The sequence below is a fragment of the Microbulbifer epialgicus genome (assembly GCF_041447265.1).
In the GTDB taxonomy this organism is placed as follows: Bacteria; Pseudomonadota; Gammaproteobacteria; order Pseudomonadales; family Cellvibrionaceae; genus Microbulbifer; species Microbulbifer epialgicus.
Genome location: NZ_JBGMEK010000001.1, coordinates 115344 through 230686 on the forward strand (window position 1 = coordinate 115344; position 115343 = coordinate 230686).

The 115343-nt window shown below is 40.8% G+C and carries 130 protein-coding genes (2 of these 130 cut by a window edge); 72 read left to right on the top strand and 58 right to left on the bottom strand.

Features of this window, described 5'->3' with window-relative positions; all coding sequences use genetic code 11:
• From ACCI49_RS00620 to ACCI49_RS00630, 3 genes are all read right to left on the bottom strand, one after another.
• Positions 1–2385 carry the start of a primase/helicase family protein gene (locus tag ACCI49_RS00620; protein WP_371837027.1) on the bottom strand. The gene continues 6027 nt to the left of window position 1, outside the view, so 2385 of the gene's 8412 nt are visible here — the first part of the coding sequence; the start codon lies at positions 2383–2385; its stop codon lies beyond the left edge, outside the window.
• A 9-nt stretch (positions 2386–2394) separates the two neighbouring features.
• Positions 2395–3882: a hypothetical protein gene (locus ACCI49_RS00625; protein WP_371837028.1), complete on the bottom strand. Its 1488-nt coding sequence runs from the start codon at positions 3880–3882 to the stop codon at positions 2395–2397.
• 107 nt (positions 3883–3989) lie between these two features.
• Entirely contained in the window at positions 3990–5159 is a 1170-nt protein-coding gene (locus ACCI49_RS00630) for a DsbA family protein (RefSeq protein ID WP_371837029.1), read from the bottom strand.
• 183 nt (positions 5160–5342) lie between these two features.
• Here ACCI49_RS00630 and ACCI49_RS00635 point away from each other — a divergent pair, with 183 nt between their 5' ends.
• The 11 genes from ACCI49_RS00635 to ACCI49_RS00685 all read left to right on the top strand — a co-directional run bounded on the left by ACCI49_RS00635 (position 5343) and on the right by ACCI49_RS00685 (position 22129).
• A complete protein-coding gene (locus ACCI49_RS00635) occupies positions 5343–5795 on the top strand; it encodes a hypothetical protein (protein WP_371837030.1) in 453 nt (150 codons plus the stop codon).
• Positions 5788–6453, top strand: a complete 666-nt coding sequence (locus tag ACCI49_RS00640) for a DotI/IcmL family type IV secretion protein (protein ID WP_371837031.1) — start codon at positions 5788–5790, stop codon at positions 6451–6453. The genes ACCI49_RS00635 and ACCI49_RS00640 overlap by 8 nt, the downstream gene beginning before the upstream one ends.
• 10 nt (positions 6454–6463) lie before the next feature.
• Positions 6464–7198 carry a DotI/IcmL family type IV secretion protein gene (locus ACCI49_RS00645; protein WP_371837032.1) on the top strand — a complete coding sequence of 245 codons (735 nt, stop codon included), beginning with the start codon at positions 6464–6466 and terminating at the stop codon, positions 7196–7198.
• 14 nt (positions 7199–7212) lie between these two features.
• A complete protein-coding gene (locus ACCI49_RS00650; RefSeq protein WP_371837033.1) occupies positions 7213–8136 on the top strand; it encodes a DotH/IcmK family type IV secretion protein in 924 nt (307 codons plus the stop codon).
• Positions 8136–14786 (top strand): hypothetical protein, encoded by a 6651-nt coding sequence (locus ACCI49_RS00655; protein ID WP_371837034.1) that lies wholly within the window; start codon positions 8136–8138, stop codon positions 14784–14786. Before ACCI49_RS00650 ends, ACCI49_RS00655 begins: the two co-directional genes overlap by 1 nt.
• A gap of 116 nt (positions 14787–14902) precedes the next feature.
• Positions 14903–15883 carry a hypothetical protein gene (locus ACCI49_RS00660; protein WP_371837035.1) on the top strand — a complete coding sequence of 327 codons (981 nt, stop codon included), beginning with the start codon at positions 14903–14905 and terminating at the stop codon, positions 15881–15883.
• A gap of 25 nt (positions 15884–15908) precedes the next feature.
• The gene (locus tag ACCI49_RS00665) at positions 15909–16442 is read left to right on the top strand and encodes a hypothetical protein (RefSeq protein ID WP_371837036.1); all 534 of its coding nucleotides are present in this window, start codon (positions 15909–15911) and stop codon (positions 16440–16442) included.
• Positions 16443–16518: 76 nt separating this feature from the next.
• Positions 16519–16941, top strand: a complete 423-nt coding sequence (locus ACCI49_RS00670) for a DUF6750 family protein (protein WP_371837037.1) — start codon at positions 16519–16521, stop codon at positions 16939–16941.
• Between the two features lie 113 nt (positions 16942–17054).
• On the top strand, positions 17055–17714 hold the full coding sequence (locus tag ACCI49_RS00675; RefSeq protein ID WP_371837038.1) for a hypothetical protein: 660 nt from the start codon (positions 17055–17057) through the stop codon (positions 17712–17714).
• Positions 17675–19027: a hypothetical protein gene (locus ACCI49_RS00680; RefSeq protein WP_371837039.1), complete on the top strand. Its 1353-nt coding sequence runs from the start codon at positions 17675–17677 to the stop codon at positions 19025–19027. Before ACCI49_RS00675 ends, ACCI49_RS00680 begins: the two co-directional genes overlap by 40 nt.
• A 9-nt stretch (positions 19028–19036) precedes the next feature.
• Complete coding sequence (locus tag ACCI49_RS00685; protein WP_371837040.1) at positions 19037–22129, top strand: putative type IV secretion/conjugal transfer ATPase; 3093 nt, start codon at positions 19037–19039, stop codon at positions 22127–22129.
• A gap of 99 nt (positions 22130–22228) precedes the next feature.
• Here the strand turns inward: ACCI49_RS00685 and ACCI49_RS00690 are convergent, their stop codons facing one another.
• The 3 genes from ACCI49_RS00690 to ACCI49_RS00700 form a co-directional block, all read right to left on the bottom strand.
• Positions 22229–22600: a hypothetical protein gene (locus ACCI49_RS00690; protein WP_371837041.1), complete on the bottom strand. Its 372-nt coding sequence runs from the start codon at positions 22598–22600 to the stop codon at positions 22229–22231.
• On the bottom strand, positions 22597–22866 hold the full coding sequence (locus ACCI49_RS00695) for a hypothetical protein (protein WP_371837042.1): 270 nt from the start codon (positions 22864–22866) through the stop codon (positions 22597–22599). The genes ACCI49_RS00690 and ACCI49_RS00695 overlap by 4 nt, the downstream gene beginning before the upstream one ends.
• 427 nt (positions 22867–23293) lie before the next feature.
• On the bottom strand, positions 23294–24553 hold the full coding sequence (locus tag ACCI49_RS00700; protein ID WP_371837043.1) for a tyrosine-type recombinase/integrase: 1260 nt from the start codon (positions 24551–24553) through the stop codon (positions 23294–23296).
• Between the two features lie 707 nt (positions 24554–25260).
• Here ACCI49_RS00700 and ACCI49_RS00705 point away from each other — a divergent pair.
• From ACCI49_RS00705 to ACCI49_RS00755, 11 genes are all read left to right on the top strand, one after another.
• Positions 25261–25650: a hypothetical protein gene (locus ACCI49_RS00705; protein WP_371837044.1), complete on the top strand. Its 390-nt coding sequence runs from the start codon at positions 25261–25263 to the stop codon at positions 25648–25650.
• Positions 25647–26639 carry a hypothetical protein gene (locus ACCI49_RS00710; RefSeq protein WP_371837045.1) on the top strand — a complete coding sequence of 331 codons (993 nt, stop codon included), beginning with the start codon at positions 25647–25649 and terminating at the stop codon, positions 26637–26639. The genes ACCI49_RS00705 and ACCI49_RS00710 overlap by 4 nt, the downstream gene beginning before the upstream one ends.
• 131 nt (positions 26640–26770) lie before the next feature.
• Positions 26771–27298, top strand: a complete 528-nt coding sequence (locus tag ACCI49_RS00715; protein WP_371837046.1) for a hypothetical protein — start codon at positions 26771–26773, stop codon at positions 27296–27298.
• A gap of 3 nt (positions 27299–27301) precedes the next feature.
• On the top strand, positions 27302–28135 hold the full coding sequence (locus ACCI49_RS00720) for a DNA/RNA non-specific endonuclease (protein WP_371837047.1): 834 nt from the start codon (positions 27302–27304) through the stop codon (positions 28133–28135).
• 9 nt (positions 28136–28144) lie between these two features.
• Positions 28145–28987: a hypothetical protein gene (locus ACCI49_RS00725; RefSeq protein WP_371837048.1), complete on the top strand. Its 843-nt coding sequence runs from the start codon at positions 28145–28147 to the stop codon at positions 28985–28987.
• A 110-nt stretch (positions 28988–29097) separates the two neighbouring features.
• On the top strand, positions 29098–31161 hold the full coding sequence (locus ACCI49_RS00730) for a LysM peptidoglycan-binding domain-containing protein (protein WP_371837049.1): 2064 nt from the start codon (positions 29098–29100) through the stop codon (positions 31159–31161).
• A 134-nt stretch (positions 31162–31295) separates the two neighbouring features.
• Positions 31296–31598, top strand: coding sequence for an ASCH domain-containing protein (locus ACCI49_RS00735; protein ID WP_371837050.1), 303 nt, complete (start codon positions 31296–31298; stop codon positions 31596–31598).
• Between the two features lie 576 nt (positions 31599–32174).
• Positions 32175–33236 carry a hypothetical protein gene (locus ACCI49_RS00740; protein WP_371837051.1) on the top strand — a complete coding sequence of 354 codons (1062 nt, stop codon included), beginning with the start codon at positions 32175–32177 and terminating at the stop codon, positions 33234–33236.
• A 159-nt stretch (positions 33237–33395) separates the two neighbouring features.
• On the top strand, positions 33396–33965 hold the full coding sequence (locus tag ACCI49_RS00745; protein WP_371837052.1) for a thermonuclease family protein: 570 nt from the start codon (positions 33396–33398) through the stop codon (positions 33963–33965).
• An 18-nt stretch (positions 33966–33983) separates the two neighbouring features.
• Positions 33984–34982, top strand: coding sequence for a hypothetical protein (locus ACCI49_RS00750; RefSeq protein ID WP_371837053.1), 999 nt, complete (start codon positions 33984–33986; stop codon positions 34980–34982).
• 13 nt (positions 34983–34995) lie between these two features.
• The gene (locus ACCI49_RS00755) at positions 34996–36009 is read left to right on the top strand and encodes a recombination-associated protein RdgC (RefSeq protein WP_371837054.1); all 1014 of its coding nucleotides are present in this window, start codon (positions 34996–34998) and stop codon (positions 36007–36009) included.
• Between the two features lie 374 nt (positions 36010–36383).
• On the opposite strand, the gene ACCI49_RS00760 is transcribed toward ACCI49_RS00755, so the two are convergent.
• Positions 36384–36701: a hypothetical protein gene (locus ACCI49_RS00760; RefSeq protein ID WP_371837055.1), complete on the bottom strand. Its 318-nt coding sequence runs from the start codon at positions 36699–36701 to the stop codon at positions 36384–36386.
• 162 nt (positions 36702–36863) lie between these two features.
• On the opposite strand from ACCI49_RS00760, the gene ACCI49_RS00765 reads away from it, so the two are divergent.
• From ACCI49_RS00765 to ACCI49_RS00775, 3 genes are read left to right on the top strand one after another with little or no spacing between them, the layout of a single operon-like run.
• The gene (locus ACCI49_RS00765) at positions 36864–37379 is read left to right on the top strand and encodes a YpsA SLOG family protein (RefSeq protein ID WP_371837056.1); all 516 of its coding nucleotides are present in this window, start codon (positions 36864–36866) and stop codon (positions 37377–37379) included.
• A 31-nt stretch (positions 37380–37410) separates the two neighbouring features.
• Positions 37411–37671, top strand: a complete 261-nt coding sequence (locus tag ACCI49_RS00770; protein ID WP_371837057.1) for a hypothetical protein — start codon at positions 37411–37413, stop codon at positions 37669–37671.
• A complete protein-coding gene (locus tag ACCI49_RS00775; protein ID WP_371837058.1) occupies positions 37668–38261 on the top strand; it encodes a hypothetical protein in 594 nt (197 codons plus the stop codon). Before ACCI49_RS00770 ends, ACCI49_RS00775 begins: the two co-directional genes overlap by 4 nt.
• Here ACCI49_RS00775 and ACCI49_RS00780 read toward each other — a convergent pair.
• Both ACCI49_RS00780 and ACCI49_RS00785 read right to left on the bottom strand, forming a co-directional pair.
• Positions 38246–38860, bottom strand: a complete 615-nt coding sequence (locus ACCI49_RS00780) for a hypothetical protein (RefSeq protein ID WP_371837059.1) — start codon at positions 38858–38860, stop codon at positions 38246–38248. The genes ACCI49_RS00775 and ACCI49_RS00780 overlap by 16 nt on opposite strands.
• 103 nt (positions 38861–38963) lie before the next feature.
• The gene (locus tag ACCI49_RS00785; protein ID WP_371837060.1) at positions 38964–39278 is read right to left on the bottom strand and encodes a hypothetical protein; all 315 of its coding nucleotides are present in this window, start codon (positions 39276–39278) and stop codon (positions 38964–38966) included.
• Positions 39279–39477: 199 nt separating this feature from the next.
• Between ACCI49_RS00785 and ACCI49_RS00790 the strand changes: the two genes are divergently transcribed.
• The gene (locus ACCI49_RS00790) at positions 39478–42216 is read left to right on the top strand and encodes a response regulator (RefSeq protein ID WP_371837168.1); all 2739 of its coding nucleotides are present in this window, start codon (positions 39478–39480) and stop codon (positions 42214–42216) included.
• 325 nt (positions 42217–42541) lie between these two features.
• Here ACCI49_RS00790 and ACCI49_RS00795 read toward each other — a convergent pair whose 3' ends face one another.
• Positions 42542–44131, bottom strand: coding sequence for an amidohydrolase family protein (locus tag ACCI49_RS00795; protein WP_371837061.1), 1590 nt, complete (start codon positions 44129–44131; stop codon positions 42542–42544).
• Entirely contained in the window at positions 44128–44310 is a 183-nt protein-coding gene (locus tag ACCI49_RS00800; protein ID WP_371837062.1) for a hypothetical protein, read from the bottom strand. Before ACCI49_RS00800 ends, ACCI49_RS00795 begins: the two co-directional genes overlap by 4 nt.
• A gap of 707 nt (positions 44311–45017) precedes the next feature.
• Here ACCI49_RS00800 and ACCI49_RS00805 point away from each other — a divergent pair.
• From ACCI49_RS00805 to ACCI49_RS00815, 3 genes are all read left to right on the top strand, one after another.
• Positions 45018–45584 (top strand): hypothetical protein, encoded by a 567-nt coding sequence (locus ACCI49_RS00805; RefSeq protein WP_371837063.1) that lies wholly within the window; start codon positions 45018–45020, stop codon positions 45582–45584.
• A 29-nt stretch (positions 45585–45613) separates the two neighbouring features.
• Positions 45614–46687 carry a M50 family metallopeptidase gene (locus ACCI49_RS00810; protein ID WP_371837064.1) on the top strand — a complete coding sequence of 358 codons (1074 nt, stop codon included), beginning with the start codon at positions 45614–45616 and terminating at the stop codon, positions 46685–46687.
• 91 nt (positions 46688–46778) lie between these two features.
• Positions 46779–48128 carry a hypothetical protein gene (locus ACCI49_RS00815; RefSeq protein WP_371837065.1) on the top strand — a complete coding sequence of 450 codons (1350 nt, stop codon included), beginning with the start codon at positions 46779–46781 and terminating at the stop codon, positions 48126–48128.
• Positions 48129–48654: 526 nt separating this feature from the next.
• Here the strand turns inward: ACCI49_RS00815 and ACCI49_RS00820 are convergent.
• The 8 genes from ACCI49_RS00820 to ACCI49_RS00855 form a co-directional block, all read right to left on the bottom strand.
• Positions 48655–48942 (bottom strand): hypothetical protein, encoded by a 288-nt coding sequence (locus ACCI49_RS00820; RefSeq protein WP_371837066.1) that lies wholly within the window; start codon positions 48940–48942, stop codon positions 48655–48657.
• 22 nt (positions 48943–48964) lie between these two features.
• Positions 48965–49048, bottom strand: coding sequence for an AAA family ATPase (locus ACCI49_RS00825; protein WP_371837169.1), 84 nt, complete (start codon positions 49046–49048; stop codon positions 48965–48967).
• A 117-nt stretch (positions 49049–49165) separates the two neighbouring features.
• Positions 49166–50098, bottom strand: coding sequence for an SdiA-regulated/phytase-like domain-containing protein (locus ACCI49_RS00830; protein WP_371837067.1), 933 nt, complete (start codon positions 50096–50098; stop codon positions 49166–49168).
• Positions 50099–50100: 2 nt separating this feature from the next.
• The gene (locus tag ACCI49_RS00835) at positions 50101–52287 is read right to left on the bottom strand and encodes a TonB-dependent receptor plug domain-containing protein (RefSeq protein ID WP_371837068.1); all 2187 of its coding nucleotides are present in this window, start codon (positions 52285–52287) and stop codon (positions 50101–50103) included.
• A gap of 219 nt (positions 52288–52506) precedes the next feature.
• The gene (gene qatD / locus ACCI49_RS00840; protein WP_371837170.1) at positions 52507–53223 is read right to left on the bottom strand and encodes a Qat anti-phage system TatD family nuclease QatD; all 717 of its coding nucleotides are present in this window, start codon (positions 53221–53223) and stop codon (positions 52507–52509) included.
• An 8-nt stretch (positions 53224–53231) separates the two neighbouring features.
• Entirely contained in the window at positions 53232–54545 is a 1314-nt protein-coding gene (gene qatC / locus ACCI49_RS00845; RefSeq protein ID WP_371837069.1) for a Qat anti-phage system QueC-like protein QatC, read from the bottom strand.
• Entirely contained in the window at positions 54542–55294 is a 753-nt protein-coding gene (locus ACCI49_RS00850; RefSeq protein ID WP_371837070.1) for a Qat anti-phage system associated protein QatB, read from the bottom strand. Before ACCI49_RS00850 ends, qatC begins: the two co-directional genes overlap by 4 nt.
• A gap of 3 nt (positions 55295–55297) precedes the next feature.
• Complete coding sequence (locus ACCI49_RS00855) at positions 55298–57082, bottom strand: KAP family P-loop NTPase fold protein (protein ID WP_371837071.1); 1785 nt, start codon at positions 57080–57082, stop codon at positions 55298–55300.
• Positions 57083–58296: 1214 nt separating this feature from the next.
• On the opposite strand from ACCI49_RS00855, the gene ACCI49_RS00860 reads away from it, so the two are divergent.
• The 10 genes from ACCI49_RS00860 to ACCI49_RS00905 all read left to right on the top strand — a co-directional run bounded on the left by ACCI49_RS00860 (position 58297) and on the right by ACCI49_RS00905 (position 65757).
• Positions 58297–58683, top strand: coding sequence for a hypothetical protein (locus tag ACCI49_RS00860; RefSeq protein WP_371837072.1), 387 nt, complete (start codon positions 58297–58299; stop codon positions 58681–58683).
• A 123-nt stretch (positions 58684–58806) separates the two neighbouring features.
• Complete coding sequence (locus ACCI49_RS00865) at positions 58807–59208, top strand: hypothetical protein (protein ID WP_371837073.1); 402 nt, start codon at positions 58807–58809, stop codon at positions 59206–59208.
• A gap of 351 nt (positions 59209–59559) precedes the next feature.
• Positions 59560–59925, top strand: coding sequence for a hypothetical protein (locus tag ACCI49_RS00870; protein ID WP_371837074.1), 366 nt, complete (start codon positions 59560–59562; stop codon positions 59923–59925).
• A 598-nt stretch (positions 59926–60523) separates the two neighbouring features.
• On the top strand, positions 60524–60904 hold the full coding sequence (locus ACCI49_RS00875) for a hypothetical protein (RefSeq protein WP_371837075.1): 381 nt from the start codon (positions 60524–60526) through the stop codon (positions 60902–60904).
• Between the two features lie 475 nt (positions 60905–61379).
• Positions 61380–61583, top strand: a complete 204-nt coding sequence (locus ACCI49_RS00880) for a hypothetical protein (RefSeq protein WP_371837076.1) — start codon at positions 61380–61382, stop codon at positions 61581–61583.
• A gap of 17 nt (positions 61584–61600) precedes the next feature.
• The gene (locus ACCI49_RS00885; protein ID WP_371837077.1) at positions 61601–61921 is read left to right on the top strand and encodes a hypothetical protein; all 321 of its coding nucleotides are present in this window, start codon (positions 61601–61603) and stop codon (positions 61919–61921) included.
• 15 nt (positions 61922–61936) lie between these two features.
• Positions 61937–62338 (top strand): hypothetical protein, encoded by a 402-nt coding sequence (locus ACCI49_RS00890; RefSeq protein ID WP_371837078.1) that lies wholly within the window; start codon positions 61937–61939, stop codon positions 62336–62338.
• 175 nt (positions 62339–62513) lie between these two features.
• Positions 62514–62711, top strand: coding sequence for a hypothetical protein (locus ACCI49_RS00895; protein WP_371837079.1), 198 nt, complete (start codon positions 62514–62516; stop codon positions 62709–62711).
• Positions 62712–62799: 88 nt separating this feature from the next.
• On the top strand, positions 62800–64014 hold the full coding sequence (locus tag ACCI49_RS00900; protein ID WP_371837080.1) for a helix-turn-helix domain-containing protein: 1215 nt from the start codon (positions 62800–62802) through the stop codon (positions 64012–64014).
• A gap of 474 nt (positions 64015–64488) precedes the next feature.
• On the top strand, positions 64489–65757 hold the full coding sequence (locus tag ACCI49_RS00905) for a hypothetical protein (protein ID WP_371837081.1): 1269 nt from the start codon (positions 64489–64491) through the stop codon (positions 65755–65757).
• Between the two features lie 476 nt (positions 65758–66233).
• Here the strand turns inward: ACCI49_RS00905 and ACCI49_RS00910 are convergent, their stop codons facing one another.
• From ACCI49_RS00910 to ACCI49_RS01050, 29 genes are all read right to left on the bottom strand, one after another.
• Positions 66234–66542 carry a hypothetical protein gene (locus ACCI49_RS00910; protein WP_371837082.1) on the bottom strand — a complete coding sequence of 103 codons (309 nt, stop codon included), beginning with the start codon at positions 66540–66542 and terminating at the stop codon, positions 66234–66236.
• A gap of 8 nt (positions 66543–66550) precedes the next feature.
• Entirely contained in the window at positions 66551–66832 is a 282-nt protein-coding gene (locus ACCI49_RS00915; RefSeq protein WP_371837083.1) for a hypothetical protein, read from the bottom strand.
• Between the two features lie 7 nt (positions 66833–66839).
• Positions 66840–67064, bottom strand: a complete 225-nt coding sequence (locus ACCI49_RS00920) for a hypothetical protein (protein ID WP_371837084.1) — start codon at positions 67062–67064, stop codon at positions 66840–66842.
• A 9-nt stretch (positions 67065–67073) separates the two neighbouring features.
• Positions 67074–67418 carry a hypothetical protein gene (locus ACCI49_RS00925; RefSeq protein WP_371837085.1) on the bottom strand — a complete coding sequence of 115 codons (345 nt, stop codon included), beginning with the start codon at positions 67416–67418 and terminating at the stop codon, positions 67074–67076.
• A gap of 64 nt (positions 67419–67482) precedes the next feature.
• Positions 67483–67713 (bottom strand): hypothetical protein, encoded by a 231-nt coding sequence (locus tag ACCI49_RS00930; protein ID WP_371837086.1) that lies wholly within the window; start codon positions 67711–67713, stop codon positions 67483–67485.
• 12 nt (positions 67714–67725) lie between these two features.
• A complete protein-coding gene (locus ACCI49_RS00935; RefSeq protein WP_371837087.1) occupies positions 67726–67935 on the bottom strand; it encodes a hypothetical protein in 210 nt (69 codons plus the stop codon).
• Positions 67936–67953: 18 nt separating this feature from the next.
• Positions 67954–68214 (bottom strand): hypothetical protein, encoded by a 261-nt coding sequence (locus ACCI49_RS00940; RefSeq protein ID WP_371837088.1) that lies wholly within the window; start codon positions 68212–68214, stop codon positions 67954–67956.
• Positions 68207–68977, bottom strand: a complete 771-nt coding sequence (locus ACCI49_RS00945) for an excalibur calcium-binding domain-containing protein (RefSeq protein WP_371837089.1) — start codon at positions 68975–68977, stop codon at positions 68207–68209. Before ACCI49_RS00945 ends, ACCI49_RS00940 begins: the two co-directional genes overlap by 8 nt.
• A 7-nt stretch (positions 68978–68984) precedes the next feature.
• A complete protein-coding gene (locus ACCI49_RS00950; protein WP_371837090.1) occupies positions 68985–69134 on the bottom strand; it encodes a hypothetical protein in 150 nt (49 codons plus the stop codon).
• Positions 69135–69159: 25 nt separating this feature from the next.
• Positions 69160–69558 carry a hypothetical protein gene (locus tag ACCI49_RS00955; RefSeq protein ID WP_371837091.1) on the bottom strand — a complete coding sequence of 133 codons (399 nt, stop codon included), beginning with the start codon at positions 69556–69558 and terminating at the stop codon, positions 69160–69162.
• 15 nt (positions 69559–69573) lie between these two features.
• Positions 69574–70098 carry a hypothetical protein gene (locus ACCI49_RS00960; RefSeq protein WP_371837092.1) on the bottom strand — a complete coding sequence of 175 codons (525 nt, stop codon included), beginning with the start codon at positions 70096–70098 and terminating at the stop codon, positions 69574–69576.
• A gap of 403 nt (positions 70099–70501) precedes the next feature.
• A complete protein-coding gene (locus tag ACCI49_RS00965; RefSeq protein ID WP_371837094.1) occupies positions 70502–70966 on the bottom strand; it encodes a hypothetical protein in 465 nt (154 codons plus the stop codon).
• Positions 70932–71210, bottom strand: a complete 279-nt coding sequence (locus ACCI49_RS00970; protein ID WP_371837095.1) for a hypothetical protein — start codon at positions 71208–71210, stop codon at positions 70932–70934. Before ACCI49_RS00970 ends, ACCI49_RS00965 begins: the two co-directional genes overlap by 35 nt.
• Positions 71211–71277: 67 nt before the next feature.
• The gene (locus tag ACCI49_RS00975) at positions 71278–71448 is read right to left on the bottom strand and encodes a hypothetical protein (protein ID WP_371837096.1); all 171 of its coding nucleotides are present in this window, start codon (positions 71446–71448) and stop codon (positions 71278–71280) included.
• Positions 71449–71457: 9 nt separating this feature from the next.
• Positions 71458–71601, bottom strand: a complete 144-nt coding sequence (locus ACCI49_RS00980) for a hypothetical protein (protein ID WP_371837097.1) — start codon at positions 71599–71601, stop codon at positions 71458–71460.
• 528 nt (positions 71602–72129) lie between these two features.
• On the bottom strand, positions 72130–72339 hold the full coding sequence (locus ACCI49_RS00985) for a hypothetical protein (RefSeq protein WP_371837098.1): 210 nt from the start codon (positions 72337–72339) through the stop codon (positions 72130–72132).
• A 17-nt stretch (positions 72340–72356) separates the two neighbouring features.
• On the bottom strand, positions 72357–72512 hold the full coding sequence (locus tag ACCI49_RS00990; protein ID WP_371837099.1) for a ribosome modulation factor: 156 nt from the start codon (positions 72510–72512) through the stop codon (positions 72357–72359).
• Between the two features lie 206 nt (positions 72513–72718).
• Positions 72719–73147 (bottom strand): hypothetical protein, encoded by a 429-nt coding sequence (locus tag ACCI49_RS00995; protein ID WP_371837100.1) that lies wholly within the window; start codon positions 73145–73147, stop codon positions 72719–72721.
• A gap of 59 nt (positions 73148–73206) precedes the next feature.
• Entirely contained in the window at positions 73207–73386 is a 180-nt protein-coding gene (locus ACCI49_RS01000) for a hypothetical protein (RefSeq protein ID WP_371837101.1), read from the bottom strand.
• Positions 73387–73402: 16 nt separating this feature from the next.
• A complete protein-coding gene (locus ACCI49_RS01005) occupies positions 73403–73891 on the bottom strand; it encodes a hypothetical protein (protein ID WP_371837102.1) in 489 nt (162 codons plus the stop codon).
• A 10-nt stretch (positions 73892–73901) separates the two neighbouring features.
• A complete protein-coding gene (locus ACCI49_RS01010; RefSeq protein ID WP_371837103.1) occupies positions 73902–74168 on the bottom strand; it encodes a hypothetical protein in 267 nt (88 codons plus the stop codon).
• A gap of 189 nt (positions 74169–74357) precedes the next feature.
• Entirely contained in the window at positions 74358–74657 is a 300-nt protein-coding gene (locus tag ACCI49_RS01015; protein ID WP_371837104.1) for a hypothetical protein, read from the bottom strand.
• A 12-nt stretch (positions 74658–74669) separates the two neighbouring features.
• Positions 74670–75128 carry a hypothetical protein gene (locus tag ACCI49_RS01020; protein ID WP_371837105.1) on the bottom strand — a complete coding sequence of 153 codons (459 nt, stop codon included), beginning with the start codon at positions 75126–75128 and terminating at the stop codon, positions 74670–74672.
• Positions 75129–75152: 24 nt separating this feature from the next.
• Positions 75153–75425, bottom strand: a complete 273-nt coding sequence (locus ACCI49_RS01025) for a hypothetical protein (protein ID WP_371837106.1) — start codon at positions 75423–75425, stop codon at positions 75153–75155.
• A 9-nt stretch (positions 75426–75434) separates the two neighbouring features.
• Positions 75435–75671, bottom strand: a complete 237-nt coding sequence (locus ACCI49_RS01030) for a hypothetical protein (RefSeq protein WP_371837107.1) — start codon at positions 75669–75671, stop codon at positions 75435–75437.
• 9 nt (positions 75672–75680) lie between these two features.
• On the bottom strand, positions 75681–75914 hold the full coding sequence (locus ACCI49_RS01035) for a hypothetical protein (RefSeq protein ID WP_371837108.1): 234 nt from the start codon (positions 75912–75914) through the stop codon (positions 75681–75683).
• Between the two features lie 192 nt (positions 75915–76106).
• Positions 76107–76307: a hypothetical protein gene (locus tag ACCI49_RS01040; RefSeq protein ID WP_371837109.1), complete on the bottom strand. Its 201-nt coding sequence runs from the start codon at positions 76305–76307 to the stop codon at positions 76107–76109.
• A gap of 673 nt (positions 76308–76980) precedes the next feature.
• The gene (locus tag ACCI49_RS01045) at positions 76981–77469 is read right to left on the bottom strand and encodes a helix-turn-helix domain-containing protein (RefSeq protein WP_371837110.1); all 489 of its coding nucleotides are present in this window, start codon (positions 77467–77469) and stop codon (positions 76981–76983) included.
• Positions 77470–77724: 255 nt separating this feature from the next.
• Complete coding sequence (locus tag ACCI49_RS01050) at positions 77725–78312, bottom strand: hypothetical protein (RefSeq protein WP_371837111.1); 588 nt, start codon at positions 78310–78312, stop codon at positions 77725–77727.
• A gap of 326 nt (positions 78313–78638) precedes the next feature.
• On the opposite strand from ACCI49_RS01050, the gene ACCI49_RS01055 reads away from it, so the two are divergent.
• Positions 78639–79523: a hypothetical protein gene (locus ACCI49_RS01055; protein ID WP_371837112.1), complete on the top strand. Its 885-nt coding sequence runs from the start codon at positions 78639–78641 to the stop codon at positions 79521–79523.
• The gene (locus ACCI49_RS01060; RefSeq protein WP_371837113.1) at positions 79520–81577 is read left to right on the top strand and encodes a response regulator; all 2058 of its coding nucleotides are present in this window, start codon (positions 79520–79522) and stop codon (positions 81575–81577) included. The genes ACCI49_RS01055 and ACCI49_RS01060 overlap by 4 nt, the downstream gene beginning before the upstream one ends.
• On the opposite strand, the gene ACCI49_RS01065 is transcribed toward ACCI49_RS01060, so the two are convergent.
• The 3 genes from ACCI49_RS01065 to ACCI49_RS01075 form a co-directional block, all read right to left on the bottom strand.
• A complete protein-coding gene (locus ACCI49_RS01065) occupies positions 81565–82224 on the bottom strand; it encodes a hypothetical protein (RefSeq protein ID WP_371837114.1) in 660 nt (219 codons plus the stop codon). The genes ACCI49_RS01060 and ACCI49_RS01065 overlap by 13 nt on opposite strands.
• A gap of 1 nt (position 82225) precedes the next feature.
• A complete protein-coding gene (locus tag ACCI49_RS01070; RefSeq protein ID WP_371837115.1) occupies positions 82226–83101 on the bottom strand; it encodes a hypothetical protein in 876 nt (291 codons plus the stop codon).
• A gap of 98 nt (positions 83102–83199) precedes the next feature.
• A complete protein-coding gene (locus ACCI49_RS01075; protein WP_371837116.1) occupies positions 83200–83571 on the bottom strand; it encodes a helix-turn-helix domain-containing protein in 372 nt (123 codons plus the stop codon).
• A 214-nt stretch (positions 83572–83785) separates the two neighbouring features.
• Between ACCI49_RS01075 and ACCI49_RS01080 the strand changes: the two genes are divergently transcribed.
• The 19 genes from ACCI49_RS01080 to ACCI49_RS01170 all read left to right on the top strand — a co-directional run bounded on the left by ACCI49_RS01080 (position 83786) and on the right by ACCI49_RS01170 (position 94708).
• Entirely contained in the window at positions 83786–84241 is a 456-nt protein-coding gene (locus ACCI49_RS01080) for a nitrogenase component 1 family protein (protein ID WP_371837117.1), read from the top strand.
• On the top strand, positions 84238–85665 hold the full coding sequence (locus ACCI49_RS01085) for a hypothetical protein (protein WP_371837118.1): 1428 nt from the start codon (positions 84238–84240) through the stop codon (positions 85663–85665). The genes ACCI49_RS01080 and ACCI49_RS01085 overlap by 4 nt, the downstream gene beginning before the upstream one ends.
• 9 nt (positions 85666–85674) lie before the next feature.
• The gene (locus ACCI49_RS01090; protein WP_371837119.1) at positions 85675–86700 is read left to right on the top strand and encodes a M41 family metallopeptidase; all 1026 of its coding nucleotides are present in this window, start codon (positions 85675–85677) and stop codon (positions 86698–86700) included.
• Between the two features lie 84 nt (positions 86701–86784).
• Positions 86785–88722, top strand: a complete 1938-nt coding sequence (locus ACCI49_RS01095) for a BRCT domain-containing protein (protein WP_371837171.1) — start codon at positions 86785–86787, stop codon at positions 88720–88722.
• A gap of 9 nt (positions 88723–88731) precedes the next feature.
• The gene (locus tag ACCI49_RS01100) at positions 88732–89604 is read left to right on the top strand and encodes a 5'-3' exonuclease (RefSeq protein WP_371837120.1); all 873 of its coding nucleotides are present in this window, start codon (positions 88732–88734) and stop codon (positions 89602–89604) included.
• A 378-nt stretch (positions 89605–89982) separates the two neighbouring features.
• A complete protein-coding gene (locus ACCI49_RS01105; RefSeq protein WP_371837121.1) occupies positions 89983–90279 on the top strand; it encodes a hypothetical protein in 297 nt (98 codons plus the stop codon).
• An 83-nt stretch (positions 90280–90362) separates the two neighbouring features.
• Positions 90363–90500 (top strand): hypothetical protein, encoded by a 138-nt coding sequence (locus ACCI49_RS01110; RefSeq protein WP_371837122.1) that lies wholly within the window; start codon positions 90363–90365, stop codon positions 90498–90500.
• A gap of 10 nt (positions 90501–90510) precedes the next feature.
• Positions 90511–90657 (top strand): hypothetical protein, encoded by a 147-nt coding sequence (locus tag ACCI49_RS01115; protein WP_371837123.1) that lies wholly within the window; start codon positions 90511–90513, stop codon positions 90655–90657.
• Between the two features lie 8 nt (positions 90658–90665).
• Positions 90666–90926 carry a hypothetical protein gene (locus ACCI49_RS01120; protein WP_371837124.1) on the top strand — a complete coding sequence of 87 codons (261 nt, stop codon included), beginning with the start codon at positions 90666–90668 and terminating at the stop codon, positions 90924–90926.
• Positions 90927–90933: 7 nt separating this feature from the next.
• Positions 90934–91083, top strand: a complete 150-nt coding sequence (locus ACCI49_RS01125) for a hypothetical protein (protein WP_371837125.1) — start codon at positions 90934–90936, stop codon at positions 91081–91083.
• A gap of 24 nt (positions 91084–91107) precedes the next feature.
• The gene (locus ACCI49_RS01130; RefSeq protein WP_371837126.1) at positions 91108–91242 is read left to right on the top strand and encodes a hypothetical protein; all 135 of its coding nucleotides are present in this window, start codon (positions 91108–91110) and stop codon (positions 91240–91242) included.
• 146 nt (positions 91243–91388) lie between these two features.
• Positions 91389–91898, top strand: a complete 510-nt coding sequence (locus ACCI49_RS01135; RefSeq protein ID WP_371837127.1) for a hypothetical protein — start codon at positions 91389–91391, stop codon at positions 91896–91898.
• A gap of 107 nt (positions 91899–92005) precedes the next feature.
• Complete coding sequence (locus tag ACCI49_RS01140; RefSeq protein ID WP_371837128.1) at positions 92006–92332, top strand: hypothetical protein; 327 nt, start codon at positions 92006–92008, stop codon at positions 92330–92332.
• A gap of 8 nt (positions 92333–92340) precedes the next feature.
• Entirely contained in the window at positions 92341–92607 is a 267-nt protein-coding gene (locus ACCI49_RS01145; protein WP_371837129.1) for a hypothetical protein, read from the top strand.
• Between the two features lie 152 nt (positions 92608–92759).
• Entirely contained in the window at positions 92760–93062 is a 303-nt protein-coding gene (locus tag ACCI49_RS01150) for a hypothetical protein (RefSeq protein WP_371837130.1), read from the top strand.
• 21 nt (positions 93063–93083) lie between these two features.
• Complete coding sequence (locus ACCI49_RS01155; protein ID WP_371837131.1) at positions 93084–93317, top strand: hypothetical protein; 234 nt, start codon at positions 93084–93086, stop codon at positions 93315–93317.
• A gap of 387 nt (positions 93318–93704) precedes the next feature.
• Entirely contained in the window at positions 93705–93938 is a 234-nt protein-coding gene (locus ACCI49_RS01160; RefSeq protein WP_371837132.1) for a hypothetical protein, read from the top strand.
• A gap of 23 nt (positions 93939–93961) precedes the next feature.
• Complete coding sequence (locus ACCI49_RS01165) at positions 93962–94273, top strand: hypothetical protein (RefSeq protein WP_371837133.1); 312 nt, start codon at positions 93962–93964, stop codon at positions 94271–94273.
• 159 nt (positions 94274–94432) lie between these two features.
• Positions 94433–94708, top strand: a complete 276-nt coding sequence (locus ACCI49_RS01170; protein WP_371837134.1) for a hypothetical protein — start codon at positions 94433–94435, stop codon at positions 94706–94708.
• Between the two features lie 936 nt (positions 94709–95644).
• On the opposite strand, the gene ACCI49_RS01175 is transcribed toward ACCI49_RS01170, so the two are convergent.
• Positions 95645–97396 carry a bifunctional metallophosphatase/5'-nucleotidase gene (locus ACCI49_RS01175; protein WP_371837135.1) on the bottom strand — a complete coding sequence of 584 codons (1752 nt, stop codon included), beginning with the start codon at positions 97394–97396 and terminating at the stop codon, positions 95645–95647.
• 112 nt (positions 97397–97508) lie between these two features.
• Positions 97509–98087 carry a hypothetical protein gene (locus ACCI49_RS01180; RefSeq protein ID WP_371837136.1) on the bottom strand — a complete coding sequence of 193 codons (579 nt, stop codon included), beginning with the start codon at positions 98085–98087 and terminating at the stop codon, positions 97509–97511.
• Between the two features lie 166 nt (positions 98088–98253).
• Here ACCI49_RS01180 and ACCI49_RS01185 point away from each other — a divergent pair, with 166 nt between their 5' ends.
• From ACCI49_RS01185 to ACCI49_RS01220, 8 genes are all read left to right on the top strand, one after another.
• A complete protein-coding gene (locus tag ACCI49_RS01185; RefSeq protein ID WP_371837137.1) occupies positions 98254–98916 on the top strand; it encodes a hypothetical protein in 663 nt (220 codons plus the stop codon).
• A 289-nt stretch (positions 98917–99205) separates the two neighbouring features.
• A complete protein-coding gene (locus tag ACCI49_RS01190; protein ID WP_371837138.1) occupies positions 99206–101563 on the top strand; it encodes an SUMF1/EgtB/PvdO family nonheme iron enzyme in 2358 nt (785 codons plus the stop codon).
• 89 nt (positions 101564–101652) lie between these two features.
• A complete protein-coding gene (locus ACCI49_RS01195) occupies positions 101653–101997 on the top strand; it encodes an FHA domain-containing protein (RefSeq protein ID WP_371837139.1) in 345 nt (114 codons plus the stop codon).
• A 108-nt stretch (positions 101998–102105) separates the two neighbouring features.
• Entirely contained in the window at positions 102106–102957 is an 852-nt protein-coding gene (locus ACCI49_RS01200; RefSeq protein WP_371837140.1) for a MotA/TolQ/ExbB proton channel family protein, read from the top strand.
• 11 nt (positions 102958–102968) lie between these two features.
• The gene (locus ACCI49_RS01205) at positions 102969–103619 is read left to right on the top strand and encodes an FHA domain-containing protein (RefSeq protein WP_371837141.1); all 651 of its coding nucleotides are present in this window, start codon (positions 102969–102971) and stop codon (positions 103617–103619) included.
• 15 nt (positions 103620–103634) lie between these two features.
• Entirely contained in the window at positions 103635–104573 is a 939-nt protein-coding gene (locus tag ACCI49_RS01210) for a PP2C family protein-serine/threonine phosphatase (RefSeq protein WP_371837142.1), read from the top strand.
• Positions 104570–105394 carry a vWA domain-containing protein gene (locus tag ACCI49_RS01215; protein ID WP_371837143.1) on the top strand — a complete coding sequence of 275 codons (825 nt, stop codon included), beginning with the start codon at positions 104570–104572 and terminating at the stop codon, positions 105392–105394. Before ACCI49_RS01210 ends, ACCI49_RS01215 begins: the two co-directional genes overlap by 4 nt.
• Before the next feature lie 69 nt (positions 105395–105463).
• The gene (locus ACCI49_RS01220; RefSeq protein ID WP_371837144.1) at positions 105464–106687 is read left to right on the top strand and encodes a trypsin-like peptidase domain-containing protein; all 1224 of its coding nucleotides are present in this window, start codon (positions 105464–105466) and stop codon (positions 106685–106687) included.
• A gap of 375 nt (positions 106688–107062) precedes the next feature.
• Here ACCI49_RS01220 and ACCI49_RS01225 read toward each other — a convergent pair whose 3' ends face one another.
• From ACCI49_RS01225 to ACCI49_RS01235, 3 genes are read right to left on the bottom strand one after another with little or no spacing between them, the layout of a single operon-like run.
• The gene (locus tag ACCI49_RS01225; RefSeq protein ID WP_371837145.1) at positions 107063–107950 is read right to left on the bottom strand and encodes a hypothetical protein; all 888 of its coding nucleotides are present in this window, start codon (positions 107948–107950) and stop codon (positions 107063–107065) included.
• Positions 107931–108461: a hypothetical protein gene (locus ACCI49_RS01230; RefSeq protein WP_371837146.1), complete on the bottom strand. Its 531-nt coding sequence runs from the start codon at positions 108459–108461 to the stop codon at positions 107931–107933. Before ACCI49_RS01230 ends, ACCI49_RS01225 begins: the two co-directional genes overlap by 20 nt.
• A gap of 2 nt (positions 108462–108463) precedes the next feature.
• Complete coding sequence (locus tag ACCI49_RS01235) at positions 108464–108883, bottom strand: hypothetical protein (protein WP_371837147.1); 420 nt, start codon at positions 108881–108883, stop codon at positions 108464–108466.
• 342 nt (positions 108884–109225) lie between these two features.
• Here ACCI49_RS01235 and ACCI49_RS01240 point away from each other — a divergent pair, with 342 nt between their 5' ends.
• Entirely contained in the window at positions 109226–109606 is a 381-nt protein-coding gene (locus tag ACCI49_RS01240; protein WP_371837148.1) for a hypothetical protein, read from the top strand.
• Positions 109607–109720: 114 nt separating this feature from the next.
• On the opposite strand, the gene recA is transcribed toward ACCI49_RS01240, so the two are convergent.
• Positions 109721–110761 carry a recombinase RecA gene (gene recA, locus ACCI49_RS01245; protein ID WP_371837149.1) on the bottom strand — a complete coding sequence of 347 codons (1041 nt, stop codon included), beginning with the start codon at positions 110759–110761 and terminating at the stop codon, positions 109721–109723.
• Between the two features lie 160 nt (positions 110762–110921).
• Between recA and ACCI49_RS01250 the strand changes: the two genes are divergently transcribed.
• On the top strand, positions 110922–111932 hold the full coding sequence (locus tag ACCI49_RS01250) for a hypothetical protein (RefSeq protein ID WP_371837150.1): 1011 nt from the start codon (positions 110922–110924) through the stop codon (positions 111930–111932).
• A 608-nt stretch (positions 111933–112540) separates the two neighbouring features.
• Here ACCI49_RS01250 and ACCI49_RS01255 read toward each other — a convergent pair.
• Positions 112541–113761, bottom strand: a complete 1221-nt coding sequence (locus ACCI49_RS01255; RefSeq protein WP_371837151.1) for an acyltransferase family protein — start codon at positions 113759–113761, stop codon at positions 112541–112543.
• 216 nt (positions 113762–113977) lie between these two features.
• On the opposite strand from ACCI49_RS01255, the gene scpB reads away from it, so the two are divergent.
• Positions 113978–114619, top strand: a complete 642-nt coding sequence (gene scpB, locus ACCI49_RS01260) for an SMC-Scp complex subunit ScpB (RefSeq protein WP_371837152.1) — start codon at positions 113978–113980, stop codon at positions 114617–114619.
• A 718-nt stretch (positions 114620–115337) separates the two neighbouring features.
• Positions 115338–115343 carry the 5' portion of an SPFH domain-containing protein gene (locus ACCI49_RS01265; protein WP_371837153.1) on the top strand. The gene runs 936 nt beyond the window's last position, so the window shows 6 of its 942 coding nt (coding positions 1–6); its start codon is at positions 115338–115340; its stop codon lies beyond the right edge, outside the window.

Genomic DNA, 115343 nt, shown 5'->3' on the forward strand with positions numbered 1-115343 from the left:
ATCAGCAGCACCTTCACAAAATATAATCGGCTTGTAAGGGTCTACGGTTCCAATTAGGTGGTGAGTACCGTAGGCTTGATCTGTTACACGGTCTTTAAACAGAGTACCTCTAATAGAATTTTTATTTGTTTTTTTACCTTTCTCATCAGCCCAATATTTCTCATAGATCCTCTGCGCGCCTAAAAAATTCATATCTATATCATGGGCAGGATATATAGAAAATATACCATTCTTATCTTCCCCTGTTCTTATCTCCATTAAGTGGAGGAGATGACTAATCCCTTTTTTTGACCAATATTTGTTTCTACCATCTTCTCTTAACAAATTTGGGATAGCATTTTTCCAATAATTGCGTGATTTAATGTCCTTTTCATTTTGAATACGAGCACGCTCTTTCGCTTCTGTTGCTCTTTTCACATTATCTTGTTTTACTTTTTCTAAATCGATATCTAGATTACTTACATTTACGTTATTTGTTATATCTCTGTCATATTCTTCCTTAAGAAACGTATATGCATCAAATGTGATTACATCATCTTTAAGGATTTTCTTATTAAAAAAATTGATTTTGAACCAGACGATTGAGTCACCTGGCTCGCGCCCATTTTTCTCCTTTAAATGGATAGACATAGCGACACTGCCTCTGTGTCCTACGCTTATGGGCCGTACGTCTGCAGATTTAATTAATTTCCCTTTCGTATTTGCTTCATCAAATAATGCCGCTGACTTAGCACTAGACCAGTCAATTCCAGCCTCAGTAGCATATTTTTCAATATATCCACTAAGGTGATCTAACATTGTGTAAGGATCTTTACCAAACTTTGCTTTCTGCCAATCAGAAAATGATATTTTTGTATTTTTAGAACTTCTATGGCCTTGTTTACCTTCAGGTTGTGGAATTTGCTGAGTACTGGCTTGGCGACTATGTGTGTTTTCACGTTCAAGGTTAACTAGCTCAGATGCTAATTTCACACGATAGCTTTCATCTAGAACAGATAATTCACCGTTTTTCTCCGCTCCGAACTTTGATAGGATATTATTTGATAGTGTTCTATAATGATGATTATGCGTATTACCAGAAAGCGTAATGTATTTTCTACCATCAATAATAATATCTTTAATATATAACGGTGAACTACCTGTTAGATCATATAAGGAAGACTCCACATCTTTTTTAAATCTGATAGGAAATGAGTATGCATATTTTCCTTGAACCCTAAAAGGCTTAAGGCCAGGAATAGCGTTCTCAATTCTATCACTATATTTATTAATTGAATCTTTAGTTCCAATTATCTCAAATGAATTAACGTTCCCACTACTATTAACAAAATCTCTAATAGACAATTCGGTATTTTTTTGCACTGCCTGTAAAGTATCAGGTGAACTCACTGTACTATTTTGCCTGTTAATAGCTGTAATATTTACAGGCATTGATTCGTTAGGTATGTGGTTCCCAAGTAAACCTGCTTGGTGATTAATCACTTTATTTCTTGGCAGAGGAACTTGTAATTTTATTATTCTTGATTTTGCGTGTTTTTCCACAGCAATTGCAGCTAATGAGTATGAGGGTATTACTCCTGATGCATCTGTACTTTTATAGTTGGGAAGTCTTGATAAGTCATCGACTAGCTTTTGGTTTCCAAAATCGTTTATTAGAACTTTCGTTAATCCAACGACTTCAACATAAGAGTTAGAGCTCCTCAATGCTTGTTGCGCAGCTGTTAACACAGCTTGTAATAAATTACTTTGTCTTCCCGGAGCAGGGTTTCTGTTCCAATGTGAATTCCATATCTGCTCTGGACTACTGCTTCTATTACCAAAGAACTCCCAAGAACTTGCTTCAATGGATCTATCATTAGAAATATGACCTATCCTTATCATAAATCCACGTGTACCCGAAAGATTAAGTGATGATTTCTCTTCTGGGCTTAATATACTTAACGCACTAGATTGAAGATCCTGTAAAGTCCTAACAGGAATAGGGCTTCCATCTAATACAGTTGCATCAATGTATGTTGACTTATGGCTTGAACGACTACGGTTCCTTATGGCTTTGGGAGATTGTGATATCTTTATAGGTGTTACATATACATCCTCTTGACCAAGGTCTTTAGATATCGGGGTTGCCCACGAAGCAATTGTAAACCCACTTTGTTCATCTTTTATATCTGCGCCAAAAATCGCAACAATAGAATTGGGTGGCGCATACGTACGCTCTCTTTTGGTAGACAGAGATTTGATCCAATCTCTTTTCACGCTATGTTTTTTTGCAACAACAATACTCTTACCATCAGGATGCCGATTACCGTAAATATATCCTTTGTTTTCGTCGTATCCTCTAATGGTAATCAGCATCCAATCATATTTAGATGTTTGCTCATTCACAGAACCACCTCATATCTTAATTTTTTGCTGTGTTGTACGTGATGTTGACACATCTGCCACAAGGTTCTTATTGTCCATTAACGGAGAATGAGATATCTCATTATTTAATTCGGTAACCTTACATGAGACCGAATTACGCACTTGCATGATTGCATCGAAAATAGGCCCTCTAGTCTTTGGATTTACGATTGCTTTCATTTTTCTTAAATAGAAGGATGAAAGATCAAGCCCAATCTGTTCTGCACAGGTTTCAATTGAAGCCTTATCAGGGGTAGATGTTTCATAGAATCTCGATATATCACCACCCATTCGGATGAACTCCTCCTTTAACCTGTCTATATTAAGTTGCTGATTGCGTATATGTGCAGGATCAACACCTAAATTTTGCTCCATGTATGTAGCAGCAGATTCCGAATCAAAATAATCGTATTTTCTAATTAACGCGCCTAAGTACGGGGGGGAAAAATTGTCAGATATATCAAATCCTTTCATTGATGATATGAAATCTGACGCGGCATCAATTCTTGCATCAGTTGCAGCCTTTTCTGTCTGACAGGCTGACACGAAATTTTTGGCTTTTTCAACATATACTGCTTTGCGATTTTCTGTAAGATATAATGGGGGATCTATTTTCTTTTCTGGATCATTACCATTAATAATATTTTTCCAATGTTTTTTCCCCGACGACATTATCTCTTTATATAAATCTGGCTGCTTTTCAATTGAATGAACTCGGACTTTAAATTTTGACTCCGGTAGATTCTCTAATTCAATGCCAATTTTGCTAATGCTCTCGCGGCAATCTTTTGATATTTGTGTAAGGGTCACTAGAGAATCTAAAAATGATTCATCTACAGCCATTTTCACCAGATTTAGGTGGTTTGAGCTAAATCCGAGATTATTTCCTACTAGATCATAATAATGCAGACGGATTAAATCGCTTTGACTCACAGTATCTACATTTGAGTCTCTTTGTATATCGAACAGAAAATTCTCATTCGGGGTTGAGCCTATCATCCCAGGTTGCCCAACCAACCAACCTACATTACGGTTGTTATCTGTTGTAGACATAGCTCTTTCAATACTCGAATTCCTCTCCACTCCGTATTTATCTAAAAGATATTTTCTTGCGATCGATGTAAGAATTTTATCTTTTTCAAAATTAGGATTATTAGGTGCAACTATAGTTGTTAATCTTTTTCTTTCATAAATCTCCATAGCTGAATCTGTCGGGTAATATTCATTCCTATCATGTGCAATAAGTGTTCGAATGTCGTGAGCACCAAGACCTGATGCCTGAGAAATCATTCGCTTACACATATGCTCAGGATATATCTTAGATACAAGTGCTAACCAGTTATGCGCAGCTTGAATATTTACAGAACCAGATATAACCGTAGGGATTTCGTACAAATTATTAGTTAGGCTCTCAAATGTACCTCGCCAGTTTCCTTGAGTTGGATTTATATGGGCACTTGCTACTTTTAGGGTATCCATTGTCGATCGACTCAACCAGTGAGTAATAGTTAGCCTCGTATTACTTTAACAGCCGGAACCCTCAATATGTTCATAAAGAGGGCACAATTGCCATATATATACTGCAATTAAAGCTCAACAATAGTATCAACTACGTTAGATAGTTGTTCCTTTGACGTTAGGATTGAAACTTGGCTTCCAGCAGGTGTTCGGTATGCAAAGGTTGGAGTAACTGGGCGCTTAGTACTCAAAAGAAGTTTGAAATTTTTTAAGGCGGATAATTGACCATGTTTCTCTACATCTGTGGAACCCTTATTTTTCAAGTATGCTAAAGACTTAGGATTTAATAAATTCTTCATTAACTTAAGTCGTGCATCATTACTTGTTGGAGATAGACTCAGTGATGCCAGCATTTGAGAATCAGGACCAAGAACACCAACAGGAATATATCTGACTTGTATTTGGTCCTTTCTAATATGTTCTTCAAGATAGGTATGCGCCTCGGCGCATGCTGAACATCGAAAGTCAAAAAATACATAAAGAATTTTATTGCTCGTTCCTTCACTAATCCAACTAGAATTCTCTATTTCTATAAATAGTTCTTCATTGTTTATAACAGTGTTGTTTCGAGGCAGCTGCGCAGTCCTATTAGATATATTGGACTCTGGTGATGAACTTAATAGGTTAGCATTATATTCATACTTTGCCTTTGACGTGTTTTCTACATGCCGCTTAATTGCATCTTCAGTTGACTTTATTACTTGTTCTTTGCTACCTCCGTTCTTAAGCACCGCTGCCAAAGTATTTTTCATCTCATGTTTAGATGCTCTAAGTTGATCATCTAAAATTTCCTTAGTCCTTACTGTGCCATTTTGGGATTTTGTAATTTGCTCTGATGCTGCATATGGAGAGTATATGGTCCCTTCAATAAGGAATTGTTGATCTGGGAGCATTACCAGGTTTAAAGTTTTCGACTTCAATTTATCTTGAGCTGTAATGATAACGGTGCCGGAGGGGCCGCGCTTGATCTCGGTAGCTTTAATATGAGACCCATAGTATTTATTGATAAGAGATTGGGCGTTCATCTTCTCTTGCTTTAGTACTACATCACCGGAATGGCCATAAAATTCAGCTTCATTACAGCCATCAGTACAATCGTTATTGGAAAATTTAATTGTTCCTAAAACTATTGTTAATAGACTGGTGATTAGAAGCACACCCATACCGCCAGCTAAGCGTGCTCTTGATGGTTTTGCATTGTGCCGTGGTTCGGCATGTTTGGAGTGATTCACATTCATTTTGTTTCCTACCCTTATGCGCCATATATATGCGTGTAGCGCGAAAAATTAAAACTCTACTGACAATAGTAATTAGGAAGAGATATTTCACGCATAGAAAAGTGCCGAAAAGTGCAGTTTTTTCTTGTCTGTTAACAAATCATTTCTGAATAATCATCCATATCTAAAAGGGGATGGATCAACATGAATGAAGTATCACTCAAAGAGCTTAATTTTGCCCTTCCAACAAGGATGGACATTGACGCCTGTGATAAACATAAGATTGATTCAAGAACTGAGTTTCCGCAGGAATTTTTTGGTCTAGATCCTAAAGATCAAGTGTCTGTAATATATGCTCTCATTCATGCTGCCCACTTGCATATAGGGAGATTGGAAGAGGGAAAGACCAACGAAGATTCTCACGAAAATTCCATTAATGACGGAATAGGATTCTTTCCTGTAAATATTTGCATCAGCATTTCACTGAAGAAAACTCCAACTTTGGAAGTTGGTGCAATTTTCAATTTTCCCGATAGTTGGATAAATACTCCGATAGAATTTAAATTAAAGATAATCCGTTCGTTTGCTTACCTCATGCAGAGTTCTGGTATTTCTATCGTTATGCGTAATGAAAAATATGGAGAACAACGTGCATAGCAATGAGCGTAGCTTAAAACATAAGACGTATCTCATATCACCAGAAGCTGTAGAGAAACAATACATAGAAAATCGGAAAAATGACTGTAATTCAAGAAGAAATTTAATTCTCACAAATTATTTGTGCGTCTATACATTAATAATCACATCGTTGATGGGAGTCAAAGCATCATTCCCACCATCATTAATCACTTTCACTAACGATAATAAGGGATATGTATCAAAGGTAACACCAAACAGAAATCCGCCTGTTACAGACCGTCAAGCTATCCATTGGGCAAAAGACAAAGTCTCAGATTTACTTTCATTACATTTTAAAAAATATAGTGAACAAATACGTAGAAGGAGAGACTTCTTCGTTGATGATGGATGGACTCTTTACCAGCAGTCGTTAATAGATAATGAGGTTATCGAAACAATAAAGTCTGAAGGATTGATCATTACAGCCATAAATAAAGATGAACCTCGTCTATTAGAAAAATATATGTTGAATGGAAATATCAATTGGAGACTTGAGATTCCTATTTTGCAAACTATTCAGGGAGCCTCTGACACGTCCTCAACGGTAAAAAAAATAGTTTCTGTAACTCTTGAGCAAACACGTAGAGACGAATCCTTAGAGGGTCTTAAAGTTAGAGTCTTCGGAGTTATTGAATAAGGTGCTTACAATGACAAACAAATTAGATGAAGCTGTAAAGAAACACCAAAATGCCAGACTGGAGGAGCAAAAGAAGTTAGAGCAGAGATCAGCTAGGCATATGCCAGGCAACGAAGTGCCTGCCTCGGCACAGATTGTTTTTGATGATAAGGAATGGAGAAAAAACTTTTCCAAACTGACCCTTTTTGCGCTCTTGTTTTCTCTTGCTGCTGCTGCTGCTGTGTCAGCGACTTTGGCTTATGTTCTAACAAGACCCCCTGAAACATTAAGCTACGCAGTTGATGAAGATGGGAGGGTGGTCCCACTTATGTCTGTACGTGATCCTTCATTAACAGAGACTGAAGTTCTAAATTGGGCAGCTGAAAAGGTGAATGATATCCACCGACTGTCCTTCACTGATTATGTTGATCACATCCAGTCTCAAAGAGCTGACTTTACGGTTGAAGCTTTTGATGAGTACCAAAGAGCACTACTCGCATCAAAGAGCCTTGAGAAGGTGAAGGCCGAACGCTTAACTATGTGGTCGGAACCAAAGGAAGCCCCCAAAATATTATCAGCGAAAGTGGTTAACGGAAAATTCACCTGGGTTGTTGAGATGAGAATTATCCAATATCTGGGTGGAGGTGAATATGTTGCCAATGGCACTGAAATGGTTTCAACCATCGTTGTAGAGCGTACCTCTCGCGCAAGAAATCTTTCAGGTGTTGTTATTTCCAAGTATCTTGCTAAAGAAATAGGTTCTTAAGGGGACGTGTGATTGTGAAATCTATATTAAGGTCGACAATAATCCTTTTCATTCTAGGAACTAATCTTTGTTTTTCCGCTGAGAAGCAAACAGATGCTGATGATCTTCATAAGTTAGTATCAGATAAATCGTCTGCTGATCACATACCCAAAGAAGTTATTTCAAATCGTGCCTTTGAGACTCTGTTAGAAGAAACATTCCCAACTACAGCTGAGCAGGAAAAGATCTGGATGGAAAAAGAGAGGGAACGAATAAATCTGCTATTTGATAATAAGGAACCTGACACAATCACAGATATAATTTCTGTTTCTACAAAACCTGGTGCAAAACCGCAATATATTTACGTAGCACCTTTGCATACTTCTGCACTAAATGTAATCGATTCTACTGGGCAACCATGGCCTATTTCTGCCGTTATTTCTGGAAACAAAACTGACTTTCGGGTTAGTAAGATTGAAGATCATGAATATCTGAATGTAGTTCGAATTGATACAACGAAGGAAGTTGGCACAACAAATATCAATTTTACGCTTGCTGATCTAGAAACTACGATTAGTGTACGAGTTAGAAGTAGTATAGAAAAATATCACCCATCACCAATTCTCCAAATTGATAGAGAAGGGCCTCAAGCGAAGCCACTTCCAATCTTTTCAGTGGATAATATTGATTCAGATTTGCTGCTAAAAAATATTGTACTCGGTGTTGCTCCAGACAATTTTGAGGCATTAGAAACTACGGATCCAGATGTTGAGGCTTGGAAGTTTGATGGAAGTGTATATGTTAGAACATCATATACACCCTCTGCCCCTTTACCCAGGGCTGTGCACCACGGTCCTAACGGATATTCTGCATATCGTTTAAGTGATATTCCAGTTCTTATAATGACAAGCGAAACTGGATATGAAAAAAAAGTGATTCTTAAGGGGAGAAATAATTAATGAGTGATACTGATATTAAGCAAAGAGTTTCTCGGTATGGTTTTTTCTCCCCAGAAATGAGGGGTGCATACCTTATTGGATTTTTAGTTTTAATTACGTTGTGTGCTGCTGGTGTTGCTGCTTATATGTATCTCAAGCCGGATGACAGTGTAAAGGTCACAACTGGTAGGCTGGATGCATCTGCAGTGCAGGTTTCTGCTGATGCAGAAACCTCTGAGGCATACAGAGAGGCTAAAAGACTAGAAAACGAAGAAAGGTATGAGAAGGCAAAATCGACTGAAGGAGGAGTAGCGATACCTTTTACGTTCGATGAGGAGCCTATAGGAGGTGAAGAAGGAACAGATATTGACAATTGTGGTTGCACTATTAGTGATGAACAACTAATTGCCGCGATAAGGCGTCTTGGGATAACGGACAAAGATAGCTCACCTCGTGACAATATGCGCGTTTCCAACTCAGATATATATGTATCCATTAATGGCCAATTGATGGGCCAAGATGGTGTTGGCTTGCTATTTAGAGGATCTCCTATATTTATGCAGGAGGCTGGCCAGTTATTAGATGAAAAGGGAATTTCCCTTCTTTCAAAAGATAAGGAGCCGCTATATCTAGGTAAAAATGGCGAAATTATTGATAGACAGACACGCAGAGTACCTATGCATGGTGATCTCCAAATGTCTAAAGGAGAGATCATCATAGCTGATGGTCGGCTTGCAACTCGACCTGGAAATATGCAACGAATCGCCCGTAGTGATTTGTATATCACGAAGGAGGGGCAAATAGTAACAATGGATGGGAAGCCTACACGTCATTCCGGGGCATTTGTTTATCAAAACGATGAAAGGAAACTTCTCAATCGGTCAGGTATGGATGTAGGCTGGGAGCAGCAAGCAGTATATCAAAATAATGCCGGACATTTAGTTAATGTTTCTGGTAAGAAATTTAAACAGCCAGGAATTCTCTTTAGCTACGAGGGAATTTTAATAGACAATGATGGATTACTTACCCGCCCTCTTGTCAATCTTGAGAAGATAGCTAATAGCGATATTTTTAAAACGAAATCCGGGGCTCTAGTTGATGGTTATGGTCTACCCGTTACTCATTATGGTTCAAAAGTACGAATTGGGCCTGGACGAAAATTGTTAACAACATCTGGACAGATTGTAAAAAACAGAAATGAAGCTGATGTTTATCTAACTGAACAGGGAAGTCTTAGAGTAGATGTTGGGAAAGGAAGTACACAATCTGGATTGTTAAAAATATCAGATGGTGTTGCTTTAGATCGTCACGGTCAAATGATCACTCGGAGAGGACGTTTAGAGCGAAGAGGAACATCAGATATATATATCACATCGGATGGGCTTCTATCCGATGACACAGGTAAACCAGTTAAATTTAACGATAAAGATACCTTTATTGATTTTTCTTTGATCCGGGATGATGGAAGCCAAGGATTGGAAACCTATGATCACAATAAAGTGACTGACAGAGCAGGAAACCGAGTTTATTTAACTTTAGACGGTAGAATTACAGATAGTACCGGTAATTCTATAAAAGATGTGGGTATTCTAACCTCCTATGAAGGAGTGCTTCTAACATCTTCCGGGAAAAAAGTCATTCAAGAGAATATAAGGGAGCGTGTCGTAACGAAAGATGGGCAGCCCGTAACCTTCCAGGGAAAAGGTGTATATAAGGGAGAGGAAGGACGGTTATATGATTCTAACGGTGATCCGATTCTGTCTAGAGATGGTCGTGCTATTTATATTGATGACAAGGGAAATCTAGTTGACGAAAATGGCCAGATTGTTGATGAAATTGACTTAATGGCCGGTGAACGATCTGTTGTTAATGGTGAACTATCAACACGTAGAAAGGTTACTACCTCAACTGGCGAGCAGGTATTTTATGATGGTAAAGAGGTATTCATTGATTCTACTGGAAGACTTGTGGATGGGTCCGGAGTAGGAATTACTACAAATGATGGTAAAGAGATATACGTTGATTCAAATGGTAATTTGATCGATGAGTCAGGTTCCAAGATTAGCTCTGAAATACTTACTACCGATATGGGTGAAATCGTCAATTCGCCTTTAATTGTCGGTAGGGAGCAGGTAGTAACCAAAGATGGAAAATCGGTAAAGTTTAATGGCAAAGATGTATATAGAGGAGATGACGGTGCTCTATATGATCAAGATGGTAATTCCGTAAAGGCATCTAATGGAGAGAGGCTTTACATCGATGATGAGGGGAATCTAGTCAATAAAGATGGACAAGTTATTGACGAAGATATTCTAACTGTAGCTGAAAATCGATTTGTGAAAAGTGGCGACTTAATAACTAGAAAGCAGTTGATAGGCTCTGATGGTAATAATGTCAGGTATGGTTCTAAAGATGTTTTTATATCAGATAATGGAAAGTTAGTAGATGAGAAAGGAAACTCCATAAAAACCGGAGACGGTAAGGAGATATTCCTAAATGAAGATGGAACCTTAACCGATATTGATGGTAACCCTGTTAATAATGACATCCTAAATACTAATAAATCTAGATATCTAACAAATTCTGGTGGAATTCAGTCATTAAGGAAAATGTTGTCAAAGAGCGGCAATCCGTTGTCTGTTAATGGGAAACAGGTATATGTTACTGAAAATGGTAATATTGTAGATGAAGATGGAAATGAGGTATTAACTTCTGATGGCCGTTCACTACTATTGGATGGAAATGGGAACATCATTGATACCAATGGAAACATCCTTACAGAAGATATATTTGAAGAAATAACTGAGAGAAATATTTCTCCAGGCGAAATAACAAGCGTTCACCTATTAACAGATGAAGAAGGTAATTCTGTTTTACATGAAGGTAAGGAAGTTTTCAGAGGGCTGGACGGTATACTTTTAGATAGTAATGGAAAACCAGTTACTACATCTAATGGGCGAAATATATTTGTTGATAATAATGGCGACCTGGTAGATGAGAATGGCGCTTTAATCGATGAGAATATTTTAAAAACTGTTTCTGGTGAAAATATTAGTAGTGGACTAAGAAATGGACCTGAAAAGCTTACAACAAAAGATGGTGCATCAATTAAGTTTCAAGGCTCTGATGTTTACAAGAGCTCAGATGGTTCTTTAATAGATAAGTTTGGGAACCAAATACTTACTCGGGAAGGTAAGAAAATATTTGTTAATGATGATGGCTCTTTAATTGATAGTGATGGGCGACCTGTTGATGATGATATAGTAACAGTAGAAGAAGTATCATTTGTCAAAGATGATGTCAAAATAGGTAACGAAAAGCTTGTTACCTCTGGCGGGCAGAAAATCAAATATAAAAATGATGATGTGTTTAAATCTGCAGACGGATCACTAGTGGACCGTAAGGGCAACGCAATTTTAACTTCAGAAGGTAAAAAAATATATGTGAATGATAGCGGCGTTCTTGTAGATAGCAGTGGTACAAAAGTAGTCGAAGATATATTTACAATTGGTGATAGTACCCCATTAGTTAATTCTGGAGGTATAAACTCTGTAAATAAAGCCATCTCTAAAGATGGATCTCAATTAAAGTATAAAGGAAAAAATGTTTTCATTGATAATGAAGGGCGAGTAGTAGACGACGAAGGCAAGTTGATTAAAACAAAGGATGGCAGGGCGATATTTATTGATAAGGATGGAAATATTAGAGACAAAGAAGGAAATATTGTCGATGAAGATATTTTAGAGAAAATCAATAAAAGAAAATTCATTCAAGGAGATGCTTCTTCTCGCTATGAGGTTACGGACTCTAATGGGAATCAAGTTTTCCATGATGGCAGAGCTGTATTTACCGATCATGAGGGACGTATTATTGATCAAGATGGTAATGTTATTTTATCTAAAGATGGTTTGGAAATTTTTAAGAATGCTGAAGGTAACCTGGTAGACAAGTCCGGAAATTTGATTGAAGAGGAAATTTTAACGGATTATTCAGGTAAGAGAATATCATCTGGGTTGAAACAAGGTAGAGAGAAGCTAACAACTAAATCCGGCGAGAATGTCACCTACCAGGACCGAGATGTCTATAAGTCATCTGACGGATCACTTATTGATGGCCATGGAAAACCTATTCTGTCATCTTCAGGTAAAAAGCTATTTGTTGATAATAGCGGTCAAATAATAGATGAAGATGGAAAGGTACAACCATCTGACAAATTTATAGTCAAGAGTAAAACATTCGTTAAAGATGGGATTAATAGAGGGGCACAAAAACTAGTATCAAAAAACGGTAAAAATATACGCTTTAAAGGTGAAGATGTATACAGAGATAATGAAGGTTACTTAGTTGATTCTAAAGGAGCCCAAATATATACAAATGATGGAAAAAGGATACGTGTAGATAAAAATGGACGTTTAATTGATGAATCTGGAGAGGTAATTGACGACCCTAGATTTCATGTTTCTTCTACAAATGGATTAAGTGGGAAGTTACTTCCTGGCCAAGAACAACTTACAACACTTGATGGGAAGCCTGTTAAGTATAAAGGCCTGAACGTATTTAAAAATGATGATGGATCACTATTTGATTCTAACGGCAACAAAGTTCAGACCTCTGATGGTCGTACTGTTTATATGGACAATCAGGGAAGATTAGTAGATGAGAACGGTAATATAGTAACTGAGGATCTCCTTTCTGCTGAGAGCAAACCTATAAATGCGAATAATCTCACTACGGTTCCGTCTAGTGAAATGAAGAAAATAGCATCTTCGGATCTATTTGTAACGCGAGACGGCTCTCTGTTAGATAAGGAAGGAAGAGCGATTACATATAATGGGAAGAATGTTCATGTCGCGGAGAATGGACAGATCTTTGACTCTGAAGGAAATCCAGTCACAGACAAAGAAGGACGATCTGTTTTTCTAAGCCCAAAAGGGGAGTTAATTGACCGAAATGGCAATCTTATAAATGACAGTTTGTTAGCTGACGGTGATGGAGTCTTAGTTGGATCTGATGGTAAGTCAGTATCGAATGCAATAAAGCGTGTTGGTGACTCTGATATCTACCAGACAGCCGATGGACGGCTCGTAGACCATGAGGGAAGGGTAATTAAACACAACGGCCGGAGTGTGTACACAGGTGATGATGGCAGGCTTTATTATGAAAATGGTAGGCCTGTAACTGACTCCAGAGGTAAAAGCGTATATTTAGATGCTACGACTGGCTCACTTCTTGATAGAAACGGCACTCCAATTCAAGGAAATATCTTAACGAGTGAAACAGGCACGTTGATTGATAATAAAGGCGAACTAATAACTTCAGGAGGAAAATTAACTAAAATTTCTGGAACTGATTTATATCGGACTGAAGATGGCCAGATTGTTAATTCAGATGGTCAACTTGTAAGAGTTAATAGTAAACCTGTTTATACAGATGAAAGTGGCAAGATAGTTGATAAATATGGAAGGGCGATCAGGTATAGAGGCCAAGAAATATATATTTCAGAAGACGGTGAAATTGTTGATCGGAATGGTCAGCCAATTGTTGATGAGAATAAACGCTCCGTAACACTTGCCGACGATGGTGGTCTTGTAAATGAAGATGGTGAATCGATAGATATACGAACTGGAAAATCTACTTCATCTGTTCGATCTAATGCAGGATTTAAGAAAACTGTTGAAGCATCAGATACTAACGTCCGGTCTCCAGCTAGTAAGGGAAACAAAAGTATTGATACCAACGCAACGACAAAGGAATCTAATGAAACTTATTATGCTGATGATACAGTAGTTCAAAATCCGAATAGAAATGAACCCTCAACAGCTTCATCACAAAATACTAATAGTCAGGGATCAGGAAATCATGATGTACCCATTCAGTTGGATGAAGCTTCAGCTCAAAGGCTCCAGCGTCGTTATGCTGTGGTGAAAACAGCAATGAGGAATAGACTTAATAAGGTTAAAAGCCATATTAGTCGTGATGTTCAAAGTGAGTATGTTTCGATTGGTGGAACTGCAAATTCAGGTATTGATGAAGATACTGAAGAAAATAGTAACGATGGAGCTTTAAATTCTGATGGTGGAGAAGGAACGGGATCAAATCAGGAAGTTGTGTACGAGAAAGCTGGAAGAATGTTATACGCATTAACTGATTACCAGGTAAACAGTGATTTCAGTACGGAAGTTGCCGTAAGTATTGTTGGCTTACCATATGACCACCCATTATACAATGCAACAGCTATGGGGACCTCAGAGCTTGTTTATGACCATATGGTTTTAACTTTTAATAAAATGTGTCCTATCAAAGGTGACTGTGTACCTATGAAGGGTGTAGCCCTTGACCCAGCTACCGCTAGACCTGCACTGGCGTCTGATGTAGACCATCATTATTGGTATCGATATGGAGGTTTATTCTTATCCTCTTTATTAGAAGGCGCGTCTGAAGCCGCAGGTGAATCGGGAACTCGGGAAGAAAGCACATCTTCAACGGGAACTAGGGTGACTACTACAGGCCTTGAAGGTGACAAGCTATTCATTCGATCGCTAGGAAAAGTCGGCGAGCGATTCGCTGATGCATTTTCAGATAATGTTAATCGCCCTTCTACTGCTTGGATCAACCCCGGTGAAGAAATGGCTATCATGCTGTTTGATGACATTAAGGGGAGCGCTAACTAGCGCTCCTACCAAAAAAGTGTCGATTTCTCTATTTTTTTATTGATGTGTGTATGCAACGTTGAGAAATTACGTTCTATAACGACAGACCGTTCTATGACGACAGACTGGTGAGTAAAATGGGTAATGATATGCCTTCAAATAGAAATGAGGTAGAAGCATCTGGGTTTATGCAGGACTTTGAAAAAGACAATGAAACTGAAAAAGAAAATGAGGATGCAGCCAGTAAACCTACCTTTTTGTGGACAAGGAAACTATTAGTTTCTTTCTTAATAGTTTTAATATTGGTGTCTGTTGGCCTTTTCGTATTCACAAACGACAGTTCGATAGAATTTTCTAGTGGCCTGTCGGGCGCCAGTGGTAGTGAGAGTAATTCAGTTTCGCTGCAAACACTAGTGTCAGAAACGTCAGAACAAAAAGGCGAAAAGACGGAGGATGTTAATGATGAGGCTAAACAGAATGAAAATAAGGGTATAGGTTTATCCGTTGAGAATGGTACCGAAGGAGTAAAGATTAACGACCATCATGATTTAATAGCGACCTTACTTCTTCAGAATTACCCTACACGAGAAGAACTTAGAGAAGATTTACGCCGTATTCGTGGTGCAGAAGTTAGTAAAGAGGAGCTTGATGTGTTTCTCCTCGCTGTAAAGAATAATTCTGATGATATTAGCAAACTAAAGGCAAGTAAGAATAAATCAGCTAACACTGATATATCAAAAGCTCTCGTAGATCTAAAAATTACCTTGCAAGACTTAAGAAAAGATCTTAATGAGCAGAAGCAAGTTGTTATCTCTATGACAAAGCGTTTAGATAAACTAGAGAAAAATTCTGGTTGGTATCACAACCGTATTAGTAAACTTGAAGGTGATCCCGTAAGTACAAAGGAAAGTATTAAAGTTCATAGGTTGGAAGTCCAAACAGAATCTATGTGGTCTGTTAATGCCGCTTCAGAAAACGTCGCTTTTATTCGAAACATTAATACTGGAAAGCCACTTAGAGTTACACGTGGATTTAATATCCCAGGTTGTGGTTCGGTAACTGATATTCGTCCGGAAACTAGAAAAGTAATCACCACATCATGTGTTATTAATAATTAAATAAATTGTTTGTGGAGTAAATTTCGTGGAAGATGTTGTCACATATATAATTAATGTAGCTAACAACCTACCAGGTATACAAAATGCCATTTTCCTTGTAGCTGGTTTTATTGGCATAGCGGCGGTTTTCGGCTCATTAGTTAATCAAGTGACAAATGGGCGCCGTGGACAACCTCCATTACCATCAACAATAGCAGGTCTAATATTTGGAAGTTTATTGTTGTCTCTACCAACAGCGGTAGACATAGTATCAGTATCATTTCTGGGCTCTGCTTCTGACCCAAAGATTATTGATAGTTATGTACCCGTAACTGGTGACAACACCAGAGTTGCGATTCAGGCACTCGTTGCAATTATCAATGTATTCGGCTGGATTGCGGCCGCCAGAGGGATCTGGCGTTGGAGAGTTGGGCCTAAATACGACCAGCCAGGTTGGTTTGGTTCTGGTTTAACCTTCGTATTGGCTGGTTCAATCGCTACGAACTTTTATGTTTTTGCGGATGTATTAGCCGTTTCTATTGGTGCGATTCCGGTTGGAACAAATTACTTCAAATTTTGAATTTTAGTTTCGTACCATTTGATAATCATTAGCAAATTTAATTTGGTATCTTAAACTCAATGAAAGGAATAGATTTATGAAAGACCTTATCAACCACTCAAAGCGGGTTGGCTTGAAGTTAAAGCAAGGATATGATGATTTGGGACGAAGAGCTCATATCGGATTAATGATGCTTATGATTCCAGTTCTATCGCTTACATCAGATCTAAGCCATGCTACACCTACAATCGGAGACTTGGGCAACAACACAGGTGATCAAACTACTGGATTAACTAGTGGTGCTCTTCGAATCGCTGCTTTTGTCGGTATTTGTTTTATGATTGTTGCTTTTGTAAAGGGGCGGACAGCCAAAAGCCAAGGTGAAAGTATTGGCGGATACATTACGATGGGTATCATAGGGGCTTTATTGTTTGCCATCCCAACTATTATAAGTATCGTCAATGTTTCTTTGATCGGCTCAGATGCGTCTCAAGGCCTACAAGGTCAGATTATCCAGTAAACAACGATATATAAATTAACAATGTTATAGGATTATCCTGGGGTATGGTGTAGAGAGTACAGTAGTAGCTTTTACCCCAGGATATTTCATACCATATATTCTATGTCTATCGCATGTATTATATTAAAGCTTTAAAAAGAGAAGAATTTGAAGCTCCTGAAAAGGATTCTCTTAACTGGAATCCTGATACAACTGAGTTTCAGTTACTTCGAAAAAATAATTTTACCTGTGATTGTTGCGGGCTTATATCTCGCCCTCACCAAGAGGTTAAATCTGGTTACATGGAGGTATGTTACATAGAAGATAAGAATCATATTTTATGTAACATTTGTGCTCAGTCTCAGTATGTTGGTAGGAAGGTGAATGGACGACCCAATCATGGATTTATATTTTACTGTCCAGATTTAACTCAAGGCCAAATTAGTTCGCTTGCTTTATGGTCATTTGTTGCAAAATATCGAGAAAACCAATTCTCACAAAGCGCAAATAGGCTTGTAAGTTTAATATTATCTGACCTTGTAGAACCGGTCTCATATATTATACCTGGATTTACTTCTGGAGATGTACAAGAGTTTGCTGACATATATAAGCATTTACCACCGAAGTTAATGGAAACTGGAGATCAGCTATTCTCTAACTTGAAATATTGGCCAAACGAAATTGTATTTGAGCCACAGATACGATTTTGGAATGCCGCATCCTTTCATAATATCAATGAGGATTTGGAGGCAATGTGCCAAAAGGTTACAGTTGCAAGCAACGTTTTGGAGTAATAGCTTTTGATGATGTTAAATCTCCAGCATCAGGATGGGCATGTATTAGTAAAGATACACCTTTCTATTTTTTATCTGTAAAAGAATTACCTTCCGACGTACTTTGGTTGGCCAATACTGACCATAGCAACTGCAATGATATAGTAACCCAAAAGGTTGTAAAAGTTACTAATATTAAAAGTTCTAATTATCTTTTTACTCCTATATCAAATCTCTTAAAAGAACTGGGTTTACACAATTCAACAAATAGTACTCAAGTTGCACATTTAGCTGTAATTTTCGAAAGTGTTATGAATTACCATTCAATACAAACAGGTCATTTTGAGTACAGAAAAGATTTTCTAAATGATGAGATTAGGTATAAGTATTTACCTAATCTTTATGTTACAGCCGATGAGCAAGTTTTTATCGAGGCCTTAGAGTCAATAATTAGAAGACACAAAGGTAAACGTTCTAGATTATTTAACCAAAGATATTGTACACCTCTGTTATTTCACAGATCTCAATATTCTAGATATTTATTGGAGCAACAAATACCGATTGGAACTTGGAAAAAAATACCGTCCGTAATTATTGAATTAGGGAAACACAAACTTTTTGAGTGGATATCAAATTACAACAAACCTTTATTGTTGAGTGTTTATGTAAACTTTAAGGATGATTTGGCTGAGCGATTGTTTAAAATAAGCAATTTCAACTCAAAAAATATTTGGGTCACTGTAAAAGAATACTTTTGGCTATATAAATACGCAGAAGTTGATATTTCACAAATATTATCTTGTGATGGTTACGCTCCAGTACCTGTTTCAATCCCAGATTTTGGGAATTCTAATTATTTAGAGAGTTCGTACTCCTTCGGAATTTATTGTGAAAGTCTATGGACATCTATGGCTTATCTTCAGGATTTTTCAACATCTTCAAATTTTTTTTCATTAACTATATCAATGTGGATTTTGGGAACAGATAATGCAATCTGTCTTGAAAAGGCATATGAATTGGAGAAGAATAATCCTGATGTAATATCAGATTTTGGGTACGGTAGATTACTTGTTAAAAATCAGACTAAATCTGGTTATCAAATTCCTGATATAGCTTTTAAGTCAGGACTGATTTCTCCTATGAGCGAATCTGACGATATTGAAAAGCGTCATATTCCAAAATCTCCTTCTTTCTCTCAATTCATGCAAATCGTTATGGAGCGAGGAGTCTTGGATTTCATCCATCAAATTGATACCCGCGCACTAGACAATGTAATTGACTTTTATGATCAGAAAATTGATCAGTCAAATAATTCAATTAAAATTTCGATATAAGGATAATTTATGCGCTACGCTCCAGTAGAAACTATAACGGATAAAATCTTTTATCTTTTTGATTGTACTTTCCAATGGGCTAATCGCCTATTGAAATCAAATCCACGGTCATTTATTGATATTGAAACTATACAAGATGATTCAACTCTTGTAATGAATGACGGTAGTTTACTTACGGCTATCACAATTAGCGGAGTTTCAAAAGCTGTTCTAGAGGAAGAATTTTCTGAGATCTTAGATGAAGTTGAGAGAAAGCTAATGGCATATATGTCTGATGGTTGCCATTACCCTGTATTTTATTTTCTACGCGATTCAGATGGGATTAGGCGGGAGGTAGAGGAGATCTATGGTCCTGTAGAAAGAGCTGCTCAAATTAATGAATTAGAGCTTGGAGATTTAATAAAAGAACAAAAAGAAGTGTTAGAAACATATTGTCAAAAAGAACGAGCTATTCTCCTCTTATATTCAAATATGAATGGTCTTTCAAAAGACGAGAAGCGGGTCGCAGGTAAGCGAAAAGCTGTTGAAAGAAAGGGTATGCCCTTAGCAAACGATGCACAAGATCTTGGCATGGGGGCAGGTATGATATCTGCTAGGCATAAATCTTTTGTATCAGAGTTTTGTGAAGATCTAAAAAATGTATCTATTACCACTCAGGTACTTAATGTTCATGACTTTCTCCGCGAAATTAGATTAAGTATAGATAGTGAATTCACATCTGATGAATGGCTGCCTTCATTACCTGGAGACCCCATACCATATAGATTGGATAATAGTTATAAGCCAGATTGTAGTGGTTTTCTCTGGCCCCGCTTATCGGATCAGCTATTTCCCAGGGCATCTGAAGATATTGATCATGCTACTGTTAAAGTTGGTAATATAGCATTTGCACCAATAACAATTGAACTACAGCCTAAATCTCCAGAACCTTTCCAAGCACTTTTCAAGCGGCTAAACAATGAAAAAATTCCATGGAGAATGAGTATCCAAATACGAAATGATGGTATGAGCGTACTTGGGTTCAAAGAACTTTTAGCTTCTTATATGCAATTTACTCCTGGAGCTCCAGAAAATAGATATTTAGTTGAAGTAAAAAAGAGGTTAACAGAATTAAGAGATAGTGGAGAAGAAATTGTAAAATTGCAAATAGCATTTTGCACTTGGGCCCCAGCTGAGGACAAAGAGCTATTAGATATGCGCCGGGCGATTCTAGCTCGGAGTATACAAGGGTGGGGGGTTTGCGATGTTGCTCCGGCAGAAGGTGATCCTCTGGAGTCTATGATGAGTTCTACCCCAGGTGCGGTTATGGGTTCAATAGCGAATCCATCCGCAGCTCCCCTGTATGATGCACTCAAAATGGCCCCACTAACCAGACCCGCTAGCCCTTGGAAATCTGGATCTCAGCCGTTACGTACACCAGATGGTAAGATAATACCTTATCAACCATATTCAAAACTTCAGTCAGCATGGACCACTTTGATATTTGCTCCAATGGGTTATGGAAAGTCCATGTTTATGAATTACAGCAATTTATCTCTTATTTTAAGTCCGGACTCAACAGAGCTACCTTACATCTCTATACTTGACATCGGTCCATCTAGTCGTGGACTAATTTCTTTACTTCGAGGGGCGCTTCCAAAAGAAAAAAGACATTTAGCAATGTACGAGCGATTGCTTAATACAAAAGAGTATGCAGTTAATGTTTTCGATACAAGATTGGGCCTTAGAAAACCATTATCTAATCAGAAGGATTTTTTAGTTAACTTTTTGAGTTATCTTGCAACACCAGATGATAAATCAAGTCCTCCTGATGGTATTACGGGAATGGCTGATTCAATAGTTGAACTAGCCTATTCGGTATATTCAGAGCGAAAGTCTGCAAAGATTTATCAGCCGAAGGTGGCTCCTATAATTGACTCGCTTCTAGAAAGAAGTGGGTTTACATACGTTAGGGGTAAATCAAAATGGTGGGATGTTGTAGATTTTCTCTATAAAAATAATTTTTCCCATGAAGCAAGTTTAGCCCAAAGATATGCGGTTCCAAATCTCGGTGACATCTCTAGACTAGTAAATGATTCTAGGATTACATCAATTTACGGAGATGCACATGTTGAGTCGACAACAGAATCATTACCTAAGTTCTTTTGGAGAAAATTAACTGAATCCATCAATAAGTATCCCATAATCGCCGAGGAAACAAAGTTTGATTTAGGAGAAGCTAGGATCGTTAGCTTGGATTTAGATGAAGTAGCTAAAGGTCAAGGTGCAGATTCCAGTAGACGTGTCGGTTTGATGTACATGGTCGCTTACTACGTTCTTTCGAATAGGTTTTTCACAGGAAAGGAGCACTTAGGGGAGATGGATGGAAAGGTGGGTAATTACAATGTTGATTATCGCCCGTACCATAAGCAATACGTAGATAGTATTAAGAAGACTCCAAAACGCTTCTGTATTGATGAGAAGCATAGGGTTAAAGGGTTGAAGATGGTTGAGGATCAGCTCGATCGTTCAATACGCGAAGGCCGTAAATGGAAAGTAGAGATAATGCAGGCCAGCCAGTTACCTGATGATTTTTCTGAGGAGTCTGTTAGGCTTGCTACTAACACATTTATATTAGGTGGTGGTAATAAAGCCAACTGCATAGAAGTTGCAAAGACTTTTAAGCTGAGTGCAACAATGACACAACATTTGAACGAATCACTAAGAAAGCCCAACAAGCATGGTGCAACATTGCTTAGTATTAATGAAACAGAAAAAGGCAACTTTGAACAGCTTCTAATGAGCACTCAGGGTCCTACTTTTTTGTGGGCTTGCAATAGCTCTTCAGATGATGGATATGTCAGAGATACACTGGCTGGAGAGATAGGTGATTTGGAAGCACGAAAACTGTTGGTAGAATTTCATAGTGATGGCAATCTCGATCAGGAGATTGAAAAACGTAAAGCTCTAGCTGGACTCTCTCAAAGAAAGAAATCCTATCAGGGTGAGGACTTGAGCAGTCGTGATGCAGAATCTGAAGAAACACCTAAGGGTATTCTCAATGAGATTGTGCAGGATTTATTAGCAATTCATAATGCAAGAGCAAGAGAGGAAGCCGCATAATAGCATTTTGTTTTTGTTCATTAGGAGCCAGTTTACATCATGCCTGGCTCCTAACTCATAAACTATTATCAGAAATGAACTTTACATATTCAGGCTTAACTATATTTCCCGAGTAATAAGGTTAAGTGCTTTTTCTATTCCAGCGTTTGACCTTTCTTTTGAGGTTACAATCTCACTTAGAATTTTATGTAAATTCAATTTTTCCCCTGAATCAATTAGCTGTATCGAATTGAGCACTTGGCTTATTCCAATATTCCAGTCAGTTTTTAGACAATTATAGAACTTGATTATTTCTGCACGCAAATGTTCATCGTCTAATTCTATATTTACAGTTTTTACTCTAGCAGAAATCCTTTCAATATCAGTATTTGTAAATACCATATTTTTATAATCTTCCCAGTATGGTGCTAGCTCAATGAAAACTAGACATCGTACTATTGCATTCGTAAAACTATCAATTTGAGAACTCATACCTTTCCTCGTTTCTTAACTCGCCATATTTCTATGCCGGCTTTCTTTAGGACTCTTGTATAGGTTAAAACCCTTTTAAACTCTCTTGGCTCAGCGCCTTTTACCGTAATCAATACGCAATTTTTCCTATCACCTATAGTATTTTTTATACTAAAACGAAAAGTGAAAACGCTTTCACAGTCGATAATAACCGGATCAACAATATGTCCTTTAGCTGCTAATTCTCTAATTTTCTTTAGTTTATATCCGGATTCTTTTTTATGCATATATTACCATTAAAATTTACTTCAATCTTAATATAGGTAACCAAATCCTATCTGATGTTACTAGTTTATGCCCTGAGGTTGAGATTTACTTTTATCTATTTTTACAGATACTATACTCGCAATTAAAGAAAATATAGCAGTATAAAGAATTGAATACGTAATACTCTCCAGTATCGGTACCTTTTCTTTTTCAGGATATAATGTAAGAGGCCCCAAGTTGTAATGAATATCTAGTACATTTAGAGCTATCAACATAATTATTAAAGGGATTAAAGCGAAGGTAGCTCGCTTTAGAATTACTTTAGTCATCTACTAAACCCTCTCAATTTTCCCAAAAATCAATTTGGAATCCGTACATTGACAACATATATTCTGTAAATACAAATGTCTAAGAAAATTATTAATAAACTACACTTTTTTGGTTCTATCACATGGTTTTTAATAAGTCATCCATGGATGGTTCTGTATATAGTTGTGTTGTCATAATCTTACTATGCCCTAGAAAAGCTTGAACCACCCTCAAATCCACGCCATCATTAAAAATAAGATGTCTAGCCCGGGAATGCCTCAGTGTATGTAGAGTGGCTTCATGATAGGAAATTGACGCCTGTGATTCCTCTTTGGGATAGTTCTCTTTCATCCGTTTATCGGCAAGCATATACAAAGACTTTAGAAGCTCCATTGCTCCACTTTCACTCATGGGGTTTGAAAATTCTTTAGTCTCGCCTCCATGCTTATTATTGGGTTCATAGATTCTATAATTAGGAAAAATAGGTAATTTATCAGTACCTGGCAGACATGATAATCCATGAAAATCTCGAAAACGCTTAATTGAGTCAAGAAGCTCTTGGTGGATCGGAAGAACTCTCTTTTTCGAACCCTTACCATATACTGTGATCTTCCAGATTTTCCGTACGCTATCATACGAAAAGGACTTGTGAGTATGAGTTCTCGCTTCATCACTTCTTAAACCTGTATAGTACAACATCCTCACTATATATCGCGCTCTTTCGTATTTCAGCTGTTGCACAACAGTTCTTGTTGGCATTTCCTCAATACTTTCTAACAAACATAGCCACTGAACATGGGTTAGGCCTTCGGGATTTCTCGCTGGCTTACAGGGGTACTCGTGATTTAGATATGTGCTCTTTACGGCCGCTGCAGCCATAATACTTGAGCGAAATTCTCCAGAAATATCTCGTGTAGGATCGCCAGTAACATACTGTACATCCTTGAGATATGAGAAAAAGCTTTTTAAAATTGATAATGTGTTTTGAATACTATTGACGGACGGCTTCTGCTTATCCTTAAAAGGCCTCCACTCTCTAGATGTTATTGGAGCATTACCTCCTTTCTTTGAGCACCAGGATGATGGTGGATTTATACAGAACCTAAGATATTCTTCAATGTCTTCTGGCGTCACTTCTTTCAAACACAAGTCATTTAGATGGCGCATCCATAGGAATAGGCGGTATATTTCTCGCGTGTATCGGCGCTCTGTTGCTTTTGAACCCGACTTTTTAGATACGAAGGACTTTGCAGCTAACCAATCATTTTCTGGCGTCCATTGTAGACTGTTTAAATGGTTAACATTTTTAAATTTGGACTGATCAACATCTCTCTCGATTAACTCCTGGAATACGGACTTCTGGAAATCGGTGCTCCAGTTAGCTATAGCGTTTTTCATATGTATTACTTCTTATAAATCTACTATTGGCAATCGTTGGGTGTTATATCTCTGGTCTAATGCCGGCCCCATCCTTCGTTGTTGATCCTGATCACACGGCTCATCTGTTCAGTGTTTCCTCTTAATTTTATCATAACTTAACCTTAATTCCGCTGTTAAGAACCGTTAACAGCGGGTTTGTACTTTTTATCATACTGGTGGTATATCTGCCATACTGGTATATTTATACTATCGGTAGGAAAGCAGCTGGTTCATCTGACGGGAAATCGATCATTTTTTGATCGATTATATTCTTTGGATAGCGGCGCTTATAGAGCTCATCCTATGACTGGCGCGGGCAATACTTACGTCATTAGCTATTTGTTGGCTGACAAGATCGCCAGTACGAAAGGTGTGGCGTAACAAAATGAGCGGGGTTGTTGAGTGGCTAAGACGGATCGCTACTGATAGGAGCCCGCTGGATAAATTCAGTTTCTTACGATCAAAAGTATTTGATCCTTATTGCTTTGAGGAGAAAATCCTTACAGAACCAAGTAATCGAAAACTTAAAGTAAGAAGAAATCGCCGTTAGGTCTGATGAGCAGATCATTTGTGAGTGCTCAGTTCGATATCGTTAGTGGAGATTGAATGCTTGAGTTATTAACCGGAGAGAGGGTTATCCTATTTCCGACAGGAAAGAAAATAATTCTTAAGAGGATTACCAAACTATGAAAAGAGCTATTTTGACTATATTTCTATTCGAACTGATGGGTGTGACTGCCGTGGGTGCTGATATACCGGAAGTTATTCAAGTGAATTCCGATATTTCGGTTAGTTGCTTCTTTACCGTTAACAAGCTTAGAAATCAATCTAGTCAGGTTTACCGAATAGTATCCTCATCGCCAAGAAACTGTGGTGCTATTGATGAGGTTACGGGCCGTGTGCTTACAACACAAGTAAAACTACATTGCCCTCATGGTTACGAACCTACGGGCATTCCTAGAGGAGGCCCTGTAGGTAGTCTTGGAGTAGAGATATTCTATCAAGCTCAAGGGATGTGTAGAGCTATCTATAACCTCCCTATTGACTCTTCATCATTGGAGGGTATCTCTCAATGAAGGCTTCAGAGGACAACGTCTTTCCGGTATGTGATAAGTTTTTCTCCAAATATGGCAAGTATCCAACCGGAGACGAGCTTGTCAAATTATGTGGAGGGGGTAAAAAGGAAATTTTAGTTTTAAGAGATAAATGGAAGTGTTTGCAATTTCTTAAGGAAAATAATTTAAACATACCTACGCGCTGGATTTCTCTCCTAGGAGAATTCTTCAATGAAGCCAGAGTTGACATTGAGGCCGAGCGAAGCCGTATGAAAGAAGAGGTCAACTCAAAGTTAGAAGAAGTGAACATTAGATTACAATCGGAAATAGAAAAAAGAGTTGAAGCCGAAAAGTCAGTAGACAGACTAAAGCAGAATATAGAAACCCGAAATAGGGAATACGGGTCCCTCCAAGAATCCCTTGCTGCCACTGAGAAGCGGGTTAGAAGCCTTGAATCTATTCGAGATAAGCAAACTGCTGAAATCAATGAAAAAAGCTTGCAAAGAAACCTATTGATAGATCAGATTACTGAACTAAAGCAGGAGAAAATCGAGCTAAAAAGTGAACATAAATCAGTGCTTGAAAAACAGCAAGAGCAACACAACGCAGTCATAAAAAGCTTTAAGGAAGATTTGGCTAACACATCAAGTCGTTATGACGAAGTTAGAGACCATAACGAGCTATTGGTCGGGAAACTAATGGTTGCAGAGTCTGAATATGATCGCGTAAAGGGTGACCTAACACAGATACGAAAAGAGCGTCGTAAAGAGAGGAAAGAAGCAGAAGAAAATTTCGCAGCATTGGAGAGAACTCGGTCGGAACTTGCTTCAATGACTGTGGTAGCGGATCGTGTACCTGAACTTGAAAAAAATATTCGGTTACTAGAAAAAAGGCTTGAAAAATTCAATGGTATGGATTTGGAAATTGTAGAAGGCTTTCGTGAGCAGATCCGCGTACTGACCAATAGTATTAACGCCATGAATGAAAATGAAATTTCAAAAAATCCTTAGGAAAAGAGAAATAAAGCTGACAGTCGAACGTATGTAATGTAGAGCTGAGAGATAAATTGAGAATTTATCTCTCAGCAAATATTAAATGAGTATTAGATGTTAATTTCAAATTACTAACCGGAGGTTTTCCCATGAAATTCCATCAATTACTTCTATTTTTTACCTTCTGTAGTTTATTGTCAGTGTCTTTAGCAAGTTATTCTCAACAGGGTGCCAACCAGGATAGCAGAGCGTACCCAAAGCCATTAACACTTGAAAATATAAGCGAAAAAGACAAAAAGAACCCTGCGAAAGTTCCAGAAACTTTAGCAAATACCTTTTTAAGTGAACTCATTGGAGGATACCAAAAAAAGGAATATACCAAAGAAGAGATTTCACAAGCTGTACAATTACTTACGAATTTAACGTGTATCCAGTATAGTCGATTACGACAAATTGAGAAAGATAATCCTGCCACACCTATGTGGAAGGTGAAAGCTGTGTGGTTCGGGCCTTATGGACATACTGCGGAGGATTTTCTCCAACTTAAGGCATCAACTAAAGATTTAGCTACTGGATATGCAATGTGCTCCATATGGAATATGAAAGATGTTCCGTTGGATAGGTTTTCCGGATTTCATGTTGAATTAGTAAATGATAATGCTGCCAGTGAGGAATGAAGTATGAAAATTCATTGTGTTTTAACTATGTTATTAATGATGGTATCTGTGGGAAATGTTCATGCCTTTGAATGCAAAGATCATTTACTGCTAGGATTACCTGGAGAATCAGATCAAACGCTTTGTCGTATTGGATATGCCGTAGGTTACAATTATGAACATCAGACCCCCGATTGGGTTGCATATAAATTAACTCGCAACTCTGTTACAACTGATGCTGTCAAAAGGCAAAATTGGTTTAGAGCCGACAATGATATTCCTAAAGAATTTCAAGCTAATCTCAATGATTACAAAGGCAGTGGATATGATAGAGGCCATTTAGCTCCTGCAGCATCTATGGATTTTTCTTATGCGGCTATGAAGGAAAGTTTTCTTCTGACGAATATAGTCCCACAAAAGCCGGGCTTTAATCGTTATGACCTAGGTAAATACGGCGTCTGGGGCGCACTCGAGGACTACGTAAGAAAATGGGCAATACGTAGAGGAGAAGTATTTGTAGTAACAGGACCTGTGTATAAAGAGACTATCGACATCATTGGTGACGGTATAGAAGTCCCAAGTCACTATTTTAAGATCATCTATGATGCTGAATATAAAGCATCTATAGCTTTTCTAATACCACATGTTGAAAACACAGCTGTAAGGCTCCCCAAATATATTACTTCTATCGATTGTATAGAGTCACTCACTGGACTAGACGTTCTTAATGCAATAAATGATGCAGACGAAAATGATATTGAGAATGGCGTGGCTTATGATTTCCAATACTGGTCTATGCGAGACGGTGATGCCGATGAGGGAAGTTGCTCAAATAAAAAATTGCTAGTACGGGAATAAGCAAATAGTATGTATCAGCTTCCCTCTGTAAAGCTTGGCGAATGGGAGCCTCTTCCCGAACCAGGCTGGGAAAAACAGCCATTAACTTTTTTGTCCGAAATAGATTTAGTAGCAATCTGTAACAACTTCATTCACCAACATGTAAATCTTTATGATCAACCTAGTCGTATCGTTGATTCATATAGATCTTATCTTATACAAGCGTTCAAGGATCTTGATTGTTTAGTTGGGAGACTTAAAGATCGCCACTTAGATCCATCAGAGCAAATAAACTATATAATCGATAGCTCGCTTGCGCGCGCGCAGCCATGGCGGTTTACAAGCTACTTGATTTCTTCGGTTCATGCCCAGTTGGATATTGGCCAAATCTCTAATCTTCGTGGAAAGCAATTGTGGAACTATCTAAAACCAATGGTCGATAGATCTTTTGAGCGTGGAAATCTATACAAAATAGAAAAATATACTAGAGCCGCTCATGTCTTACTTGATATATCTTTTGATATAGGTTGGGACTCAAAATTCTCAAAATCGTCGCAGCTCAAAGCATTAGAAGGTATGGGGGCGAACCCTCAACGCGCAGCAACTCTTAGAGAGTTGGGATTGTATTTAGCAAGAAATTTTTGGAAGAGAGAATTTTATTCTGGAGCTAAACAAATTTTATATATTGGTTTCCCAGACCTTCCCGAAGTGATTCATCGTTTGTCTAAAGAGCAAATTGAAAAAATTCTATTTGAGATGGAGCCAAAAAAAGCTGTACAACTCTTATTTGTAGAGGAGACAGCCAAGATCTCCAAGAATATAAGCTGTAATCAAATTGTTGAAGGGGCTATGAGAATTCTAAACGGAAAGTGATTGCTTTATATATGTGGCGATTATGATTTGTCACGCAGAAGTTTGTTGAATCATATTTTTATCCGTTTAAAGCTAAGAATATCAGTAATTCGAACTTCGGAGATTCACAAATGGTTGGCACTAAAAATACTCAAAACTCACGAGAGATAGATATTTCTTTGGATGGTTATAAGGAAGCATATAAGTCGATAGTTCAGCTCCGTTCTGAATTTGGGAAAAAGAAAGGGTATGTTCGCAAAAAGGAACCCGATGAGCAAGCGTACCATAAGGTTAAACCAGTATTCGGAGAGTTTCGTCCAAGTGACCGGTCTTTTATGGAGAAGAATACCAATAGAGGTAAGGGGGCTGATGTCAGACTACCAGATGGCTCAACTGTACATATAGAAAATCAGGCTCAGCTTTTTGATAAAATTGTTTACTTTAACAAAGAGCGGGGTGCTTTCTATGATGAACGTCTTATTGAAAAAGATAATCCAAAGGATTACAAGAGACTTATTGAGTTAAATGCAAAACTCGATGCCGCAAAAGAAGCTGTAATTAACTCTCATGAAGACAGAGGTAAAGCATTTAAAGCTATTAGTTCATTAGAGAAAAGAATAAAGTCTGATTTTGATTCACTAAAGAAACAAACTAAAGAAACAGGAAAAAGTAACAATAAATCTAGCTCAATTGACGATATTGAAAAAAAACCAGTTTCGCAGAGTGAAAGCAATGACAAATCTTTTTCCGTGAAAAATCCTGACACCATTGATGATTCTGTAAAACCAGAAGTTAAAAAAGAAAATATGGAAATGGAAGAACTTCCTATTTGTAAAGTGGCTCTTAGTGATGAAGCGCCACTTAGTTGGGTGCGTGAACAAGAAGAGAAAACAAAATCACATATGCAACATATGTTGGTTCTCTCGTTCTTACAGGAAGATAGATTTTCTGCTGAAAGGGCACATTTCTACAATGAGGTTCATAAGCGCTTCGGTCGGCGAATTGAAAATGAGAGTGATGCCGAGTCATATATAGCTACACTGATGAATTCTCAACAAAGTGATTCAATATTGCGGGACACTGCCCCTGGTGCTGTAGCTGCCACTAGAAACTATATTGATAATATAGACATAAAGAGCAGTTTTTCTTTTGCTGGTTACCCTTTTGAACGAGTTACACCTGAATTTCAGCAGGCGATTCAAATAGCTGAGGCCTATTCTAATAGGATTGGCGGTGATGAAGGGCATCGCTCATTCATGCTCTCTCTAAAGGAGCACAAGGATAGCTTTTTAAGGGGAATTGGAGATCCAAGGATCAGCCTAGCGATATCTGGTTCTTTACTTGGCATGGGCGCTCTGGTTGGTACAGGCCCTGTCGGTATGGCAATTGGGGGGTTGACTTTTGCTAATAAACTTCTTGGTACTGAGAAAGGTAAAGATTTTCAGCAATGCTTATATCAGTCCTCTGTAAACTTCTTGGAGAAGATCGGTATTAAACCGGAAATATGCGATTCGGTCAGTAACTCGATACAAGGCTTATGGGAAAAGTCTATTGGCAGCAAGTGGGGTAAAGTTGCTCTATACGGTACCGTAGCTCTAGCGGCTGTTTCATTCGGTCCTTCGGCCTTAGAGTTAAACTCTGCTGTAGCAGGCCCAGAAGTTATGCCAGCCGATTTATCTGAATTCAACTCAGATTCTAAGGTGACAGAAAGTATCCCTGGCACAACAACTGCGACAGAAGGTCCGAAACTCATTGTAGAAGCTCCTGACGAACAAGAGGGTATCTCAGAATTAGAGCAAAAGTTAAGCGGTAATCCAGACCCCATCCTTGAAATAGCTTATGAAGTGAAGGAGGGTGATACACTTTGGAATATAGCTAAAGATGCTTTCATTCAAGGTAATCCAAATGCTATGCCGACTGATACTCAAATAATAAACATGGTAAATGAAATTGCAGAGCATAATGAAATAAGCAACCCTAATATGATTTATTCAGGGAAAACCCTTCACATTCCAAGCAATCTAAATCCATCTTCAGAAATTGTGATTGGGCCAATTGACTGGTTGCAGGAAAAAGCTGCTATTAGCAAATGTGAAAGTCGCCTTGAAGGTCTAAGTGACCGTACAGAAGATTGGAGAGAGAGTAATAAGGCAGATTCAGAAGTCACTACAGCCCGCAGTTTAATGAAAGTGTAGTAGATCAGCCCTGGTAAGTACTGGGCAGATAGATAACTACCTGCAGGTTATATCAGGTAAAGATGGAATGATGAGTGTTGTGCACGCAAATAAAATTGTTGATCTTTCAAAACTACGTTTTCCAGAGTACTGCTATGAATAATGGGACTCAGCTAATTACGAAAAAAAAAATTTTACGTCTTGCGGTTAAAGGAATCTATTTTCATCAAATAAAGGCAAAGGAGAAGAAGGAGGAATATCGACTTTATAACGAATACTGGATTAAACGGCTAGAAGGTAAAGCCTTTGATGAAATTCATATTACGCTAGGTTATCCGAGGTCAGGTGACATTGAGCGAACCTTAATCCGTCCCTGGAGAGGCTTTAGAAAAAAAGTTATCAGTCATAAGCATTTTGGTATTCAGAAGGTTCAAGTTTTCGCAATCATCGTTAATTGAGTTCACCCCGCGCCTTTACTTGTAAATATCTATAATAGAGTTCTGGCGCTTTTTTGATCATTTATCTCGTTTCAATTGATTCCCCCCCAGAGGCGAATAGTATGCACAGTTCAAGATCCTCCATTCTACACCCCTGAATTCCTAGGAAGGTATCATGGCCGGACTACCCCTTGTTCGTGCCACTCCTCCTCTTACTGATTAACCCTTTTCGCACTCCTTAAGACCCATACGCCACGAATAATATACCGAGCTAAATTCAACCATCTTTCCACTTAATGCTTTTCTGAGCGCGCTAGCGCGCGAGGAAACCTTTTGCGCGCGCGTGTTTAGGGCCTGCGCCAGGGCTTAAATGTGGCACGTAAAAGAAGCCTGGAAGCAAAGACAGGGACAACAAACCATGATACCTTCCTAGGAATATAGGCTAAAGCTGCCGTACCGGTATAGGTAATCACGTAGAGGTTTCTAATCGCAGTTATTAAAGGTTATCCAGTGGGTAATGTATCGGTTGAATTTCCTTCAGAATCGACGAACTAGATGATGATGATACATTTTAGATAGTTGGGTACCAGGTTAAAAATGAAAGGAGAATTGATGATGGATGGGTGTGAATATCAGGATGTCTACGGCCTAAATCCGCTGTATCAGGAGGTAAAAAGGAGCTTCGAACTTCTAAAGGACTCCGTAATGACTGATGTGAAAGAAGGTTATTCAGCTCTTATCCATCGTCCTGCGGCCATATCTCTTCGTCCGGATGTACGAGAAACTCATCCCTGGGTTATTGGTAAATCAGGGGTATCACATGACATGCCAGACCATGAAGTCGCTCTTCAAGGTATAACTGATATCTGGTTCGATGACGATAGGAAGGATGCACGTCTTACCTATGAGTATCCCGGCCTCGTTATTTGTTCTGAGTCATCTCTTCAGAGCGTCAAGGAAGTAAATAAAGCTAAGGAAGCATTTCGTAGACGAGTTATTAAACTGAGAAAAAAATATAGAGAACTATCCGAGGAGGAGATCTCTAGCAACCTTTTTAATCATACTAGTGATAAGGAAGATTCTTCGAGAAGACATCGAGAGGGAGAATGGGCTCACCTCAAACACATTAAAACTCTATTCCGTAAAGCTCAAATTGGCAGAATCTGCCTCAAACATATGTATAGACCAATTCCTTTGATAGAGCATCCCGAAGTACAAAGGACTAAGCACTATCGAAAGATCATTCCCCCCAAACGTGTAAGAACTATTAAACAGCAGAGGGTTATATTTGAGAATCAGTTGAAGAATTTTCCCTCTCAAAAACTTGCAAATGCAGTCGCATATTTAGAGAAGCTTCCTGATGAGCTTAAGATTTTTGAAACTCAACCATGTAGTGAAGTGATCACTGTTAACTACAAGATTCCAGCACGACCTGGTTGTAGATACTACGGTTGGGGCAACCAGGTTACCGGTGTTCTCCCTGTATTTTGTCTTGGATCTCCAGATGTAGATATACAGGAGATGGTTGACTTTAGTAAGCTGGAAACAACTTATGAAGAACGAGAGTCAAATTTACATAAAAAGGAGAGCTCTAGAAGTAAACTACTTGGTGATCCAATAATTCCTGGATTTCGACTCTATACCGCACCAAGAAAATAGTATTTATTTGGGAGTATTCATTTACCCTCTTTATGTGCTGCTTTACTGCGTGTTACTTATTTTTTTTTACAAAAGTGTACTTTTTTATTGCTTAGGCTTTGTATCATTCATATGTTGGAACCACTCCCAACTAATTGGTACCAAAGGCCATACAGCGACATGAAAAACATCCTCGCTTTTATTCTCTTGCCACTATTAGCAACCAATAGCCTGGCTAAGGAACACTACGTTGACCTCCGAGATGTGAACTTTAAAGGTAAGGTCGTTGAAGTTTCATCGCCCAATATCTTTAAAATTGAAACCACTCAATATGGCTCCCAGCGCCACTTTTGGATTGAGTTGATCAATGTCGATTTTGGCGTTGTGGCAGGTAAGAAATGTCAGCACAGAACATTAGCTGGCAAGATAGGGGACTACGTAACGCCAAGCTTCATTAAGACTGACTCCAAATTGCAGCAGTCATGTAAATATATGGATGACTTGTTGCACGAAAAGCTAATCCAAGCCGAAATTACGGACTGGAGCCAACCGATCTTGAAAGGTTACTTATTTTATGATGCAGTAAACGTAAATAATGAGCTTATTGCTAACGGATTATATCGAGTTGATTATAAGCAAACCCGCGATGCAAACTTGGCAATTCTGGAAAGACACGCCCGCTGTCAAAGGTTAGGAATCTGGAAATCTAAATTGGGTATTCCAGAAGAAGACATGAAATGTCAGAATTGACAGAGATAGAACATAAAAATGGGTACACCATATCGAGTTTCATTACTAGCTATGATGCATCCAGAATGTACATATATTGATGGGCCTATAGAAAAACTTGAAATTGAAATTGCAAACTTAAAAGGACTGTTGATATATCGCTCCCGACTGCATATTTACTGGCTAGGAATGTTTGTAGCTGTCGCCCTTTATACAACTCTTATTTATTGTCAAACCCCCGCTTATGCCGCTTTAATAGCGGCTTTTTTTTCGTTATTACTCACTCATTTAACTGCAATTAGTCAACTTGGAACATGGCTTACACATGAAATTAGCCATTGCTCTGGTTTAAAGCACTATCATAGAAAAATAGAAACACTGCATAGCCAGATAGCAGCTCTTTATGGTCCAGCCAAGAGATATCAAGAACAGTTGGAACCTGGAGGTTTCCCTGGATTCTTAGCCGTATATGCGGATATTTTATGCCGGACGGAGTTCCCATGTGAAATCGCACTTCCACAAAGATATGCCTGTATTAAATATTCCACTAAAGGAAGAGGCAAAAAAATATCAATTAGATTATATGGAAAATTTTTAGAGTCTTTGAAGTCATTCGATCTGGAGTCAGCTCTAAGTGTCGAGACATTCCTTGGAGTAGATATTATCCAAGCATCTACACGGTCATCGGTGGCTCTGCAGTGTGCCTATTTGATCTCTTTGCATACCTGCCAAAAAATAAATCAAATAAAGCCAAACGTTCTCAGTCAAATTCAGACTATTGGAAAAAATGCATGGCATTTATCAAGTGCTACTAGGCTATCAACTCACTGGTCGCACCTGCAAGACAATTTATTAAATAGTGCTGGTCATGTTTTTACTGATTTCCAAGTGTCTAGGCCTTCATCTACATTTAAGAAAATTGCAACAGATTATTTGGACCTGGTGAAGTATACAAAACAAAACAAACAAAAATATAATAGTAACTTCCCCAGTGAATTAACGTATTTGGAGAAAGATAATGCACACTCGATGGTTTAAAAGTGTTATTTGTATGAAATATACCTCCGCACAAACGGTATCTCAAAACACTTGGGAGCCTCAACTAAAGAAACTAAGACATCGCGAAATTAAACCCTCCCAACGTGAGTCTATAGGGTTCTCTGCTGTATTTGGATATTTATCACCTAACATGATGAGTCACGAGATACAGAATTATCTTTTTTTGTCTCTAACAATAGAGGAAAAAAAACTACAAAAAAATAAGTTAAGGAGAGCTATAGCTCTAAAAACTAAAGAATTTGCAAGTAAAGAAGGAAAGAAACAAGAAGAAATAACTAAAGAGGAGCATGGGCAGATAAAGGATTTCGTAGAGACTGAAATGCTTAAAGGTATTGCTCCTGATGAATACTACATCAATGCATTTATAGATACACAAAATAAGCTCTTATTTGTTGATGTAAGTAGCATATCTAAAGTGGAGCGTTTAGTTGAATGGTTAAATAGAATTGATAGCGAATTTATAGTTAGACCATTCTTTGATTCTTCACTTGAAATTTACTTGACAAGCTGGCTGTACAAACCAACTGAACAAATGCCACGTAGTTTGCAGATGGATCACGAAGCCACTTTAAAGCACGATAATAAATCTAAAGCTGTTTTTAGCAATCAAGACCTTGAAAGTGATGAGTTAATCACTCTCCTTAACCATGACAAACGTGTTATGGAACTTGCGCTCGTCCGAGATGGAAGATTGAAGTTCAAGCTGAAATCTGACGGATCAATTAGAAAGCTAAAACCGACAGATATATTAAAGGGTGAAATCGAACGCGCTGAAAATCCCACTTCAATGATTCAAGATATTGAGGCTGACTGGATTATGATGACGAATGAATTAACTCAACTGTATCAGTGGTTCGAGGGTATCTTCGATGTTAACAACCCATCCGCCCCTGGATCAGATTCAAATAATGAAAGCAGGGAGGAGGCTGCACACTCTCAGATCACCTCTACCAAGAAGGTAGAAGAGGATAGCGCTGCTGAACTAGATACACTCAATTTCAGTTAAATATAAACAAGAGGAAAAGTCATGAGAACAAGATCATCTAAGGCCGTCGATAATAGCCCGCTAACAAAAGGTCAATTTAGTCGTCTAGAATGGTATTTAAAACGACAGCAAAAAAATGAACACCAAAAAAGGCGCCCAGTTCCTATATATTCGGTGGATGATAAAATTGATCAGAATTTGAAAGTACGAGGCCTACTTACGGACGCTTCATGGGCCTGTGTTCGGGTCACTCCAGATGGTATAAAAGCTGTAGGGCAAGGAATCCCTTGCTGACAAAAATATAGATCTAAGCTAGGTTTAGTTTGTAATGACCTTTTATAAATAAAATCACCTTATCTATCTCCTTAATAGATTGTAGATAGATAAGGTGGTGTTTAACATAAGCCATGGCTCTTCTTCATAGCGCACGTACGTTGAGCGTTATGGATCTGCTTACAAATCACATCAGACTTAGGTGGCGTCTCACCTGGATCTACCGTATTCATCATTTTCAATATTATTTCACTTGAAATCTCGGTGCAGGAACGAATCCAAGCATCAAAACTGGTAGCATTTTGCATTTCAGTACTTCCTGTACCCCATTCAAATTGAGTTCTTATTCTAACTATATCGGGGTCATCATTAGGAATTACTGGAACACAACCCAACCAGCCTATTGTTTGGACTCTACCTTGTTCAAGAACGTTAGACATAGCTGGTTCCTCATAGGACATAGGATGGCTGTGAATCCTGATCGTAACATGTTACGCTTCAAAAGCAAGAAAATGCACAAAACTATATTTTTGACTAGGGCTAATTGCTTGATGAATCTAAAATCGCCTATACCTAAGTGATATATGCAAAAGTAAAGCCTCATGAAAGAAAATGACAATGAAGATACTCATGGATTATCTTTACCAAGACCTGAGAAAATAATCTCTGATGGAGAAGCAGGTGTCGGCATTGGTGCATTAGTCGGGGCTGAAAGGTGTTGTATATCTACTGGTGGATATGCGCCTTCGGATTACAAAACAGAAAATGGATCTCAGCCAATTTTACAATCTCGCTTTGGCTTGATTGCCCACCCATCCGCTAACGATCTCACTCGAACCCGTGAAAATATTGCAATGTCTGATGCTGTAGTACTTTTTTTAACACAAGCAGATAACACAAAATCTGAACTTACCATTGAAACATGTAACGATCTACAAAAACCATGGCGCATTTTATATCTGGGTACAAATAATATAAGTGAAATTTTTAGAGCATTTATTCGATCAACAAACTCCAAAGTATTAAACGTCTCTGGTAGTCGTGAATCAGTTTCACCTGGCATAGCGAAACAAGTTGCTAATATATTAGTACAAACATTTAATTCACAGAAAATATAAGAAAAATATTTAATTAATATGGGATTATGTTATGGCTAAATCTAAGCCAGAGCAAGCTAAACAACGGACAAGAGTAAAGTCTCGAGCACGAATGAAAAAATCTAGAGGGAATCTAAGAAGTGAAGGAGGTAGTATTATTTCTGGAGGGCTTAACAAGTTAGAGACCGAAGCTTTAGATAAAATCATTACCTGGAGGCGCTTATCTGATTCTAAGGCTACTAAGATCGGATCTATAAGTTGGGCCATTCAGTTTGCTGCAAATGCTTTAAGAGAAAAAGGAGAAATTGAGTGAATACTAAATTTAAGATTATATTTGGGACTAGTATAATATCCCTCTGTATGACAGCTTATATTACGTTTATGGGAACCGCTGCTAATCGTGCTTCTGCTATTGCAGTTCATGAATTCTCTCAGCAAGCTATCGACAATTGGTATTATGTAGCTACCAACTTGGAAAGTCCTCTGGAAAATACTAAAGCTGGTGATTTATCACCACTCATACCCGAGCAACATGCTGCACTAGATTTGGTAATTTATGGATATGAAATTATAGCACCTGAGTACCAAGATTTTTATAGGGCGCTCGATATGCCAAGAATGGTTGAAAAGCTTCATATCGGAATTAATGATAAAGGTCAACTCCAATACAATGTCGGTGGCGTTCAGCTAATTAGCATAGAGAGTCAAGGTATAGATAGTAGGGGCGGGGCGGCTTTCTATCTTGATACGCCTTTTCAGTTAATCGATCAGGCGAGCAGGCTATATGATGGTGTACCAGCAAAAGATAATGCTGATGGGGAGGGTGTTGTGCGGTATGACCGCCTCAACGACGGCCGTTATGTGATGGGAATGTTCTTAGACTACACTCAGCCACCTGGCTGAGTGATTTTCTCTGGAGCACTGCTATTATCTTGTTTCTCTATCTGTGCTTTATAATTCTTGAGAATTGCAGATTTTGCTTTATCAAATTCAATATTTAGGCGCTCTTCAGCGTAATCTAGGGCTTCTTTTTTATCTTCGGTCCCTAATATGTCATCAATATACTGATCAGCATTTCTTAAAGTCGAAGAAAACCATTTCATACTACTATCAAATGCTGCATCAAATACACTTTGCTTTGTAGACCAGTAGTCTACACGCCATCTTCCTTCTACGGGTACCACTACTGTGCGCATCGGGACACTAATTATTTTACCGTCACGTAACAGCTGAATTGTAGTTTGAATGAAGTAATAGCCGTTTTGTTGGTCAACTTCCCCTAGAAGAGCCGTATCCTTATCACTGTAACCTCTTATACCGATTTCAAGTGAATCACCTTTTACCATAAATTGCTTAGCATCATTCGGGTTTGTACTTAAAGCTGCCGTCCAAAAGGACCTCGCAATGGATACTGGATCATTCTCATTTAATACTCTATTACAGCCATTTAAGAGTGCCACCATGGCAATCGCAATTACACAAAAGAGAGTGGACTTACCCATAGTTATTTCCTGTCAAAGTTAATTACTGGAGTAATATTCCAACCGGGGTGTCAGTTGTAGCAATATTTAAATGTCGAAAAGTGAAATTTCCCTTCTCGTTAAGTCAATTTTTATTGTAAATTCCCGAAAATCGCATAAGTGCCCGCATCGATGGTTTTTCAGACTTAAAAGCCTCGGCAATTGCCTCGTTTGTCCTTTTGAGTTCTCTAGTCAGAAGTTCACGCTTTAAGCTGAGCTCACCTAATTCCGTGGGTTCGAATCTTGCCTCGCAAATTTGGCGTAACATGCCAATATGAACTAGCTTCAGCGCGCTATCTCGATAGCAAGCAATGATTTCTTGAGATTCAACAATATCGCTTTCTTCCGCGTGTACCAACGCCGTTAGAATAGCGATCTGGGTTCCGGAAAGCTTATGCAACCCAACTCTCCTCTTGATCTAAATAGGCCTTTATGGTGCCGCTGGTAGCCGCTAAATGAAAGCAAAAACCGGTTGTAATCAAATGTTTTAGTGCGTGACGCTCAAATCCTTGACTACATGTTGTCACTTATGATTGATTTGCACTTCCACGAAAAGCATCACACTTGTGGTGTGAGTAAGGCCACAAGTAGTGACAACGATGATCGTGGTAGGGATCGCCTTTAGGCTGTTGGCTGGAATTATCCCCGATAGGTATAGTTACTTGACACGTATTAGACTGGCTTTAAGCCTAATCACATTGACAAGCTTTTTGCTGGCCGGAGTTCCGGTTACTCAAGCAGGCACCTCTATATCACTATCAAAATCTACAAGCATCAATGCTCAGGAGCTACAAAGCTATTTGAGCTATCAGACTAATCACCCCCAGGCTTTAGTTCCATTGGAGGACTTTTTAAATACCAACAGCTGGCTAGAGTACAGTGCAGCTCCAAATAGGTTTTCGAAAGACAGCATCATATGGCTTAGACTCAAGCTAAGCGTCGACTCAATTCCTCAGAACATAATCCTGGCGATAGAGGACCGATTAGTAGCTAAAGTCGACTTATATTTACTCAAAGGCAGGGAAGAGACTCTTAACGATAACCTAGGTGCTACAGTGCCAATAGGACAACGGCCTAATCAAACGAGCAGTTTAGCTCAACATCTCATTTTTAATGAAGCCGGAAACTACACACTGCTCTTAAAAGTCCCAGGTAGAGATGCTCATCGTGTCGCTACTAGGCTTTCACTTTGGAACGCTACAAACTATTTTGCAGATAAACATAGTTCACAGTCTTTTCATAAAGGCTGGCAAATTGGTGTTTTAACTCTTCTGAGCTTAATGCAAATATTGGCGCTCATTATATATAGGCGTACACTCTGGGCCTATTGCTCCTTTTTTACGATCTCCGCGCTCCTTATTGTTTTATTTCGAGAGGGTAGTTTCTTTGATTGGTTAGGATGGCATAGTAACTGGTGGGTCATAAAAGGGTTTTGGTTATCTACCGTAGCTCTCTATGTGTTTGGTATCTTAATTGCCCGGCAAATTCTTTGCATTGAGCGACAACTTATGTCCTCTGGACAGGGTAGGGGACTTGCTGCGATTGCCGCTATAAATGCTTTGGGTTTTGCTCCACTTCTACTCGCTGATGCCAATGGTGCAAGCAAGATCGGCTGGGCTCTGACTACAATAAACCTTACAACCTTTATCTTCATTTTGCTCATCGGAGGTAAAAAGCTCCAACTCGGAATATCAGCAAAGATAGGTTCAGGAATAGCTTGGGGGTTATTTGTACTATCCTGTGCCTTCATGCTAATTAGCTCACTTCATACCAGCATCATATCGCCAAGTGTAGCTCTGAATCTCATGGTAATTGGAGTAATCACCACCTCAATATGGTTATACCTATTTACAGTATCTGAAACCATCCGGAAGCATGGAAGATCACTCAGGGCACAAAAACAACTTACCGGTCACCTTACCTGGGTATCTCACCTTACCGATGAAGCACGGACATCACTGAATCTCGTAGTTGGTACTGCTGATTTGTTGTATGGTCAATTAAAGCCACATCAACAAGAGCACGCGGCAATCATCCGCCGAGAAGCTAAACGCCTTAAACATCTTGCTAATAATATTCAAGACCTAACAGTATTAGACGGGTACCGAACTCAGGCGGAAAGCACCTCCGTCCGCTTTGATAGCATGTTGGCTGAATTGAAGAAAACCGCACTGACTCCATTTACAATTCGATACGACCGAGGCACACCCTTTGCCTGGATAGGTGATGCTTCGCGATGGAGCCATACACTTGATACATTACTGGATTGTTCCTTGTCCACAAACAGTATTCTCGACATCAATGTAGTAGTAAAAGTTGAGAGGGACATAGATACCTCACCCCCAATACTAGGTATGCATTGGATATCGACATCAGTCCTTGAGTATTCGCCTGAGGTTCTAGAACTTCACAATATAAGAAAATCACTATCCGGGAACAAAGCTGAAAAGTTATTTGGACTGCAGCTAGCACTGTTCTTCTGCAAATCCTTCATTGAGTCACAAAATGGTAGTTTCCAAATTACTTTGTCACCTAATAAGAAGAGCCTACAATTTGATTTGAGCTGGCCGATTCATGTTGATACCTCAGAGCAAGCAAGATTTGAGAGTGCATTACAGCAGCTAAATCAACTAACAGTTGCTATAGATAAAGATTCCAACTCTGATCTCATCAAATACCTTAGAGAAGAGTTAACTTATGTAATCAATCCTCCAGAAAACAAAAGTAATATTAAGCCTGATCTCTACATAACTGACAACTTGCAAAGAAAACCATTACAGCTCAAGCCATGCCATATAGCAGTGGTTGACATGCCTCTTGAATTATTAAATAAGTTTCCCAATACCATCAGATTAGATTCGTATAGCTCGCCTAGTGACACAGTACATCATCTAGTATCAAGAATAGTTGGAGAGCAAATAAAGCTCGTCGATCATAATTGTGAGATAAGGGCTCTTGTTGTTGAGGATGACAGAGAATCCAGACGAATAATTGGGAAACTACTTTCTAATTTGGGCGTGGAAGTGCACTACGCCGTGGATGGCCTGCAAGGACTAGAACTTGCAAACAAAGAACTGTTTGACGTGATTTTTGTTGATTGCGGGATCCCCCTTATAACCTGTATTACCCTTATCGGGCATGTACATAAATCAAGCGACTGTCCAAATAATCAGACTCCCTTAGTTGCTGTAACACCCCATCGCACTTGTGCTAATGGGGAAAGGCTTAGTAATGCAGGAGCAAGCGACATCATACATAAACCAGTAAGCTCTAAGTCCATTGAAAGCGTAATCTCGAAGATTAAGAAGAGCTCCACCAAAGCAAAAATGCTTGATTAGCTGGCATTCAGTTATGAGGCAGCAGATCGACGATAGTGCGTTCGCAACGAATGAAGGCCCAATTGCCTCGAACAAGATGCTCCTCGGTGAAGGCGTTGGAGGTGTAGTCAAGCTTCCCTAATATCTTCGCCGAAGCGTTGTAGCAGGTAGCCACAGTCGCACTGGGTGCTACCAGATTCGTGCTTGACAAACTATTTCAGAGATAACCTGGTTCTGCTGGCTGAGTAATGGTTTGATCTTTCTCCGCCGCATTAGTCAGCATCTGCGCTGCGAGCTGGCGCAGCTGGTCGGCATCGAAGCGGTTGAGATTTGATTTGGATTCATGTCATTGACTGTAACAGGCTTTTAGCCAGTCCTTTAAGGAGTCTGGTATGTTCTGTTGACTCTCGATGCGCTGCCAGTAATTAGCTCCCTCAACGATCGGGGAATCTAGATCGACAAAAGGTGCCATGGGTACATCGGCCAGCAGTACGTGTTCGTCTACGCGGAATACATCCCCATCTATGTAAAACTCATTGTCCAGTTCAATGCTGAACTCGGGGGTGGGATCTTCACCCAAGGCCAAGAGGCGACTACCCTCCTGCTCCATTTTGTCGACGTAACCGTAGAGATCATTCATCACTTCTTTAAGGGTTTCACATGCAGCTGTAAAACTTACATCGTTGATCTCAGAAGTGGGAGCATGCAGATACAGTGCCTTTGTTTGACCAGAGACCTCAATGTCTTCCAATAGCACCATTGCAGTTTCGTGCCAGGCATGCATAAAAGTCCTGTTGCCGTACCGAGGAACACCAGCTACGACCACAAGTTCCACATCAGGCTCCGTAGCAGCAATCAAGTTTAAATAAGCATCGGGCTTTTTGTCCCTAACGATGAGCAGGTCAGCCAGTTTCCCCTCTTCGATGGTTCCGAGCTGGTCGGCCCAGCCAGTGACGTGCGCAGCGGCTGCGGTGACGGCATGCACAAGGTCATAGCTACTGAAAGGGCTACCCTGTTCGCTGTTGGCATGAGCAGCCACCTTGAGTTCCTGTAATAGGTTCTTGCTTCCGGTGGGAGTCCAATCGCACCCGATGCTGAATTTCACCCCCGATTCTTTGAGGGAGTTGAGGTCTATTGTCCTGCCATAAAGCAGTTGGTTGCTGAATGGCGACCACACGACTTTGGCACCCTTTTCTGTCAGGTATTTCAGGTCTTGATCAGCCAATCCCAGGCAGTGAATTCCAACTAGGTTTTGGTTGATAAGATCGTGATCCTTGAGATTAAAGAAGTGTTGGCGGGCGGCCTCATCAATGCCTTCGCTGAGATGGTAGAAATAGGCTCCCTGGCCCGGGCGGTTGAGCGATCTGCGGAAACTGTCGATGCGCTCTTGAGCTGTGGCCCCCCCTACATGGAGGTCAGGTACGCGGGTGCCTGCAGGACGCAGCTTGTCATTGAGCGGCTCTTCAACGTTTCGCATGGCGCCGATAAACATCTTGCTGCCACCTTTAACGCGGGTACGCATACCTTGCCCGGTAGTGGTCCCCCCCAAAAGTGCTTTGGTCTCAACATAACGCACCAGCGCTTTGGCGGATGGGCTGTACTTCGCAATCGCTTTGCGAATAGGCTGTGAAACCCCCGACCGATATTCGGAATGGCGTGGCCATTGCGATCGGTTGCCGTAGCATTCTGGTACAACCCACAGGGGCAATACGTTGTATACAAAGTGATTGTGCAGATCGATCATCCCAGGATAAATACTGCCCTGGGTTTCGATTACACGATAATCTTGGTGCGCAGCGCTGATGTCTTCAGCTCGCTCGTAAATACGGGCGATAGTGCCGTCTTCGATAAGAATGTAGCCGCTGGGGATGACAGAATGCTCTACGGTCATTGTTACGATGCGCCCACGAAGAAAGTATGGTTTGTGTTGACTCATGGCGTTTCGTCTAGTGCTTGATAATCTTCACCGTCTTCCGCCCAAGCCAGATTACACAGGCCTTCGCATTGGAGTTGCAGGAGGAGTTGCAATTGGGCATGCTTTTCCTCCATTAAAATGCAGCAGGGGAATCGGCCGTTAGAATCGAGTGATCGCTTTGGGCGCGAGTTCTTTTTCATAGCCCCACACCCCAACCTTCATCATCGGGCAAAATACGCACCCCCTTTGGGGCGCAAGCAGCTGGCAGGTGGTTCTGCTGATAACCACGATTATCTGGGGTAGGCTCTGGAAGGAAGTATTGTCGATGATGGAAGCATTCGTGCACGATTCCTCGGGCGAGTCATTCACACGGCTGAAGGACATGCCACCATGTTCATTTACGCGAAGTCCGCCCTCACACTGAGCTTGTGATCGGCCCAGTTCATCCGTTTAGCCACATCATCTCCCTAAATGGGGCGAATGACGCCCAAGCCTATAACGGAATAGAATAGCCGGTTCTTTTCAACGTAAAGCTTTCTGTAATCATCGAGTTGGAAGTGCGCGCCCTGGTGCTTGTAGATATAACACCTCCAGTTAGCCTTGACATAATCAAGCGAAAACCAACCTCGGTCCACTTCGTGTTGAAAATTAACGATAATTTGATCCGGCGCCCTGCATCCTATTTCAACTAATTGGAGTAGGGCGGTTTTAGAGTAGGGCGGGTCAACATATTTCTTAGTACAGCCCTATCCTTTGCCACATCATATATAGCTCATCACGCCTTTATCTTGCCCATTAGGATCATATCTTCCCTTTTCAAATGTTTCTTGTTGCAGGTCGATGTTCAGAATGGATGATGTAGTACTTACATCTTTCTATTTCCATCCTAGCCCATAAGGTAGAAGATATGTCAGAAGAATTGCAAAATAGTAGGGACGATGAGACCTATAAATTGCTTGATCAGGAACGTCAAAGATTTATCCGCGAACAAAGGTTGAGGCCTAAATTATGGCTAAGGACAGCTTGGGCGTTGACCAAATTTGTAAAATTTGTACTCACTAGAGCGACTATAGCGTTATTAATTTTACCCCCTGCAATTTTCTATTGGCTAGCCTTATTCGCTTCCAGCTATGAAATTACTGCCCTCATAGATATTTTGGCACATGTGGGGGTAGGCACCACTCCCATATCAGGAAATGGAGTTTCTCAAAATGAAACCGTTTCCTCCTTATCAGTAGATAATATCGGTATCACGATTTGGCTACTAGTAGGCGCTTCCTCGATGCTAATAATCTGTCTACTGTTACCTATGCGGTCTCCAATCCAAAAAGCAACAGATAAGCATATGATGCGGTGTACGACTCCTGGTTCTTTAACTTCGGGCTCACTTACTACAAAGAAAAAATATCTATCCGATATTGATCAAAGCTCAGCTAATACTACTTCTACCCCTATTGCTTCTGAACAGGGTTAAATAAAAACTAGCCCAAAATCGGATTCAACATGCAAGATTTTATAACTATCGCCCTCGCAATACTCGGGCTTTCTACAATCGTTATTATTCATGAGTTTGGCCATTTTATATGCGCTAAGTTCTATAACATCCCCATCAAGACTTTCAGTATTGGGTTCGGCCCTGGGTGGTCATATACATATAGTGGAATTGAATATCGCCTGGGTATAGTTCCTCTAGGAGGTTATGTTTCCTTTCTATCTCATGAGGAGATGGAGAAACGCGGTATGCCTAAGGTTATGAGAACCTTTCCAGAATTCCCGTTCAAGCAAAAAATACTTGTGTTTGCGGCAGGCCCAGCAGTGAACATAATCTTCGGGATCCTGTTACTTTTCTTTCTAATGCCATCAGAAAGGACTTCACTTGCTCCGGTCATATCCAAGGTGCAAACATCTTCCTTAGCAGAAGCCTCTGGAATCAAACCAGGTGACCGTATTATTTCAGTGGCGGGAAGAAGCATAGACACTAGAGATGATGCTCTTGCGCAAATTAAAAGTAATCTCTTAGATGACAATATCGAATTTGTGTTCAAGTCTGAAGCTATCGGAGTTCGATATTCATTATCAGCACCTTCATCGTTATGGCGAGAGGGTAATGGGCTTGGTATTTTATTTATCTCTGCAGAGGAAGCAGGTCAAAATCCCGCTCTGGTCTATTACAGAGAATTCTCATTTGCAGATAAGGCTTTAATGTCTGTCGACTATGCTAAGACTATAATTGTGTCAATCGCTAAGACATTAATCCAACTTCCTACCAATAGCTATGCTCGTGATCAACTTGGTAGTTTCATTATGCTCGGAGCAGAAGGTTCAAAAGTAGCTCAAAGAAACTGGATTGAATACCTTTTCTTTATTGCCAGTGTCAATCTAATGATAGCTTTTGTTAACTTGCTTCCTTTTCCTTTTACTGATGGTTCACAAATTGTTCTCACGACAATTCAACGAGTTTTAAAGAGACCTCTGCCAAAGGCAGTCGAATCAATGTATTTCTATCTTGGAGTAGCTGCATTCGCATCAATATTCGTTCTAGGTATCACAAATGATATGGCACGCTATATCATGTGAAGGAAATATAATCTCGGCCCATAAAACTTAACTGTTCACAGCCAAGCTGTGCTTTAAAAGCTTGTAATTATTTCACACAAGGATTATAAAAATGCGCCTTTTAATAGCAGAAAAACCATACCTGGTAAAAAAATTAAAGGATGAGAACCTCCTCAGCCCTGATTCTGACATAGAAATAGTCTTCACTTATAATTATGGATTTTGGCGATTCGCTCAGCCGAAAATATCCTTCCGAGATATTCCTTTTACGTGTCCTCCTGGCGACTTAAAACCAAAGTTTATAAAGCCAAAAAAGTTACTTATAAACGCAGATGGAAATACTGTTTTTTCAATCTCCAACAAAGATATCCGAGAACACCAGTCTTCAACTATTGATGAGATGATTCGGTATCTCAGAGTCAGGATGCCTGGATATAAAGAGGTGATTTGTGCTGTAGATCCTGATCGTTCAGGTTTTGGTGCCGCACGGCAACTGTTGGACCAGATTTGCTTTGACAGCGCTCCGCCCATTCATTGTTTATACCTATATTCTATGGATTCAAGATTATTGATTTCTGCATGGAATAGCAGGAAAAAAAATATTTGGGATAGAGACTCAAAAGCTCAAAAACTCGCAGACATTCAATACGCGAAGAATACATTTGATTATTGGTGGAATACAAATTCCTCCATCGTATTATCTGAAGCATGTAAATGGGTTAACCTGGCAGCGGCTCCATTCATTTCAAAATATGAGTTGATGACCATTTTTATAGTTTCAGAAAATCCAGGTATCTCAGAATATGACCTGATGAAAACTATGTCATCCTGGGAAGGATCTGGGAAGTATTCTTTCAGGGAAAATAGCCAGATAGGTACACCGGCATCTCGATGCCCGATACTTGAATCTGCTAACAAGAGGGGGGCTCTGGTAATTAGAAAAGGAAAGAATTCACTTACATCAAAATATTCTCTTACATCGGCAGGAGCATCTTTTGTAAATAGACTTCATAAAAAAACATTTGATCCAGACCTACCGTTCAGACTTGATGAGTGGATCACATCAGGGAATATCAGGTCAATGAAAAGGTATATAAATACTATATTTGGGCGTCAATTTCGCTATCAGCGCGGTCAACTTAAATGTTCTATTTCACAAATCATAGTTCAGACTCTGTTTCAAAAGTACCGTATTAGCTGCTTAATCCTTGTAAGGAATAAAAGCGATACCTATAGTGATGTTAGTGATGTATTACAACTTAAATCGGAAGATTTGGAAAATCTTGGGGAAATACAAATTAGAGCTTATAGTGCGGGACCTTATTTGGCCAGCTTCGAAAGTGACTCAGTAAGCTTTAGTAATGTTATCAGCCTGAATAAAGATGATGAGCTTAAAAGCCTAAGTGTCTCATATTGGATAAATAAGGTTGGGAGATCTTTAATGTTAACTGAAATATCGTAGTATCCAAGCTTCAGTGGCTTTAGTTGCCCACGTGGACTGTAGTGGTCAGCTAAAACCACTGAACTCTGAGCATTCCAATATTATTCTTCCTCCACATTTGGCGACAATCCATCATTCTTTTGATGTGGCCGTATTTGGCTGTAGTAACCAATTTTCCTCTTCGACGCGCTTCCGCTCCGGTTCCTGGATACGCAATTTAGTGGGTAGCAGATCATCATCAATCCGTTGCCCTCATGGCTTTATCGATTGGAAGACGAACGTGTGCAGCCGCAGAATCTTGTTTGTGTAACTGCACCTCATAGAGTATGGCCGGCACCATAACCTCTTTACCCCTTGAATATTTGCGCACAGAAAACAGTTTGCGTGCATTAACTGTCACAATTCATTATGAGAAACATCCAGTTCTGTTGTATTCTCAACACCATCCACCACCGCATGTAAAAGTGCATTAGCTTGCATGGTTACCTTCCACTTAATACTTAAAGATCCTACAAAGCGTGGGTACAGATAGCCTTCCTACGCCACACTATGGCTGAGACTGCTCTTCTTTTGATCCACTAAGCTTTACTTCATCTCCCATCATCGGGCGCATAACAGTGTTGCGGAACGTTCTTTTTGATGATCCGCCAGAAATTTCTATTTTCTTGAGCGCCGCCGAAGGTGCCTTTTCCCTCAATTCATTGCCTGGAAGATAGTGATTTACCAACCACTCGTAAGACCGAGTTAAAAACATATCCTCATATACTGCATGAGCTGCCCATAAAACTAAAATTATATTAATTAGACCTAGGGAAACTGAAACGATAGACTCCATGTGTTTTCTCTTTTTTGATTTCTTATTCACGAAACCAGAAATTTAGTTTTTTTGCAATCCAACGTGCAGACATAGTTTTGCCAACACCTGGTTCCCCCTGGAAGATTACTGAGCGTGAAGGATAAACCCCCTCACTTAATAATGCATCAGAGTGATATTTGAAATGAGTCTTACTTCTAGAAACTAATGCGTACTACTTAAACTTAAGCAGCACGCATTTTGATTAAAAAGGATTTTTGAATTTCAATAAAGTCGATCGTGAATCTTCTGGGTTAGCCTTTCTATAATCACCATTGTTATCAAAAATGATCCATAAAAAGTCATCAGTTACCGCTAAACCTTCAGCCAGTCCATATCTACCTGTGACATATCCCCAATTAGACGAATTAGCCACGTCTCTAAACGAATAACAAGTATTGCCTTTAAAGTCTTTAGAAAGCTTACAAACTTTATAGTGATTCCTCTCCAGAGCTATAATTTCTCCTTTGTATTCATCTAATCCGGTGTAATCATAAGGTAGATTTTCCTCTGAAAGATGGGTTCCAGGCTGTGCATAGAAAGACATAATGTCATTTTTTATTGAAACGAATCCTCTAGGCTCTCTTTCATCTGCCAAAAGAATTCCGTTTTCTCCAATCATGACACCTTCGATATATGCATTATCCTTTTCAAATAGGCCAAACTCTCTTCCCTTCGAATACAAATCCTCTACAAGCCATTCTTTATTTCCAGTAAGATCGACCTTTAGGAGCGAAAAGTAATATTCACTAGCTAAAAAGAGGTTACCCTGATCATCACAAGCAACCCCTTCCCAATCTGCTCCGCCAGTCAGCCCAAGCACCTCAGCTAAGAATCGCTTGCCTTCCATCCACCATCCAAATTTTTGCTCGGGTGGGTTCGGGATATTGTCGATAGTTTTCCAGACTTTGGCCTGAGCTATTCCCTTTTTAGTTAAGGCGAGCTCAAACACCTCACTTTCATGTTTATCGGAAACAAATACAAGCCTTCCTTCACATTCGGTCAACCCAGACGGTTGAAGTTTGGATATACCGTCCACTATATATCCAGCTTCGAAATCAAGCGATTTTTCATTCGCACTTGTAAAAGAGCAATAGGTTAGTACCAACCCGAAAACTATATGATGTGTTTTAATCATCTTCAGAATGAATACCTTGCTGTTAGATAAAGACTAGTTGCGTCATCATAATTATTTTGGACGTTAAACGTCTCACTAACAGTGAATTCATTTACTTCATCTGGGTGGTAAATGATCTTTCCGCTAATGCTTAAGTCACTTCCACCATTAAACATAAAGGTTTTTCCGGCGCCTATTTCATACCCGTCAAATGGTTCACCATTTACTTCACTATTTCCATAATATGCCAAAGACACGTGCATATTGTTTGGGAAGTAAAAAATTGAATATAACGCCCCAGTATGTCTTGCATATAAAGACCGCTCGTAGAAGTTATTTGTGTCAGTTTCTAAATATGCATAATTGGCATGAATTTTCATGCTGTCGAGAAAATATGGTAAGTAGCCACCTCTAACAAAATAATCCAACTCGAATTCCGCACCTTTAAGCGTGTTTTCTGTATTATTCGTAGGATGGTAATCAAAAAACAGTGGCTTTTCAGAAACAAGATCTTTCATTTCATCGTAGAAAACTTTTAAATCATATTCTAACGTCGAAACACCGCCTCTGGTTAAATTAACGTTATGGTATCCATACAGCCCTATTTCGTTGGAGACTATTTCTTCAGGGATAAGATCGTTTTCTGCTTTGGCATTATAATAGAAGTATTTCGACATCTGCCCGGCAACAGGCACCCCAGGTCCTGCAACTTCATAATTCCAATCTCTATCCGTTTCAAGAAGATCCGGGGTTCGTACCGAACGCGAGATCGCATAACGAATTGTATTGCTTGGAGCTATACGATAATTCAAACCTAGTCGAGGGGACAGCTCAGGGCTATCTAAGTTTTCCTCATCTTCAATCATTGCCCCTAAATTCAATACAAATTTCCCCTGGCGGTATTCACCATTGCCAAATACACGCGCGCCCCAATTCTCAGCTTTGCCAGCAACTAATGTTTCCGACTCTAAAGACTGTTTAGTAGCACCAGCACCGACTACAAATCGGAAACTATCAGTGAGGATATACGTATCCTCTACTTCTATATCAAATTTTGACTCTACAGCATCTTCATTGACTTCAATATAAGTTTGATCAAAAGCACTCACCCCCAAGCTTGCTATTTCTTGTAGAACTGTCATCGCGAGTGCATCATCTTGAGCTGTGCCTCCAGAAGGCATTTGGCCAGCAACAATCGCAGCTGCATAATCTGAATTTTGAAAATGAAGTTCTCTGAGGCTTGGTAAAAAGAGAGCAAGTGGCTGGGATGTTGTCCAGCTGACATCTTGGTCTATTTGTGTGAAATAAGATTTCACTTTGAGCTCATGTTTAGCCGAAAAAACATGTCGCAAGTCAGCCTGATAATATTGAGCTGTGTTATCAATATCTGGAAAAGTTGTTTGTTGGTTATCGCGGTACTCGAGCTCTGTGACTCCCTCTGAGAAACCAATAAACATATTAAGATCGGTAGCTTCACTAAGATTAAGCTTGGCTTTGGCATTAAGATGGTTCATGTCTGTACCATCTCGACGCTCTTCACCAACAAAGTTTTTATCAAATCCGTCATCAATCTCCTTGGCCAAACTTACACGATAACTAAATGATTCGCTTGGGGAGTCACCAAACTGGGTGTATACATCCCGAGTCCCTTGATCTCCATAACGCGTGATAAGCTGTGGTTCCTGCACTTGTGCCGGATCCTTAGTGATAATATTTATCACAGCCATCATGCTATTTTGTCCGTATGTGGGTGAACTTGGAGCCCTAGTGACTTCAATAGCCCATACATCCTGGATTGTGATCGGTAACAAAGGCCAAGTAACTTCAGCATAACCTGCACGATAGACACTCATTCCATCTATCAGGATTTGCATCCTTCGAGGGATTAAACCATTAGTTCCATGGTAATTAATACGAGGCTGGTTACCAGATGCGTAGCCAACGGCCATGCCTGCGACATACCGTAAAACTTCAGGAATCGTTCGTATTTGTAGATCCTGCAGCTCAGCCGCCTCTATGCGCGTTACTGACGCAGGAATATCATGCTTAGACTGTTTCAATCGAGTAGGGGTAACTAATACTGGCACCCCAGTCTCATCGAAAGAATCGAACTCCATATCTTCAAATTCATTCGCCGCAGTAGTTCCGCTCATAGCGAAACCTTGCAACGAAAGAAACATCACCATACATCCCTTGATCTTCACATTCATTTAACTACCCTAGCATCGTTATTTGCCATTTACCCCACATCTTGACCCTTCGTAAGGCTGACAAGAAGGTATATCGTATACACAAGCCTTTTGAAGTATTTTTTGCACTTTTCGGCAAAAAGAAAACATTTTACACGGCACTTTGAAGTGTCAGGAAACTTTAAATACAATTTTTATTTTATTTGTCTTTGAGTGACAGGAGCTGTTTGGTTTCTCCAGCTATTTCTTTTGTAATATTTCTTTCATATTCGAATATATTGTTGCATGGGCTTTCTCAATGCTTAGCCCCCAACACTTGGCTAATTGTTTTACGGCAATTTCACACTCCCAAGGCATTAAAGTATTTCTGGAGTATTTTGCGAACGGCCCGTCTGTTTCTGTCAGTACTCGGTTCTTAGGCATCAATGAAATGAGCTCGCCCCCTCTCTTGGTATTTAGCATTGCTGGTCCTACCGAAAACCAACAACCAAGATCAACCGCCCGCTTCAATTGACTCTTGGTCCCAGTAAACCAGTGCAATATGGGAATGCCATCAATACCTTTAAGCTCATCTAATACAGCTGCTGCACTTGCGCGGCTATGTATCGTCATGATCCGACCGCCGGACTGATTCACCGATCTGAGAATGTGCCGAAAAACCTTTAGCTGGATATCCCAATGCTCCTTAAAGCCACTTCCGCCATCAAGGCCTATTTCTCCAACGTACTTTACATTTGGGAGTAGAGCATCGAACAGCTCTAACTCATTTGATCTTTGGTGTGCAATTTGCGGGTGCAAGCCTAATGCCGTACGTATTCGATCATTCCCTTGCGAGAGCCTACAGGTTCCTTCCCAGGCCTTTGGGGTTGTGGTAACCGATAGCACATAGGTTCCTCGCTTCCTGCACTCCTCAGCCACCTGGAAAGGCTCTGGATACAGATCGAGGTGGCAATGCATGTCTATGCTCACAGGACTCCCTTAGCCTTCAATAAAGCTGCAACTTCATTTAGTCCATTTAGAAATACTTCTTGAAAGTTTTGAAAATCTTCTGCGGGAAGAGGGCCACTGTTTAATATCCAAGCACCAGGCTTGCAAGTTAACTTTCTTTCAACAGCTATCTGTAGAGCGAGGAGGTCGTCTCTGCGATCAGTTTCATTCAACACATCTGAAATTTCATTAAATCTGTAATTAACATTCTCACTAATCCTCCCAGAATGGAGCGCTGAGCGCCGTATGAGGCAGGGCACACATATACCACATTGCTCATTGGGTCGTTTCCAATGACTGCAAGACACTGTACTTCCGACAATATCCGCTAGCAATGACCTGTTCTTACACTCAGAAACCATCTGTCCTTTAGTTCTAAATTGGTAAGGGTTGATGATTTCACAGGGGATACTGGCGGCCTCGAAAATCCTTTGGATACTTTTGATAAAGTATGGATGAGTAGTTCGTGTACTTAGTGTGCCAATCCGGCGAGGGGTAAGGGGGGCATTCAGTGAAATGAACCCATTCTCAGGAACGTATAACTGCACTTTTTCTTGTTGTGAAACAGCCTGAACCGCGCAAGCCCCTACAGCAGCAAACGCAAGGAAGTTCAAACTCCGCGTTCGCATAGTGATATCCGTGACTCCCGCATAAAGGTGTGGGTCTGCATTTACTTCAAAGCGAGAATACCTGGAGTATCCGCCAGTAAACGCTTGCGCAATCTGATCTTGGTGTGCTTTGTCACCTTTATATGCATGGCTCACTAACAAGGGAGCTCGACCTTCTTCAAGTAAATCAATCGCGCCAATCGCTGAATCCAATCCACCTGAAAAAAGGCAAACAGAATCAAGGCCTTCAAGTTCTACTAGCTTAAACCTATCCCGCTTACGATACGGTTCTGGAGGAGCATAGCCACCGTCCTGAAACTCAAAGTCCCACATATCACCACTCAGGAAGTGCAGTGCGCTTTCTAGGTCCTTCTTTAGTGGCAACCATAGGGCGGGATTATGGAGTGGTAGTTGGATTCTTAGCTGACGGGTCCATCCATCATCTGATTTATCCCGGTGGACAAAGGTATCCGCTGCTGTCACTGCCATGGCAATGGTCAGGAAGTCCATAACTTGACTGGCTATCGGCACCCCCAGGCGCCGTACCTTATCAATGATGGGATTTCCGATATACGAAAGGTCACCACGTTCTTGCCCACTCAATCCATAGAGCCGCACCGGCAGCAAATCTTCTTCGGCCGCAGGCAGCAGCTGCAGATTGTGGTGGAATACTAATTGTGTCATTGATAGGCCTCCCACTCTTTCCATGTGTCAATAATCACTTGCCGTTCTATCTGAGCCATCTGCTGAGGACTAACGGTCTTTAGGTCGCCGGTAAGCTTGGAGGCCATATGCTTGTCTACAACGACGTTGATAAGTTCACGCAGCTCCGTTTCAGCATTTATCGCCTGTGAGGGTGTATCTGCCTTATTCCAGGCTTTATCAGAGTCCATAACAATCTGTAAGAAGATGCTTCCAGCTAGATATCCGATCATAGTGTCGACAATGACATCGTCAGTTATATTCTGAGGGTCAAAAGTCTCCACCCCATCGAGTGCTTCAACCAGTGCATCGTTCATCGCAGCCCGAATCTTTTCTGAATCACCATCGTCGGTAGTTAGAGCTTCAGTAATGGCTGAGATCGCGAGCTCGCAGGGAAGGCCTGCCAGGCTGTTTAGATCGACACCGGTCTCTCCTGGGCCCGCTCCTATCCCTGCTAACGTTCCAAAAAGCCCTGCGCCGGCCTGGGTAACACTTCCCATTCGCCTAGCAGCATTACTACCACCCCCACTGGCTTTTCGTGCGTAGTGCCCTAGGGCCCTTTTAAAGTCATCGCGGTTGCCACTTGATACGGCATTCCCTAATGCTTTTCTAAAAGGCGAAAACCTCTGAGCTGGCGGTTGGGGTTGAGGTTGTTGCGATTGGTCATCGGCCCATGGAGGTATAAGTGGTGAACCTCCCCCCGGGCCGTTACTTGATTGTGAAGTTCCCATTGTTTAGCCATCCTTATGCCATTGCTCATCTTTTAGTGCTACTGTCATCCAGGGCGGGCGCCTTGCTCCCAATTCCAGCTCCTGTAAAAATCGAACCAGGACTGTGGCCGCTCCAGTTGAATGGCGCGCCAGCAAGCACGCCCCTGCAAATCCTTTGGGTTTCCGAGACCAGTCAGAAACCTGCCTCAAGTTGTTAATAACCCCTTCCATGACCGGTATCTGTTCCTGCAGGGGGAGAGTACCCAATAATTCGCCTGCAGTAGGGGAGCTAGTGTGCTCGGTATTCGCCAGCACTTCCAAGATCTCCCTGCCGGCCGGGGATAGTCCCACTACATAGGCACCAATTGGCATGGTCTCGCGAGACAGGTATATGGCTGCTCTTAGGTCTATACCGCCAAGACGAGGTTCAAGTTGGGCCCATTCACTAATGAAGGTTTGTGTGGTTGGGTTGCCCGTCCATGTCTCTGGTGCACCAGAAGGTATTTTCCCTCTATCTTCCTCCATCTGCTTAAGCAGTGAAGGCTTTCCTTGTTCAGCATCTACTAGCCGATAAAAATCAGCAGTTGCCTCAGCGCCAACACATCGCTCAAAGATCACCAGCTTGGTGATGACTGCCTCATCCAGTGGCATTGATCGACGCCTGGCAATCCTGGAGCGCATTTTAACGACATTTAGTAGCCTTTTCACGATTCGAGGGTTGCCGTGGATGATAGGGGAGTTGGCCAGTACGGGGGCTATACGGTCTGCGCGAGCAAATGCCTTGGCTAAGTCGCCATCCTCTGACTCTCCCGTGAGAGCAAGCGCATCCTGCCGAGTAATAGGGGGCTCGCTCCAAGAGTGCTTTAAGGCTGACTCCAGGCCTTTTCTAAGCTCCTCAAGTTTGTCTTCTGGTAAACGCTGGTCGATGGCATAAAGCATGAATAGGTAGGAGCGAATCTCTCTTACACCAGCTTTAGGTACGCGAATAGGGACTTGAATAAGCTTATCCAGATAGTCGATCTGGTGGCGATCAGATGCACCCTTGAAGTAATCTGCCACTGAAGAACGAATCATTTCTTCATCGGCAGCAATAATAAAAGCGGTGTTCGTTAGGAATAGGAAAAGCCGGATGGCCTCAAGAGTGTGAATAGCATTAGCAGGAAGGCAACGATCCAGATTATCAATGATCACCACAAGCGGCTTCCCTAGCTCCTTGAGGAGCTCTTCATACTCCTTGCGAAATGCCTTAATCTGCTGGGGAGGGCTTTTCTTTGGCTTAGCTTTAAGTAAACCCTCAGCCTCTTTCTTTCCCTCCTTGCCCAGTTTCTGCAACTCTTCGTATTCTTCTGCGTCCTGAATACCATCCATAGCATTACCTATGGAATTCATACTCCTAGCGAGCAACCCGCCCGTAGGGACACCGGATAACAGGGCCCCGCCCTCAGCGAAGAGCCCCATCAATCGAAATCCATTTACTCGGGACAAAAGACTTTTGGCTTTATCTAGTAGATTCTCATCTTCTCCAGCTGCCTTAGTCAGAGCGGAAGCGATAACCTCTAGTAAGGCTGCTCTAGCATCGTCATACCCTTGGTATAGCCATGCATCGAATTTGATTACTATCCAGTCCTTCTGATCCCGTTCAAGTTCAGCCTCGATAAGCTCTAACAGTGAGGATTTACCAGCCCCCCAATTCCCAAATACCCCCACAGAAACTGGCAGCATGTCATCAGATGTGAGGATATCGACTGCCAGTTGCGAAACCTCTCCAAAATTTAGGTAATCCTTCTTAGATTCAGTATCCGACCACATACTGCCATTCCTCCTTAAAAGTTGAATTATGTGGGGTTATTTCTTGCAATTTCAACAAAATGACAGGGTGCATGCTAGAACAGCTCAGAATGATTCAGCAATACCTATATAGGCATGATTTAAATCAAGAAGGAGCTACTCATAGCTTGTAGTGCCCAAGAACTCCATACACCAAGTCATATAGAAAAACGGCCTCGACACCCAGGCTGTTGAAGCCATCAATAATGGCAAGCGAAGAAAATATGCAGCTGTATATAAAATAATTAAAATTTAGTCAGGAAGACCTGCCCTTAAGAGGGGAAGAGAGAAACAAAGAGCTCTATAAAATATTTAGATAATATCAGAGATGAACTGTATGCATTAATAGAGTGCAGCGATCAGCATAAGCATCAATATTGATACACATAACCATTGTTACATGCATCTTAACCGCATATAGACATTGCAGAGCAAGCTATATATGTAAAACTGAAAGCAAAAGTATTTAAAAATTATGGCAGATCATTAAACGAAAATAAGTAATAAATCAGCGATTTTAAACAATCTCTATTTTTTTGTTCTTTGCACTTGACCAGATGAAAATATATTTTCAGTATGTTCTTACCGTATAAAAAATCACGGGCACTCACATGATTTCAGAAACTGAAAACCAGAAGAGTTTTAAAAATTCAGTTGTTCTAGCCGCTTTTGTTATATTTTGTGTATTCCCCACAATGTTAATTGTCTGTACTGAAGCATCAAAAAGTTATATCAAAAGCATTATTTATTACCCAGAATTTAGCCCATCCGAGCGAAGCGATGCCACCCAATCAAAAAACGAGATTCTTATAGAGGCCGCCAGACAACCGGCCTATTATTGCTGCCCGCACGAACATCAGTCAGAACTTTACGCCATTAGCCTCTACTCAAGCCTAATTTTTAGAGAGCATAGCCTTTGTAAACCAAAAGTGACGAAATTCTCTCTGTATCGTACTAACAGCAGCGATATAGAGCACGAGGGAAGCTGTTATCAAAGATATAAGCATACAAGGAAAGTATTTATCGATAAGCATGATTACGAAGACGTTCTAAGTTCTTCGCCTAGATCCTATCATCATGTCGAGGCTTTAAAGCTCTAAAAATATATGCAGTAGCTATTGTCTGGAGTTGTTCGAACCAGCATATCTCCGAATATATATCCGATTACTAAATGCAACATTGGGACGGGCAAGCAAATGAAAACTGTAAACATTTTGTATTGGGAACCATGGAAACTAAGTGAAACCGATCGATACAGCGAGATTATGGAGGCTAAAGACAAAGACTATCATTTAGTATCTGACATAAAAAAAGCAGATAAGAAAACCCAAGAATTAAATAAAGAATTTGACCAAGAGTTCGACATTGACAACCTCAGAGTTTTAGCTCATAAAGTTTCCATTATTGCTGACGTTAAAGATCAAGTCGACGGGACATGGGTAGAATGCCAAAGAGCAAAAATCCTACTGAAACATATTGAAAGTCGAATAATTTGTTTAGTTAACAAAAGCCTAAATAACGGCAAGTCTTTAGTTAAACCCAAAATAAATCCCGACAGCTGTGTTGAACTAGTCGCAAGTTAAATAACTCTTGAGTAAACAAATCAATAAAAACTGAAAAACATATTAACGCATTGATAGCTGATCATTTCGGTGCAACAGTAGAGGGTACGAAATAAAATGCTCTTTTATGAAGATCTATCGATATTGAAAGTCCGCATTATTTCATCACAAGAACATGAACCGTCAGATGATCCGGATCAATATTACATCGGCCCAGAAAGAAATGATATCGAGCTGGAAGGTGTCAATTGCACTGTTGATCAATTCCTGAATTTATTTCTGGATACAAAAGAAGGGGAGGGCTTCTGTCGTTTAGGTGCAACGGGAATGGTGGACATTGGCGGCTCATATATTTGCTCCACTCCAGGTGAAATATTGTCTGTTTCATTTGATGACTGGCTTAGATATCGAGTGGAGAAGTGGGATGAAGAAGCAAGGAGAGAAAATTTAGAAAGATACCGTCACGCACTATCAAAAATCAACATAATTGACAATCCAAGAATCAAGAATTTAGACAAAATGACTGTGGCATTTGGTGATATATAGATAAATATACTGAACCACCAGCATTTTTAAATTTATTAAAAAATATGATCAAACCAAAAGAGGGCATCCAATGTCAACAACAACAAAACAAAAAATATCAGTAATGAATTTGGCATTAATTACTTTGGCAGTCATCACATGCGGGTCAATAGGATCTATAGTGTACGGAATTTACAAATACATGCCTTTTGTATTTTAGCAGCTTACACTATTGCGACTTAAATACACGTGCTTGTGTATTTTGAACCCATTTTCGAATCATTTAAATAGATATCAATTACTGACAATCACACTCCTAACTTACAAACTAATTTGTTGTCAGGTTTACAAAATACTTTCAAGGGCTTAAATATGAAAAATATAGCATTTTGGACTTTGATTTCCCTTTTGTTTATGGGATGCAGTAGCTCTGAGAAATCTGTCCTTGCCAATAACTTCCATGCCCCAACGCTTTGGGCACTGCCAGATGGTAAACAAGTTGATATCGGAGGTGAGGTGGTATCAATTATTGGTACAGATAAGTGTAGCACAGGCTTCGGAGATACTTATCCTTGTTGGATGTTCTCACTAGAACCTGGTTCTAAACAAAAAATAACTTTATCGAATGGAATACAAGAGGTGTGGATTAGCGGTGACGTCGGGGAGGGGAGAATTGCACTCTTGAGGCCCAATGGATTTCCTGTAATCGAAAAATCATACTGGTGGGATTACGAATAAAATATTATGGATACAGCACGTAATCAAAGTATCCAGGAAGCGATTAATGAGCTTGGACCACCTGCCCTTCGAATTGACACTAGCGATATAAGTGAAGAACAAAAGGTCAAGGAAGATATCGCTGATGAATATGTAGTATTCCTGTCAGAGCGATGCAGCGGTGGCTGTATCGCGTATGCGCGGTATAAAAGAGGATGGATACCCAATCCATCATTGAGATTTGTTGTGTCACATTTACTGGCCGACAAAATAAGATCGGAGAATCTTTAGTTAAAATCAATTTTATTATCTGATAAGTTAAAATGAGAAAATGCAGTATTGTCCGCCAGTACAGCAGTAGCTTCTAGCAGCTTGGTTGAGGAACTCCAATCTAGCCATTTCAGGTAAAGGAGTAGGTTATATCGCCCCAATATTTAATTGTTATAGCTTGCGATGTGTTAGTGTATAGGCATGAACAAGAAGCGCAAAAACCGAAATTCGGTCATATATGATTTAGGCTTGGGCCCACGTGAATATAGTTTTATGCTGTGGCCTAGTGTTGGTATTCGCGTTGCACCTAATCTGTATATGGAAGCAGTGAATAAAAAGATAAATAACGGTGAAATTAAAATTTAACAATGAATGGATGTCCCTGTATGTGAAGAGTATGGGTAAACTTCATAGCGTGGTGAGGTTCGGGGAGCGGCCGACAGACCGCAGAGAAGGTTTAGTAACGGTTTCTGAACTCAACGGCCGCTCTGTAATGGCAAAGCAGTATCCCAGAAAAGAACGCTCCTCTTCATCGATAAAAGGGGTTTCAAGCACAGGATTTTATATTTGCTCCGATAGGGAATATTTCGACGTCAAGCTTGTTACTCAATGTCAAGGCGAGGCGAATAGTTTCATGGAAAAGGACGATAATGCTGGACTAATAGCTACAGATAACGAAGGTTTCCACTACGTCGCGGCACTGAAGGCCGCTCAGGTCCAGGCAGTATAGCTGGCAAAGGTAAAATTGAAGATATCAGAAACCAAAAAATTCAAATGCCGACCGGCACCCCTCCGCGCCATACACGCGAAGCAGTTACGACTTACATTGTGCCGTCTGCTGGTATCAGCAATGTTATTAGCTCCTTAGCGTCTTCAAAGTAATAAGGTAAAATGGGAAAAAATATATCTATCCAGGAAATTTTGAACATCTTTATAGCCAATATAATTGTAAGGGTGCTCAATAATGAAGTGTTCAGTGAAACATATGATAATTTTTTTATTGATGTGGTTTTTTCGACACTTGTATGTTTAATAGTTATGGCTAGTTTAATTGTGTTTGTTCGGAGGGGGAGGGCTAGATAATAGATCGTTGTGCGTATCTTCATCTAGTCCGGTTGATGGCTTGATATGTGTAACCGACGACGAAGTTGAATGGTTATCCGTGGCGAAGTGGATAGATGAACCTGTTAAGGAATTGTGAGAATATGGCAAAGGATAAGTGGGGGCTTAAGAAAGGAATACCCGTACTGGCGGTCACAGGTACTTTGATACTTACAACTGCCTTGATTGCGACTAATTATATCGTAAGCTGGATTTTCAGTTTCACCCGATGCACCCTGGAGCTAAGAGAAAGGAGTTCATGGGAAGATGACAAAAACTATTTAGCCACTGATATGGTAAAGGGATAAATACTAAGTATTGGAATATGGAAACAGAAGAGATTATTGGGCGCTTGTCACAGGCAGTGAGGCCAGATTATCAATGGCCCGAGATCCCTGCTGGATGGCAGCTAGAGTTTATTCTGTATCCAGATGGTGAGCTTGATATGGATCTTCTTCACCTAGTATCTGCTCGGTTTTGGTCTGAAGACAACGGCTTCCTAGATATGCCGGTGATGAAATCTGGCAAGGTCATCACTGTGACTGATCTAAAGGCCGCAGGAGTCCCGCTTATGACGACCTTTGGTCATACTGTTGTGTCTGATGTCCCCAAAAAACCTCATCTTGCCACTGTTGAAGAAAAATAAGGGTTAGGTAGGAATATGCAAAAAATTAAGATGATTACCATGTTGATGGTAGCTCTAGGTGCGTCCCTTGTTGCTTTTTACATGGCAAAAGAGTCACCAGAATCACAGATGATAAGAAATAAGCTTGATATGAGTTCAAGCTCCCCCGCCACAGCCCTTACACCCGTAGTTGATACGTCCGAACTATTTAATGATTCTCCACAATGTAATTATGATTCAGCAGGAGATAAACGGCTCATAATAGATGCGTGTACTATTACTCTTTTTTGTGAAAATGGTACGTCTTCACAAAGACAGATTATAGATTCAAGGAAAATAGCATTAAACATCGATGACCAATGTGGTGATGCCAAAATGGAATCTTTACTTAGGTATCGAGATGGGAAAATTGTATCTATAGAGCAGATTATTAAATAAGGAGATCATAGGAATATGGAAGTGGCAAAAGTATTTTCAGTCTTTTGGGGGGCGATATTTCTCTTATTCGTTGCTCATCGTTATAAGCTCAAGCACAGGCAAATTATCATGGTCTACAACCATCGCTAATCCAATCAAAAGATACAGAAAAGCTCAGGATTTCTAAGGTAGGGATATGAAAAAAGTACTTGCATTAGTTTTGATCGCTGTGGGATTTTTTCTCACGGCACATGGATTAAGTAATTTTCCGTTTGAAAAGGATTATCCTTTGGAGACGGAAACTGTTATCACTCCGATTCTTGCACTAGCAGCACTTCTCAGCGGAATATTTTTACTCAAGGGTAGCAGCTCTAAGCATGATGTTATTGAATAGCAAGGTTCTTGGAATTGGGTAGAAAATGCAAAGAAAATCAAGTCAGTGGAATACAGTAATATGATAGCGCTTGATGAGTTTAAATTAAATGAAAACTTATGTTAAGGGTTTCCAACGGGCACGTCTAAAGCAGTTGCGAGCCGCCCACAGCTTAACTCTGATAGAGCTGGGAAAGCGCGTTGGCCTCCCTTCGAGCATCTTGAAGAACTGGGAAAATGGCACTCAGCTACCAGATACGGAGTCGCTAGGGCTCTTGTGCCGCACCTTCGGTGTTTCCCGCCTTTGGTTTCTGAAAAGGGCGCCTATAGCGCTGGAGAATCCACGCCCTTACTTTTTTCGCAACGAGGCTGCTGCCTATAAGCAGGTGCGTGAAAGATCTAAGATGTACCTGACGTGGCTGCAAGAAATCTCCAATTTTTTTCAGGATGCGATGGACTGGCCGACACTCAATATTCCTATGCTGGAGACAGATGACTGTCGTCTGATAAGTGACGATGATATAGAAGATATGGCACTCCTGTGTCGTGAAAGATGGAGCCTGGGAACGTCTCCCGTGCCGGATGTCCTTCAGGTGATGGAGAATGCAGGTATTATCTGTAGCCGTGCTACATTGGGTGATGTAAAGCTGAATGGGGTTTCTCATGTGTCTATGATGGATGGTCGTCCCTATGTATTGATCGCAGAGGATAAGGCGAATGCGATCCGCAACCGTTTGGATGCGGCGCACGAGTTGGGACATATTGTGTTGCATTCGCAAATTTCAGAGCGCAAGTACACCAAGGGGACGTATCACAAGCGCCTGGAAGAACAGGCACACCGCTTTGCCAGAGCCTTCCTCCTCCCTTCAGAGAAATTTTCACAGGAGGTGGCCTGGCCAACTCTGGACAACCTGATTTCGCTCAAACCACGCTGGAAAGTGTCAGTTGCGGCAATGATTGCGCGATGTAGCGATCTTTCGCTAGTAAATGAATCTCTGGAGTTGCGACTGTGGAAAGGGCGTGCTTCCCGCAAATGGAGCAGAAGTGAACCGGGTGATGATGCGGTTGAATTCGAGCGACCAAAATTGATGATGCGTGGAGTACACCTCTTGTTAGAGAATGCTGTCTTCGATCGTGATGCGCTGGTTTCTCAAATTGGGTTGTCACCAGAGATGATTGAAATGCTGTGTAACCTTCCAGAAGGGTTCTTTGCCGCGCAGCCTTCTACAGAGGATAGGGTGGTGCCGATCGGGCTAAAGCAGAATCAAAAAAACACGAAGAGGGCTGAATCAAAATCGGCCGAAATTCTGTTGTTCAGGAATTAGTTTTAAGTATGTTGACGGCTTTGTCCCGAGTGAGTAAGAATTACTGAAATAGTCAGGCCTCCAGTGCTACAGCAGTCAAGAAGGGTAGAGAACCTTATCCTCCCTTAAATCTGATACTATTACTAAGTGAATGGTCTTCCTACTTTCGCGCAACATTCTCAAGCCAATTGATATAGCCTCAAGCAATTCCGATAAGTACAGCAGCAACGGCGGTATCAGCGAAGTCGACGTTTTTCGTTCTGACGCTTAAAGCCCCGAATTCTATCCCGCGTAATCTAACCGGAAACGCCCAGTGCCCATAACAGCGTTGACACCACCACAAACTACTGTATAGTTAAACAGGTTAGGCGTGTCGGCGTCCTTCCTGCCGCGTGGAAAACAAATCCGAATCTATAACACCAGTCCATCGCCTGTAATCACAGTTCGATGATGCGAGCGGCACCCATCATCATTAACTGAATCGAGGATTACGGCATGCCTTTACGCATACCTGTGTCTGCTGTGGCAGCAGAAGAAATCAAACAACTCGCCATACGCTTTTCAAAAGAGCTCCAATCCCTGACCGGTGAACGTATTCGAGGAATCAGGCTTTACGACGCCTTTGTAAAGCCTCTGGGCTATGGTTCGCTTAACGAGGTCAACGCCGAGTCAAGCAGAACCCTAGCCATCTTCCCTATGAGAGAGTACCTAATCAGACTTCGACATGAATTGAGAAAGCACCTACCCGTGCCTGTTGAGCCTGATTTGCTGGCTGCCGCACTCGACAGCGCGGCCAATCCCGGCAGTGTAAATTTGGTCATCGATGCTCGGGAGGCCTCCGACAATAGCATTTCGACCCTCACTAAATCGCTGTTTTACCAGGACTTTCGGAAGCAAGTATTCGCTGAAGGCCGGGAGCGGCAAATAGTGTACTCCGAGCTCTTAGATTCACCCAAGCGCAATTACGGTGAGCCGCTAACGGGGCCGATTGTGGTTACTCTGGACTATTCGAGCTGGCCCAACGAAAACGATCCATTATTCGACTGGGAACGTTTTTGCAGCTTTATCCAAATTCTGCAAACCAATGCTGTGGCTGATAATGGCGTTAAAATGGAGATTCTCCGCATATCCCGCAAAGGAGATACCGAGTTGTTCAAAGGGCTGAACCAATATCGCATTCCTGAGTGGAAGCCTAAAATCTGTGTTATTGATGAAGGGCCCACAGATCGTGTCTTCGCTGAGCTTTTCAATAACGAACTTGGTAAACAGCTTTGTGATCCCGCAGGCAATTTAAGGGAAGCTATCGAGGTCAATTCCAATGCCAAAATGTTTATGTCGCAGACTGAGGATGACTATAGCAAGTTAACAGTCGGCCCCTCCAGTGAGGGCAAATTGTTTTTGTCAGACCGCTTGAATCCTTTCGAGTGTGCCTCCGGCCTCGAAGTGATCAGCCTGCTTCGGGTGATGGCTAAAGAGGAGGCTGATAAATGGTCGCTACCTGAAAAGATCGCGGGAGAAATGCTGCTCAAAGCCATGGCGGGGATTGTGGATGATTTCAAAGCTGAGGGAAACGGCCCCTTGGACTTCCGGGTATTCTGCGACTGGATCGGTGACATTCCCAGTCTACTTAACGCGCCCTGGATCACTGATGCCTCCCGTGACAGCTTGACGATGGCCTACGAACATGCCAAAGCAGCGGATATCATTACTTCTTTACGCCTTAATGGCTATTTAACAAAATCGAGAGAAATAGGGGGGACATAGGTCGGGGAAGTTCTATGCACGGAATATAAGACCATTCTATAAAAATGCCAATAGCGTCTACTATTGGAAATTAAGTATTTAACTTGAGTGAATGGTCGCACGATTAAGTGTTTTAGTTGGGAATTAAGTACTTTAGTTGGCAAAATTAAGTACTTAACTTGTGCGACCAGAAATACTGAAATACAAAAAGGTTACTAGGCTACAGCTTGAGTGAAAGGTTCCAAATTTAAGTGCTTACCTGGAAAATAATTACACAAATTGGCAATAAATTAGCAAAATGTTCCAAAAACGCCCCGTTATTTCCGATATTGTCGAATATAGGAAATTTTTAAAGCTTATGATTCTTTTGAAAAATTTTCATTTTTAACAACAGTCACATACTTATATTATAGTTTCCAACTTGGCTTTTAACCAACCGTCTATACCAACCTCAACGCCTATGGCTGCCGCAATCATTGCCAATATTCTTACAATTTTCATACTCCAATCACGCCTTCTTTATCGTAACCAGTTTGATCACAAAACCTTTCTACAGTCATATCAAGCCGTTCCCATGAAGCATCTAGGTACTTGATTAACAGTGTGTTTCGATCAGGATCGTCGTAGTACCACCCTTTTTTTTCTTGTCGAACTGATTTGATGCCTTCCAATTGAATTAGAGCAATTTCACCACTATCGGTGGTAACCTGAACTGGCTTATACCCTGCACAGGCATCAATCAGACTCCGTTTGGTCTTCTCTTTCTCAAGGTTTAACTCGTGCTCACGCTTATTGTTTCCAAACATATTCCCTCCTATATCCATTTTCGGTTTTTGCAAAAGGTAAACCATGCAATACCAGCAAAGACTGGAATTGTTCTTAGACAAAAAGCGGCAATGCCAGCACACACCCAATAAAAAATTCCAAACATTGCTCCCATAGGAGAATCGTCAGTCCAGATCAATTCATATCCGATATAAGGAAGAGAAGTATCCCCTTCAAACCAAATACCCCACGCGCTGGTCATACCCTGACCCAGAAAAAAAAGACTGCTGAACGCAAAGAGAACCAATGATGCTTTACTGACTTTTTTCATACTCCAACTAAGCCTCTTCGTAAGGTTCTATGTCAGTCAGCTTACACATAACTTCCATTTCACCGCTATCGAGTGGATCGCCATCTTTACACTGGAAATACACAGAGCAATATGGGCCAGTCCAGCTATTATAAAACTCACCAACAGTGCCCGATTCAAATACATAACCAGATTCACTGTCACGAACTTTGGTCGTTGTTCGTATTTTCTGGCCCTTTGAGAATTCTGCCATATTCCCACCTTAAAACCCTTTAAGCTTTCGCATTACAATAGGACCGGACGCAATGAGCAAAAAACATAAAACCCAAAGATGATACTCGTGTGAAATAGCCTTCATCATATACTCATCGGGCGCCGATAAGTCCGTCCACTCTTTATCCCGCCATTTATTAATTTCCTTTTCGTGCTGATCAGCAATATATTCCGCAGCTTCTGCATCGAGCTTCTTCTGTTGCTCAATAGCAGCTATTTGTTCGGGGGTTCTCTGAGATTTCAGCTCATCCTCAACTGAGAAGAGTAATGCCACCGAGACCAGAAGGAGAGCTACTATCACGTATGTCCAAGTATTGTCTTTTTGTTTTTCCATATCCCAATCACTCCCAAAACCTATCTATTAGGGGCACACGCCGCCCTCTGTGCCTTGCCGCTGATCAATGCTCGCTGTCTTTATTGGAGATAGAAGAACAGCTTTGGTACATAGTAATTGAAATAGTCACAATTGCTATAATTACAAATGCCAGCAGAAAACAGTAACCACCGAAACTTGCAAAATCATTAGTTACTTGAGATTGACCTTGAAATGTAACGCCAACCATTGCCATGCCTAAAAATATAACCCCGATAACCACAAGAAACTGAACTAACGCAATTATTGATGACACCTTTCAATCTCCCTATGCCGTTAAGCAATTTGGCCAATCAACAGGAACTGTTGTATAAAGCACTTCCCTGGCCACTTGCTTAGGTACTTTGTAAATCGCATCCCCAGCACTAACATGCTTTGAGATAAATGCCCCTATATCTGGTGCATCATCAGCGCACGCAGATATTACATAGCGATCTTTATCAAGAGCTACATGGGCCGTTAACTTTGCTTCCAGCATCTTCCCATGATCTCCTTTCTATACCTCGTAGCTTCTGGCCGTGTGGTTTTCCGTATCAAGTCTTTCTTTTACAAAGGCACCCAATGCAAGTCTATATGCAATGGTTAAAAGGCCGCCTGTAATTGCAAGCAACATGTTTGACTGGCTTTCTTCCCAGAAGGTAAAGTCTTTTCCAAGGTATACAGTCCCCAACGCAAAGAAAACAGCCAATATCAACAATATTCCTTTCCTATATATACGCATATTCTTACCTATTCCTCTGAATAACTCATTATTCACATACAACGCCATCACCATCACTATCATTCATAAACTCATAGGCGGGATGTTCTCGCGTTACCGGGGCCAGGCCGTGAGCACGCGCCTCCGCACAAGTGATTCGGCCATTGTCATTATCGTCATACATCGCAAGAACATTCCCTTGATTTGTTATTGATGCTTCGATCACACCCTGAACTGATCTCGGAAAGAAGATCATTTCAAAGCTTTCACAACTAACTAGCACCTTCTCTAAAGCATCGGCTTCGCTTCGATTGACACTTAGATTATATTTAACCTTGATTTCAACGATCCGGTTTGCAAACCAACATTTATTCCTTTCTGGCATCCATTCAGCAGCATCTAGCCCGCATTTCCCATTGGCTCCACACCGATTTATTTCGGGAGCGGCCAAAGTAAGATTCAAAGGGTCCGTAGCGAACTGCGCTCTTTTCTCTGCCGACGCTGAACATAATCCACTATCATGGCCCTCCGAAGCTGCAACAATGTGCTCTATATCTGTTTCAGTATCAGAAACAAAATATCGACCAGTATATGGACCGTAAACATTTCCCCCCATTTTGATTACGACTTCGTCTTCGACACTTTGTGGGTATGGATACTGAGCTTTCTTATCATAGGGAGAACATCTGTTTTCAGGCTCAACAACAAGCCCTCTCCAGTTTTCTTGCGCTGAAGCTGATGAGGTGGTGAAGAAGAAAAGGCAAATAAATATTGAGAAACGTTTTGTGCCTGCTATTTCTTGTAATGTTGTTTTATTCATATTCCCATTACCCGTTTTTCATTACTCGAAGCGCCACTTCTCGAAAGCCGTAGCCAGCGAAACAGCCGGCAACGCTATACAAATGGCTGTAAAAACTGCTCCTGCCAGCATAAAGAAAAAATCCTTTAAGTGTTTTTTGCGCACCTTCATCTTCCAATGGTCTCCTTATTTAGTATTTAAAACTATGATTCATACCCTTCCAATGTATCTCTACTTTGCTTCAGAAAGGTTTCTGCCTGACCTCCAAATTCTTGATCAAAGGCTTTATATGAACTGTTATACCAATCCCCACATCGCTCTTCCCTATCATGGTGCATATCGATTTCTTTGAAATTTACCACTTTTTGAGAGATTTCTTTTGCGCCAAATAGAGTAAGGAATTTCACAACAATTAAGTTGTCGAGGCAAATACTACTATCGAATAGCTCTTCAGCTTTAAATTGAAGATATACAGCAAGCTCTACTGCACTAATATTCGAGTCATCAAAAGTAAAGAATACAAAACGATCACCAATATCATAATGATGACCAATTCTGTATTTATCAGGGGCGTTTACGTGTGCACTTTCATTTATCGCCATATTCCAATGCTCTCCCTATAGCTTCTGAAGATGATTAAAATCACCCTCATATCTATAATTTATAAGGGCATGTAAGTTTCGCTTTTCCCGAGGGCCTGAGTTTTCTTTCGAGTCTTCGTAGAAGTAGCGGCTGGAAGTACGAAGATCAGAAACAACATCATCCCAATCCACGTCGTAATAAGTCTGCTCTTCACCGGGCTCGCAATCGTGTTGTGCCTTCAGGCTATATCTAGGAATAGCTCGCCAGCGATATGGACCATCCTTCGGCTCAAATTTATATAGTGCACCAAGTTTCTTATCGAGATTTTCTAGCGCCTCTGAGGCTGTGCCGCCGTAAGCAGCGGGGAATAATGGATTTTCAGTAAAAAACAGCTGTACTTGTATGCCATCAAGGTCATCACCTTCAAGCTTGTCAAACAGGAAATCGACCCAGCATCGGTGCGCGACAATTGCTCTATATCCGCCACCATAGCGCTCATCTTCGACACCTAAGTGCTTACTGGTAGCCTCGATATACTTATTGATATTTTCAAACTGCATCTTCCCACCTCAGGTATGTGTATTAATAGTTATTCCAATATTCTCAAATAGGCTTTAATGAATTGTTGGCACCTTTAATTTCCTGTTCAGCTAGATCGCACCAACTAAGCCCCTTAGAGCGAGCTAGAGCCTTTAGCCGGTTATTTCGGCACTGCATCTCAAACTCTGACTCGTCTACCAGAATTATTATCAGATGAGCGACTATCATCATACCAAGGAAGAGCAAGAACTTAGCAGAATCAATCTGTCGATTGAATGCCATTTCGTAAATAGACATTAAGGCAGGAAGAATGGCTCCTAAAACAAGGAGCCGAGAAATTCGCAATAGCTGATAACCCAGCCTATTTAACTTATGTAGCTTTACATAATGTAAATTTTTTAGGAAAAAAAACATCTTCCATACCTATTCTGAATCGCAGATGGTGAATTTTTCATTGGAATAAATCTGAAAGACAACTTTCTCTGGAATTGCCCTTGTGTCCAAAAAAACGTTGCCTATTGCGCCATTAACCTTCGATTCAATATCATTGCAATAAATGGACATAGGGATGATCTCTAAACTGTATTTACCGTAAGGGCGTACTTCTGCCAATAACCGTCTTCCATCTTCAAGGGCAAACATTAGTGGAGCGGGGCCACCACTATGGATAACTAGTTTGCTCATAAATATACCCACTGCCTCAGAAACACCGCTTTGGGTATCAGGGTATTGGTCAGCCAATTCGTACTTTTCAACCATGTAGTTACCGGCCTCATTAGCCTTGTCACATGCAACTAATAGAATCGCAACCAAACAAACAGATAAAACTTTCATATTCCAACCTGGAAGACTTTTATGATTGCTCAGGAACATAGTTCCGGCAGTCATATCTGCCTTCACTATCTGCTAGAGGAACACCTATAACGTAATATTCATCACCCACTTTCTTCGCTATTGCCTTCGATAGGCAGTGAATAGTTTCTTCACCATTAGCGTTTACTGGCATGAACATCGGTTCCGTATAAGGAATTTTTTCCACTGCCTCCTCAATGAGCTCGCGATCCGTTTCCTCAGAGGAACAACCGGATATCACCCATGTGATTAATACAGAAAGGTAAATTTTTTTATTCATGTTCCCACCTAGCGATAATCAGATATTGAGTGAGATTGCCAAAGCAATCCAAGAAATACCAAAGTCCTTACTTTAGCATCCTAGCACAGTTGAACTGGTCGTTTGTGGAATCATAAGTAACCTTAAAGACTTCCTTTTCGTTGAGATTAGCAACGATTTCAGTTCCTGGATTATCAGCGGCATCGCGCTTTGCTGACTCCATAATATCATCAGGCCGCTCTGGCTTTGTATCTGTCATGTTCCAACCTTAGTCTTCACAAATAATCTTACGCTTATCGATTAATTCAGCATATCTTTTAAGCCACGCTTGCAGCGATGCTATGTAAGAATCCCTGCCCTCAATTAATGCAGCCTCTTTGTCTGCCTGAGCTTTCTTTCTACTGGTCAACATATTCCAATACTCCAACTCATCCTTGTAGAATCGAACGCACTACCTCAACGCTAGTAATTCATTGTATTCACTGCACTTTAAATCCGAGCTGGCAATTCTGTCTGGTCATATCTCTTTTAGCTTCATCCAAAAAGGCATACCACCGCTTATAACATGGACAGGATGAATGAGTTGTGAGGACTGCTTTACGAGCCACCTGATAATAGCTGTCTCTTGCTTCCTCCCTGGTGTTGATACGTTGATTTGATGAACTAGCAAAAGGTTCTCATCGCACCACAATTCAGGCACTAATTCAGCAATCACTTCACCCTGAGAATAAGACGTATATTGACTTATCATTCCCTGACTTTATGAACGAAACTGGTCTTTACTCCCAGAATCTTTTTCGATTATTGGAATTGAGTCCATATTTAAAGACAGCTATTTATAAAGGTGTTTTTGTTACCGACTGATAATCAAGACCAGACAAAAGAATAAAAAGCTCGGAGTGAAGTGCATCCTGTTCCGCTATTAGACTTTCAATTTGACTTATAGTTTTTTATTATAGCCATCTCGTTTCAGCACACCAATCAAACTTTCTCTTTGCTTCCTAACCTGCTCTAAAGCTTCAAACGACTGTAAAAGTAGCTTACTACATCTATCAGCTCCCAGAGTGTCGCACAGTAATTTTTCCTCCGAAGAAAAGCAAATACCTGGTAACAAAATTAGTATTGATACTATAATGGTTTTTATTTTCATATTTCCACCTAGCCCTTTTATTTAGAATCTTCTATTCCGTCCGCGTGACCATCTGACCAGAACTCAGCAGCTATTCCAGTATATGGATTCTTGTATTCTGATATACCATTTAATGCCGCTCGATAACCATCCTGGTAAATTTCATTTACTTCCTCTTCATCTTCGTAAGCCATATTACCACCTAGTCACATGAGTTAATTACCGTTCCCCATATAGGCTCACAAGGGCCTAAATAGGAGTGAATTAAAAGACCAACAATAATTGCTACCGCCAAACCGATAATGACTAAGTATGTTTTTGTGGCTGTGCTCATCTTCCAATAATTCCTTCTAGTACTGCTTAACCCAAATCACCGCGCCTCACTGGTGCTTGTGTTCAACTACCCCTCTAAAGCTCTATCAATATTATCAATGTTGTCCTTCAGCGAAGTGACGAAGTTTTTAGGATTTTTATAGAAGCCCTCCGCAAAGATTCGTATTTCACCATCAATGGTTCTTATAACCGCATAGCCATTACCTGTATAGGTAGTACCCATTTCCCTTCCACTTTGATAAAAAGCGCAGGAATCAGTATCCTCTTTACAATCCACAAGCACAGTAAATAAATCTTCTCCATCGCTATATTCCCTAACATGAAGCACGTAAAAGCGAGGATTACTAAAGGTTTGCAAGGCAAGAGCTGGGACCATCTCCATCAACCCAAATTGCTGCCACATCCCTTTATAGGTTTTTTCTTCATAAACTTGGAAACCCAGCACTCCAAAAAGAACACCAAAAAATATACTAAAAATTAAACGTGAATAATTCACCTTTCCATTACTCCTATTTTTACTTACTGTCCCTACCTGAAAGATCTGAATCGGCCAATTTAAAGTGCTTCTTCATTGCCCTTCTTAGCATCCCAATACAACCAGACCGTTATCACAATAGCCTGATATAGATACTTCCAGTCTCCAATAGGGCCTATTACAGCTTCGATTAACCCAACTCCAAACAATAGAAACAGAGCTAAGATACAAATCCGCCCTAAATTATTTGCAATATCCATATTCCAATACCCCAACTCATCCTTGTAGAATCGAACGCACTACCTCAACGACAAGCTCCTTTTCGGCACCACGCTCACTCTGATTGATCAATCGCCTAATCTCTACCTGATATCCTCTAGCAGCCCCAGCCCTCTCAGCGATACTCGCTGGCAAAGATATTTCTTTTACAGCCGCAACGCGGTTCCGTGTGATTGCCTCAACCTTGTAGTTGCCATTGCCTAATGGGTAAATTTTGAGATGAGTAAAACCTTTTCGGACTTCAAGCTCATGCAAGGCGCGATCGATGTCAGATTCGAATCTTGGCTGTACGTAGATTGGTGGTTTCTTCTCAACAGAGGAATCCACCGACTTCGCATTATCTATGTTGTTTAACTTTTCACTAACCTGCGCAAGATTGTCATTAAGCGTATCGATCCGTTTTTTGTCCTCTTTCCTCAAATCTGATTCGCACCCAATAAGAATTGCAAAGCTAATCAAGATTATTGTTTTTAAATATAAATTCATATTCCAATCCTTATTCGGCAATTCCAAGTGCTTTGTAGCGAGCAACTGCTTTATTCGATAGTAGTAGTCCAAGTTCAAAGATCACAATTACTCCAGCCGCCGCAACATAGATATTCGATGCAGGAAACCAATGCCAGACGATTGCAATCCAGCATATAGTCGAGGTGGCGATAGCGGCGGTAGCTGCTACTTTGTTTATACCGTTTTTCGCGCAGCCCACTCGCAACAATGGCATTGTTACTAGCAGGGCAATTGTTAAATAGAAATAAAATTCCATATTCTCATCACTTCCCTTTGTTTCATTACCATCACCCTTCAGTAATGCTTTCCAGGAACTCTTCTATCTCTTATTCAGCTACGGTTTTTGCATCATCCTGGTATGCACCTTCAGTCGCACGGCACCCCAGCTCATACCCAAAGGCTATCGCTTTTTTAATCAACTCTTTATCCATATTCCTATAACTCCCTATTTAACGATCTTAAATGTTGCTCTGCGCTGCTGGATCAACTCTTCGCTACTCAGATTTTTTGTGGCGACTCCACCAACTAAAGAGCCTTGAGAATCGGTGATAATGAAGCCCGCAGCCACTAACGTATCCAGCGCGTAGGAAAGCTCTTTATTTTCTCGGTTACCTAAACCAGCCAGATAGAAATGGGCTTTCATCCCATGCTTCTCTATCTCGGAAATTGCAGAATCAATGCTGTCCGATGACAAGCGATCACCTTCCTGGGCCGTCTTAATTCTCGTTAAGATCCAACTCAACATATTCCAATACGGCTACTCGCCGCCCCCTGTGCCTTGCCGCTGATCAATGCTTGCTGTCTTTATTGGAGACAGAAGAACTGCAAGGAAAAAGAAAGGCAAAAAAGATGCTCCCGGCATGTGATTCAATTCAGAGGAGTAATCAGAAAAAACCATCCCGTGTAAATCGACTTGACCAGAGGCATAGAGGTAGAAAGCTGGTAAAAATAGACCAACAAATGACGCCAACAATGCAATCATTTTGTGTGTATTGGCCTGTAGACTTCGTGAAGCTACATATAGCTGGTAGACAACATACACAACAGAGGGGAAGACAATGACCTCATAGGCATATGGGAAATACAGCCCGGCTATAGTGCTCCAGACACCTTGCATAAACAAAATGGCCATAGCCATCATTGCAACCATAAATGCAAAGGGCCATCTGCTCATTTGATTTATGACTTCAGAAATTTCAGCAGTGTTGTTATCCATCTTCCTATGATCCTCTTGTTAGCTCTATGGCTTAATGACCCTTGCTACCCCGACACTCTCCCCCATAAAGCGATCAAATCCTCCCAGGTAATGCAGAGTGTTGTGTAATTCTTTTGACTGATCCGAGACCAAATTACATAGATATTGGGCATATAAAGGGTTGTGGCCACACGAGTCAGGATGACAACAATCTCCACAGATGCCACAACCCTTATCTTGAGTACCTTCTATAAGCTGCTTTTTAGCTTCCTGTAATGCAGATATTGCTGTGTCATATTGCTCTACAGTAAATTTCATATTCCCACCTCAGGCATCCGTATTAATAGTCAATCCAAGCTCTTTAATAGCCTGATAAGATTCGTCCCGAACTTCAGAATCACTAAGTCCCCACTGGAATGCTTTTTCCCGGAGATGTTCGGGTAGCTGGCTAAAGAGTTCTACTGCCTGTGCTTTGGAGGGCGCTATATCTAAAGATTGCACAATCGCATCATGAAATCCATCCCAGTTATCTTCGAAAATATCCTCTACAGTTCTTATGTTCATATTCCTACCTTAAACCTTATCAGTGTTCTGGCTAGATGCTGTCCAGCGAGCACTGTTTTCTTCGGAGGCCCAGACAGAATTCCAGCCCATCGCCTCTATATCTGGCTCCAATCCCACCCCAGGCATTTCATCCATTAACATAATTGGTCTGTCTGACTCTGCCATTGCCTGCTTAGCGGCAGCCACACCAGCATCCCATTTAGCTTTTTGTTCTGGGTCCAGAGTTTCATTCTTCTCAGTCATATTCCAATCCTTATTCGGCTATCCCAAGTGCTTTGTAGCGAGCAACTGCCTTATTCGAGTCCAATTTCAAAAATCACAATCTGTTGACGAGTTATTTCACTTTTTCGCTAGTTTTATCAGCTGCTTTGTCATCGCTGCACCCTGTAGTAAAGATACAATTGATTATAACGCTACGGTTATATGGTGCAATCGTTATTCGCTTGGTGTTTTGATGATTATTACCTTATCGGATAGAAGAGCAAAACCGCCATCTTTCAGCTCAACTACTTCTCGCCCTTTGGATACCCAGTTGTTGACCTGCTGTACCTTCGATACTCCCGCACAACTAGCTACCAGGTTGCGGTCGCCACTATAATGCCGGTCTATCATGTCTTTGATGGGTAACTTTTTCACATTAATACCTCTACTGAAATCACAACCTAAAGTATAACGCTACGGTTATTTGGCTCAAGCTAAATCTCAATCCACTTTAGGCAGCTTAATCGTACTAAGAGTCATCCTAAGAGCTTCAGATATCCGCCTCTCCCAGGCCTCTATGTAAATCAACGTCATATCAGGTGAGGAGTGTCTCAGGGCCTGTTGTATCAAGTGCAGAGAGCATCCCTTCCTGTCCATTAGGGTAGCTAGCGAACGCCTGCCTGCTTGATCAGCTCCCGAGCCGGGGCTTCGCGCTTTTGCGGTGATTCAACGATTTGAGCCCTGCCAGAACCTGAAATAATTTCTTTCTTTAGACGATTTACCGAATATCACAAATCAGGAATGACCGGCTTTGTGATATTATTGGACGATCAGACAAGGTCGGTTCACCTCAAAGCTACTAAATTCGGGGGGTCATGGGAATGCTATTTTCTGAAAATGAGAAATTACTGATCGAATCAATATATTCGATAGGCGATGGATCTTAAGTGAGGAAGCCACCTACTTAAGGATTAAAGCATCTGGTGGCTATTTACAAAAAAAATGATGAGCTATTGATATATTTGGCACAAGATAACCATGTCTGACTTATAACTTAACTGTCAGTATCGGTCTAAATACTTTGTAGTGGGATAAGGCCTAAAGCCAACTACCCTTGATTGAGGGCATTTACACCTCCACCTTGTGTCACGGGGGGGGTAGGGATAGCTTGGGGCTTTCGAAATTCCGTAATATTTGAGTCGGACTTTGAGTCGGACTTTGAGTCGGACTTTGAGTTTAATTCAACTAAGGCAGTCCCCTCCTCTTTCCTAGAGGCCCAATCTTCGATCTTTTGGAAAGCTTCGGGAAAGTTTTCTTTCAGGACAGTAGGTATTTTTTCAATATTATATGCCCCTTCATCGGCAATTGCGTAGTGTCCGTACCTTCGCCCACCATCTCTACTAATCACAACATTTAGCTTGGCCAAGGACTTGATCGTTGAGTGCACACAGCGTTTAGGGATGTTCGTAGCCTCGGTAATATCCCTCTCCGTAGGTTGAGGAATACGACTGATAGCTGCCAGTAAAGCCAATTTTCTGAAATCACCGCGTGCTGCAACTTGTACATTACTACCTGAATTGTCACTCCCGACACTCATAGCCTGTCTCCATACTGCTTAAGTTGTTTAAGAAAAGATACCTTCATACCATGGGGTTATATTTCATAACCTACCAAACAACCTGTAGATTTTTTCTTCGTCGCGTAGTTTTTTTCTATGCTTAAAAGCATTCTAAGCGCACATTAGTATGTGTCAATAGGATTTTAAAGAGAAAAGGAAACTTTTTTCTACGCCGAAGCTGCGCACTATAGAGTCACCAAAGGAAACAATGAAGACTCTAGCGCTTAGCAAAACTTAACGAGAGTGGTTCTGAATATGTTGCTGGATGATCTGCCGGTGTACATCTTGTACATCTTCTATAGTGCGAAGCTCAAAATCAGCCAGCGTGGAAACTGTTTTTGGAAGAACCTTTCCTAAGTCGTAACTAGTAGCACCTAACCCCATTGATTTGGCTTCACTCACAATAATACTTGCAGCTAAGGGCATGAGCTCTTTGTGTGTTTGATCTTCATACTCAACCTGAAAGGGGCAAGGGGAAACTTCCTCCCCATACCTCAACCACGATACCACCCTTGCAGGTAAAATATCGTCACCACCCTCAATATGCTTTAAGAAGTAACCAACCACTTCGAAAAGATTGGTCTCCTTCGGTGGCTTGTTTTTTGAGAGCCAATCAGTCACTGCCGGCCGGCTTACATCTAGTATTTCTGCTATGAATGTTATACGTCCATCATTCATAGACGGCGCGTCAATGTCACTAATTTCGATCAGATAATTCAAGCGACGAGAAAAGCCAGCGTGTATTTCTGCTATCTCCACCCCAGGAGATGCCTGAAACTCCCGCTTAAGCTCCAATACGACGACTTTATCGCTCACGCTCATCTAATCACCCTACTCTCAGCTGACTACTACATTTCTGCATCAGCTGATCAATAATTAACCATCTGTAATCTATTTTCGAAAAAATCCTTTTCTGTGATAGATTATAATAAATTTTCTACATCTGTTAATTATTTCCTTCGGCATGAAGAGCATTCGATATCATTTAAAAGGTCAAGTATCGATTATCAAGACTCACAACAGCAATAATTTCTATATATTTCATACGGTTACAGGCATTCGTGTTGCTTTCAAGGTTCTTATGGCTGGTGCGAAGAAAGCCCCTTCGGCCGGCTTTAACATTGCTAATATTTTCAATTTGTACACTTATGCCACTTCCCGCTTGGGCGGTAGAAGTCTTCTTTGCCGAGCCAAAATCCTTTGGCGATCACGCGCGAAAGATATCAAGTAGGTTAAAAGCAAGTACCACGACTTATCTAAAAAGACCGATAGAGTCAATCCCAACTACTGCAGCTGGTGCCCTCAGTGATTACAACAACTTAGTTGTAGCAATAGGGCCAGAGGCCCTGAGAGATGTCTTAGCTGGGCCCGGAAATGCACCCGTGCTTGCTGTCTTTGTATCCAAATCTTCTTTTGAGTCAATCATAGAGCAAACACCAAGAATCAGAGGTCGGCACATAAGTGCAATTTATTCAGATCCAGACCCACTAAAGCAGGTAGCATTAGTAAAAGCTCTATATGGAACCTCTGCAACATCTGTTCTTATAAGCTCCTTAAAGGTTGGCACGTATGTTTCACAATATGAGGAAGCCTCAAAAGAGCTTGATGTTAAATTGAATATCGTGAACCTAAGTGATGTGAAATCCACCTCAAACTTCATTAGAGCTACGAACAGTGCCAAGACTTTGCTTTTATTAAAAGATCAGGAGCTTTTTGATCAAATTTCATTAGAGAAACTTTTACTTTCCAGTTATGACATTAATCGTCAGGGAGTTATCGGATATAGTCGAGGGCTTGTGAAAAATGGTGGCGCGGCCACTACTTATTCTTCAGTAGACAATATAGCCCACTCAATTTATCAACAAGTCAATAGAATTAATAACGAACAGCCTATTGACCCGCCTCACTATACCGAATTGTTTGAGGTCGCCCTTAATAAGTACATTCTCCGCTCCCTCGATTTGACCTTTGTTAACGAAAAGTCGGTTCACAAAAGAATTACGCAAATTGTTTCGGAAGGGGGTGATACATGAAAGCCCTTATCCGCTACCTAAGAAGCCATGTTTCGATCAAGAAACGATTACTTTTGATGTTCTTTATTCCAGGTATTGTGTACTACCTATTTTCTACTGCCTTATCATTTTCTCATATACAAGGCATTTCTAATGCTCGAAGTGTTGAGCTTAGGTCAGTTGTAAAAAGTGCTGTAGGTAAAACTTCAGCGCAATTTATTAGTCGCGGCCTAAAGAAGGATCTAGAAGAAGTACTCCATAGTCTGATTTCAGATACAGCGGTAAATGGAGTAATTGTATATGATGTAGATAACACTATTTTTGCTCAAGTAGGTGACATATCTCCTCGTACAAATGTTGCTGTTTACGAACACAAAATATTCCACAAACCTATCATTCCCAGTTTCGATGAAATTGACTTTAACGATGGCGTAAGTAAAGGTGATGCTGAACAAATTGGGAACCTAAAGTTCTTTGTGGACCAGGCAATTGTCGAGGAAGATTCATGGCAAGCTGCTATTGGAGATTTAGCAATACTATTTATTATTATTTTAATATGCTCTCCACTTTTTTATGCTCTATACCAAAGCTTTAACAATCCTCTTTCCTCGATTCTTAATAATATTTTGGAGTTTGAGAAGGGAAATCTGGACTGGATACAAAGAAATGACAAGGGAGATGATGAATTCACACGTGTCCAGCAAGCATTAAAACGTGTTGCAAGAACTCAAATTGATCAAACTCGACAAATTAGAGAAGCCAATCTAACACTTAAGCAGCGCGCATTAGAGCTTGAACACCAAGTAAAAATTGCCACTGAAGCGCGTGAAGAAGCTGACAGGGCAAACGCTCAAAAAGATATTTTTGTAGCAAATGTGACTCACGAAATGCGTCATCCATTAGCAGGTGTTGTGTCCGGGGTTGACCTTGTTGAGCAATTTATTTTGTGCGCACAACACAAACTCATGGAATTAAATAATTCCGTCACACCAGAACAGTTCTCTCAATTAATCGCCATTCGAACCGAGCTAAAAGACGCTATTAGTAGCCTTGGTATTTCAAAAACCAGCTCAAAAGATCTGACAATAATGGTAGATGATTTATTGACCTCTATTCAAGATATGCATCAGGAGATATTGCTACGACCGACTACATTCCTACTTTACGATTCTCTAGATATTCTTTTTCGGTCACATTATGAAAATGCAACCTCAAAAGGTCTGGACTATCAATTTGAGATTAAAGGATTAGAAATAGACTCTCCACTATATGTGAAGGGTGATTGGGTTAGGATTAGCCAAGTTGTTAATAGCTTATTAGAAAACGCCATTAGATTTACCGAACAAGGGACAGTCTCAATTACAGTTGAGGTTTCCATTCAAAAGGGAAATGTAAATCTACATTTTGTTATATCGGATACTGGAGTAGGAATTAGCGACAACGAAAAAGAATCAATATTTAAACTTTTCCATATTGGTGAAAAGCCATCTGACAAACAATACTCAGGCCTAGGCACCGGATTAACAATTGCTCATAAGATTGCTGAACGCATAAAGGGAGAGCTTAACCTTGAACATTCTGAATTAGGTGTAGGATCTCGATTTTACTTCAATTTAAAGCTTCCAGTGTCCTCTGCTAAAGACATTATCCCTTATGAGATAAAAAATAGCGTAGAAAAGCGTTTATCTATTCTATATGTTGAGGATTCGGCCATGAATCGACAACTTTTTTCCAGCTTTTGTAAAATAGCTGGGATTGACTTAATTCTTGCACAAAATGGACAAGAAGGTATCGAACGTTACAAATCTCATCATTTCGATGGTTTGATCGTCGATTGTTATATGCCCAAGATGAATGGTTATGACTTTGTCCGTAAAATTAGGCAGTGGGAAAAAGAAGAAGACTCTGGCCATATTCCAATATTTGCTCTCACGGCAGATGCCTCCACTCGTAATAGAGAGCGATGCTTTAATGCGGGTTATGATGAGTTTTTAACAAAACCTTATACAAGATCCACTTTTCGATTCATAATAGATAGGATCGATCGCTATAATTCTCGGAATCACCGAGCTTGACGGAGTCCTCGTGGACCTAAATCCATATAATGCATGTCATATAAGTTTGCGCATAGTGTAATTTGCTGCAGATATTCACATAGATCTTTAATGTTACTAAATGACAGATATTTTAAAGAAGTACCTTTTATGCCTAGCCAAGCCTGACGATAGTCAGTTGAAGAAGACATCTGATCTAAGTAAAAAATAATTTCTATGGACGGTTTACCATCAAAGCTAGCAAGCTTGAAAGCTTTGTAGTTATTATATCGTAACCCTAAACGAGTTCTAGCATGCTTTATGAGCTCCTCATTTTTCAGGTGTGATAAAGCTATAGGCTGATAGTTAGCAACTAATCCTTCTAACTCTTTTTCCGTTTTTTGATTGGTAATTACAACCTCACGATAAAACTCATTCAAATCCTCAAATGTCGCGCGACGCTTTTTTATGTTAGTCATTCTTAAAAGCTCTGCCTCCATCAAGGTGGCAACATAAACATCAAGATTCACCCCCAAAGACTTTGCAAATACTTGTGCAATTGCTTGCTCTTCAAGAGAAAGCTGTAATGTGTATGTGTCTTTGTTTTTCTTAGATTTTATGAATTTCAAGTCATTCTTCATCATCGCCTGGAATGATTTTTCGTTTGAAGTTAAAAAGCGACGATTCATCTTAATCCTCTGGAGAGATAATTACATTGTTGACAGAAATTGGTAGTAAAGAACATTGTCCACAAATCCAAAAGCCATCTTCACCTTTTTCAGCAGCGCTAAACACATTAGAAGTAGGTTCAATAGAAATATTGCCCTGCGTTTCGGTTACTCTGAATAGTTTTTTAAACTCACTACTCATTACACATGATTCTGATACGGAATTACTAAAGCTAGAAAAAATAAGTTCACTTGAATATTCATCTTTCTTATAAAAATACTCACCTGAATTCAATATTAGGATATCGGCTTTTTCTAGGGCACTTACAAATAACTCGTGACTAATTGATTCTCCGTACAATGGTTTAACATTCAAGCCACTCCATTGCCAAGTAACCCCATCAATGCTCATAATGGGTCGATCTTTTATCTCAAAAATAAATAGCGAGTCATGGGAGTAAAAATCACAAATTGATACAACTCCATCTTTTTCCAACCACCTTCCAAAATAAACATCATCTCCTGTTGAAACTTCAGCAAAGTTAGTTAGGTTTATACCTTTCTGATACGTTAACACTGGCTGTAAGCTTAGATAAGCACTCAGCCCTATATCTGAGACAATCTGCTCTTCGACTTGTGCAAACTCTTTATCTGAAAGTACATCTGGTAGGATCTTAAGCGTGTCACTTAGCCCATGGTTCAAGATCGTAGAAGCAAATTCGCTTTCTGACTGTGCAAAGGTCTCTGAGAGAACTCTCAAAAGGTGACGAGACCGTTTTGTAAAGGTAACCTCCAGTGTTTCACTAGATTCAGGCTTTTTGGCATACGAGCCCTGTGAAGCCGTGCCCTGCTCCAGAGCCACGACTGCTCTGTATACCTCAGTGGCAACATCTTTCATCCATTAATCGCTCATCAAAGTTGTTTTTGCAATAATATGTGATTTCCTCTTCTTTTTCAGCGATCAAGGCCCACTTATGTAACCTAACTGATTGTTTATTATACACTTTGTGGCGCGCTATTATGCTGAGCGCAATCTTTTTGAACTTCGTGAGGCAAAATCCCTTTTCTATGCTGAACGTGGGTAACAATATTTGTTCGATCAAGGTTACCCCAATCGGTAATTTTGTAGTAACCATGTCGGCGCCCATTTACCCTTTCAATGACAACTCGGTGCTGGTCACTTAGTCGCTTAAAGATCGCATGTATTGTTCTGTGCGGTAGTCCTATTTCAGTTACGAGATCTTCAAGCGATGGCTTCTCTATAGTATCGATAGCAGCAAGTACCAATTCACACCGTTCAAAGTGCCGTGCACATGGCTCACCAAGGGTTGGAACTGGAACAGTTGAGGCGCATAGATTTTTGTTCATAGTCGTATTTCTCTATTTACTAACTAGAGCCTCAACTATAAAGAAAATTCACTTATACACGCTGCTGTACTGCATCATATATATCGCAACTCCTAATTATCTTCACTTTTTGCTCTTTTTTTGTTGCAAGCAACACACGTGACTCGAATGATTGGATCAACTGTTCACTTGTAATTACCTATTATTTGGCATTGTTATTCAACGGCACTTGGCTATGAACGGGACTACGGACAAAGATCCAAAAACCGAGGTGAAGGATGCTCTGGGCCTGTTCCAGGAAGCTCCACTTCCCCATGAACGGCACCCGAAGAACTTTCTCTCCTATTTCGGCGAAATACTAGCCCGGTATCGGCGTGGCTTACCGAAGGAGCTGCGAAGTACTACTAACTTTGGAAAACACCTGGAAAAGTATTTTGGCCAGCCAGTAGACCGAAACCGTATTAGTCGAGCAGAGAAAGGAGATACCAGCGTAACTTTTGGAGTCTATGCTGCGTATCTTCACGAAATGGGTGCCTTGCCTGATATTTTGAAGGCTCTAGAGGGCGGTGGCTCTGCCAGCGTACGATACTTACTTCTTGTCGAAGAAGAGCTTTCACCGCAAATACAAAAAGCTATGACTGATGCTCAAGGGAAGCTAAATGCCCGCGCTAAGCAGGAGAAAGATCGATGAGTCAAGAAATTCGAAAGATCTTTATACGACTATCGATGTGGAACAATGAAATTCAAGGGTATTTACCAGTAGGTACGTTGGTCTATGATAATGACCCCTCTCACCGTCTGGGCTTTGTAGGCTTCTCTTATGATCGTTCTTATGTTGAAGAGAAGTGGCCAGCCGTCGATCCAGCTCACTTAGATCCACATATCGATGGTGGCCGCTTTGTGGTTAAGGGTCGAAATGGTCATGTCCCACACTACTTTGCGAGCTTTCTACCCGGTGAATTTGGTCAGCAATTACTCAGCGAAGTTGATCAACGCTGGGAGGGTTTAACCGAAGCTGAAAAGCTATATGTTATGACTCTTGCACATGGTGACTTTGGAGCACCTCAATTAAACCCACAAAACGATCAATTTAACCAACCTATTCGTGATCTAGATGAGCTCAGCCGCCTTGTCCAAGCCATTCGTGAATTCCAGAATGGCGCTAGCCCAAGTCCAATAACATCTGAGATACAAGGTGCCCTATGTTCATTTCGTGGGCCCAAGCCCAAGGTCGATTATGAAGAAGAAAAAAATGGAGTCGCCCGACGGTTTGTAGCGAAGCTAAATACAACCGGATATTACAACGATGCTCGAATCACTGCGACATTCACAACTATTGAAAAAAATGCAGGTATCAGCGTATGTGAAAATCAAGTAGTCCCATTAGATTGTGGCGAAGAGGTTTTACTCTCTTACAACTATGCTCGAACGGAACAATTTGACCGTCATGATGATGGCGACCGCTATCGGCGAATCCTCAAATATAACCGAATTTCTTTTAAAACTCTTCTTGCAGAAGACCCGGTGATTGGAAATACCGAGCGCCCCAACTACCGCCACATTGTCCACGCCATTGATAGGTATAGCGCTGACCCCATAAGTGATAAGGAAGAGCTATTTCGCCGTGCTGTCCTTTCTGCAGCAACGAATCATACATCCAACGGATTGGAAAATATGGAGATGTATGACAAGGGCATGGGTAATTGGCGACTAAGCCCAAGCTTTCACAACCTCCCTAACCCAATGACTGACGCTCAATTCGAGGTCGGTTTCGGTGACGGAATCATGACGGGTAACCTACTCCGCCTGGATGAACGCTTCCTTGTTAGTTTGGGTAGCCAGATGGGGTTCAATCCTACTGACTCCCTTGCCCTCGCCTATCCAGTAACAAATGCTTTAGTTAACCTTGAAACCACGATGGACTTGCATGATCTCAGCTCTAACGATCGAAGTACTGCAAGAGAGTGCGTTAGGTTGGCTGCTGTGAAAAAACTCCATTCTCGTCTTTCAGACGATGAGAAAGTCCAGAATAAATTGGCTGAGAAGCAAAAAATACCAACTGCTACTTTCGAGGAAGAGGCACCGACACCCCGCCACCGTAGCCCAGGTATGTAGGAGCGCAATATGAAAGCCCTTCGTTCACTCTTGACTTTTATGGATCTTAGTATCCCTAAACGTTTGATACTTTCCCTCCTTCCGCTGTTCCTCCTGTTTTGGTGTAGCTCTCGAATACTAACATCTCCTTCAAGTAAGACCTTATGGGATGTTATCAACCCTATTGCTGCAATAGGGTGCTGGATCCTATACCTCTTGCTATTTATAAAAACTTTTCAGCATAGGAGGTGGGACATCATTGTCACGCGTAGGATAATTGAAACATCTTTATTTCTTCTGATCCTAGGGAGCTTATGGCCCTATCTGAGCAATCTTTTTATTTATCTTATTGGCCTAGATGGCGAATCTAAAGCGGTCATCTTCATGCTTGGCACCCTGGCCTATGCTGCACATTGCCTGTGGAAACTAATTTCAAAGCTAAATCAGAAACCGCAAGCGCTAGTTCTACATAAACTTTTCGCTGGATCCGTAAAAAAAAGTGCGTCTACGGTCCGCACTAAGCGAATAGTGGCCTCTCATGAGGCAGGTCATGTAATGCTATTCTCATGTCTATCCAATATTCCGCATAACGTCTCTGTATCGATCAAAGAGGAGGATAAAAGCCTTGGACGAGTGACATCTCAGATCATGAATGAAACCATTCCGTCTGACCTCCTTGAGTGGAAAATGCTACTTTGCCTCGCTGGTAGAGCAGCTGAACTTTATCGTTACCAGAAATATTCCATTGGCAGTGAAAATGACTTGTCTAAATGGGAAGCTCTCGCAGATCTATATCTATCTAATGGAATGGGGGCATTTTATTACATCAATACAAACTCTGAAGAGAAATGGAATCACAACTTAAAGGTGCTCTATGAGCTTCGCTTAGAACTTGAATTGAAACTTGCTGAATTCTTTAAGAATAATGAGGAGGTTCTCAGCGCCATTGAAAATTCCTTACTCAAAGACACAAAGCTACATGGCACCAAGCTTAAAGAGCTTCTTGATAGAGTGGTAATTACAAGGGATATGCCCTGCCCTAAAGAGATGAAGTGATTTCCATATGATTTGACGAAGGAGGCTAGATACCTACTTTCATAGTTAAACCTATATCATATTTGGAGATACGACGTGGAAACAATGAAGCCGGCCAATGAGTTGACTACCCCTGAATTAGTATCCTTCCTAAAAGCAGCCAACCAAGCTTATCGATCTGGAAGCCCCATTATTGATGATGCCACCTATGACCATGTTTACTTGGCTGAGCTCCACAAGCGTGATCCTCTCAATCCTTTTTTGAATCGTGTAGAGCCTGAAGGTGACTTCGGGTCAGAGAAGGTTAGGCACGAGCGTCCCATGTTAAGTACAGAGAAAGCCTATACCACCAAGGATATGGCTAACTTCGTAAGGCGCGTCGAGGGTATTGCGCAAGAGCTTGGCATCATAACTTCCTCAATCCAGTATCGAATCACTCCAAAACTTGACGGGATGGCCGGCAACTATTCCAAAAATAACCTGGTTGCACGAGGTAACGGCGAAGTTGGTAATAATGTCACCCATGTGTTCAACCATGGTGTCCAAGCAATTGGGGGTGCTAACACTGGCCTCGGAGAAATTGTTCTTCTTTCATCTGCTTGGGAAAATGGCCTAAGTGAAAAGTTTTCACACCCTAGAAATGTGATTGTTGGGCTCGTTGGCGCTGATAAAATTAATGAAGATGTGTTTGAAGCACTCCAGGCAGGCCACGTGCACTTCACACCATATTCTGAACTTCCTGGACAGCTGGTCACAGCAAAAGATCTCACCGGACCGCAGCTTAATGACATTTGCGATCAACTAGAAACCGGTTGTGGCTACCCCACCGACGGTTCTGTCATAGAGGTTGTCAATGATCAACTTAAAGAAGCGATGGGGCACACCAGCCATCACTACCGCTGGCAGATAGCCTGGAAAAGAGTAGGTGAGATGGTTACAAGTACAGTCACGGGTGTATATTGGCAAACTGGCAGAACAGGGCGTGTCACGCCAATACTAAAAATTGACCGTGTTTGGTTATCAGGCGCATGGATTGAAAATGTAACTGGCCATCATGCAGGAAACGTCCAAAATTTGAACATAGGCCGAGGTTGTATAGTAAATGTGGTTAGAAGTGGCGAAGTTATCCCAAAGTTATGCGGAGTTGTAAAAAAAGGGGAAAGCGCTCTACTTCCTAGAACTTGTCCTTCCTGTGACAACGAACTTATCCGAGAACGTGAGTTCCTTATTTGTGCAAATACTGAATCTTGCCAGGCCCAGATAGCCAATCGCCTGGGCCATTTCTTTAGTACTATAGGAAACATAGATCTATTTGGGGAAAAAACCATTGACACCCTGCTTACGCATGGAGTGGATGAGTTGCCCAAAATCTATGAACAAACCGATAAAGACTTCCAATCTATGGGCTTTGGCCCTAAGCAAGCCCAGAACCTAGTCCGAGAGATAAACCGCTCGCTGACAGACCCAATAGAAGACTGGCGTTTCCTGGCTGGCTTTGGTATCAGGCACCTTGGGAAAGGCGATAGCCGGCGCCTACTTAGCAGCTACCCCTTATTAGAACTTCCCAGTGTTACTGCAGAGCAAATCCAGGCTTTGCCCTCTTTCGGCCAGCTTAAGGCTTCAAGAATTGCCTCAGAGATCCGCTCTACGTGGCCTCTAATCGAGAGCATGATTAATCTCGGTTTTAACCTTACAGGAATCCCTAATGTTGCCAAGAGTGACAACCCAATCGGAGGACTTAATATCGTTTTTACAGGGAAAATGGAGAACCCTCGTAAAAAACTTGAAGAGCAAGCCTTGATGCTTGGAGCCACCCCTCAATCGTCAGTATCTAAAAATACAGATATCCTAGTTGTAGGGCAAAATGTAGGCAGTAAGAAATTAGAGGCAGCTAGAAAACACAATACGCGGATTCTTGAGGAGGCGGCCTACTTGGAAATGATCACATCCACACCTCATGAAAAGCATGAGGGGCCTTCAACCAATTCCCTCAAAAAAGAGGCCAAGACAGCGAGCGAAGATCAATTCAAATTATTCGCGTAGGAGACAATAATGGAACCGACTATGCTCCTGATTGATGCCTCCAGCTTTATTCATAGGGCGTTTCATGCAGCTACACCACGCGTTACAACAAAAGGAGAGCACGTCGCTGCTCTCTATATCACAATCAAAATGCTGCGTAACCTAGTTAACCAGCAGAAACCTAAGTGGGTGGCAACGGTATTTGATCACCCAGGAGACAACTTTAGGCATTATCTTTACCCTGGCTATAAAGCTAATCGTCCTCCTAAGCCTACCGAATTAGAATTCCAGATTGAAAAGGTGCGCCTTTTCTCAGGAGCAATGGGACTCAATCCTATAATAGTTTCTGAAGTTGAGGCGGACGATGTTATAGCTACGCTTGCACGTTCTGCATCTGAGAGCGAAATTAGAACACAAGTTGCAACTCGGGATAAGGACCTAGCTGCAGTAGTTAATAGTCACGTATCGCTAATTGATAAAGATGGAAATATTACTGATGTAGCTAAAGTCGAAGAAAAATATGGTGTTTCACCTGAACAGATTTGTGACTTATTAACTCTAACAGGCGACGATTCAGACAACATCCCTGGCATCCAGGGACTGGGAATTAAGAAGGCGGCTAATCTGGTTAATAAGTATGGTTCACTAGATATGATAATCGCCAGCTCAAAAGCAATACCTGGAGTTATCGGCGAACGAATACGTGATAATGCCGAAACGCTCAAAGAAATGCGTCAAATTGTTCGATTGGAAAATTCTTTGTGCATTATGAAAGACCATGAGCAATATGCCCGAAGAGGTCTAAACATCGAAGCCCTCATGCAGTTATTTGAACAGTTCGAGTTTCATGACATGCGTGACAAATTGATGGGCCATATGGGCAATACGTCCACCAGCAATTAACTCTACTTTTTCAATTTATTGCGAAAAAGACTTTAATGATGGCTTGATCGGTGTACCGAAAACCAGGTTGAATGGTTATCCGTGGCGATGTGGATTGATGACCCGGCGCCGGTCGTGCGTAAAGCCTTTGTCTGTTACACCAGTGAGTTGATGTGATTTATCAATTAGGGAGACCATGGGAATATGAATTTTATTGCTAGAATTAAACCTGGATCAGCAAAGTATTTTATTTTTGCGGTAGCACTAGGGAGCACTACTGGGGCTTTGCTTCTCCTAATACAAGCCCCTCCCTTAATACTGTTTTCCATCCCTGCTTCCGTATCCGCTGGCGCGGTTCATGGTCTTAGGGATAGATGGTTGAAACCATAAAGGTGGAATATGCCCGGAGCAATAGATATCACATCTCAGCCACTTGAAGGCGCATTTATCCGGAAAGCGACTGAATGGACTCGCATCACCGATGTTTCGCAGCTTGAAATTGGAGCCGAGTATTACATTACCTGGTACAGCCAGGGATGGGGCAAATACAAAAATACAATTGCAGAATTTATTGGCGATGTGGACGAGGCCGGACTGGTTACCTTTGAGCATAGCGACTTACCCTGGGGTAGTCTTGAAGATCTAAGGGTTTATGTCGCTCCAAAGAACCCTTCCGAGCTGCTGACTTTAACATAAGAGATTATTGGAACGATGAAAGTTTGAAAGGGGATTGTGCTGGAGGCCGTAACCAAGAAGCATGTGATCAAGCTAATTCGATTATGCGAGTCTTGAGAGAGCTTTCTCTGTCCAATCCATCGGGTGAAAGTGGCTTCTTCGACAAGACAAAGTATATGGCGATGTTTCGCGATACTCTCTTGGATGGTTACGCAGATATTGACCGGGAAATAAAACGTTAGAGATTGGAATATGCGTGAAGTAGACATTGAGTCAGAAGAGGGCCAGAAATTAATGGCTCAAATAGCTGGCGTTAGAGGTCGTGAGATTGAAATTGAAAGCGCAATGGCTGAGATCGATGCCGAATTAAAAGATGGTGAAACTAAGGATAAGGATTAGGTGGGAATGTGCCTGTCTTTGATAGGAAAATGATAACTCAGGCAGTTATGTCTGCTTGTGGTTTTGACCAGTCACCAAAAAATCTGGTTATTGATATTGGCAAAGCGTGTCAACTAACTGGGCTAGGGGCTGACCTAATAGAGGCCTCGGCAGATGAAATTATTAAGGCCGTCACTAGCCATGGTAAGTCATTGAACAATGCTTCAGAAGTAGTACGAGCTGTTTATAAACACCGCGATAACGTTCTTTCGATCCAAAACGGAGCTTAATGGGAATATGAAAATTACCATTGAAGATATGATCACCGAAGGTTCTTTAACTCCAAAGCAGGCTTATTTGATGGGGTATAGGTGGGACTCGATTGTAGTCGGTGGCGACGCCCTAGAAGTCAGGAAGAAATGGCTAGAAAGCCAGAAAGAAAGGTAGACTCAAACAAAGGGAGGTTGGAAGGTGTCATCAATAGTTGCGTTAGTTCAGTTTCTTGTAGTTCCCGGGGTTATATTTTTAGGCATGGCAATGATTGGCGTTACATTTCAAGGTCAATCTCAAGCGACTATTGATTTTGCAAGTTTAGGTGGTTACTGAAGAGCACGTATCTATTTCTGAGAGAGCTTCTGATGATGCTGATAAAGAATACGTCAGGTTGCATGGTTTTGCTCGTCCGTTTCCAGCTGTAGCAGCCAAGACCAAAGTGTTTACAGATAGTAAATAGTAGGTATAGGAATATGGGGATGTATGATGATGTTGTAGTGAATGGGCCTACGAGGCTACTCCCAGAAGAATACCAGGGTAGATATCAAACAAAAGATTTAGATTGTGATGGTTCCGAATATCGTGTGGATGAGATTGGTCAGTTTCTCAAAGTAGAGTACTCTCCAGATGGGCAGGAGTTACTTCTCTACAGTATGAATCTAAATCAAGATATTAATTGTTATGATTTTGGGAAATCTATAATTTTGAAAGTTCGGTATGGGAATATTGCGTCCGTTGACGTGGACTCCGATGAATCAGGTTACTGGGATGGTGTAGATCCCGTTTGGCAGGAATTTTTTAGCTATCAAGGGATAGGTGAAAATTCAAATACACAGGATAGCGCTTGGGTTTTCTGGCCACCTGCACTGACAATGTTATTAGTGTCATTGGTCTATAAGCCTCTAACACCTGTTCAGATTGCAGCTGTACTCGTGGTGGCCATTCCGCTTGGGTATCTAATCCGCTGGTATCGAAAAAAAAGGAAGTGATTGGAATACGCTTTCAAGTGGAGATTTAATAGAGATCGTACTTGCAGTTTTATCTAGCCAGATACCAAGAAAATACTGATCTACACCGGAAACTATTTAGGTGGAATATGAAGGATAAGTTATCTTCAATTTATGTTTGGATGATTATTTTAGGGTTGGTAATGGGGTTAGCTGGCCTGATAACTAAACATCCAATTATAGCTGCTATTGGTAACTCTTTATTTATTGCAGGTTTTTTTACGCCGGTCATGTTTACACGATCACTAAATACCCAAGACGCTGTTTTTGTCGGAGTATGGATTGCGATAGTTGTTTATTTTGCATCAAGTGGCTATGTGAGCGCGAAGTACCTTATTCTTGTAGTGCCTTTTTTCATTGTTAGTATTGCGGTATCTAAGTGGTCAAATGCCTCCTTTACTATAGGCCATAATTAGGTGGGAATATGAATAAAGTCATTAATGAACCTCAAGTATTTGATGAGCATGGTGATCTATTCGCTATGATTGCCAAAGGCATAAATAGGGGTTCGTATGAGGATGGAAGTGTACCTAACATAGGACGAGAATATTCATCTCTGGACCAAAGTGAGATTGTTCAAATTTCCAATCTCGCAGATCAGTACGGATTTAAGTCTGTAATATTTAACTTTAACCGAATATTAGCTGAAGATATTTTAATTGGTAAAGTTCATTCAGTTGTTGAAGGTTAAGCTCAGGTACCAATAACTATTTTCCTCATTTAAGAAACAGATGATTGGTTAGGTAGGATTCGTTTGTAGTCGGTGGTGATGCCCTAGCAATCAGGATGTAATAGCTAAAAAATCATAAATAAAGATAGGCTCAAACAAAGAGAGATTGGAATATGAGCCCGGAACAAAATGCACTCAAAGTATTTGAAGAAGAGCTTGGCGAGCTAGCCATTGAATTGCTGAAGTTACAGCAGCATATTTCCAAAGCTATTCGATTTGGGATTGATGAGCAGCGGGACTTACCTATAAGTAATCGTGAAAGAATTGAATCTGAGTGGAATGACTTACTTGGCAGCCTAAAGTATTTAAGGAAGTCAGGCATTGAATTAAAGCCTAATTTAGAGGCTATTGCCAAGAAAGTAGACAAAATCGAGCGTTATACCGAATATAGTAAAGAGCTTGGCACCGTTGTCTAGAAATTGAATAAGGTTGGGAATATGGATAACCTAGAATTGACAAAGACAAACTATAACCTATTTAAGATTTGGGGTGCTTTAAATCTCATTTTAGGTATTGTTGCTCTCTTATCTGCGGTGTATCGAAACAGCGAGTTCGCGGCCATTCTTGGTGCAGTTGGACTAATCGGTGGCGGAATTTTGATTAGCACATCAAAAGGACCATTCATCTCTAAAACAAAAATCAAAATTCCAGTCAATAGCGAAAATAAATAGGATGTTGGAAGATGACTACAAGGGTACTTAAAGTAAGGTTTTCTGACGGAAGGGAGTATTTCTCTAGGTATTCGACAACTTCAGACCTTGCTTTTCCTGACTTATACACAGATAGGAATCTATCTGAAAGAGCACCAATTTCGATATTGCGGACCAGCTGTATGTGGACACGAGTTTAGTGACGCTAGAAAATCCGAGAAATATGTTTTTTCAGATGCTTATTACTGTACTAGCGTTTTGATGGATAGACCCGTACTTAAACGCTCTTGCCAGGTAAGGAAGGATTTGCATGGCTTGCGCGTTTGATAAAGAAGTTAAGGCTCTTATGAATCGATAGAAGGATTGTGTAGGTATTTTTTACTTAAACTTTAAAAGGTAATTTATTTTATGAAAAAAATAATTGCAAATCATAGGTATTTATTTTTACTCTTTGGTCTGATATTTGGCAGTTTTGCTGGGTTGTTAGGTGGTGACTTGATGCCCCCTGTTCCAAAAGGCTACGAGTATATTGAAGCTTATACGCGAAATATATTCTTAGCTATCGGTCTTATAGGTGTTTCTCTTTATTGGGTAGGTTTCTATATCAACCATGGCGTCAACCCTAGGTCAGGTGCTCAGTGAATTCAAAGGGATTAGGTGGGAATATGACGAAGCCATTCATTGCAACAGGAATGATCCAGGCTGCTTTGATAAAAGCTGGTATGCCTCCAAGATCAATAGAACTTCGTGATCCAGATTTAAGGGATGATGATTCTGAGAACCCAGACATTATCCGGTTGGTCGATGACTACTACCTCGCCATTGAAGTAAACCATCCTGAGACACCCATGGAATTTTCGGTGACGCTCAATGAGTCAATGTATAGCGGTGGGGATGTGTTATCAGGGTCCTGGGTGGTTGATGGGATGTTAGCAGAGAGTTTACTGCCTGTAATTGAGGCTGTAAAAAGTTTGTAGGTGGGAGTATGGCTACGCAGGGAATGATATGAAAACAGCAACTTTCGAGAGTATTCCTATAGGGGGTTGACTCTGCGAAAAGCTGGGAGGTACCTGGCATTTGAAAATCAATGCATCCAGTGCTGAATATCTGTCTAAGGGAGTCTAGGGAGATTCGAGGTGGGACTTCAGAATTCAAAAAATTGGTTTTGGGTATTAAATTGTAGCGAGGAAGGCTACAACATTGTCATTGAACGGGTTGTGGCCTGGGTTCAAACTGATAAAGGATGGCAGGGGTTAATTTCGCTCCCGCTAGAAGGTCCGGTCTTGCAGATTCCTCCTTCAGTCGCTGGTGGTACCTACAAGTATCTTGATGATCTTACCCCTCTTGAAATGGCAGCTTTGGAGACAAAAAAAATCGACCCAAATCCTCATGAGTTGATAAAGGAGGCGTGATTGGAGTATGCAAAAGATTAAGACGATTACCGTGTTAATGATGGCTGTAGGTGCGTCCCTTTTTGCTTTTTACATGGCGCAAGAGTCACCAGAATCATAGATGATAAGAAATCACTAATATCCACGTTTAAAAATTGTAACTATGTGGAAACTTGCCAGGTCAGAGGTGAACCAAATATTTTCATCATTGATGACAAAGGCAATCTTCCGAATACAGTAAAGACTGTGGTGCTGTTATTGTTGTCTAGTAAATGAGTATGGGTGGGAAAATGACAAAGAAAGCACCTCCTATAGCTAACCCCTACACACAATTCCTATCGTATGTTCTTGCTCTAGGTGGGATTGGGTGTGCGTGCCTGATCTATGGTGCATATGTTCTAGCCGTTCTATTGCTGATCGCTTTTGCGTTGATGATATATCTGTATTTCAAACGCGGAACATCAGCATTCAGTCTCTTTCCTTTCGGTGATGTGTCAGAAGCAGAGTCAGCTCATATGGTAATGGATAGGGTTAAGTGTGATGAATTTAATACCTATTACAATAAATGTCTGGATCACCACGGCTATGTAACCCGATCTGAATATAAGGCTGCAATAAAATATTTTAATCTAAGGAAATAGGTGGGAATATGGATTTAATCTTGAAAAAAGAATTTTATGAGTTCTGGAGTAGTTGGGGCGTAATAAGTTTCCTTTGTGTCGTTTTAGTTTTGATTACTTTTGTTAAGTGGTTAGCCCGTAAGGTAGCTGATTCAGATAATTCAGGTGAGGACAGTAAGTAGAAGAGAAATCATTGGAAGATGAGTGACCTTAAAAAGCAGATAATGCGTCTACGAAAGTTATTTTACAGCTATGCCGATCTAGACAGTAGTAGTATCGGCATAGCCTCTCTCTAAATTATAAATAGAGTTATGTAAAAACCTAGAATTAATTTTGCTTACTTGATAATTGTAATGCCACTATCTATATTGGTGACGAAACCTCCCGTTTGTCCCTCTACATATTGAACCAGAACATCGGCATCAACATGCCCTGTATCTGTTATGTCTTGAGCCTCGTCAAAACTATATAGATCACCTCCGCCTGCTAAGTAACTAGTAGTTGCCAGATAGTAGCGAGCTGACAGATCTATTTCCTGGAAAACCCCGTTCTCATCTTTTACTAGCACATTCTCTACTTTTGGGCTTTCAGGGTCTGTAAGGTTTATTGTGTAATGGATGTTAGCCACATAAGGGAAAGCAACACTACTAATTAAATATGAGTTGGCAACATTCGTGCTAAGAGTATTTACTAAAGATTCACCTGTCACGCTCATAGAAACCACAGTGGATGAAAAAGGCATCACGGAATATGCAGATCCAACTGTAATCTCACCTACCAAATCGGCTCGCACTCCCCCGGCATTCATCATCGCCACATAAGGTTGTCCTGATGTCTGCTCCATTTTTTCAGCCATCGAAAGTGCAACATGTGGTCCTACCATACTCCCGCCTACTAGCTCACCTGCATCTTCATGCTCATCGCCGGGAAGTCGTACATGATACAGGGGCTCGCTAGCAATACCTACTACAGTCGAAGTAAATGCATCCACTTCTGCCTTCGCTTGTTCCAACATCGCCTGAGAAGTCAAATCTTTCTCAACGATTTCTATATTGTTACTAGATGAAATGAAGCTATAAATATTTTGATATGTATCATCATCAACTAGCTCTGCTGGACTTCCTTGAGCAAAGACATTTCCCACGAGGAATACATTCTGGCCTGAACAAGACTCAACGACCCCACCCCCACTGAATTCGACATCTGTAATCCCAATAGCTTTAGCCTTTTCACCAGAGTGCATAATACATACGGGATCACCTTTCGGGCCTGTCATCATAATCGGGCTAGGACCTTGATCTCCCAGGCCAATGTTTGAATGGTCTCCGAGCACTTCCGGTGAATGACCTCCAATGATTACATCAATACCAGGTACCGATGCAGCCAAAGCAATATCTGATTCAAGACCACTATGTGTAAGGAAGATGATCTTGTTGATACCTGAAGATTTCAGTGCCTTTACTGTTTTTTTCGCGGCTTTTTCCGCAGTTAAAAACTTAGTAGCATCACTTGGGGACGAGATTATTTCAGTATACTCTGTGGTTATACCGACTATGGCAACTGGTTTCCCATCATATAGTTTCACTGTAAATGGAAGGTATTCATCGTGTAGCGGATCACGTTTTTTTGTTTTTATATTTGATGAAAGCAGAGGAAAATTCACTGATTTAGAAAAACTTGCTAATGACTCATTCCCTAAATCAAATTCATGATTTCCTATCACCATTGCATCGAATTCAAAATAGTTCATGAATTCTGCATTAAGTGTTCCCTTAAATAGAGTAAAGAATAAAGTGCCCGCGAACGCATCACCGGCATGCAATAGCATGAAGTCTTTTTCTTCTACGAGAGCCTCATTTCGTAGCTCATCAATTTTTGTTTTGAGACGTGGGTAACCACCAACATATGCATAAGTAGCCACTGGTTTTCCAGTAGCATCCGGAAGCTCAAGCTGCATGGCCTCCTCATCAAAATAACTGTGTGTATCATTAACGTGTGTAATCTTTATCGACATAGGCTCATCGCTTTTACACCCTGTTAGTAAGCCACAGCATGCAAAAGCAGCTAGCAGATATTTTTTAATTGTCATTGTTGTTCCTTGGATTACTGATTTGAACAAAAAAGGCGGCCAAAGCCGCCGCCTATAATGGTCTTAAAGACCAAAAGTAATCACCTTTCAGGTGATAATCTTGAAAAGAAGATCAGGGCGTTTCGAGTTCAGCCTGTTTCTCCATTACTTTGATGGTTCTGTTTTTTTCATCTGACTCATCGAACGCCACATATATAGGGTAACCTTGTACTGCTTCAACAATCACCGACTGAAAATCTGGACCGACGACAGCAAATGGCTTTTCCACGTAATAGTCTACAGTCAAGTTCCACTCAACCTTTTCCCACCCTTCTGAGTTAGCTATTCTTTCAATACTTTTTCTCAGAGAGCCCTTCTTGATTAGAGTGGAAACCTTACCGGCTGCTTTCTTTCCGTCTAATTCTGCAAAGAATAAACTTCGATCCTGCATGAGGACAGCCATTTCTTCGGGGTCAAGAATGAGAGCACCGCTTGGTGCTACATGTTTGATACGTACTACAGCCCCGTTTTTTTCAAGTTCTTCAAGCTGCTCGCTTGTAAGTTCAAGTTCCCCAGATTCGTTGTAGTAGTAAACCGTACCATCGAGGCGAACGGCCTTTCTTTGTATAACATCAAGTGTCGTACATGCACTCATAATCACTGATGCACTCAACATCAATAAGAATTTGCTAATAGATTTCTTTCTGATCATCAACCATTTCCTTCTTTGCAAACGAATTGTCAAAAAGACAGCTTTTTTGTTTGTTTCCGTTATACATTTGGGCAGACTCAAATTCACGAATAATTAGCACTTTTTTCGAAATTGGCCCCCTACGCGCCATTTTTCGGCACGTTGGCACATACTGATGAGAAACATCATGGAAACCATACGTTCAATCAACCAAGCAACAGTAGCCTGTATATTCTGGATTTTGATATCGAACATAGCCATTGCAAATGATGGGGCAAGTGAGAACCAACACTGGAATTTCTATTTACAATCGATTGACCCTTATTCCAAGGATAGTGATGACTCGAGTAAAAGCACTGAGCACAGCCCTTCAAGCAAGCAGGATATGAAACACCCCTTAACAAGATCCTATTCACAAACGAATGACATGACTGCTCAAGAAATATCTGAGTACAATCAAAAACACCAACAATCTCTCAGAGAACTGCATAGGCAAGAACAAAAGAATCTATTTGAGTCTGTTAGTAGATCTATAAACTCCACCAAGCAGATAACGGATCAAGATGCTTATTTAGTTGCTCCAAGCAAGCCATCTAAAAGCAGCTACTCCGCTAGACAGACAAGTTTTAATTGGGGTGGTAAAGAATCTGGTTATTTATACATCGATTACGAGTTTACTTTTGAATCAACCAATACAGAAAATGCACAAAAGATGACTCACGCCATCTCAGAGATGGCCAAAGCTGGCTGGGAGGTTGATTTGAATCGTTCTTTTCAACGAATTAAAGGTAATGGAACGGATGCCAAGGCCTTCACAACCACTCAAATGAGATTTAGAAAGCAAAAGTAATTGTCAGCTTATGGTAAGGAAGCATTAACTGCCTGGCGCCCTGTCCTATTATTTCCACACACTGAAGATTCCAAATAGTTAATTAGCGTTGATTCTGATGCTTGTTTTGACGTCGATTCCGTGCATTACCTGGGCGCGTGCTAACATTCTTTGGATTACTTTAAAGGTAAACTCTCCCTAATAAGCCTTGGGCTATTTGTTTTTCTGAGTATTCGTCGTTTCCTACACAGGACCCAACCTACCTCCATAGCCTGGCTTATACATCAAATAAATCATGTCGAGGCAAGGCATGCCAGAAGCGCTACGTGACTCCCAGGCTTCCACACATAAGAATTCACTTCCCAAGGGTTATCGCCTGCAGGAATATGAAATATACCACGACCTGGGTAGTGGCGGATTTGGTATTACCTACTTAGCTTTTGATCACAACCTAGATAAAGAAGTAGCGATTAAAGAGTTTTTGCCCACTGAAATAGCTTATCGAGATACAAGCAACATAGTTTGCCCCAACTGTAAAGAGCAAGTTGATGAATTCTGCTGGGGAATAGAGCGCTTCATGGAGGAAGCAAAAGTTCTTGCTCGGTTCAAGCACTCAAACATCGTTCAGATATATCGTTTCTTCAAGGCCAATGGCACAGCTTATATTGTAATGGAGTATGTTGAAGGATTTACTCTTGCCGAACTGCTAAAGAGAAAAGGGGCTCTTTCAGAGTATGAGTTAAGCGCAATTCTCTTCCCGATAATCAATGGTTTAAAGCTGGTTCATCAGGCAGACTTCCTTCATCGAGATATAAAACCTTCAAACATCATAATCACTAGGGATGGACATCCCGTTCTTATTGACTTTGGCGCCGCTCGCTTCGCCGTAGGATCTAAAAGCCAAACTGTCGCGGCCATCATCACTCCAGGTTATGCGCCTATCGAGCAGTACTCTGCCAAGGCCAAATTGGGCCCTTGGGTCGATATTTATGCGTTAGGCGCTGTTTGTTATCGTGCTATTACAAATGCACCCCCAGAGGTGGCTACAGACAGAGTCTCAGAAGATCCTATGGACGGCTGGTGGAAAAATATTGAGGGTTATAGTCGTTCATTCCTAAGGTCAATAGATGCTGCGCTGGCTCTAGATCCGCTTAAACGGCCTAGGCATCTCACTGAATGGAACAAGCTACTTACTACTGTTGATCTCCCAACCAACGACAAGACACCCCCAGCCCTGATTGAGCCAAGGCCTGTACGCGGTCGACTCTACAACAAGCCTACGGTAAAAGTATTTACGCTTACATTAGCTGCACTATTAGTCGTCTGTGCTGCTATAGCGGTACCCAAATATCAGGGACTTCTTGAACGATGGGCAGCTGGGAGGTCGATTAGTGCCGATCATGTTTACTCAATTAACTCCAGGGAGCGTATCTCCATACTACAGCAGCGGATCGAGGAAAAGCTAAACTCTATTACAGAACAAGCCCAGAGCTCTACAAACGATGACATGCAAAGGAAGGCTGAAAAAGTCTACGTCTTTGAGTTAACTCAAGCTCATATAGGTGGATCATCGATAGTTCAGGCTCTTAAAGTAGAGTTGTCTGAAGCGGATAATCTCCGAGACCGACAACAGTGGGCACAGGCAAACATCGAATATGAAGGGATCCGCCAGCGCTATGAGGAGCTCCTTAGGCAGATCGAGGTTGCTGAGAAATTATACGGCGCAAAGCAAGTCGCAAAACAAAAGAAGCAGGAGTGGCAGTCCCTTAGCTCTGATTTCAATCTGGGACACTCCCCGGGAGCTACAGAGGCTAACGACCATATGCGCCACGCGGTCATCGAAACAGATATAGGCCTTCTTGAAGAGGCCCTGTCAAGCTGGAAAGCAGCGGCGCTCTCTTGGCAAGCTGAGATAGAACAGATACAGGAGAACCTGCACCGAAGGGACAAGCAGCCTAAAAGGATTGAATCTCTCCTCGCAGGAAACTACCTAATATCAATTCCTCCTGGTGTATTTCGAATGGGTAGCCCTCATGGCAGCAATGACGAAAGACCAATCAGAGTGGTACGAATCGCTCAAGGATTCAAGATGCTTGCCACCGAGGTGACTTGGGATCAATACATGCTGTGCGTAAACGATTCTGCGTGCCGCTTCCCGGCAGACGAAGGCTGGGGCAAGGGAAGTCGTCCGGTCATCAATGTTAGCTGGACAGACGCGAACGAATACATCAATTGGCTAAACCATAAGTCAGGCTTGAAGTTCCGCCTGCCTAGTGAAGCTGAATGGGAGTACGCTGCGCGTGCCGGATCTACAGGCATCTATAGCTGGGGAAATGAGCTTGGGCAGAATCAAGCTAATTGTAATGGGTGTGGCAGTGATTGGGACAATACTACAACGGCCCCAGTTGCTAGTTTCCCGGCCAATGCCTTCGGGCTTCATGATATGCCAGGCAATGTTTGGGAGTGGGTTGGTGACTGTTGGTATGACGACTACCGAGAGGCCCCCAGCGACGGACGTGTGCGTGAGAAGGATAATTGCAAGTACCGGGTGCTTAGAGGGGGCTCTTGGGCCACCAACCCATTGAATATGCGCACCGCTTACCGAAATAACAATTCTCCCTCAGCTCGCAATAATAATAGTGGCTTCCGTATCGTCCACGATCTGTAGAAGCAACTGGTAGGTAGGTGGAGCGACTTCACACTCTTCTAAAGAAAACTAGGAACTAGAGAGTCTGTAGACCTTACAAGGAAGCTGATTTGCCAAAGCGTAAAGTAATAAAGGTTGGGCGTTCCAAGGAAATGGATATACGAATAGTAGATGCCACTGTTTCCAGGCACCACCTAGAGATTGTCATTACTGAAGACGGAAACTATTTCTTGACTGACTGCGGAAGTTTATCCGGGACTTCTGTATTTTTAGATAAGAGGTGGTGCTTAATCAAACAAGAGTTTGTTGGGGGTGGTCAGCGAATTCGTATTGGTTCTATTGAAACCTGTATTGACAAGCTACTAAGTATTTATAAGTCAAACCTCAATGATACTAGCTTGCTTCTGGGCGCAGTGAAGCGAAACCCAAATACCGGCGCCATAGAAAAACTTTAGATCCACCAGGGTCAGATCCAAACGCAAATATCTCACTCAACAGAAATGAAGTTGGGAAACTAGAGGCGCCAATAAATTTCATGTAACGCGAGTGGAAAGGAGTTCTACTTGAAAAATCATTTTAGTGAAGTTGACTGGGTATTAGTTCTAACGTCAATTCTAATTGGCATTATATTTCTGGGAATTTGTAGTTATTTTGTAGAGCCCTGCAAAAATCCAACTGATGCCTGTGATGGACGATTTTGGGGAGATTTATTTTTTGACCGAAGTGTCGACTATAACGCCGTCAACCCTAGTAATTTAGAGGAAAGCCGAAAAAGCATTTACCCTTTCACCATTCAAAATCTCATGTGGATATTATTTTTCATTGGGCTTGGAGATGTCTGGTTACGACTACGCCAAGGAAAATCTGAACTAGCACAACTGGACAAAAACATACTGCCTGAAGATGAAAAAACTATGCTTCGCAAAGAAGATCTTAGTGAGGTCTATAAGCGCATGAAACAACTAAAAGGGAATAATTATTTTCTACAAAGACTGGTTGCGAGAGGTATTTTACAGTTTCAAAGTGGTCGATCAGTAGATCGAGTCAATACTGTATTCAACTCAACATTGGACTTACTCAGCCATGAAATAGAAATTAAATACAACCTGCTTCGTTATATAGTTTGGTTAATTCCAACTTTGGGATTTATTGGAACGGTTATTGGTATTGCGATGTCGCTACAAGTAGCAGGAAATGTACCGGATATAATGGAAGGTCAAGCCATCGTAGGGCCTTGGATGAAACAGCTTACTGCTAGTCTAGGTGTAGCATTTTATACAACGCTTCTTGCATTGCTGATGTCAGCAATTCTCGTATTTCTACTTCATATAGCCCAGGGTCGCGAAGAAAAAGTCCTTAACTATGTAGGACAATATACCCTGGATAATTTGATAAATCGATTATATGAACATTAGTGGGTATTAGTATGAGAGTCTACCGATCACCTGGTGGTGAAATCATTGAAGAATCAACTGAAAACCTGAACTCAAGCCAGAGTTCTAACTACAAGCATATGATTCTCAAAAGAAAGGAGTATCCTAGTAGCGATCTTGATATAGATACAAGGCCACTACATAGGCCCAATTGGAGTATAGGCCCCAATTCCCAGGATGATGAGAACACAAGAATTTTCGGGCTAGGCCTAAAGCAAGGTACGACTCATGAGCCCAAAATGCCAAACGACACTAGTTCAGCTACTCAAGAGTGTCCGATGGATGATCCAGTTGCCGGGTGGTTAGTCATTACAAAGGGACCAGGCAAAGGTCATTCACTTCAAGTTGGGATAGGTGTTAATTCAATAGGCCGAGATAACAGTAATCGGCTATCGCTAAGCTTTGGAGATACAGAGATATCAAGGAGTACACACTCGGTAGTCACCTACGATCCCCTTAATAGGAAATTTTATGTAAATCACGGTGGCGGAACCAATCTTACTTATATTAATGGCTCTCCAGTTCTATCTCCTACAGAACTTATCTCACATACAGAAATTCAGTTAGGAAATACCACACTCCTATTTATTCCTTTCTGTGGTGATGACTTTGATTGGGTAGATCATAGATCAACCATTAAATAGTCTCCGGGGAACATTATGGACCAAGTAAGAACCTTCAATGGTGAAATTGGTGTGAGTCAGCTAAAGGGAGATAGGCCCGACCAAGAAGATGATTTTGGAATACTAGATAAACAGGGTATTAATGGGGAAGAGAAGGAGCACACAGTGCTTATCCTTGCAGATGGCATGGGCGGAGCAGTATCTGGTAGAACAGCAAGTACCTCAGTGGTAAGCTCTGCGATTAGGGGCTATCAAGAACAAAATGGACCCATTGTAAATCGACTCTCCCAAAGCTGTATTGAGGCTAATAGAGAACTAGCCAGGCTTATAAAAACTAATTCTCAACTCAATGGTATGGGATCAACACTGGTTGTAGCCTCTATAACTAAATCTGGCATACAGTGGGTTAGTATCGGGGACTCCCCGCTATGGTTATTCCGTAATGATAAGTTGCAACGACTGAATGCTGATCACTCCCTATCCCCCTTTTTAATGGAAATGGCTGCCCAGGGTCACCTCACTGAGGAAGCTGCAAGGGCAGACCCTAAACGGCATATACTAATATCTGCTGTTATGGGAGGGGTAATTGAAAAACTAGATCTAGCTCCACAACCCACCCCCCTTCAACCAGATGATATTATCCTACTCGCTTCAGATGGCGTAGAGACTCTCACAGAGAACCGAATTAAGGAAATCTTAGGGAGGCCAGATAGAGATATTGGAGTCATCACAAAAAATCTAATTAACGCCGTAATCGCTAAAAATCACCCCGGGCAAGATAATACTACCGTTATTCTATATAAAGTTTGTAAGAGCAACACAAATTCGAAAAATAATTATCCGCTGTTTAATACCAACAAATACATGGAAGTAAGATACCTATGCGGAATAATTATTCTTTTGTGCATTTTACTTACTGGATACTTAATAGTTCAAAGCAATCTACATTTCAGCACTTATATTCACTTGCCATGAAAAGAAAATCGCGCGAAATCAGTATATTTAGCACATCATTAGTAGATATTTTCGCCTCAACTTCAGGGGCATTTTTACTAATTATGATTGTACTGTTACCTTTCTTCCCTAATACAGGCGACTCCTCGGAAAAAGTCGAGATATTGAAACGTGAGTTAGAAACAACCAAAGAAAAATTAACACATATTGAAAATACATTAGGCATAACTCAAAAACATCTACAAGCCGCTAAAGATATAATTCAATTCCCCCCATTTGATTTAGTAATTGCTTTGGATACAACTGGTAGTATGAGACATCAGGTTGATGGGTTAAGGAAAGAGATAGATGGCATATCTGAATTATTCCAAAAACTTTCACCATCCGCCGCCATTTCCATTATTGATTTTAAGGATCATTGCGAACCAGACGGGGCTATAAACATATTTCCATTAACAGTTCTATCTACAAGAACCCTCAATAGCTTAAAGGGATTTGTAAGTAAGATGCATGCAGGAGGTAGCGGCTGCAACTCTGATGGTCCTGAGGCTCTATATGATGCATTAGTGTCTGGAGTACGTTCTCCATTTCGCCCAGAAGCAAAATTCTTCTCAATTGTAATAATTACAGATAATTTAGCTCATCCTGCTGAGCAAGAAAGAACACTAGCTACAGGAGCAGAATTTCATAGTCGTGGAAGTAATCATTTCGTTTCCGTAGTTGATATCAGCGATGAAGGGCATCCATTTTTGAAACAGCTTGCTTCTCAAGGTGGGGGTGAGTACATCAACTCTGGTAGTTCTATGACCCTGTCATTACTAAGAGCACTGACTGGTACCTAGTTTATTCATTGACGTAAAAATCTAAACCAAAGAATACGACAAAAATTGGAAACCAAGATGGAATAAACAATGCCGGCTAGAATTTTTGTTATCTGCATATTTCTGTCTTTATTAACTGCTCCTGTCAGGGCCAAGCCGAACTTCGAGGAGATTAATCCCAGCATCGTTCGGATTATTAATGGCGTAGATAAAGGAACTGGATTTGTTATAAATAGAAAAGGTTTCATTGCCACCAATCATCATGTTATAGAAGGTAGCCAATCATTAGAAGTTTTCGTTAGTGGTTCAACAAAAGCTCATAGCGCTGAGATTATTTGGCAATCTTCAGCCCTTGACCTAGCAATAATCCGAGCATCTAGATTAGATGCTCCCCCTCTCACTCTAGCAATTCCTGCCCCAGAAATTGGTGCTTCAGTTTGGGCTGTCGGCTTCCCGGGAGGTGCAGATAGGGGATCATTCGCTCTTGAGCCAACAATATCTGATGGTAGTTTAAGTAGGGTTTTCAATGGAGCTTGGGATACTAAGCCTGTTAGGATTATTCAGCATAGTGCCGCCACAAATCCAGGGAATAGTGGTGGTCCTTTATTGGATAATTGCGGTAGAGTCATTGGAGTAAATACAGAAGCTCCATTAACACCTGTAATGGTATCTGGTGGCGGTGTTCAAAGAATACCTGAGGTAGCGGGCGTATACTGGTCATCTTATATTGGAGTGTTGCTGGAAGAGCTAATGATACAAGGCTTAGAGTTTAAGCTGTCGGAAAAAAGTTGCATCCTTGGAAAGGGCCACCAGCAGGTTATCTACAAGATTGAACATCTCACAAAAGCACTCATATTAGTCACTATTGTGGGCTCAGCAGGAATTTTCCTAGCATTATTATTGTCACTCCAGCGTCCGAAAGTAAACGTAACACCCGAGCTTGAGAAATACTCAGTTCCTGTTAAAAGTAAAGTAAGGAGGTCAAAGAAGCAGTTAGACAGTAAGAAAATCCATGTTTTGTCTGGCGTTGACTTAACTGGGCGTATCTATAACATCAAGTTTAAAAATTTCACAGCTGATCAAACCTTTGAGCTAGGCCGCCATCCAAAACTTTCTGATGAAGTAATTAACGATCCGAGTGTATCTAAAAGGCATGCACGGTTTCATTTCAGGCACCCAAAAGTATTTATTGAGGATTTGAACAGTGAGAATGGAATATATATAGATGGATGCCGTTTATCGCCATTTAATCCTGTCGAATTGGTGGCAGGTGTAGAGTTAACAATAGGCAGTATTAAGTTTCTTGTAAATTAGTTAAGGCTTGATTTTAATGGCAGTATCAGGCCAAAGTAATATAGTCGTTCTATTACACGTATCATGCCCAATTTATAAGATATTTCTTAAGACTATTCGCTATCCAGGAATTCCAGATATCGTTCTACTAAGTAAAATGATTGAAACGCTTCCCTCAAACGCATTGAACGTAAATGGGGTTGTATCCATTTACCTCCTAAGCTATGCAATTTTTATATCTCTAGTACCAGCTGCCCAGTTTTTTCTTTATAACCAAATGGATCAATCACCCATCCTGACGCTGTTAGATTAATAGAAGCCTATTATTTGTTTCATCTCCACCTTCTTATTACCCTCATTTTATACTCCGTACTATAATGACAGCACCGGCTCTACTCATAAATTATCAAAAGCACTTTGTTCTACTTGAGTACCTTGCTCTACTTGAGTTTCCTCGGTAACTTTAGATTCTTGAAATAATCGCTCTTGCTGCTTAACAAAACGAGCATGAATAACCTCATCAGCCATTGCTATTTCTACACAACTCTTATCAATGTTTTGCGAGGAAATCTTATTCATAAAGTCCCCCGGTAGACTTTCTAGAGCACAGTCTACAGACTCGAAGGGACCATAGATTGAAGACCAAAGGCAAGCAAATACTGATATCTCGAGTTCATTTCTGGGATAGACTTTTTTATCAGTTGCAAGGAGAGCGGCTGATTTCATTGCCCATGTTGGTACTTTCTTTTTGTCAGGAAGCTCCTTCTTATCTATCCAAGTGAAAAATCTCTTTTTGCTAATAATCTTTGATTTCTCCAGCCACCCTTGCTTCACTGCACACTCTACCAATATCTTTATACGTTCCTCGATCTGAACATCATTATAAGCAAAGCGAAACTTATCAAGATACACCGGTCGGTTTCTCAACGCTCGTTCACGGCGCTTTTTCCGCAGGCGACTTTGTTGTGAAACTTTATGTGGATTAAATGTGCTTTCCATATCCCAAGAAGTTGTATCAACCATAAATTCATTGATACCCATACTATACAGGAATGTATGAGCATTATCTGGGCATTTTATGTAGCGGATTTCCGAGTGTTGTGTTACTAGGATGCAAGTTATGTCATGTTCGGCACCTTTGATACGCCCTGCTATGAAGAAACCCTTATCTTTATAACCTGAAAGAACTATATCTTGAATCTGCCCTTTCTTAGTATTTTCTAAGAATTCAGAGTACTGCAAATGCATGACACAGCTTTTCTGATCAAACAAGCTCGTCAGCATAAACTCGCTCCTGTAGATTCACGTACCCAAGTGGCATTTTCAAGAAAAGCTCGTCGAATCTACGGATTACATCATAGGAATCAGTGGATCGCCAAGCCTGCTTCAAAGGTAAAACATTTTTATCTTTATGTGCCATCCAAGGATGATTCACGCTTGTCGTTGCCTTCACTGCTTTCTGAGCACAAACACTATCAACCTTCGCAACTTCCTTATAGAAACCTTTCTCTATTAGGCTATTCGCGGCATCAACTTTCCTACTCAATCTCTGGGAATTCATTTTAAGAACATCCCGTTTCGCATCTTCTATCGATTCCTCCATCGTTTTATACCTAGAACCGAAGTGCTCACGTATAGTTGGATCGTACCTTGGTCTATTACTTAATAGGCGCTTGTAATCTTCCACAGCTTGAACTTCCCATTCTTCTAGATTCTCAGTGGAAATTTTTCTTTCAAGCCCAATTAGCATCTTATGGTCAAGATGTAGAATTGTATAAGGATATATTTTGCTCATCTTTAACCTCTTCGAATTAATGAATTTTTTGCAACCTCGACAACTTTTCGATTTGCCTCTTTCTGAACCTCCTTTAGCTTCCCAAATGTCACAGGGCCTGTAATGTACTTCTCTAGTGACATCTCTCTTGCGATAGTTGGATATTCCTCTATAAAGTCTATTAATCGCTTTAGGTTATCCTGACCCATAGACATACGATTGAATCTAGGTGCTAATCTGAAATACAGAAACACAACAATACTCACCACATAAAGTATCAAACCCATCCAAAAGAAATTGTCAAGCACTAAGTAAAGTTTCTCGCTTATTCTCTTTGAACTCACCCCACTCAGCATCAAGAAAATGCCCATAAGTGAGGTATAAACAGATGTGGAAACCCACTTGGCAAGAGGATGAGTGATTTTAAGTGATGACCAGTACAAGATTGACTCCGTCGACCAATTTATGAGCTGAAAGGTAGCTGGCAGTAAAATAATCTCAGTGATACTTTCCCACATGTATCAAGCGCTATCAGTATATTTTTTTCGAAAAGTACGGTTTCTTCTTTACTGAGCTCCCCACCCTATGCAAGCATGGATCAGTAGATTTTTATTTTAGTATTGGTCTTGTTCTTTTTGATTAATATTCAGATAACTAAGAGACATATATCTAAAGACCCCTCCTGTATCCTTCGCCTTGATGCTTTCTTAGTGTTATGGAAGCTTCTCTATTTATATTCAAGGGATCATAAGATCTAAAACCTAGCCTCAAAGGAGTTTTAAAAAGTGAACCAAGATGACGAATATTTAGATGAAGTTCAGGAAAAAGAGTCCGCTAACATTTCACCGTTACGTATGGCTCTTAGAGGAACAACTCTGGGCCAATTTATAGAGACTAAGCAACGAAGATATTTGTTTGCATTCTTATGCTATTTGGCAGCTACAACATTATTTATGATAACCGTTGTATATGCTTTTTTAGCAATCAAGAGTGGAGGCCTATTGAGTGGAAATAATCATGATTTTTTTGGCAAGTTATTTAAAATCGGAAGCTTTGCTTCTTGCTTGGTCACTGTTGCATCTTTTTCAGCCAAGCGCTACTCGCTAGGATTTCAAGCAGCCGTAGTGTCGGCTATTTTCATCTTACTGACTAATTTAAGACCATAAATAGTCCTTTATACAAAAATAGTCTGGCCAAAAATAATTTAGCGAATTGTTACAAGTAGATGATTAAGGGCTTATAAGACAATCTTTAAGCCCTTTTAATATCTCTCCATTGAGTCAATGGAGACCGCTTTTTGTCTGCCTTTCTGAGTTTAAAGTTGTTACTAAACGCTTCTTAAGCTGTGCTTCGATTTTACTACAATCATCAGGATTATCGAAAAAATATTTGCAAGCATTTGCCTTACCATGGCCAATCTTTTCTCCATCATAAGAATACCAAGCACCTGATTTCTCTACTATCCCCTCCTTAACAGCAAACTCAACGATCTCTCCCACTCTGTTTATGCCTCTACTATAAAGAACTTGAAATTCAGCAATACGAAACGGAGGAGCTACTTTATTTTTAACAACCTTCACGCGGGTCTCATTACCAATTATATCATCACCATCCTTTACAGAACCGACTCGACGAATATCTAATCGAACAGAGGAATAGAATTTGAGTGCATTACCCCCTGTAGTAGTTTCCGGCGAACCAAACATAACCCCTATTTTCATTCGTATCTGATTAATGAAAATCACTAAAGTATTTGTGTTTTTTATGTTGCTGGTTAGTTTTCTCAGTGCCTGAGACATAAGTCTAGCCTGCAAACCAACATGTGAATCACCCATTTCCCCCTCAATTTCAGCTTTAGGGGTTAATGCCGCAACAGAATCTACAGCAACAACATCAACCGCGCCTGAACGGACTAACATGTCAGCTATTTCCAGCGCCTGTTCTCCTGAATCAGGTTGAGAAACGATGAGGCTATTTATATCTACTCCTAATTTTTCTGCATATAATGGATCCAGTGCATGCTCTGCATCAATGAAGGCGCATGTCCCGCCTAACCGCTGCGCTTGTGCTATGCAGCTCAATACTAAGGTTGTCTTCCCAGATGCCTCTGGGCCGAAAACTTCTACAGTGCGTCCTCTCGGTAACCCCCCTATACCCAATGCAATGTCGAGGCTAAATGATCCAGTTGAGATTGCATCAATAGCTTTGACAGGCTCTTGGTTCATCACCATTACAGAGCCGCTACCAAATTGCCGTTCAATTTTGTTAAGTGCAGCTTGGAGAGCTTTTTCGCGACTAGTTTGGTTTTCTGAACATTTCATATGTTTTCGCTCCATTTTGCAGTAGTTGCCCTATATCCTAACTGGTATATGAATTCTCAGTAGCGAAGAACGTATCGTACATACATATAGTGTCAAGCGAGAAGGAAAGAGGTTAACGTGTTGATATTATTCATTTTTTTAAACCCGCTACGATAAATTCATGTTCCAGAAAATAGAAATTTTGCTTTTTATGGAAAATAGAATGGTCAGAAAAAAAGTATCCCTCAATCAATTAGTTGAGCAGCTATTTAATGTTCCAGTTCCCCCAAATCCATCTGAAGGGGGTAACTATGAAGCAAAACCAACGCCAACTACTATACGCCCAAATGCCAAAGCAGCTCATTTTTACAGCTACCACGCAAAGCGTTTAAATATTAGCATGCAAGATATGATGTCTCTCACTCTCAATGCTGTCGCATCTGCCACGCAAGAACCCGTCATGACTGAACTTCAATTAGCTGTCGATCGGTTTAAGTACCTATTCGAGGCTCATCGGGTCCCTCAAATTCATGTGAAGCAAATTATTGACTCTTATGGTCAAAACAACTTTCCATTGGGCGGCATGTCCAATGATAAAATTTTGCTCGAGCAATATACACCTGCATTAAAGGAGGCTCTAAGTAAGATTTTTGGAGTACGAACAGATTGGCTTTCAGGAATTGGGAACAACCCCATTATTGCTGATCCAATATATTCCAGAGACTATGCATTTAGTGTATGGAATCAATTAAATCACCCTGTTAAGTTAAGCGGAATGTCAATTGACAATCGTACTCTGCTTCTTGTTAAGGCTGATAATGACCCAGGCCTACATGTTGATGATCTCGATTATCCCTTCGAGATCTTACTCTTCAATATCAATGAATATGTTGTAGATGATCACATGCGATTTAAAACATACCATTTAAATGGAATTTTCCCACTTTCTAATAAGGAGGCTAGAATAGGGCTGCAGTCTATCTTATTCTCTTTGAGAAGATGTGATAGCTCACTAAATATCCAAGGGGCGATATATAGTCAAGATGTAATTATCAATATAAAACTTGGCTTACTTCCAGCTGATAGTATCAGTAGCAATTTCCCAACACTATGGGACGCAGAAAATACCCTTGGTTCAAATTGCGAGCCAGACATTCAAATGTTATCAGATCTTTTAATAGCTACCGACTAGTAGCTAATATAGCTTGGTTCAAGTCAACTTTTTTGCCTCGATGTAACGCAAAATCTTAATATTTGCATACATGAGAAAAAACAATGTGTATCCAAAGATTTGAATATTCAGACTGTCGATTAACCACCCAACGCAAACCAAGATTATTCCATTGACCATTACACACAAGTAAAAATCACTAACTCTCAGATGATTTATTCTATTTTTTTTAATACTCTCTATCCAACCAACAAAGGTATTTAGCATTATTATTTCCATCTCTAGCCATTTTCTTGATTCGAGTTTTAACTAAGGTATATATTACTGTATAGAAAATAAGAATACTTATAAGAAAAGTAAGTTTTGCCCATATTTCCATGCGGAGAATCAAATGATTTACATCATGTAACTCTCGTATATGACAGAATTGTCTTTCGGGGGGTATCAGCTCTCCATTTATTAGATTGTAAAATCCCCAGCTTCCATAGATAAAATAATGTACACCATATAATCCACTTATTATTAACATTACCAAGAGAAAACATACGTATTTCTTATCTTTCCTCATCGTTCCTCACTTTCCTGCCTGATAAGCCTCACATAAATTCATGGATAATCTACGTTTCTCTCTAATTCCTACTTATAAGTATCTCTCTGCTGAGGTTTGGTTTTCTTCTTGCTATTTTTAATATTAATCTTCGTTTAACAAAATCAGCTGCAATAATTGTCGGTTTGTTTACTAACTTGTCAAAAAAGTAGGCAACAAGAAACATAACGGGCAGTGATAATGCTATTGCAAAAAACACCTTGGCCACATGGTTATCGAATGGAAGGTACAAATATAGATATGCAGTTAGACTACTCATTACCGTGTAATGCGTTAAATAAAGTGAAAACGAAATTCTACCAATAAATCTAGGAATAGCTTTACCAAGTATTGAAACGAACTTCTTGGAGTAAGACATCCCCGCAATTAGAAAAAATGCGCCCCACGTATTATAAAGGTATTCGTGGTAAGGATGAAATTCCTGAATAGTTATAATTTTGTAGGGGTTGGTGTAGAGACCTCTAATCATGTAGGCACACAGCATCACTCCGATAATTAGAGAGAAGGGAACCCAGTATTTCGAATATTTCTCCAAGATTTTGTTTGTTTTTTCATTGTTTTGAATATCACAAAGCATCATCCCAAGAATGAAGCCAGTGTATAAAGTTGGAAAAATAAGAACTATACTTATGAAATAGATAAAAATTCGTATTTCAAATGCATACTTATTGGTTTGAAAGCTCAAAAATATTGCTTGAAAGAGAAAAATACCAATTGAACCTATCATCTCAACACTCATTGTCCAAAGTGGCGGGTTGTAACGAAGGTCATCCAAGAATAGAGCACTTCCAAAACCTTGTTTAAAAATATCGGTGAACGTTGGAATACTGCCGTATTGGTTTATTTCCTGGGATTGAGTGATTAATGCAACCTCTTCAAATTGAAATGCCCCTAGCAGCATTAACACCCAAACGAAAATCAGACTAGCTGTAACTGGGATCGCAAGACGTAAATAACGAGCAGCCACTTTGCCTACCAAATCAGCTTGGCCAACACTCGCTGTTTTAAAGAAGCTATAGCTAAGGACATATCCTGACAACACAAAGAATATACATACAGCCCATGCGCCGTTATGCAGCATATTGAAAGGAGGAAATGACATCTGCTCAATGATGCCTGAGCCTGCCGCCCTCAATGCTGCATCCGAAAATGCCAAGGCAAAAAATAACTTCAACAGATGCTCATTTACAACGACTAGCGCCGCTACCCCTCTCAAACCGTCGAAGTAACCTATTCTTTTCACTATACAGTCCCATATGGATGCGATTTACGGCAGTATATGCCCCCCCTTGGCTCACTCCCGAAGGAAAAATGCTGAAAAGTGCAGATTGATAGAAGTAGCATTTGCCAGCGAAAAGCGACTTTTCGTATCCTTTTTCTTCTGTTTAGGTGGTCAAGCCCTTACACTCACTCTACTTGATACAAGCAACCTAGCAGTTAGGAGAAAGCCAGGCCCCAAATGGACCTATTTAGCCAACATGTCGCAGCACTTGAGAGGTTTAGCTGCGACTCAGAACAACCAGCCCAAGTTGGAGTAGGTTCAAAACCTAGTAACCGTCGTATTTTAGAGGCGGTATTACTCTCTGCCCGACGCCCTGTGGCGATAGATGAGCTCGCAGACATCTTTGATGTTGATGAGATGCCTACGAGGGGTCAGCTCCTATCTTTGATTGAAGAAATAGCCGACTCTTTTGAAGGCACAGGTGTAGAACTGGTAGAGGTAGCTAGTGGATTTAGGCTACAGACAAAGAAGGAGCTTGCTCCATGGATCAACAAGCTATGGGACGACAGCCCCTCCCGTCTTTCTCGGGCGATGATGGAGACCCTCTCAATTATTGCCCACCGTCAACCAGTGACTCGTAGTGATATTGAACACATACGTGGGGTTGCTGTAAGTAGTTCAATCATGCATACCCTACTCGAGAATCAGTGGATCAAATCCCTTGGTCAGCGGGATAGTATGGGGCGACCGACTGTTTATGGTACAACCAAAGAGTTCCTTAACCACTTCGGCTTTAAGAGCTTAAAGGACCTACCAGAACTTAAGGATCTAAAAGAATTATTAAACCAAGCGGAAACCCCAGCTTCACCAGAACCTTAATGTGATCACAGGTGTTGGCACCGAATGACAGGTAGTTTGTCAATCGTCTTGCATATATGTACCAGGCAGTATTTAGTGGAAACGTATATTTGATCTGGTTTCTAAGCCGTCGTGTGTTTAACTTCAATCAGATTTGGCCTCAGGTTCCACATCAAAGTCTTATCTGCCCCCCTGAGTAAAAATTGTACAACATGCTACATTTACTGAAAGCCGCCACTTCAAGGACCTGTTGTTGGTCAATTTATGGCCACATGAGACCATTGAGTCAAGCTCTATTTGAACGGCCGGTAGTCTCTCACCACCACCTGCTCACTTCCGCTAGGCTTTGTGTAGGCCTTAGACAGTTGTATAAGTTGTCTTACACTTCCTGAAAGCGTCAACAATCGAGATTGAGCAATAGGCCACCAGAGAACATTGACTAGAATTTGTAGTAGTAGGATGTTTTATGCTGGCTTCTTATTTGACCTTATCAGCATGTCCCACTGACTATGCTTAGAGCACTATTCACCAGGCTCCCCTCAACAAGCGTAAGGAGTTTGCTCCTGGTATTACTTGACTTATCTAATACCCAAGGTGCAGAAAGTAAATGGTTAGCACGGACGTAATATCTATATATCGTCGTTAATTGATAAAAAGTAAGAAAATAGATGGTTATGTATTGATCTCCCCGGCATATTTCCACAGATAAAGACTTAAAACTGCTAGGAGGGTGTAACAAGTGAAA

Excerpts from the sequence above, each read along its gene's own strand:
- ACCI49_RS00625 (WP_371837028.1), bottom strand. The coding sequence starts at position 3,882 with ATGGATACCCTAAAAGTAGCAAGTGCCCATATAAATCCAACTCAAGGA.
- ACCI49_RS00630 (WP_371837029.1), bottom strand. The coding sequence starts at position 5,159 with ATGAATGTGAATCACTCCAAACATGCCGAACCACGGCACAATGCAAAA.
- ACCI49_RS00635 (WP_371837030.1), top strand. The coding sequence starts at position 5,343 with ATGAATGAAGTATCACTCAAAGAGCTTAATTTTGCCCTTCCAACAAGG.
- ACCI49_RS00645 (WP_371837032.1), top strand. The coding sequence starts at position 6,464 with ATGACAAACAAATTAGATGAAGCTGTAAAGAAACACCAAAATGCCAGA.
- ACCI49_RS00655 (WP_371837034.1), top strand. The coding sequence starts at position 8,136 with ATGAGTGATACTGATATTAAGCAAAGAGTTTCTCGGTATGGTTTTTTC.
- ACCI49_RS00660 (WP_371837035.1), top strand. The coding sequence starts at position 14,903 with ATGGGTAATGATATGCCTTCAAATAGAAATGAGGTAGAAGCATCTGGG.
- ACCI49_RS00670 (WP_371837037.1), top strand. The coding sequence starts at position 16,519 with ATGAAAGACCTTATCAACCACTCAAAGCGGGTTGGCTTGAAGTTAAAG.
- ACCI49_RS00675 (WP_371837038.1), top strand. The coding sequence starts at position 17,055 with ATGTATTATATTAAAGCTTTAAAAAGAGAAGAATTTGAAGCTCCTGAA.
- ACCI49_RS00685 (WP_371837040.1), top strand. The coding sequence starts at position 19,037 with ATGCGCTACGCTCCAGTAGAAACTATAACGGATAAAATCTTTTATCTT.
- ACCI49_RS00690 (WP_371837041.1), bottom strand. The coding sequence starts at position 22,600 with ATGAGTTCTCAAATTGATAGTTTTACGAATGCAATAGTACGATGTCTA.
- ACCI49_RS00695 (WP_371837042.1), bottom strand. The coding sequence starts at position 22,866 with ATGCATAAAAAAGAATCCGGATATAAACTAAAGAAAATTAGAGAATTA.
- ACCI49_RS00700 (WP_371837043.1), bottom strand. The coding sequence starts at position 24,553 with ATGAAAAACGCTATAGCTAACTGGAGCACCGATTTCCAGAAGTCCGTA.
- ACCI49_RS00705 (WP_371837044.1), top strand. The coding sequence starts at position 25,261 with ATGAAAAGAGCTATTTTGACTATATTTCTATTCGAACTGATGGGTGTG.
- ACCI49_RS00710 (WP_371837045.1), top strand. The coding sequence starts at position 25,647 with ATGAAGGCTTCAGAGGACAACGTCTTTCCGGTATGTGATAAGTTTTTC.
- ACCI49_RS00715 (WP_371837046.1), top strand. The coding sequence starts at position 26,771 with ATGAAATTCCATCAATTACTTCTATTTTTTACCTTCTGTAGTTTATTG.
- ACCI49_RS00720 (WP_371837047.1), top strand. The coding sequence starts at position 27,302 with ATGAAAATTCATTGTGTTTTAACTATGTTATTAATGATGGTATCTGTG.
- ACCI49_RS00725 (WP_371837048.1), top strand. The coding sequence starts at position 28,145 with ATGTATCAGCTTCCCTCTGTAAAGCTTGGCGAATGGGAGCCTCTTCCC.
- ACCI49_RS00730 (WP_371837049.1), top strand. The coding sequence starts at position 29,098 with ATGGTTGGCACTAAAAATACTCAAAACTCACGAGAGATAGATATTTCT.
- ACCI49_RS00735 (WP_371837050.1), top strand. The coding sequence starts at position 31,296 with ATGAATAATGGGACTCAGCTAATTACGAAAAAAAAAATTTTACGTCTT.
- ACCI49_RS00740 (WP_371837051.1), top strand. The coding sequence starts at position 32,175 with ATGAAAGGAGAATTGATGATGGATGGGTGTGAATATCAGGATGTCTAC.
- ACCI49_RS00745 (WP_371837052.1), top strand. The coding sequence starts at position 33,396 with ATGAAAAACATCCTCGCTTTTATTCTCTTGCCACTATTAGCAACCAAT.
- ACCI49_RS00750 (WP_371837053.1), top strand. The coding sequence starts at position 33,984 with ATGGGTACACCATATCGAGTTTCATTACTAGCTATGATGCATCCAGAA.
- ACCI49_RS00755 (WP_371837054.1), top strand. The coding sequence starts at position 34,996 with ATGAAATATACCTCCGCACAAACGGTATCTCAAAACACTTGGGAGCCT.
- ACCI49_RS00760 (WP_371837055.1), bottom strand. The coding sequence starts at position 36,701 with ATGTCTAACGTTCTTGAACAAGGTAGAGTCCAAACAATAGGCTGGTTG.
- ACCI49_RS00765 (WP_371837056.1), top strand. The coding sequence starts at position 36,864 with ATGAAAGAAAATGACAATGAAGATACTCATGGATTATCTTTACCAAGA.
- ACCI49_RS00770 (WP_371837057.1), top strand. The coding sequence starts at position 37,411 with ATGGCTAAATCTAAGCCAGAGCAAGCTAAACAACGGACAAGAGTAAAG.
- ACCI49_RS00780 (WP_371837059.1), bottom strand. The coding sequence starts at position 38,860 with ATGGGTAAGTCCACTCTCTTTTGTGTAATTGCGATTGCCATGGTGGCA.
- ACCI49_RS00790 (WP_371837168.1), top strand. The coding sequence starts at position 39,478 with ATGATCGTGGTAGGGATCGCCTTTAGGCTGTTGGCTGGAATTATCCCC.
- ACCI49_RS00795 (WP_371837061.1), bottom strand. The coding sequence starts at position 44,131 with ATGAGTCAACACAAACCATACTTTCTTCGTGGGCGCATCGTAACAATG.
- ACCI49_RS00800 (WP_371837062.1), bottom strand. The coding sequence starts at position 44,310 with ATGAAAAAGAACTCGCGCCCAAAGCGATCACTCGATTCTAACGGCCGA.
- ACCI49_RS00805 (WP_371837063.1), top strand. The coding sequence starts at position 45,018 with ATGTCAGAAGAATTGCAAAATAGTAGGGACGATGAGACCTATAAATTG.
- ACCI49_RS00810 (WP_371837064.1), top strand. The coding sequence starts at position 45,614 with ATGCAAGATTTTATAACTATCGCCCTCGCAATACTCGGGCTTTCTACA.
- ACCI49_RS00815 (WP_371837065.1), top strand. The coding sequence starts at position 46,779 with ATGCGCCTTTTAATAGCAGAAAAACCATACCTGGTAAAAAAATTAAAG.
- ACCI49_RS00820 (WP_371837066.1), bottom strand. The coding sequence starts at position 48,942 with ATGGAGTCTATCGTTTCAGTTTCCCTAGGTCTAATTAATATAATTTTA.
- ACCI49_RS00830 (WP_371837067.1), bottom strand. The coding sequence starts at position 50,098 with ATGATTAAAACACATCATATAGTTTTCGGGTTGGTACTAACCTATTGC.
- ACCI49_RS00835 (WP_371837068.1), bottom strand. The coding sequence starts at position 52,287 with ATGAATGTGAAGATCAAGGGATGTATGGTGATGTTTCTTTCGTTGCAA.
- qatD (WP_371837170.1), bottom strand. The coding sequence starts at position 53,223 with ATGCATTGCCACCTCGATCTGTATCCAGAGCCTTTCCAGGTGGCTGAG.
- qatC (WP_371837069.1), bottom strand. The coding sequence starts at position 54,545 with ATGACACAATTAGTATTCCACCACAATCTGCAGCTGCTGCCTGCGGCC.
- ACCI49_RS00850 (WP_371837070.1), bottom strand. The coding sequence starts at position 55,294 with ATGGGAACTTCACAATCAAGTAACGGCCCGGGGGGAGGTTCACCACTT.
- ACCI49_RS00855 (WP_371837071.1), bottom strand. The coding sequence starts at position 57,082 with ATGTGGTCGGATACTGAATCTAAGAAGGATTACCTAAATTTTGGAGAG.
- ACCI49_RS00860 (WP_371837072.1), top strand. The coding sequence starts at position 58,297 with ATGAAAACTGTAAACATTTTGTATTGGGAACCATGGAAACTAAGTGAA.
- ACCI49_RS00870 (WP_371837074.1), top strand. The coding sequence starts at position 59,560 with ATGAAAAATATAGCATTTTGGACTTTGATTTCCCTTTTGTTTATGGGA.
- ACCI49_RS00880 (WP_371837076.1), top strand. The coding sequence starts at position 61,380 with ATGGCAAAGGATAAGTGGGGGCTTAAGAAAGGAATACCCGTACTGGCG.
- ACCI49_RS00885 (WP_371837077.1), top strand. The coding sequence starts at position 61,601 with ATGGAAACAGAAGAGATTATTGGGCGCTTGTCACAGGCAGTGAGGCCA.
- ACCI49_RS00890 (WP_371837078.1), top strand. The coding sequence starts at position 61,937 with ATGCAAAAAATTAAGATGATTACCATGTTGATGGTAGCTCTAGGTGCG.
- ACCI49_RS00895 (WP_371837079.1), top strand. The coding sequence starts at position 62,514 with ATGAAAAAAGTACTTGCATTAGTTTTGATCGCTGTGGGATTTTTTCTC.
- ACCI49_RS00900 (WP_371837080.1), top strand. The coding sequence starts at position 62,800 with ATGAAAACTTATGTTAAGGGTTTCCAACGGGCACGTCTAAAGCAGTTG.
- ACCI49_RS00905 (WP_371837081.1), top strand. The coding sequence starts at position 64,489 with ATGCCTTTACGCATACCTGTGTCTGCTGTGGCAGCAGAAGAAATCAAA.
- ACCI49_RS00910 (WP_371837082.1), bottom strand. The coding sequence starts at position 66,542 with ATGTTTGGAAACAATAAGCGTGAGCACGAGTTAAACCTTGAGAAAGAG.
- ACCI49_RS00915 (WP_371837083.1), bottom strand. The coding sequence starts at position 66,832 with ATGAAAAAAGTCAGTAAAGCATCATTGGTTCTCTTTGCGTTCAGCAGT.
- ACCI49_RS00920 (WP_371837084.1), bottom strand. The coding sequence starts at position 67,064 with ATGGCAGAATTCTCAAAGGGCCAGAAAATACGAACAACGACCAAAGTT.
- ACCI49_RS00925 (WP_371837085.1), bottom strand. The coding sequence starts at position 67,418 with ATGGAAAAACAAAAAGACAATACTTGGACATACGTGATAGTAGCTCTC.
- ACCI49_RS00935 (WP_371837087.1), bottom strand. The coding sequence starts at position 67,935 with ATGCTGGAAGCAAAGTTAACGGCCCATGTAGCTCTTGATAAAGATCGC.
- ACCI49_RS00945 (WP_371837089.1), bottom strand. The coding sequence starts at position 68,977 with ATGAATAAAACAACATTACAAGAAATAGCAGGCACAAAACGTTTCTCA.
- ACCI49_RS00955 (WP_371837091.1), bottom strand. The coding sequence starts at position 69,558 with ATGGCGATAAATGAAAGTGCACACGTAAACGCCCCTGATAAATACAGA.
- ACCI49_RS00960 (WP_371837092.1), bottom strand. The coding sequence starts at position 70,098 with ATGCAGTTTGAAAATATCAATAAGTATATCGAGGCTACCAGTAAGCAC.
- ACCI49_RS00965 (WP_371837094.1), bottom strand. The coding sequence starts at position 70,966 with ATGACTGCCGGAACTATGTTCCTGAGCAATCATAAAAGTCTTCCAGGT.
- ACCI49_RS00970 (WP_371837095.1), bottom strand. The coding sequence starts at position 71,210 with ATGAATAAAAAAATTTACCTTTCTGTATTAATCACATGGGTGATATCC.
- ACCI49_RS00975 (WP_371837096.1), bottom strand. The coding sequence starts at position 71,448 with ATGACAGATACAAAGCCAGAGCGGCCTGATGATATTATGGAGTCAGCA.
- ACCI49_RS00980 (WP_371837097.1), bottom strand. The coding sequence starts at position 71,601 with ATGTTGACCAGTAGAAAGAAAGCTCAGGCAGACAAAGAGGCTGCATTA.
- ACCI49_RS00985 (WP_371837098.1), bottom strand. The coding sequence starts at position 72,339 with ATGAAAATAAAAACCATTATAGTATCAATACTAATTTTGTTACCAGGT.
- ACCI49_RS00990 (WP_371837099.1), bottom strand. The coding sequence starts at position 72,512 with ATGGCTTACGAAGATGAAGAGGAAGTAAATGAAATTTACCAGGATGGT.
- ACCI49_RS01000 (WP_371837101.1), bottom strand. The coding sequence starts at position 73,386 with ATGGATATTGCAAATAATTTAGGGCGGATTTGTATCTTAGCTCTGTTT.
- ACCI49_RS01005 (WP_371837102.1), bottom strand. The coding sequence starts at position 73,891 with ATGAATTTATATTTAAAAACAATAATCTTGATTAGCTTTGCAATTCTT.
- ACCI49_RS01010 (WP_371837103.1), bottom strand. The coding sequence starts at position 74,168 with ATGGAATTTTATTTCTATTTAACAATTGCCCTGCTAGTAACAATGCCA.
- ACCI49_RS01015 (WP_371837104.1), bottom strand. The coding sequence starts at position 74,657 with ATGTTGAGTTGGATCTTAACGAGAATTAAGACGGCCCAGGAAGGTGAT.
- ACCI49_RS01020 (WP_371837105.1), bottom strand. The coding sequence starts at position 75,128 with ATGGATAACAACACTGCTGAAATTTCTGAAGTCATAAATCAAATGAGC.
- ACCI49_RS01025 (WP_371837106.1), bottom strand. The coding sequence starts at position 75,425 with ATGAAATTTACTGTAGAGCAATATGACACAGCAATATCTGCATTACAG.
- ACCI49_RS01030 (WP_371837107.1), bottom strand. The coding sequence starts at position 75,671 with ATGAACATAAGAACTGTAGAGGATATTTTCGAAGATAACTGGGATGGA.
- ACCI49_RS01035 (WP_371837108.1), bottom strand. The coding sequence starts at position 75,914 with ATGACTGAGAAGAATGAAACTCTGGACCCAGAACAAAAAGCTAAATGG.
- ACCI49_RS01045 (WP_371837110.1), bottom strand. The coding sequence starts at position 77,469 with ATGAGTGTCGGGAGTGACAATTCAGGTAGTAATGTACAAGTTGCAGCA.
- ACCI49_RS01050 (WP_371837111.1), bottom strand. The coding sequence starts at position 78,312 with ATGAGCGTGAGCGATAAAGTCGTCGTATTGGAGCTTAAGCGGGAGTTT.
- ACCI49_RS01055 (WP_371837112.1), top strand. The coding sequence starts at position 78,639 with ATGCCACTTCCCGCTTGGGCGGTAGAAGTCTTCTTTGCCGAGCCAAAA.
- ACCI49_RS01060 (WP_371837113.1), top strand. The coding sequence starts at position 79,520 with ATGAAAGCCCTTATCCGCTACCTAAGAAGCCATGTTTCGATCAAGAAA.
- ACCI49_RS01065 (WP_371837114.1), bottom strand. The coding sequence starts at position 82,224 with ATGAATCGTCGCTTTTTAACTTCAAACGAAAAATCATTCCAGGCGATG.
- ACCI49_RS01070 (WP_371837115.1), bottom strand. The coding sequence starts at position 83,101 with ATGAAAGATGTTGCCACTGAGGTATACAGAGCAGTCGTGGCTCTGGAG.
- ACCI49_RS01075 (WP_371837116.1), bottom strand. The coding sequence starts at position 83,571 with ATGAACAAAAATCTATGCGCCTCAACTGTTCCAGTTCCAACCCTTGGT.
- ACCI49_RS01080 (WP_371837117.1), top strand. The coding sequence starts at position 83,786 with ATGAACGGGACTACGGACAAAGATCCAAAAACCGAGGTGAAGGATGCT.
- ACCI49_RS01085 (WP_371837118.1), top strand. The coding sequence starts at position 84,238 with ATGAGTCAAGAAATTCGAAAGATCTTTATACGACTATCGATGTGGAAC.
- ACCI49_RS01090 (WP_371837119.1), top strand. The coding sequence starts at position 85,675 with ATGAAAGCCCTTCGTTCACTCTTGACTTTTATGGATCTTAGTATCCCT.
- ACCI49_RS01095 (WP_371837171.1), top strand. The coding sequence starts at position 86,785 with ATGAAGCCGGCCAATGAGTTGACTACCCCTGAATTAGTATCCTTCCTA.
- ACCI49_RS01100 (WP_371837120.1), top strand. The coding sequence starts at position 88,732 with ATGGAACCGACTATGCTCCTGATTGATGCCTCCAGCTTTATTCATAGG.
- ACCI49_RS01105 (WP_371837121.1), top strand. The coding sequence starts at position 89,983 with ATGCCCGGAGCAATAGATATCACATCTCAGCCACTTGAAGGCGCATTT.
- ACCI49_RS01110 (WP_371837122.1), top strand. The coding sequence starts at position 90,363 with ATGCGAGTCTTGAGAGAGCTTTCTCTGTCCAATCCATCGGGTGAAAGT.
- ACCI49_RS01115 (WP_371837123.1), top strand. The coding sequence starts at position 90,511 with ATGCGTGAAGTAGACATTGAGTCAGAAGAGGGCCAGAAATTAATGGCT.
- ACCI49_RS01125 (WP_371837125.1), top strand. The coding sequence starts at position 90,934 with ATGAAAATTACCATTGAAGATATGATCACCGAAGGTTCTTTAACTCCA.
- ACCI49_RS01135 (WP_371837127.1), top strand. The coding sequence starts at position 91,389 with ATGTATGATGATGTTGTAGTGAATGGGCCTACGAGGCTACTCCCAGAA.
- ACCI49_RS01140 (WP_371837128.1), top strand. The coding sequence starts at position 92,006 with ATGAAGGATAAGTTATCTTCAATTTATGTTTGGATGATTATTTTAGGG.
- ACCI49_RS01145 (WP_371837129.1), top strand. The coding sequence starts at position 92,341 with ATGAATAAAGTCATTAATGAACCTCAAGTATTTGATGAGCATGGTGAT.
- ACCI49_RS01150 (WP_371837130.1), top strand. The coding sequence starts at position 92,760 with ATGAGCCCGGAACAAAATGCACTCAAAGTATTTGAAGAAGAGCTTGGC.
- ACCI49_RS01155 (WP_371837131.1), top strand. The coding sequence starts at position 93,084 with ATGGATAACCTAGAATTGACAAAGACAAACTATAACCTATTTAAGATT.
- ACCI49_RS01160 (WP_371837132.1), top strand. The coding sequence starts at position 93,705 with ATGAAAAAAATAATTGCAAATCATAGGTATTTATTTTTACTCTTTGGT.
- ACCI49_RS01165 (WP_371837133.1), top strand. The coding sequence starts at position 93,962 with ATGACGAAGCCATTCATTGCAACAGGAATGATCCAGGCTGCTTTGATA.
- ACCI49_RS01175 (WP_371837135.1), bottom strand. The coding sequence starts at position 97,396 with ATGACAATTAAAAAATATCTGCTAGCTGCTTTTGCATGCTGTGGCTTA.
- ACCI49_RS01180 (WP_371837136.1), bottom strand. The coding sequence starts at position 98,087 with ATGATCAGAAAGAAATCTATTAGCAAATTCTTATTGATGTTGAGTGCA.
- ACCI49_RS01185 (WP_371837137.1), top strand. The coding sequence starts at position 98,254 with ATGGAAACCATACGTTCAATCAACCAAGCAACAGTAGCCTGTATATTC.
- ACCI49_RS01190 (WP_371837138.1), top strand. The coding sequence starts at position 99,206 with ATGCCAGAAGCGCTACGTGACTCCCAGGCTTCCACACATAAGAATTCA.
- ACCI49_RS01205 (WP_371837141.1), top strand. The coding sequence starts at position 102,969 with ATGAGAGTCTACCGATCACCTGGTGGTGAAATCATTGAAGAATCAACT.
- ACCI49_RS01210 (WP_371837142.1), top strand. The coding sequence starts at position 103,635 with ATGGACCAAGTAAGAACCTTCAATGGTGAAATTGGTGTGAGTCAGCTA.
- ACCI49_RS01215 (WP_371837143.1), top strand. The coding sequence starts at position 104,570 with ATGAAAAGAAAATCGCGCGAAATCAGTATATTTAGCACATCATTAGTA.
- ACCI49_RS01220 (WP_371837144.1), top strand. The coding sequence starts at position 105,464 with ATGCCGGCTAGAATTTTTGTTATCTGCATATTTCTGTCTTTATTAACT.
- ACCI49_RS01225 (WP_371837145.1), bottom strand. The coding sequence starts at position 107,950 with ATGCTGACGAGCTTGTTTGATCAGAAAAGCTGTGTCATGCATTTGCAG.
- ACCI49_RS01230 (WP_371837146.1), bottom strand. The coding sequence starts at position 108,461 with ATGAGCAAAATATATCCTTATACAATTCTACATCTTGACCATAAGATG.
- recA (WP_371837149.1), bottom strand. The coding sequence starts at position 110,761 with ATGAAATGTTCAGAAAACCAAACTAGTCGCGAAAAAGCTCTCCAAGCT.
- ACCI49_RS01250 (WP_371837150.1), top strand. The coding sequence starts at position 110,922 with ATGTTCCAGAAAATAGAAATTTTGCTTTTTATGGAAAATAGAATGGTC.
- scpB (WP_371837152.1), top strand. The coding sequence starts at position 113,978 with ATGGACCTATTTAGCCAACATGTCGCAGCACTTGAGAGGTTTAGCTGC.